The organism is Larkinella arboricola (assembly GCF_003259745.1).
Taxonomy (GTDB): Bacteria; Bacteroidota; Bacteroidia; order Cytophagales; family Spirosomataceae; genus Larkinella; species Larkinella arboricola.
The window spans coordinates 173,015-288,357 of record NZ_QLMC01000004.1 but is presented as its reverse complement, the minus strand read 5'-3'; the positions used below and the strand labels follow the sequence as shown (position 1 = coordinate 288,357).

Here is a 115,343-nt window from a genome sequence, read left to right as displayed (position 1 = left end):
GAAGAAGATAAAGCCGTTTTCGGGACCGAAAGCCCGCGTGAGAGCCTCCCGATTGACCAAGGGTGCAAACACAAATTCGGCGCCCTTGACCGACTTTTGCAGCAGCCGGTCGACCCACTGACCCAATGTCTGGAAAACGTGCTGCCCAATGTCTGTTTTCAGAATGAATACAGCCAGCCCAAACTGAAGCGACAGCCCTACTCCTACGGTTCGATAATTAATTGCCTTGCGGTTATTTGACATGGCATACGCAATGCCCAAAATCAGAACAATGCCAATTAGTCCGGTAAAACGGCTCATTCGGTAAGCTAGTTAATTGAAGTGTACGGTATTTTACAAAAAACCTGTGAAGATACGAAGGTTTGGCCGGTACCGAATTGGAAATTTCATGTTTTTCTGCTCTGTTACAGTACTTAACTGGCAGCCATACCCGATCCTTCACCCTCTGATCCCTACAACAGACTGAAAGCAGATTTGATTTTTAAATGCCATTCCGATGATCAAAATCTGGCTGGAATCCGGCTGTCATCAAAAAAGCCGCTCAGAAGCGGCCTTTTTGATTTACTCATGTATTTCTTCGGCAGGCTCAGACTGTCCTTCCGGCGGCTCAGACTCCATCGGTTTCTCGTCAACGAATAACCTGGCCTGCATCACTTCTTTCTGCGTCACTTCAAAAAACTTCTTATGAATATTGAAGGGCTCCTCAATGCCTTCTTCCACGCAACATTTAGTATAGGAGCCATCTTCCTGAAGTTCATACGCGTTGATGTTATCACGCAGGTTATAATCCAGAATTTGAATGGCCTGCTGTTTCACGCGTTTGTCAACCAGCAAAAACAGGGATTCGATTCGCCGGTCAAAGCTGCGCACCATGACATCGGCGCTACCGCCGTAAATTTTAGGCTCGTTGTTGTTGTGAAAATAAAACAACCGGGTATGCTCCAGAAAATCGCCAACAATGGATCGGACGGTAATGTTATCGCTTAAACCGGGCCGATGGGGCCTCAGGCAGCAGATACCGCGCACGATGAGTCGAATGGGCACACCTGCCTGCGATGCTTTATACAATTCGTCGATTACTGCCTGGTCCTCCAGCGAGTTAATTTTGATGCAGATACCGCTGGGTATACCCTGTCTGGCATTTTCGGCTTCGTTTTGAATCAGCTTAATGAGCTGTTTCCGCATATCGCGCGGAGCCGTGATCAAATACTCATAATCATTGGGCCGCGAGTGACCGGTTATTACGTTGAAGAATTCCGAAATATCATGTGTATAAACCTCATCGGTGGTCAGTAAACCAATATCCGTATAAAGTTTGGACGTTTCCTCGTTGTAATTACCGCTCGACAGGTGGGCATACCGAACCACTTTCTGCCCTTCGCTCCGAACCACCAGCAGCAGTTTCGTATGCGTTTTAAAACTACTGATGCCGTAAATGACAAAACAACCGGCTTTCTGGAGCCGCTGGGCCTCTCGGATGTTGTTTTCTTCGTCAAACCGGGCTTTTACTTCAAACAGAACCGAAACGTGTTTGCCGTTTTCGGCGGCTTTCAGCAGGGCTTCCGTCACCCGTGAACGTTTGGCCAACCGGTAGATGGTCAGTTTAATAGCCAGCACGTGCGGATCTTCGGCGGCTCGTTCCAGCAACGAAATGACCGGTTCGAAGTTGTTGTAAGGATGATGCAACAGAATGTCGCGCTCCTTCATCATTTCAAAAATATCGGTATTCTTTTCCCGATGGATTCCCAAAGCCGGAACCGGTGCGGGGGGCGTGGTTAATTCGTCGCGGAACTCCGGATTGCGTACAATCTGCCAGAGGCTCGTGTAATCGATCAGCAGGTGGTTTTCAAACAGGTTGTAATCGTCAATCTCCCACTTTTTTTTGAGCAGATTGACCATCCATTCCGAGGCATCGGGTTCAATTTCCACGCGAACCACGCGGCCCAGGCGACGGTTTTTGATTTTCTGCTTGATTTCGTCAATGAAGTCGGTTTCCAGATCGTCACTTTCTTCCAGCGTAAAATCCCCGTTGCGCGTAATCCGCAGCAGATTTACCGCCACAATGTCAACGTTGCGATACAGCTTCTTAATTTCCTGCCGTACAATTTCTTCAATAGGCAGAAAACAGGTTTCGTCCTTCCGCTCAAACTGCATAAAGCGGGGCAGATTGGCCGGAATCTGAACAAACGATAACCGCTGGTGCTCGTCGTCACCGGCCTTGACCGGGCGATTGGGGTCCTGGGTCACCACGCAGAAGATCAATACTTTCGCCAGCAGGACCGGAAAGGTATGCGTGTAGTCATAAACCATCGGCGTCAGCATGGGATAGATCGTACGGTCAAAATAATCGACCGCTTTCTCCTGCTCTTCTTCCGTCAGCTCATCCAGGCCGACAAATCGAAAATCGATCTCCTGGAACGACGCTTTCAATTCTCCGAATACCGCCAGTTGCTCTTTGCTGAATTGCTGGGCTGCCGTCATCAGGGCTTTTCGAAACGGGATTTCCCGTAACCCTGAATAGTCAATGCGTTCCTTTCCGTAGTCGAGATAATTATACAGGCTGCCGATTCGGATGGTAAAAAACTCATCCAGATTCGAAGCCGTGATAGCCAGAAATTTCAGCCGGTCGAGCAGGCGCCGTTCGGGGTTACGGGCCTGATCTAGTACACGCGCATTGAATTTCAGCCAGCTGAGGTCGCGGCTGATGTAATTACTCTGGCCGATTACGTTCGCCAGCTTTTCGTTTATTTTCATGGCTTTACCGTCTTCTGAATCCGCCGGTAAAGTTACTTTACGTCCCGAAAAAAACGAGAAGATACCCCCGAAAGAGCCCTTACGGTCTATATTATCTTTTTCTGAAGGATTTTTACCAATCATAGGTTGGGTGGACTGTTTGTATTCGATAACGTACAATTATAAAACTTCGTACGAAATTTTTAGTTTTTGCCTCTGCTCACCACTTATACACTCAAATAAGTCCGCGTTTCAAAAATCTACCCTAAAAAAAAAGCGGGCTGTCAGCCCGCTTTTTCTATATATCCACTTTCGCATATTTGGCGTTTCGTTCGATGAACTCCCGCCGGGGGGCCACTTCATCACCCATCAGGGTCGAAAAGACGTGGTCGGCTTCGGCGGCTGACTCGATGGTCACCCGTTTAAGGCTCCGTTTGTCGGGGTCCATTGTTGTGCTCCACAACTGTTCGGGGTTCATCTCACCCAGACCTTTGTAGCGTTGCACTCCTACGTTCTCCTCCCGGCCCGATCCAGCCAGTTCCCGAACGGCGGCTTCGCGTTGCGGCTCTGTCCAGCAATACCGTTCTTCCTTCCCTTTCTTTACCAGATACAAAGGCGGCAGAGCGATGTAGACAAAACCGTTCTCAATCAGCGTCCGCATGTGCCGGAAGAACAGGGTCAGAATCAGCGTCCGGATGTGACTACCGTCAACGTCGGCATCGGTCATGATAATAACCTTATGATACCGCAGCCGTTCCAGATTCATCACGGTTTCGCCGTTAACGCGTTCAAAACGGACCCCGAGTGCCGTAATGATGTTCTTAATCTCGTCGTTTTCGTAAATCTTGTGCTCCAGCGCCTTTTCGACATTCAGGATTTTACCCCGCAACGGCAGAATAGCCTGGAACGCCCGGTTTCGTCCCTGCTTGGCGGAACCACCGGCGGAATCCCCTTCCACGAGGTAGATTTCGCAGTTTTCGGGGTTGGTATCCGAGCAGTCGGCCAGTTTGCCGGGCAGCCCCATACCGCTCATGAAGTCCTTGCGGTCGGTCATGATGCGTTTGTAGGCCAGATCGGCAGCAATCCGGGCCTGGGCCGAAATCAACACCTTGCGAATGATCGACTGGGCTTCTTTCGGGTGTTCTTCCAGCCACATTTCAAGCATTTCAGCCACGGTTGAGCTAACAGCCCCCACCACGTCGCTGTTTCCCAGCTTCGTCTTGGTCTGGCCTTCAAACTGCGGCTCGGCTACTTTCACCGAAATTACGGCGGTTAGCCCCTTGCGGAAGTCACTGCCGTCAAAGGTTACTTTACCGGCGTTTTTCCCCAATACCTGCGCATTACGCTCGGCATAAGCCTTCAGAATCCGGGTCAGTGCCGTGCGGAAACCCTGCACGTGCGTACCGCCTTCAATCGTGTTGATGTTGTTGACGTACGAGGAAATATTTTCGCCTGCTTCAAGGTTATACACCATCGCGACTTGAACGGGCGTTGAGCCGGTTTCCCGTTCCATGTAGATCGGCTGCATCCCTTCCAGCGACGGGCGGTTTTCGTCGAGGTATTTCACAAATTCGATCAAGCCACCCTGCGAATAAAACTCTGTTTTGAGCGGTTCGCCCTGCTCGTTGGTATCGCGCAGGTCCGTCAGGGTAATCCGGATTCCTTTATTGAGGAAGGCCAGTTCGCGCAGACGACTGGCCACCGTATCGTATTTGTAAACGGTTTCGGTGAAAATGGACTCATCGGGCTTAAAGCGCACGATGGTACCGGTATCGCTGGCGGTGCCGATTTCCCGAACATTGTACAACGGATGACCGATGCTGTACTCCTGTTCGAATACTTTGCCTTCGCGGTGTACTTCCACCCGCAACGACGTCGACAGAGCATTTACGCAGGAAACGCCCACACCGTGCAGACCACCCGAAACTTTATAAGTATCTTTATCAAATTTACCACCGGCGTGCAGGACCGTCATAACCACTTCCAGGGCCGACTTGCCGGTTTTGTGCATTCCCGTCGGAATTCCCCGTCCGTTATCGCGTACGGTGATAGAATTGTCTTCGTTAATCGTTACGTGGATGGTGTCGCAATAGCCAGCCAAGGCTTCGTCAATCGAGTTATCGACTACCTCCCAGATCAGGTGGTGTAATCCCTTGACTCCCACATCACCAATGTACATAGCCGGTCGTTTCCGGACGGCTTCAAGCCCTTCCAGAACCTGGATGTTGCTAGCTCCATAATCGCCTTGTACGTGACCTTCTGGTGTGATGTCGGTTTCAATTAATTCGTTTGTCATAGAATGCAACCAGTATACTTCCGTTTTCCGGAATTGTTATAGGAAAGACGTTTAAAAAGACGTTTTCAGATAGTAAAAATACAAAATTTTCGGGCCATTTCCTAACCCGAACCAGCTTTACGTATAAATATATCACCAAAACAATGGACCACAAAATTTTATGCACTGAAAAACGCCCGAAATAGCGGGGAATGTGTTTTTTCGCCGGACGAAACGGCAACCCGGTTGCCAAAGAGCAGCCAAAACCACAACCTGTTTACGCCAGAAGCTGGATGAATCTATTTTTTTCCAAACTAAACCAATCACTTTTTCGTCTATCTAACGTCAGTACAACCTAATCGAATAACAAGGAATGAAAAAACTCGTCTTTTTTGTGGCTATTTCGGCTTTTGCGCTGCTTTTTAACCAGTGTACCGTCAACCGGCAGCTCTCGCAGGCGAAAGCCCTGGGCGACTGTAAATTCAACATCGCATCGGCCGACAGCGTTTACCTGTCCGGAATTGATATCCGTAAGCTGAGAAATATGGAAGATCTGAACCCGATGCGGTATCCGCAAATTGCCGCCGGTTTGCTGTCCAAAAGCATTCCGCTGAGCGCCCGGCTCAATATCGACATCACCAATCCGACCAATAAAGTAGCCGCCATCAACCAGCTGGAGTATAAAATTCAACTGGCAGATCAGGAACTCTTCAACGGCTTTATCAACCAGCGCATCGAAGTAGCACCGGGGGGCGGTAGCACGCGTGTCCCGATTAAACTGAATGCCAATGCCTATCAGTTGCTCACGGACGACAAAACGCGGTCGGCCTTTACGGATCTGGTTCGGAACATGAGTGGCACCAACAACACCAAACCGTCGGTTCTGACCATCAAAATCAAACCTACGCTGGCGCTGGGCAACAAAAAAATTGACTATCCCGGTTATATCACCATCAATCAGGAGGTGACCAACAAAATTCTGACCGGACAGTAAAAATACAACCAAAACCCGCTAAACCGGAACCTGACTTCCGACTGTAGGGTGGATTAATCAATGGAGTAGCCATTTGCTGCGCCGTCGGTTAATCCACCCTATTTATTTGCCCGCTCCCCATGCCGAACCTCTAAAAATAGCCGCTCGTTGCGTTAAAAAATGCGCCCTCCCCGACCCGATAGTAGCATTACCACTTCCGTTAAATACTATCTCAGTATAATCATATAAGTGATAGAGTAGGAGATTGGAATAAGCTACTTTGTCAGTACAAAAAGAAGATTACCAACCTAACCCCGAAAGTGGTGCGGGCACTTGCAAAGGTTTCCTTTACAAACTTCGCTCCCGGAAAGATCATGAAAGCGCCCTTCACTTGATGAGTCACAACTCGCTGCTTACTAACTCGCTACAGCACCAACCGCCTTTGAAATTACCGTTTTGAAGGCATTGCTGCGTCAGTCTCGTTGGGCGAAAGACCGTCTTATCCAAACGGTACCACAAGCCTTGGTCTGTTGATACACTTACGTATATTTTTTCAATTCAAACAACCTGTCAATACACCTTGACCCGCAGGAAAACTGCGCATTCTAACACGTATAAACCTTTACCTGATGTTCTCGTATGAAAAGTAATGTTTCCTATTTCAGTTGGCTGCCCAGGCTACTGAAAACCTCCGTTGTGCCCCTGTTTATCGTGGTCACGGCCCCTATTCTGGCTGAAGCAAACGGTTTAGGTAAACCCGAACGGCGCCTGGTCGTTGCGGCCGAACAGCCGATCTCCGGCAAGGTAACCGACGAAAAAGGCGAAGGCTTACCCGGGGTAAGTATCGCCGTAAAAGGTACGACCCGTGGAACCACCACCGACGCCAACGGCGAGTATAAACTGGTGGTTCCGGATGAAAAAGCCGTGCTGGTTATCAGCTTTGTGGGCTACCAGCGGCAGGAAATTACCGTTGGCAATCGGTCGGTTGTCAACATTCCGCTGGCGGTTGACGACAAAAGTCTGGAAGAAGTGGTTGTGGTCGGCTACGGTGTGCAGAAAAAAGTCAACCTGACCGGTGCCGTTTCGACGGTTGAATCAAAGGCCCTCGAAAACCGCCCTTCTCCTAACCTGGCGAATGGCCTTCAGGGCGTCACACCCGGTTTGATCATCACCCGCCAGAATGGTCAGCCCGGTCGCGATAATATTGCCATCCAGATCCGGGGCGCGACCTCGGCCAACGGAAACGTGAACCCCCTGGTGCTGCTCGACGGGGTGAGTGTGCCCATCTCGACCATGCAAACCATGAATCCCAACGATGTGGAAAGCATCAGCGTACTGAAAGATGCCGCGGCTGCCGCCATCTACGGCGCTCAGGCGGCTGGTGGGGTTATTCTGATTACGACCAAGAAAGGCAAAGCCGGAAAAGTAACGTTTGATTACCTGGCCCAACAGGGGATTGACTGGGGCATCAACATTCCGGGCCGGATGTCGCTGCTGGAAGAAGCCGAATTTTCCAACCTGGCCCGCGTCAATTCGGGAAGTGCACCGGAGTATACGGATTTTGAAATGGAGAACATCCGTAACGGGGTTCCCTACGCCATCAATCCGGCCGATACCAGCACATACCTGTACTTCAACCAGGAGCCGATTGCCAACAGCGTTCTGCGCAAATATACCTCCATGTCGACCCACAACATCACGGCGCGGGGCGGTACGGACAAGCTGAACTTCCTGGTTTCGGGCGGTTATTACAACAAGCAGGGCGTTTTTAAGGTCGGCCCCGACAACTACAAACGGTATAACCTGCGGGTGAATCTAGGCTCTCAGTTGACCAGACACCTTTCGCTGGACAGCCGGTTGTCGTACTCGAATGAGCGGACCAAGAGCCCCGCTGCCGACGCGAACAACAGTGGCCTGATGTATCAGGTATACCGTTTCCGCACCCGGAACCCCATGTTTACGCCCGAAGGCCGGTACAACTCAGCGAACAACACCTACGCTTCTCTGGCCGAAGGAGGTTACAACAACTACGCGCGCAACTTCTTCGACGGTGTTTTTACCCTGACGGCGGCTAATTTCGTCAAGGGGCTGCAACTGCGGGCGGTGGCCGGAACGCAATACCGCCGGGGTGATCGCCAGCTTTTCTACCGCACCGTTCCCCTGTGGGCTAAATCGAAGGTGGCGGGTTACGTCAACCAGATTAATTCCTATCAGCTTGACAACGAGTTAACCAAGAATACGAACCTGCAATTCCTGGCCAACTACGACTTCAAAGTAGGCGAGAATCATAATTTCGGCCTGTTTGCAGGCTATCAGTGGGAAAATTACCGGGAAGACAACGCCTGGTCGAGGGCTACCAACCTGGTGAGCAACGATCTTCCGACGCTGAACCTGGGCGACGATAAAACCAAGACCAACGGCCAGACCATCCGGACGTACGCGTTTCAGTCGATATTTGGGCGGTTTAATTACAATTACGCCGATAAGTACCTGTTTGAGGCCACCATCCGGCTCGATGAAAGTTCCAAGCTGGCACCCGGTATGCGGCAGAAAGTTTTCCCGGCAGCTTCGGTGGGCTGGAATGTACACCGGGAGTCGTGGTTTGGCGACGCCGTGCCGTTTGTGTCTGAGCTGAAACTGCGCGGATCGTGGGGCCGTCTGGGGGGCGCCCTGGGCGATGCCATCGGTTATTACGATTACCTCAGCCAGTTGAGCCGGGGCAACAACCTGATTCTGGGCGACTCCCGGACGTCCTACATTTACCAGGGTTCCATTCCATCGGCGGCCCTGTCGTGGGAAACCATCGAAACGACCAACGGCGGTCTGGATCTCGGCTTTTTCCAGAACCGGCTCCAGTTCAGTGGCGATTACTACGTGAAGTTTAACCGCAACATGCTGACGGCCCAGCAACTGCCGGCCACCATCGGCATTGGTACGCCCCGCAAGAACATTGGCGAACTGAAATCATGGGGTTGGGAAACGGAAATCCGCTACCGCGACCGCATTGGCAAGGAGTTTACGTATTCACTGGCAGTCAACGTGTCCGATAATAACAACCGACTCGTTAGCTTCTCGAACCGCAACGTGGTAAGCACCGGAACGAATGGGCTGATCGAAGGTTATCCGCTCAATACCATCTGGGGGTACCAGACCACGGGTTATTTCACATCGCCCGATGAAGTTAAAAACTGGGCTTTCCAGGACAACCGGACCGACGTGGGAGACGTCAAGTATGTGGATCAGAACGGCGATGGCCGCCTGAGCGTGGGCAAGGGAACCGTAGCCGATCACGGCGACCTGATTTTTCTGGGTACGACCAACCCGCGCTACCTGTTCGGCATCACGCTGGGGGCGCAGTGGAGAGGCTTCGATTTTACGGCGTTCTTCCAGGGTGTGGGCAAGCGCAGTTACCGCTCAACTGCCGAATCCGTTGCTCCGTTGCTGGTGACCTGGAAACAGCCGCTGGCCATCCACCGCGATTACTGGACCCCCGAAAATCAGGATGCGCTGTACCCGCGGCCCTTTACCGGTGGTACACACAATTACCTGGCCTCCGACAAATGGACGCTGAACGCCAGCTATATGCGGTTAAAGAACCTGCAAATCGGCTATACGTTGCCGGCCACCCTGACGCAGCGAATCAACGTTTCCCGGGCACGGTTTTTCTTCTCCGGTCAGGATATCCTGACTATTTCGGGGCTGGGCCCCTTCCAGGGCTATTTTGATCCGGAAACCCGGGACGGTGTCGAAAACGACTATCCGTTTTTTGCCACGGCTTCCATTGGCCTGAACGTATCTTTTTAACAGTTGATTAGCAACAAATCTTAAATCGATTTATCAATGAAAGTGCTTATAAAAAACAGCTTTGCTACGTTGGCGCTCCTGGCGTGTCTGACGGCCTGCGAAGTGGACCGATTGCCCGAAACTAACATTTCGGACGAAACCTTCTGGCGATCTGAATCCGACATCAAACTCGCCAACAACTACCTGTATACGTTTTTACCGGGCTTTAATACCGAAGATAACTGGTCGGACGACGCCTTTGGGCTGGCCGCCAATAACATTAGTGACGGCTCGCGGCTGGCTCCGGCTACGGCAACGAATGATTACAACAATGTCTACAACTTAATCCGGGCGGCCAACAACACCCTGGAAAAAGCGCCCCGGGCCGCTGGTGCGGTCAGTCCGGCTGTGATGGACCGCTACCTGGCCGAAGCCCGTTTCTTCCGGGCCTGGGGGTATTATTCGCTGGTGCAGAAATATGGCACGGTGCCTCTGATTCTTAAAACTCTGACCGAAGACTCTCCCGAACTGACCCAGCCTGCCGCCAGCCGGGACGAAATCTTTAAACAGATGTACGAGGATTTGGATTTTGCAATTGCCAAACTGCCAACTCCCACGGCTCTGGGAAACGCCGATTACGGACGGATTTCGAACACGGCGGCCCTGGCGTTTAAGGCGCGGGTGGCGCTGTTTGAAGGAACCCGGGCCAAATACCACAAATACGGCGACCCAAACACCCACCTGACGCTGGCCGTTAATGCCGCAAAAGCCGTAATGGATAGCAAGGAACACGATCTGTTCGGCAATTATTTTGACCTGTTTCAACTGGCTGGCGAAGGGCGGCAAAACCGCGAGAACATCATCGTGCGGCAATACGGCGTATCGAACACGGATCGGGTATCTACCCACAACTATTACCGGGGCAGCCTGGAAACGGGCAACATGAACCCCACGAAAAGTCTGGCGGATTCCTACCTGATGAAAGACGGTTTGCCGGTTTCGAAATCGCCCCTGTACAAAGCGCCGGTGAAATCGGTGGACGTTTTTACCGACCGCGATACCCGCATGAGTGCAACCTTTATGAAGGCTGGTGATCCGTACATGACCACCAAACCCATTTTTGATATCGCCAACCTGGTGTTCAACAAAACCGGTTTTACGTTCCGGAAATACGCCAACATCGACGACTGGAATACGCAGGCATCGACCACCGACCGGGCGCTGCTGCGGTATGCCGAAGTGCTGCTGACGTATGCCGAAGCCAAATACGAACTGGACGGTGCCATCAGCGATGCGGACCTGGACCTGACCATCAACCGGCTGCGGGCCAGAGGTGGCGTAGCCAAACTGACCAACGCCTTGGCCGCGGCCAACGGCCTGAACCTGCGCGACGAAATCCGCCGGGAGCGCCGGGTCGAACTGGCACAGGAAGGCTTCCGGTATTGGGATCTGATCCGCTGGAAAACCGCCGAGACCGAACTGGTTAAACCCGTACTGGGCAACTACTTCTTTAAATCGGAGTATGTCTCATCCACGGTAAACCTGACGCCGGATAATTACATCATTGTGCAGGCTGCCAACTTCCGGAAGTTTGATCCCGCCAAGGATTATCTCTGGCCGTTGCCCGTTAATGAACTGGCGCTGAATCCAGCGCTGCAACAAAACCCGGGTTGGTAATTACCCTATCCTAAAAACTGGAAACGGCGGTGGCTCGTCCGATTGGACAGCCATCGCCGTTTTAATTGGAAAGAACGAAATTAATATATCTAGGCAGGCTTTTATTCACAAAGATATGTTTCAAAAAAAAGCGCCAATTTTTATATTTCGACATCTTTTTAAACAAACCAACCTCCGTGATCAAGCCAATAGGAAATAAAGAAGTATTGGATTTGAAAGAAGGCTGTAAGGTCACCTTTGAGCAAATCTTTCATGATTACTTCCCCCGATTGGTCAACTTCGCTTATTCCTACATTTCAGATTGGGAAGAAGCCCGCAATATTGCACAGGAGGTTTTGCTTACGCTCTGGCGTAAACGCGAAGAGCTGGACGATCATAGCAATATCAACGGGTATCTTCTAACCCTGACCCGTAATCAATGCCTGAATTACCTCAAAAGTTTTCATCATAAAGTGCGCCGGTCGGCTGAACTGGAGTTGAATCAGCAGGCACTTCAGCACATTGACGAAAACTGGCTGACGTTCCAGGAATTGGAGGATGCCATCCAGGCGGCTATTGATTCGCTCCCGGCCCAATGCCGTCAGGTGTTCAGGATGAGTCGTTTTCAACATCTTTCGCACAGAGAAATTGCCGACCAGCTGAATATCTCCCAGAAAACCGTTGAAAACCATATTGGAAAGGCCCTATCCGTCCTGCGGCATAAATTAAAACCGTATATGGGCATGGTGATTCTTCTACTTGAACAGGAATTATAAACCCTTGCGGTTTATTTTATAAGACATTTATTTTCAACAAGATCCCCTACACACCTCCTTATTTAGCCCTCTGATCTTGTTGGTACTTCATTTTTAAATATAAAAAATCGATTATTTTTTATTACTCCAACTAGGGGTTCGTGCCGGTTGCATTGTTTTTACGTACAAATCGGCACGCTATGAACGCTACACAAATTGCCAGATATCTGGCCCGTGAACTCTCCGAAGACGAGGCCCAGACACTCCTGCGCTGGGTGGAAGAATCGCCCGACAATAAACGCCTGTTTATCCAGATCAAAAATGCCTGGTCAATGGCCAGCATGGATAAGGTAGACGCGACCGATGTGGAGTACACCCGGCAGCGTTGGCAGCTCGTTAAACGGCAACTGGATCAGCAAACCATCCGACCGCTGGAGACTACCCCCTGGCGCTGGCTGCGGGTGGCGGCTGCCGTTTTGTTGGTGACCGGACTGGCCTTTCTGGCGTATTTTAATCAAAACCGTTTGCAGCCGGAAATCAGCTACCAAATCGTAGAAACTCCAGCCGGAAAACGCAGTCGGATTGTGCTGCCGGATCAGTCGGTTGTGTGGCTCAATGCCCGCTCGAAACTCCGCTATCCAACCCGGTTTGACTCCCGGAAGCGGGAAGTAAAACTGGAAGGGGAAGCCTTCTTTGAGGTTCAATCGTCGCCCGATAAACCGTTTTTTGTACAGACCGACCGCACCACCGTACGGGTTACGGGCACGGCATTCAATGTGTATGCCTATCCATCTGAAAGCGAACAGCGGGTTATTCTGGTGCGCGGGCAGGTCGCCGTTTCTCATGCGGGGAGCCGTCATTTCTCCATTCTCAAGCCGGGTTTTTCGGCCACCGTCCGGAAAACGAGCGATCCCATTGTCATCCAGGCCGTCGATGCTACGGAACATACCGGCTGGACGACGGGTAAGCTCGAATTCAAACACCTGGCCTTTGAAGACATCGCCCGGCGGCTCGAACGTACATTCAATATCCACATCATTTTTTCCAATCCGAAATACCGACAGGAAACGTTTAGCGGAAGTTTCGACGAGAACGAACCGCTTGAAGAGATTTTACAGGTCATTCAGGCCAGCAGTGATTTTGAGTATTCCATCCGGAAGGATACCCTCCTGATTCGCTAGCGTAAACATCCGATCGAATTTTCGCAACAACTCCATTTCTAACTCAACTTTTTATGAACCACAAGTACATGACCGACTCCGGTAGAAGTAGCCTGCGTATTATACAAAAGCTACTGTTTGTCACCTTGTTGACGATGCAGGCTGGTTTTGCACAAGCTAAATCCGACCCGGTTCGCGAACTGATCCGACGAAAACCCGAGCAGATGCTGCTGCGCGACTTTATCAAACTGATCGAACAAACGACGGAATACCGTTTTTTCTTTAGCGATAAAGAAATTGATGTCAATCAGTCTGTTACGGTTCAGAGTAGAACCGGAGAAGTGTTGTCCCTGCTGGATCAAACCCTTAAGAAATCGGCCTTTACCTACAGGCTTGTTCACAACCATATCATTTTAAAGCCAAGAAAACCTACTGCCGTTACGGTAGTGGCCAAAACCTCCGCCCTTGATACCGTCAGGATTCGGGGGCGGGTGCTGGATCAGAAAGAACCGCCGGGACCGCTACCCGGTGTTACGGTTATTGTCAAAGGAACCACGCAGGGTGTAACAACCGACGTTGATGGCTTTTTTGACATGGGAGTAAAAGCCGGTGATTTACTGGTTTTCTCGTATGTTGGCTTTACAACCAAGGAATACACCGTAACGGGCCGGGAACGCAACCTGACGATTTCGCTGGAGGAAAATGTTAACGCCCTGAACGAGATTGTCGTTACGGGTTTTTCGGAGCAGAAAGTAAAATACCTGGCGAGTTCGGTCAGCACGGTTGATTTGTCCAACGTCAACAACAAACCGATCACCCAGTTGTCGCAGGCCTTGCAGGGCGGAACCACCGGTATCAACGTGGCCCAGGGATCCGGTTTACCGGGCGGGGATGCCGCTTCGATCAAAATTCGGGGAATTGGCTCGCTGCTGGGCTCGTCGCCCCTGGTGCTGGTGGATGGCGTGCCCTTCGACATGAACAAGCTCGACCCCAACACAATCGAGACGATTTCCATTCTGAAAGATGCAGCAGCGGCTTCGGTTTACGGCGCCCGGGCCGGAAATGGCGTTATTCTGATAACGACCAAACGGGGCGTTGCGGGAAAAGTCGATGTGCAGTACAACGGTTTTTACGGTATTCAGACGCCTATATCCACCCCTGATTTTGTCGACGCTCCCACGTATATGCGCATGGTCAACGAAGCCCGGCGCAATACGGGGGGCGACCCGACTTACTCGGAGGAAGTGATTACCAATACCGCCAGCGGCACCGATCCCAACCGGAATCCAAACACCAACTGGGGCAAGTTATTGCTTAAACAGCAGTCGCCCCTGCAACAGCACGCCCTGCTGGTATCGGGCGGAAACAGCACGGCCCGTTTTTCATTGTCGGCCAATTACCTCAAACAGGACGGTTTGGTGACTAATTCGGGGTTTAACCGGGCCACCGTCCGGGCCAACACCAGCGTCGATTTGCGGAAGGACATTGTAGTGTTTATGGATTTGTTTGCTTCACGCGATGCGCAGATGGAGCCGTATGCGTACGGCGGGAATACCTCCCGCCTGCTGAACTGGATTTTTACGGCGCCCCCCAACATCATGGCCAAATTTCCGGAAAAGCCCGAACGGCCCGGCTACTCGTACTACGGAACGTACGGCGAAAGCTGGAACCCGTTGGCGCAGGTCGAGAAGGGAGGAATTACGCAGCGGATTCGGGATGAGGTGCTGATCAACCTCCGCCCTAAATGGGATATCAACCGGGACCTGACTCTGAAGGGCCAGTTCAGTTACCGGGTGTCGTCCGGTGCGGACAAAACCGACCGGGAAGCCTTCGTCTTTTTCGATTATTTCACAAACGACAAAGCCGGTTGGGATTACGGAACCATCAAATCGGCCGGACCAACTAACCGTTCGAGCTACTACTACGCGGGTGGCAACCTGGATTACACCAAAAACTTCGGCAATCACCGGCTGAACGTGTTGGGCGGTTATTCGCAGGAAATGAACAATGCCGATGCCTGGCAGGAAATCAACCTTATTTCTTTTTTCGGGAAAGCCTATTACAGTTACAACGACCGGTATCTGGTGGAGTTGGGGATGCGCCGGGATGGCTCGTCGCTGTTTGCGCCAAACCGCAAATGGGGCAACTTCCCTTCGATGGCCGTGGGCTGGAACGTGAGCAATGAAGCCTTTTTGAAGGACCTGCCGGCATTAAGTCAATTTAAGATCAGGGGTTCATACGGAAAGCTCGGTAATAACGCGATTGCCCCTTACCGGTACCAATCGACCATCAACACCGGAAATGGTACGGAAAACTCCATTGGCAACCCCAACATCACCTGGGAAAAAGTGGGTATTATCGACATTGGTGGGGACCTCAGCCTGTTCGACCGGCAACTGGATGTCACCTTTGACTGGTACAGCAAACGAACGGACGACCTGATTCTGAGTCCGCAACCGACGCTCACCTCCGCCCTCCTGACCGGCCCGCTGAACATTGGCAGCGTAAAAAACACGGGTTGGGAGTTGAAAGTGGGGTATACCAAAACCGTCGCAAAGGACATCAGTTTCAGCATCAATCTGGGCTACTCCCGCAACCGCTCCGAGTGGCTGAAGCTATCGCAGGAAACGCCGATCATCAACGGAAATAATATCTGGGCCAAAGGCCAGGCCATAACCGAATACTACGGTTTCCGCAGTATGGGCCTGATTCAGCAGGGTGATATTGATAAGGGCATTCCCATTTTTTCGGGCCAGCAAACGGGCGACATTCGTTACGAGGATGTCAATAAGGATGGTGTTATCAATAACGACGACCGGGTGCTGCTGGGTCCGACGGATCCGCTGGCAAATTATTTTGGAAACCTTTCGTTTAAAATCAAAAACTTCGATTTTGAGGCCCTTCTGACCGGGGTTGGCAATGTAGCGGCTTTTTATACCGGACGCATCGCCCTGCCGCTGAACGTTTCCGGCGAGGGTGGCACACCCCTGACCTGGCACCTGGATTACTGGACTCCCGAAAATACCGGTGCCCGCTTTCCGCGTCTGATGCCCGCGCCCGGTAATAACGGCCTGCTTTCCGATTTCTGGCAGGTGAACGGTGCCTTTGCCCGCGTGAAATACATCCAATTAGGATACACGATTCCGGCAACCGCCACAAGCCGTATTGGGGTCAAGACTGCCCGGATTTATTTCAACGCCCAAAACCCGCTGACCTTCACCCAGATGAAAATCATTGATCCGGAAACCAAAGGGGATCAGGGCACTCACCCGCTTTTCAAAATCTATTCGCTGGGGCTGAACATCCGGTTTTAAACCTTAACCTAAAACTGACTATGAAAACCAATATCCGTATTTTTGTTGCTGTAGTCTTCCTGTTTATGGGAACGGGTTGTCAGGATTTTCTGGAGCGTGATAACCCCACCGCCACGACGGATGACAAGTGGTGGAACCTGGAAACGGATCTGAGAAACGCCCTGGAAAGAGTGTATGAGGGCGTTCCTACGGGTGTCATCATCTACAACGGTTTTTACTCCAATGCCCGGGTCCACCTGTCGGGCGCTTCCGACGAGTCGGTTTTCCGCGCCAACTACACCGATTTTGAAGTATTTACGCTCGGGACAGCAACCAGTTCTTCGGGCATTCCGCTGGCCCATTATCAGAATCGGTACAATTCGATCCGGAACGCCTGTCGTTTTCTGGAAAACTATCAGAAGGCTTATGTGCAGGACCCCAGTCTGAAGGAACGGTATGCCGCCGAAGCCCGGGCGTTGCGCGCCTGGTATCACTTTGAATTGTTCACGCTGTTTGGCCCCATTGCCATCGTCGATCATGCCTTAACACCCGCCGAGCAGTACGTGGGGCGAAACTCGCAGGACGAGGTGGTGGCGTTTATCATTTCCGAACTGGACAAGGCTGCGGAAGTCTTACCCGCGCGGTATCCCGATAGCGATATGTACCGGATGAGCAAAGGAGTGTGTTACGCCATCCAGACCAATCTGTATATGTTTATCGGCGATTATAAAAATGCCGCCGTTACGGCAAAAAAAGTCATTGACCTCAATGTGTACGAGCTTTATCAGAGCGCTGACCCGGCTATCAACAGCTATGCCGCGCTGTTTAGCTACGCCGGTCTGGTCAATAAAGAACGGGTTTTCTTTTTTCGCAGTGGTCAAAGACAGGCCTTTCTGCGTCTGGCCCCCAAGAGCTTCGGAGGTGCTAACGCAACTACCAGCCCAACCCTGGCCATCGTGAACACCTACGAAACCAAGCAAGGGAAAACATTGCAGGAACTGGGACCGGATAGTCTGGCGATCTACACGAAAAACCCGAATCACAACAACAACCGGGACCCGCGCTTTACGGCTTCCATTCTGACACCCGGCGAAACGTTTCTTAACCGGAAAATGGACCCCTTCAGTACAACCAGTATCGATTTGATTGGTCAGACCCAGTCAACCCAAACCGGGTTCTGGATTAAAAAATGGCTGGATGCGCGGGATATCAGCAATCAGGAAAACGGATCGCTTGATTTTTTTGTGATTCGTTACGCGGAGGTCCTGCTGAATTACGTGGAAGCGCTGATAGAAACCGGCGACTGGCAAAACCCGGATGTGCTTCGTTATCTGAACCAGATTCGGAAAAGAGCCGGTATGCCGAACGTTGATACCAAAGTGTATAACTCTCAGGCTAAAATGCGGGAATTCATCCGGCGCGAACGGCAGGTTGAACTCGCTTTTGAAGGACAACGGTTTTACGACATCCGCCGGTGGAAAATTGGGGAACAAGTGCTGAACGGTACGGTATACGGGGCCGTCGATCCCGCAACCGGAAAACCGGTGGCGGTCGAACAGCGAAAGTTTAATCCGCAGCGCGATTATCTGTGGCCCATTCCACTGGCCGAAATTAACGCCAATCCGAAAATGACCCAGAATCCAAACTGGTAATCAAACCCCTGCACGACTAAAGGCATATAACGGTTGAAGTATGCCTTTAGTCGTGCTTCCCGACAGGCTCTTTACAAAGCCGTCGTATACTTACAAATAACTTTCCTCGACCTTCCAGACGTTGCTGGCATAAATGAGCAGTTCGCGGATGCGGTTGCCGAGAACAAGACGGCACTTGGGCCGGGCGCCTTTTTCGAGGTAGCTGATGGCTCCTTTATTCAGAATGTGGCTTTTACCGATCCGGATAAAGTGATCTGCCGGCAGCAGTTTTTCGAGCGAATCCAGCGTCAGGTTTGGAACGTTCAAATGCTCCTGTCTGGAGCAATATACGTTGATCTGTTTATTGGCCGATTCGCAGTACATGATGTCGGCCACCTCGATGCGATGCAGCGCAACCGAATTCTGAAACGTCAGAAACCGTGGACCCGACAGGGCTGCCGACTCCGGATTCTGGCTGAATACCTTTTCCAACTGCGCCGTCAGTTCGATCTCATGCTCTTTGTCGGCCCGCCATTTGTTGTAGAACAGCCGGAATTTTTCTTTCAGAATCAGCGGGTCGATGGGTTTCACCACAAAGTCCGAGTGCAGGTGCGGGGCGGCTTTCTGCACGGCGGTCAGAGCATCGTCCGGGTACCCCGACACGAAAATAACACCGTAAAACTGCTGTTGTAGCGTCAGTTCATCCAGCAGTTCAAATCCGCTTCGGATAGGCATCTTGATGTCCAGAAAGATCAGGTCCGGTTTCTGTTCCGTAATCAGGTCCAGCCCTTCGGTTACATTGCTGGCTTCGCCGACCACACTTACTTCCGGCAACGAGGTCAGCATACTACGCAGGGTACGCCGAACCGGAAGCTCATCGTCAATAATGACTGATTTTACAATTAATGGATTCATAAAGCAGGGATCAAAAGAAATTAAGAATCGACCGTGACCTCCTCCGGCGGCAACACCGGGTACAGTGGAATGTGGGCTTCCTGCCGTACGCCCGAAATGCCGGCTTTAGGATTGGTCAGGTCGATGATCTGCTGGGAGCTTTTCACTTCATTAAACTGATTCAACTGGTCAAAAACCGCCTGATTGATGTCCAGCCCACGGCCCGTACTCCGACGCCGGTATTGCCGGGCTTTCTCCAGCCCCACCCCGTCGTCCTCTACCTGGATCTTTAAATACTCGTCGGACTGACAAACCCGTATGCTGACGGTTCCACCCTGGGGCTTGTGTTCCAGACCGTGTTTAATGGCGTTCGAAACGTAACCCTGAATCAGCATTTTCGGTAGGTTTGTGTCCATCGGAAGCCCTTCCAAGACCTCCACCGTAAACCGGATTCGGTCGCCAAAACGCAGCCGTTCCAGGTCGAGGTAATTCTGAACAAACTCCAGTTCTTCGCGCAGCGTCCAGAAAACCCGGCTTTTACTCATCAACTGATTCCGGAAAATCGAACCGAATTTTGCCAGGTAACTCACCACCGTATCCGGGTCGGCTTCGTAGGTAATCGACTGAATGGCCGTCAGAAAATTGGCGACAAAATGCGGATCAATCTGGTTGGTAATGGCCTTTACCTCCAGCAACGCCCGCGCCCGGCTGGCTTCGGCCAGTTTTCGCCGGATTTCGGACTCCTGCTTCTCGCGATTAGCCGCTTCCACTTCCAGTTGCGACATCCGGCGTTGAATCTGGAGCCGGTTTAACCGCCGTTGGGCCGCTAGCCGCACCTGCCGCAAACGCCAGTAGAATACCGCCCCGACAACCGCCAGAATCACCAGCGTCCGGAACCACCACGTAGCGTACCAGGGCGGGGCTATCCGAAACTCCTGCACAAGCGGGCGCGTGTTCCATAAGCCTTCCGCCCGTAAGACCTGAATGGTCAGCCGATAGGAACCGTCGGTCAGATTTTGCAGGGTAAAAAAGTTTTCCCGGACAGGCTCCGACCATTCCGGAGTGGTTGGGTTACCATCCAGGCGTTCCAGCCGGTATTGGTAGGACGTACTTGCCAGCAACCCCGCCGGGCCGGGCTCCAGCAGCCGAACTTCCAGGTCATTCTGGCTGGATTCAAAAGAAATGGCACCCCTGGCAGGTTTGACAACCTGTCCGGAACGCATATCCCGAAACGCCTGGATACCGGTTGGCACGGGTTTTAACAACTGAAAAAGCCGTCTTTCGGAAATCATCATCATACGGTCGCGCGTGGCTACCCACAACCGTCCGCGTGAGTCAAGCAGAATGCCGTTGAAAATGCACTGGCTGCCCCGAAACCCGTTTTCCCGGTCGAAATAAGCCACCCACTCTTCGCCGGTTTCGTAAAACCTTTCCATATCGAACACATAGAGTCCTTCCAGTGTGCCTACCATCAGAAACCGGCCCAGCGGTCGGCAGTAGGTGATGGTGCGCTGAATGAAGGCGGGGGCAATGTGCCGGTATTTCTTATAATCATAGAACCAGAGTCCGTCACCCGATGCCAGCCATAGGTTACCGCGTTTATCGCGCTTTACTTCGGCCAGAACTCGCGTCGGCAGCTTCCCGTTTTGTTGGGTCAACGGTTCAAAAGAACGGCTCCGGCCATCCCACAACAAGGACTTATCCAGACCACAAATCCAGAATCGTCCAAGCGCATCGGTTTCCATATTTCCGTACAGGTCGGGCGGCAACCGGATGATAGTCGTCAGAGCCAGGGTTTGGCGGTTATAAATAAACAAATTGTAGCTCGAAACGATCAGATACCGATTCCGCCGAACGTCATCATAGAAGCCCAGCGCCAGCGTGGCGGTATCAGAACCGGGCAAAAGCCGGTATTGCCCCCCATCGAATCGGTAGACGCCTTTGCGGGGTTCGGCCACCAGCAGCAGGTTTCCGTCGGCATCCATCCAGCTCGTCGGGTGAAAATGGTCCGCAGGCAACGATTTTCGATACGTCCGGTCCCGCACGACGCCGTAGGCACCCAGACGGCTTAGGCCCTGCCCCCAGGATGCAAACCAGATTTCGCCGTTTCGGTCTTCCCCAATGTTGTTGGTTTCTTCCTGCCAGCCTTCCGATTCATCGAAATACTGCCAGCCGCTCATCTTGATCTGCACCAGCCCGTCGTGTGACGTACCCGCCCACAAATCGCCCCGCCGGTCGAACAGCAGGCGGTTGACCGCTGAAGAACTGATGTGTGAATTGGTGACGGTTTTTCCATCAAACCAGCACAAATCCCGATCACCCGCTGCTTTCTGAAAAGCCAGTTCACCATTCAGACCGATGGCGCAAACCGCTAATTCCGAAGCCGGTACCGGAACATCGTACACCTTACTGACCGTTTGACCTTCAATTCGATAGACGGTAGCTCCGGCCATCGCATAGAACCGTCCCGCCGGATCAGCCAGAAGCTGGTCCAGCGGGAGTTGATCCACAATCAGCGTCAACTTCCTGTTTTTCAGTTCCCATAACCGCCCTTCCTCCGTCAAAAACAGAATACGTCGATTGGGCCAGTCGGTCAGGATACCCCGGAAGCGTTGTTCCGGGTTGGTAAAATACCGTTTGGTCACGTCCCCCATCCGGTCGTTCTCCCAGCTGTAAAGCCGTTGACCGACACTGCCCTGACTGGTCCGGGCTGAAAACCAGAGGTTATTTTCATGATCGGCGGTCATAAAAACGACTTGCTGCACCGGTTCTTTCCGCCCGTAGTTCACCGAAAACTCCTTTACATTCAGACCCGTAGACGTAATGTTGTTCATTCGAAACAGCCGGTTACCTGCGCAGGCCCAAACCGTTCCGTCGGGGGAGTCGGTAATGTTATCACCTCCGTCGGGCAGCTCCGGTATCTGGCGTTGGTTGATAATCGGCACGACCCCGTTGAAGAAGTTGAGTCCAAAGTAGGTTCCAATCCAGATCCGACCGACCCGATCCTGATGCAACCCCGATACATGGACGTAGGAAAGACCGTCGTAGACCCCATAATTTCGGTCGGAAAACTGTTGCGCCACTCCCATTCCGGCCCGGCAGCACAGAATCAGACCGATCAGCAGTCGGAAGAGATGCGGGTTACCTGACCAAATGAATACCTGGGGTGACATATTGATTATCAAGGCGCGGGATGATACAGTTAAGTTACAAAGGATCGGCTGTATCGCAACGTCACCCATATGCTGAACCGATAAAAAGCGCTTTTGAGCAGCCATAAACGACCGATCACCTGCTGTAATTTTTAGAAACAAAAAGCCGTACGTCACCGCACGGCTTTGGTATCTGTTGGTGTGTGGATATAGTCTGGTCTATATTCGTTCGGTCAACTCGACTCGACGCTTACAGCTTCGAGGTTAACCGGCTTCTCCTGCATTCCCCTTCTTCAATACGAATCGAATCCGACCATTTGGTTACCTCTTTTCCTTTCATGGTCGCCACGGCATCCAGCGAGTAACTACCGGCAGGCTGGTTAATGTGCAAAACGCTGGCGGATGTTTGGGTTTCACAGGCGGGGGAGTTGGCATCGGTATAGGACTGTGTTAGGACACCAACGGTTTTTCCGTTCAGTTTCACCTCCACCTGATCGAATTTAGCGCCATTCAGGCTGGTATAAATCAGGTATGTACCTAGGCTTTCCGGCTTAATTTCTTCTTTGTCCTTACAACTGACAACGGCGAAGAGGACCACGAGGGCTAAAACAATTTTTTTCATGGCAGTACGTAATTTGTTGTTTGTGTGGTGTGATTAACATCTCAAAACTACCCACAACAACCGCTGGCAACGGACAGACCCCGCCCAGCCGGATGAATTACGTCCTACAGCCGATGAAAACAGGAAAAGAAACGATGTATGATTGAACGGCAAAAAGAGTGAAGAGTGATGAGTTAAGAATGATGAGTTGGTCGCACGGCGGTTGTCAGACGCAACTCTTAACTCTTAACTCTTAACTCTTAACTCTTAACTCTTAACTCTTAACTCTTAACTCTTAACTCTTAACTCTTAACTCCCTAGTGGTTTCGGGCGTTCAGGAGCCACTGGTAGGGGTTTTGGGGTTGCGGCAACCCGTCTTCCTGGATTTGGAGATACATGAGGTGCAGGTGTGTCGGTGAGCGGGTGGCATAAGCGTTATACCCGGTTCGGCCCACTTCGCTGATTTTCTGGCCCGACTGGACCCATTCGCCGGGGCGTACAAGCACGGCATTGTTGTGGGCGTAGTACCACAGGCCGTCGAGGATGGGATCGTATATCCAGATCCAGTTGCCACCCCGGTATTCCTGGCCCGGTGTCCAGGCGGTTTCGATGGCCAGCACCACTCCGCTGGTCATGGCCAGCACATCGGCGGGCTGGTCGGTATGATCGTCAATGCAATCCTGATCGCGGTCGACAATGAAAATATCCTGCGCGGGGTGGCTTCCGCGAACGTTGTAATCAAACAAATCGAAGCCTTTGCCCCGGTAGCCTTCGCCGTGCCGGCCACCAATGGCGTCGGCCGTGTAGTTGCGAAGCGGAAAGGAGAAGTAAGCCGTCTGTAGCAGGCTATCCCGCCGGGCGCTGTCGAGCCGAAACGGTTCAGCGGTGCGGAATTTAGCCCGAAGGCCCCGTGTAATTTCACTAAAGATTTTTCGGGCCGAATCCGGCAGCACGCTTTCTTCCCGAATTTGCGTGTATAGCTGCTGGAACTGCTGACACATGGAATCGACGCGCGGCATGTCTGAGCTGGACCAGACAACGGTTTGCGAGGAAGCTGAGTTTGACAATCCAATCCATAAAGCACTGAGGATGCCGACCCACCGCATAATTTTCCAAAATCCTGATTTCACCTTAACTGGCTGTATTCAATCCTATTTCAAGCTCGAAAAATAAGAAAAAAGTCGTTAACAATGGTTATTCAGGACACGTAATCCGGTAGAATCGGTAGGTCAGGGTAAGCCCGATGTAGGTGTACGTATCTTTGGAGTTGGGGTTGCCATTCCGCAGCTTGTCGCTGCCCGCGAACGTATTGGGCCCGAAGTTATCCAGGTAATCCGAACCGGAAAAGCGGGTTCCGTATTCCAGCCCCACACTCCAGGGTCGTTTAAACTCGTACTTGATACCGACTCCTAACGGAAAGTTAAAGAGTGACTTACGCTGATAACCCGGACTCTGAGGGCTAGGCTGGAAGGTAAATAAGCCAAGTCCCCCAAAAACGTACGGCGTCCAGTTCTTTACTTTTCGTAGCGTGGCGTAATTCAGAAAGTTATACTCCATCAGCACATTCATTTCCTGAATGTTGGTTTTAAATGCCAGATTGCGGGCCTGCTGAAACGGGTCATTAAACCGGCGATCATTACCGGCAATCTGGCCCAGCCCCAGGTTAAGCCGTACCGTAAATGGCTGGCTGACGTTGTAACGTACCAGCAGGTTACCAGCCGGACGAATGTTGCCCGGTATCAGGCTGGGAGCCAGATCGCCTTTGTAAATCATACCGCCTAAACCCGCGCCCACTTCCCAGGTAGCCTGCGCCCGGGCCGCCGGGACAAGCAGGAGCAGGAAGCCAATCAGGATTCCAAAAGTCCGACCCAAATCCCTTATAGAACGGGCCGCCATCGGATCATGATATGAATTATAAGCCACTGACACGGTATAACTTATCGAATTGGAGGGCATTTAATGCGTGGGGTCAAAATATAATGGAGCTGGAAATTAATCAGCATGTATCCATCTTTCAGACGCCCGTCGGCGCCCCGTGCGGTATAATTCTGGTCCGTTGCAATAACGGCAAAGGGGTCGCTGGTTCCCAGATGATTTTGCAATTCGCCCAGACGGTCACCTCCTTTTCGGGCGGCTGTTGGTTCAAACCGCCGATCGGCCATAACCCGCGATAGATCGTCTTTCAGAATGGTTGGATCCGGAAACGGTCCACCCACATCGTCCAGGTAATCGGTGGTCGTCATTCGGAACCCGATCTCACCGCCCAGATCAAACCGTTCGTTCAGTTTGTAGCGAACACCAAATCCAAACGGAATGGCCAGCGTTACGAGCGAATACGGTTTAACCCCGTTCTGACCCTGTCCTTCGGTTCCTAGCGGTTGCAGTTTCACCCAGCGCTGTTCTGTATCATCGGGGGTCGTACTGAACCCAACCGGTGTACGGGCCTCGGGGCTATGCGCAACGGCTGCCAGTCCTAAAAAAATGTAAGGCGTCAGTTTGGAGCGGAAATTTGAATTACGGCCATCCGGCACAAACTGATACATTCCGGTGAGCCCAAACTCTTTCAGATCATTGCGGAAATGCAGGTTACGGACATACTGCGCAACGCCCGAAGCGATATCCTTGCGGTTGTATTTATAGTCGTCGCCCGCAATCCGCGCCCAGGTAAAAGAAGCACGGGCCGACAGCCGGGGCGTAAAGTGACGCGTATACATGGCCGCAGCACTCCAGCGCATCATCTGAAAAGTTGATTTGATGGGCTTGCGATAACCGGCGATCTCGCCGTAATAACTGGCCGTGCCCAGCCCCAAACCCACTTCCGAATACGGAACAAACTGATTCCGGCGGCCCTGTGCCTGCCCATCAACCGGCTGCAATGTCGCACACACCGATGCAATCAAACTGACAATCAGTAGGTTATTCTTCATGTTTCTTTGCTTACTACCGCACCTGTAATCCGGCGCTTCTGATTCATTGGGTTGAAAACTGACAACTCTGTTCAATCTCCTCCTCTGAAACGCCCATTTTTAGTATTTTATTGGATTAGTGGGTAAAACTGTTCGGGAATTAGGGTTAAAATTAGGTTATGACCCCGGGTTATCTTCCGGGTCCATCCGGGTTTGGTTCAATTCCGAATATCCCAGCCCCAGCTAAGCTTATTTCGCAGGGTGCTCAGAAAGCTGTCATCGCTCATTTTGACAAGCCGGGCCGCGAATTTTTCTTTCCGAACGCTCAGACGGGTTCCCGTATTTACGGTTCGGAACCGCGAATCAACCGAAACCAGAAAGGTGTTGCTACGGCTTTCGACTTCAAACGACAGTTGGGCCGAATCCGGCACTACCATCGGTCTTACGTTCAGGTTATGGGGACTAATGGGGGTGACAATGAAGTTGCTGGTATGAGGCAGCAACAACGGCCCTCCGCAACTCAGCGAGTACCCCGTCGAACCGGTCGCCGTTGAGATAATCAGACCGTCGGCCCAGTAGGAATTCAGAAAATCGCCGTTCAGGTACGTATGCACCGTAATCATCGACGACGTTTCGGTTTTGGTAATGGTAACGTCATTGAGTCCAAACGGAACCCCATCGAACAAGTCTTCGTCCGACTGTAGATTAACCAGCGTCCGTTCATCAATCCGGTAATCGCCAATCGCCAGGGCTTGCAGTAATTTGGGCAGCGATTCGGGATTTTCGGGCGAAATGGTGGTCAGAAAGCCAAGCCGACCGATGTTGATGCCGACAATGGGAATACTGCTGGGTCCGGCGTGGGTGAGCACTTCCAGCAGGGTGCCGTCGCCCCCCAGACTGAATGCGAAATCGGCGTCAAAAATATCGAGGTAAGAAGTATAAGTCTGCGTCGTATGGTGAGCAACACCGGCAAGATCAAGGGCGGAACGATAGATTTCTGATAGCTGAATTTCAATTTGCCGCCGGGCCAGCTCATCAAACATGGATTGAATGAAAGGAGCAGCCAGGTCAACAACATTACGTCCGTGAATAGCAATTTTCATAAAGAGCGTCCGTCAGTCCGTTGCAAAGATGGCTGAAAAGTCCAATATTTTGCTCGTAACTGCCGACTGATTGACGTGCAGGTTTACGAATCCAGATACCGGAGAAGCATTTCGAGCCGCCCCTGATCGATGGTTTCAATGGGAGTATTGGCAAAAGCCGCTTCAATGGTGTATCCAAAGCGTTCGAGCGTGGCCACCACGGCGGTAATGTCTTTACGATTTAGTTTGAGCGTCAACCGCGATTTGTCGGGCATTCCGTAGGCGGCACCGGCAAAATAACTGCTGATAATCCGTACGTTATTCGACTCGACCAGCCGACTGATTTCGGCCATGGAATAATCGCGCTCGTTGATAGACAGGATCAGAATGGCGCCTGCTTCCTGAATACCAAGCAATTGAGCAAATTGTTTGAGCAGTTCATTGGTCGATACCGTACCCATAAATTCCTGCTCTTCGTTGACTACCGCAATGACCTGGAGCCGGTGTTCGGTAATCAAGCTGAGGAGTTCGTAGAGGTGTTGGTTTTCATGCACCGACAGATGCTCGAAAAGCCGCATGACATCGCTCAGCGGGTTTGTGTCGTCGGGCACATCCATCAGGAGGTCTTCATTGACCAATCCCTTGTATTGCCCCTGATCAACGATTACTAACTGCCCAACGCGGTGTTCCTGCATCCAGTCGAGGGCCTGCCCAACGGTGTCCGTCGGCTTCAGGGCCGGTATCATCGGATCTATTAATTCAGAGGCCAGCATTGGTGTCGGAAGTTTACTGTCTGATTACTGTTTACTTTACCTAAACACACTAACGAAGCAAACTTGCCGAGCGGTATAAGCAAATACAGTATAGCTGAAAACTAAGAAAATTACCTTAGAGTTTCAAAATCTCTCCGGAAATTTCTTTAGAATATCAGGCAACGGTCAGATCGTTCCGGCGGCTGGTTTCAGTCAGCGATTGTTTCTCCAGCCATGCCGTCAGCAGGCGGTTAAACCGATCAGGGTGCTCCATCATCGGAGCATGACAGCATTTGTCAATAAAGTGCAATTCGGAGTTGGGAATCAGCCGGTTGAATTCGTGCGCAACTTCCGGCGGAGTAATGGTGTCGTTGAGCCCCCAGATCAGCAGGGTTGGAACCGTAATCTGATACAGGTCCTTGGCCACGTTGTTACGCTGGGCCGATTTGGCAATGGCTACAATGCGCAGGCACTTGGGAATGCTGTTCGTAATTTCAAACACTTCGTCGATCAGTTCCTTCGTGGCCACTTTCGGATCGTAGAAGGTGTAGGCCACGCGCTCGGCAATGTAATCGTAACTGCCGCGCTTCGGGTACGAACCACCCATTGAGTTTTCAAACAGTCCCGAACTGCCTGTCAGCACGAGCCGTTTCACCATCTCAGGGTGTTTCAGGGTATACAATAAACCAACGTGACCGCCCAGCGAATTGCCCAGCAGCGTCAGATCGGTCAATTTTTTATAATCCAGAAAACTTTCAATAAATTTTACCAATCCTTCTAATCCGGCTTCGCGGATCGGCATTTCGTAGATGGGCATAACCGGTATAACAATCCGGTACCGATCAGAAAACGCGTTGATCACGCCATCCCAGTTGCTCAACGCCCCAAACAATCCATGAAGTAAAAGCAACACGTCGCCTTGTCCTTCGTCAATGTAGCGGAAGTTGCCTTCTTTCCGAACATGATAGTTCATAGCGGTCTTGGTTTTGTCGTAGAAAAATTGGAAAAATACAATCAAATAGGCATCATCTCGCCATTTTCACAAAGGTAATCCAATTTTTTAATATTTCTAAACCATACTGGGTCAATACCGCTTCGGGATGAAACTGAATACCCCAGATTGGCAAATTCCGGTGTCGAAGCACCATATTTTCCTGCTCAACTGTAGCCGCCAGCTCAACCAGTTCAACGGGCAATTTTTCCAGCACCAGCGAATGATACCGGGTTACGGTAAATTCGGCGGGCAGGTTGTGTAGTAAAGCATCTTCCGTCCGCTTCCTAACCACCGACAATTTACCGTGCATCGGTTTTGCCGCCTTTATCAGACGCGCACCGAAGTATTCACCCAGGGCCTGATGCCCTAAACAAACCCCCAATATCGGCAGTTGCTCATGATACTGTTCAATGACCTCCATCAGACAACCCGCCTGCCGGGGCGTCCCCGGACCGGGTGAGAGCACCAGACCGTCGTACGATTCGGCCCTGATTTCGTCGAGCGAAGCCGTATTGCGCACAACCCGACACGTGGCCCCGGTCTGCTTCAGGTAGTCCACCAGCATGTAGGTAAACGAATCGACATTATCCAGAACCAGTAAATTCATATTGGTAACAAACAAAAAGCGTAAAAATAACCATCCTATTGGGTAACCTGTATTTTTGTAACAACTAGAACTGATATTCTGATGCAATCCAGACCTTCTGTAGTGATTGTGGGAGCCGGCATGGCCGGACTAACCTGCGCCGTTTACCTCCGCCAGGCGGGAATTGAAGCCCTGCTGCTGGAAGCTTCAGACCGGGTGGGCGGGCGTATCCGCACAGACGTGATCGACGGTTTTCGACTCGACCGGGGTTTTCAGATCTTGCTGACGGCCTATCCCGAAACCCGGCGGCTGCTGGATTACAACGCGCTGAACCTGCAATGCTTCCGACCGGGGGCGCTGATTCACAACCCTGGCGGTCCGTCCTCCGACCAGTGGATGTCGCTCATCAATCCGTTGCGCGAACCGTCGGGGCTGCTTCAGACCCTGGCGTCCGATGCAGCCACCTTCAGCGACAAGGTTCGGATTATTGAACTCATTCGGAAGATGGGCAGTTTTTCGACCGACGAGTTTTTTCAGCAACAGGCCACCGATACGGAAACGTTTCTGGAAGAATTCGGTTTTTCGGATCAAATCATTAACCTCTTTTTCCGGCCTTTTTTCGGTGGTATCTTTCTGGAAGATGCCCTGGCGACCTCCAGTAATTTCTTTCAGTTCTGTTTCAAAAATTTTTACTCCGGCGATGCGGCTATTCCCGCGGCTGGGATGGAAGCTATTCCGCAGCAACTGGCCGCCCGGCTGAATCCGGCGCAAATCCGGCTAAATACGGGGGTGCGGCACATTCAGGATTCGACGCTGTATCTGGAAAACGGCGAAACCCTTCAGGCCGATAGGGTGGTGCTGGCCGTCGATGCGGCAGCCGCTAACCGTCTGCTGGGCGCTGCAACGCCGGAACGCTCGTTTAACCATACAACAAATACCTACTTTACGGCCCCAAAGCCTTCTAAGCCCCATCATTCCAACCCGGAAAAATTACTGATCCTGAATCCGAATCGCCAGTCGGCTGTTCACCATCTGGCCATCCTGAGCGATGTAGCCCCCTCCTACGCTCCCGACGGTCAGACACTGATTTCGGTCAGCACCCAGGGGGTGGACGTTGTGAATGAGAAAGCGCTCGCCGAACGGATTCGGAAAGAACTCGCCGGCTGGTTTGGCCCGGAGGTTGAGCAATGGCACTGGCTGAAGACCTATCACCTGCCGGAAGCACTGCCAACCTACCTGCCGGATGCTTCGCACGCACCCCTGAAGTGGAGCGAACGGCTTTTTCAGTGCGGTGATCAAACGGCTTATCCTTCGCTTAATGCCGCCATGCAAACCGGTCGGAAGGTAGCCGAACTGATCGGCCAGCATCCGGAAACCGCCGGATAATACCGAGAAGTCAGATGCGTTTAACGTGGATGGTTTTCGGGACTTGACCTGGCTCTGCCAAAACCATCGATTAAATACCGTAACTCTATCACGAATGCGTTGGGTTGTCCGCGTCCTGTTGTTTTTACTGATTCTACCCCTGGCGTATTTTGCGGCTTTCCCGCAGATCCTTCGTTGTCAACTGATCAAGTACGGGTCTGATTTTCAAAAACTTGCCTCGGGCGTCTGGGTGGATAAAACAACCCCGGAACACCAGCGTATTTACCTGCTGTTTGAAATTCATCAGGCGCGCAAACGGCTCGCAAGCTTATGGACCAGCCCCCCGCAAAGCCGGGCAACGGTTATTTTCTGCCAGACGCCGGAACAATATCAGCAATACTGCCAGGACCGCGAAGGGGCCGGGTGCAGCCTCGGTACGCCCTGGGGCGAATCGTGGATTGTTATTAACCCGTACGGCCGAAACCCCGACGTACTGGCCCACGAAATGTGCCACGACGAACTTTACACCCGTCTGGGCTGGCTGACCACCCAGCAGCAGATTCCGCAGTGGTTTAATGAGGGGTTGGCAATGATGATCGACCAGCGGTTTACGACGGCAACGGACAGTCTGCACCGCTACGAGGAATTTCGGGACCACTGGCAGCAACAATCCCACGGTCAGCAGATTGTGCTGGAGTTACACGATCTCCAGTCGTTAAAAGGCTTTTTTTCGGGCGGCACCAATCGGGTTATGCTGGCCTACATGACCGCCGGACAGGAAGTGGCGCGCTGGCTGGCAATTGTCGGACGGACTGGTTTGCGGAGGCTCGTCGATGCGATCCGGGCGGGCGAAGATTTTGAAAGGGCCTATCAACGGCTCGAACGGGAAGCTAAACCCGTTCACCCAAAGTAAACGCTTTTTCGACAGTACATCCTGCAATTATCCCGGCTCATTCCGTGTCTCGCGTTATTTCGGCCAAAGAGTTGTAACTTGAAACGAAAAGCAACCGAATAGGGTCATTTGTTAATTATCATCAACACCGTACGTGCCGATTTTCCGTTCATGAAATACCTGCTGAGTTTTATTTTTTGCTGCCTGCTTTCTGTTACCGCCCATTGCCAAACCGTATCCTTTACGTTTAAAGATTACCTCACCCTTCCGCACACCCGCAATCTGCACGGTATTTCAGGAATCGAATTTATTCCGGACCGTCAGGAGTGGCAGATGGCCGCTGACCGGGGTAATTTTTACGTGTACCGCAATCTTCACCAACTCACGGACTGGGTTTGCGCACCGGATTCGGTTTTCAAGACGGGTCTTTACCTCGAATCGGTCCGGTATGATGCGGCCACGGACACCTACTTTTTTTCCGTCGAAACCGATAGTGAATCGTATGTAGGCTTCAAAAAACACGCCATGCCAGCAGTCGGCGAAAGGTTTGAGCGGATTCCCTTACCGCATTCCCTGCCGGTGGACCGCAATAAAGGCGTTGAAGCACTGGCGCTAACGCCAAATTATCTTTGGGTTGCTCCCGAAGCCGGATCGGTCGAGGAAGCCCGGATTGATAATTCGCGGATTCATTTTTACCGCTATAAGAAGACGGCTGATTCGGTAACATTCGACGCCGAATTCAGCTACGACATTGACCGGAACGTGTGCCCGACGGACAACAACGAAAAACTGGGCGGCATTTCGGAAATCATTGCGCTGCCCGGCGACGAAACCCGCCTGCTGGTGCTGGAACGATGCTATGAAAAAACCACCAAATCCGTTACGGCAAAGCTGTACGAAGCCCAGGTTGATGAAGCGAATAAAAAGCTGATTACGCTGAAGGATAAACCAGCCTTTGATTTCAACAACCGAAACGGCTTCCGACCCGATAACCTCGAAGCCATGACGTGGGGCGAAGACGTGGAGGGTCGGAAAACGCTGGTCATTCTATCCGACGACAACATCAGCAAAAATCAGTGGACTCAGGTTATTGTCCTCGAAATGAAAGCAAACTGAGCCGGGCTATACAATAAAAAAAGCCGGTAAACTCCTCCTTTATTTAGAAAGCCGTAACAGATCCGTAAACCACCTACGGATCAAGCTTTTACAAACACTAGTAACTCTAAATTATTCTTCCCAGACAAATATTCACTTATTGTAACCGAGTCGATAAAAACAGTAAAAAGTTTGGATTTGTTAGCGAACGGCCATAGGTTTAAGAATCGAAACTTGACTTGACCTACTAATTTTATGATTAGAAAAGTGCTCCTGACAGCGCTTTGCGTTGTCTCGTTTGGCATTGCTCAAGCCCATCGCCCGCTAAAAAAGATTGTAAAAAAGCACCCGGCTCTCCAACCCGTTGTTGCCGATTCAGCCGCTTCTGACTCCGCTTTTTACGACCACATTCCACTGGTTCACGACATTCTCAGTTACGCCAAAAAGCATCTTTCTTCGCGTTACCGCTCCGGTGGCGCTTCTCCCCGAGGTTTCGATTGTTCCGGTTTTACCCGGTTTTGTTACCGTAAGTTTGGAATTTCCTTACCCCATTCCAGTGCCGCACAGGGTCGGGTCGGTGTTAAAATCGGGCAGGAAGTGGCCAAACCCGGTGATCTGATTTTCTTCAAAGGCCAAAGCTCCCGCAGCAAACGCATCGGCCACGTCGGTATGATTGTTGAAGTAGTGGGCGACCGCATCAAATTCATTCATTCGGCCTGGAACGGCGGGGTTCGCTACGACTGGCTGCACGCCCAGTATTACAAACGACGCTTCATGGGCATCCGACGCGTGGTAAGCTAAGCCTTTTCCTCCGCTAAACGCAGAACGGTTCCCACTCCGCTCCCACCATTGACGGCTTCGGCGACCTGATCGGCGTGGCAGATAATCACCTGTTTGACACCTTTTTCAAGGGCTTTGAAGGCATTGTCCAGTTTCGGAATCATGCCTTTGTTGATAATTCCCCGGCTTTTGTAATCGGTGTAGCTTTCGGGCGTCAGCTCGTTAATAACGCTCTCGTCGTTGGTGGGGTCAGACAAGACTCCTTTCTTTTCGAAGCAATAAACCAGCGTTACCTCATTCCGAATCGCCGTATCAACTGCAATGGCCGATGCCATCGTGTCGGCATTGGTATTCAGCAGGCTGCCGGAACGCTCGTACGTCAGCGGAGCAAAAACCGGCACCAGATTCTGGCGGATAAAATATTGAATCTGGCCGGAATTTACTTCTTCAATGTCGCCCACAAAACCGTAGTCAATCTCGCCCACCGCTCGTTTTTTCGACCGGACGGTATTGGCATCAGCCCCGGTAAGCCCGATGGCGTCCACGCCCAGGGATTGCAACTGCGCCACAATCTGTTTGTTGACCAGGCCGCCGTAGACCATCGTGACCACATCGAGCATAGGCTGGTCGGTAATCCGGCGCCCTTCGACCATTGTGGTGGCAATGCCCAGTTTCTCGGCTACCTGCGTGGCAATTTTGCCGCCCCCGTGAATCAGAATCTTGTGTCCCTGAATGCTGCCAAACGACGTTAAAAACCGTTTCAGCGCGTCGGGATTGTCGATGACGTTGCCGCCTATTTTAATGATAACGAGCCTGTTCATAAACCTTGTAAAACGCCTTTCAATACGGCCTGCGCCGACCATTCGCGATTAGCCGCCTGCTCAATTACAATGGACTGCGGGCTATCGAGCACCTCGTCGGTTACTTTCATATTGCGCCGAACCGGCAGGCAGTGCATGAATTTACCGTTGTCAGTCAGCCGCATTTTATCCATCGTCACCATCCACGACGGGTCCTGAGTCAGCACCTGCCCGTATTGCTGGTAGGATGACCAGTTTTTGCCGTAAATAAAATCAGCGCCTTCAAATGCTTCGTTCTGGTTGTGAATGACCCGGGCATTACCAACAAACTCCGGTGCCAGTTCGTAGCCTTCCGGGTGCGTAATGACAAAATCAACGTCCATGTGATTCATCCATTCCGAAAACGAATTAGCAACGGCCTGGGGCAACGGTTTAAAGTGCGGCAGCCAGGTCAGAACCACCTTCGGGCGTTGTTTAACCCTGAATTCTTCGATGGTAATGCAGTCGGCCAGGGATTGCAGCGGGTGCCGCGTGGCCGATTCGAGGTTAACAACCGGAACCCCGGCATACTTCTGGAACTGGCTCATCACCACTTCGCTGTAATCCTTCTCACGGTCTTTCAAACCGGCAAACGCCCTCACCGCAACGATGTCGCAGTATTTACCGACCACGGCGGCTGCTTCCTTGACGTGTTCGGCTTTGTCGCCGTTCATCACCACGCCTTCTTCCATTTCCAGACCCCAGCTATCCTGTCCCACGTTCATCGTGATGACGTTCATGCCCAGGTTCTGAGCGGCTTTCTGCGTACTCATGCGCGTCCGCAAACTGGAATTAAAGAAGATCAGGCCAATCGTTTTATTATGGCCCAGCGCCTGATCGGCAAAAGGATTGTGTTTGGCATTCAGACCCTCCTGAATAAGGGCGTTCAAATCAGGTACGTCGTTGTACGTTACGAAATTGGTCATTCCGGTAGCAAAGTCGGGTTAAAGCGGTTACGAAATTACGCGCACTTCTTTGCTCAGTGCTTCCAGAAATACATCGATTTCTTCGCGGCCCAGCGCCAGAGAAGGCAACAGCCGAATGGTATTTTTCCCAGCTACACCCGTAAACATACGATGCTCAAACAGCAGCGCATTCCGTAGCGTTTCCACGGGGAAATCATATTCAATACCAATCATCAAACCACGTCCACGCAGGTCTTTGTACCCGCCAATCTGACGAACGCCGTCCATGATATAGTCGCCCATCCGGGCCGCATTTTCAATCAGATTTTCATCCTTCATGATGTCCAGCACCGCAATTCCGGCGGTACAAGCCAGGTGATTCCCCCCGAACGTGGTGCCGAGCAATCCGTAACTGGCTTTGAATTTGGGGGAAATCAGCACCCCGCCAATTGGAAAACCGTTGCCCATTCCCTTCGCCATCGAAATCAGGTCCGGCGTAATCCCGCTGAACTGGTGGGAGAAAAACTTACCCGAACGACCGTAGCCGCACTGCACCGCGTCCAGAATCAGAATGGCGCCGGTTTCGTCGCATTTCCGGCGCAGCGCCTGCAAAAATTCATCCGTCGCGACCTGAATACCGCCAACCCCCTGAATGCCCTCAATAATGACGGCACAGGTTTGATCGGTTATACCGGCCTGAGCGGCTTCTATGTCGTTAAACGGCAGAAACGTAACGTGGTCGTTGGCATTGACCGGGGCCACAATAGCCGGATTATCCGTAGCCGCAACGGCTCCGGCGGTACGTCCGTGGAACGACTTTTTGAAAGCGACCACGTTTTTACGGCCCGTATGAAACGACGCCAGTTTCAAGGCATTCTCGTTGGCTTCGGCCCCGGAATTGCACAGAAACAGGGCATAATCCGGATACCCCGACATTTCACCCAGCTTTTCCGACAACTCTTCCTGCTGACTGATGCGGACCGAGTTGGAATAAAACGAAATCCGGTTCAATTGCTCTGTCAACGCCCTGACATACCGTGGGTGCGTATGGCCTACGGAAATAACCGCGTGCCCACCGTATAAATCGAGATAACGGTCACCTTTGGTGTCCCACAAATAGCTGCCCTGCGCCCGAACGGGTTCGATGTCGTAGAGCGGATAGACGTTGAAAAGCATTTTGAAACGGGATTAAGCGAAAAACTAATTTCTGGCTGCTTGATTTTCAGCCTGCAATTTTACGCATTCTGACGGGAATATTCGCTAAAAATGTAAAAAGCAGGCTTGAGCACCTGCTTTTGATAACGACGAATGGCGAACAGACGTTCAAAGCCGACCGTGGGGTCGTTTGCCCTGTCTTAGTACGGCCACCTGCTCGGGTGAAAAAGGCGCTTCGAAAAGTGCGGCTGTTTCGTGGTAACACCGGAACAAATCGGCAATATAATGAATCCGGTCGGCCAGATCGGTCCAGTCTCTGGTTCCACTTTCCAGCAGGCTGTCGGCGGTTGGATCAATTTGCAGCAACAGTTCCTGCAAGTCCGGATTGGTAATCACGCGAAGCGATGCGGGAAAGCCCGCTTTTAAATCCTGTCCTAACCGCAAACGCTCATTGGCAGGCAATGTCATCGTCATGAGTTGTTCCGTCACCATCAGCCGCACCTGCTGGTGTACCAGCGCAATCAGGTGGTCAATTGCCCGCTCCAGGGGTGAAATCTGCCCGAACAGGTCCAAGAAAAACAAACGGCCCCGCGTCATCCAGCCATCGGCAGGAAAAATCAGTTCAATCAGACGGTTTTTCAGCACCGTCGCATCAATGGGCATCATAGTGAGCGATTCCGCAATTTCGGGTTGCAGTCGGGTCTGTTCGTGATAGCCGATCTCCAGGTTCGCCAAAAGCCGTAGTTCGGCCTGCTGTTTAGGGTCGTCTACAAACCAGGATTGGTAATAGTGTGTAAAAGCCTGCCGGAGATAGTACTGGCCGTCGGGCGGATCGCCGGGCTTGAGTTCCCGTAAAAACTGGTCCAGATGGTCGGCGTTGTAGGTCGTATCCGGTCCACAAATGGCCAGAAAACGGGCAAATTCGCGCCCTATTTCCATAAATACTTTCCGGTTTCCCCGGCTTACCGCATCGCTGGACCGATTCAGGGCGGCCACAACCACATGGTCCCAGATGATAGGGCGAATCTGATCGGAATGCTGTCTGGCACCAAGCTGCTTCACCAGACTGACGAGTTTCTGAATGGCCTTGCTCGCTTCTGGCTGAAGGCGCAACCGGGACTCCAATTCCCGGACCAAATCTTCCCGGCGGATGGTTTGTCCAGCCTGTTTGGAAGCCCAGGTAGCGAATGTACACCAATTGGCGCCAGCACCCGCCCGTTCGTTAAAAGCCGACGACAATTCGTAGTAGCAATAGGTAATCTGTAAATTCCGAACGACGGGGTCCGTCAAAGCCGTAATCTGCTCGACATCGGCAACCGTCGGTAAGTGTCTGTTCAAAATCCTTGTTTGGTTGTTTACTGTTTCTGCCATGATTTCTACGTAGAAAACCATGTCCCAAACTACAGCAAACCGCCCAAAACCAGACGGTTGATTTATTGATCGGTTGCCGGTGTTCAGGTCTTTTCCCGCCCACGGTTTCTACCCATCGGATGTAACAGAATCCTGATTTCCGAATGCCGAGTTTCGGTTACAGCAGCCGCGCCCAGCCGTAAAACCTTGTTCAAACCAAACAAAAAGCGGCCCTGACTTGCTCAGGGCCGCTTTTGGCAATTAATTATCTTCATCACTACAACGGCCCAACAAACTCCCGGATGGCCCTGATTACTTCGTCCGGGCTTTCGATCATGCCCAGATGACCTGCTTTTTCGAGCACTACGGTTTTAGCCTGCGGAGCGGCCTCGAACAGCTCCTGACTTTTAGCAAACGGTATAATCTGATCTTCCCGACCCGCAATCAGCAAAACCGGAAACGAAGCCTCTTTCAGAACGTGCGTGCGGTCCGGGCGCGACGCCATTGCCTTAACTCCCGCAATGAGTGCTTCGGCTGGCAAGGCCGAAAATTGCTCAACCTGTTTTTTTACAACTTCCGGCTGATTTCGGCTATAACTTTCACCGAACATTTTAGGTACGGTTTGCTCGATAAACGCCCCTGATCCGCTTGCTTCCATGGTTTCGACGGCTTTCTGACGACTTTGCTTTTTAGCTTCATCGTCCGCAAAAGCCGTTGAGTTGATCAACACCAGGCCCTGCACCAGCTCCGGGTGTTGCTCGGCAAACGCCAGGGCAATGTAGCCGCCCATCGAGTGGCCAACGAGCACACACGACTGAATCTGCGAAGTCTGCAACTGACTGAATACCTCCTCCGCATACGCATCGATGCTTTCGTGCTTCGTGTGTTCGGAGAAATTGGATTTGATAATGCTAAAGTCGGCGGACAGGTTGTCATAAACGGCATCCCAGATGGAAGCATTCACACCATGACCATGAATCAGGACAATAACGGGTTTATCGCTCATAGTTCAATTGCGTTGAAAGGTCTTTCTAGTATAACCAGCAAGTCTTAAAACAGTTTGGCGTAGTCACCGAGGCAGGCCCGACAACTACGCCAATGTTTTTAGCGAAATGAACGGTTACTTCCTGGATAACCATTCAGGCTTTGGGATTCGCTACGCCTGTGCGAGCACATCAACAAGGATCAGTACCAGACCGGCAATCAGGGCCAGCACACCGATCAGTGACAGCACACCACCCAGCAGCGAAAGGATCAAACCGACAATCGCGAGAACGATCCCGGCCCGGAGCGTGCGGCTCATTGCCTGGGTATCATCCGGCGCCAGGGCGTTTTTAATCTTTTTGTCGACTTTCTTCATCATCATCCGCTCGGCCAGGTTCATTTTCTTGGTCGTTTGCAGAGCAGATGTTGCCGACTGATCGGCAGGGGCACTGGCGGCTTTGGCACTGGCTTCGGCCAGCAGATTCTGGACGCGGGCCATCCGTTTTTCCAGCTTTTTGTTGCCAGCCAGTTTGTTATCATTACGAGCCACTGCTTCCTGTAACTTCTGTTCAACGTTTTTCAGCGCTGCAGCCGTTGTCAGAGGAGTAGCTTCCGGAGCGGGCGTCAGGGCCGGGGTTTCGGCCGATACCGCAGCTACATTTTCGGCAGGCGTTGCAACGGGTTGCGGAGCCGCAACTTCCTGACGGCTGCCAAACCGCTCAACCGGCATTTTCTGATAGGTTGCATAAGGACGGCTACACGCACTGAGTAGAGCTGAAGAAAGCAGTGCATACACTGCCAATTTGGAAAGTGTTCTCATGTAATTAAGGAAGTAGATTAGATAAACTGATACTGTATTCGTTGTAACTGGGGGCAAAAAAGCAGAATGATTGTTAACCCTGCAATGTTTGCACCTTTTTTTTACCGAAAAGTCGATCAACGGCGGATAAATTTTATTTATCGTTATCGAAATGTCCGGTTCAGAGGTTAAAAGTGACCCCAGACAAGCCCAACCCTTTAAACTGGGCTTGTTTGGGGTCCGGTGCATTAAACAATCAATCCGACCAGCAACAGGACCAGACCCACGACCAGCAGCGTAGTTCCGATGGCATCAGAAGTCGTTGCCAGGACCAGAATCAAACCGATCAGAGCAACCAGTGCACCGGCGGTGACGACGATATTGACGGCTTTAGGGGCGTTAGGGTTCTGCGGTGCTAATGCTCTTTTGATTTTTTTATCGACGTTTTTCAGCATCAGCCGTTCGGCCAGGTTTTTCTTTTGGGCTACCGTGGTGTTTGCCGATGCCTGCATGGTCTGGCTGGTTTCGGTTCCCAGCATCGATTTGATCCGGGCCATCCGCTTCTGGAGTTTGTTGGCGGCTACTTTGTTGCTGGTGCTGGCAACCACCTGATCAACCGCCTGCTGGGCTTTTTCTAATTCAGCGGCTGGTGATGGGGCCACGGCGGCCTGGGCAAGAGAAGGTGCAGGAGTTACCTCCTGTTTGACGTCAGCCGTAACGGTTTCAGCAGGTAAAGCGGGAGTAACGCTGGCTTTTTTGCTGCTAAAATGCTCGACCGGCATTTTCTGATACGTAGCGTAAGGACGACTACAGGCGCTGAACAGGACCGTGGCGATCAACGCGTAAAACACGTTTCGGGAAGAGGTTTTCATACGGTATGTGCTTGAGTTTTGATGAAGCATGAAGGTTGCTTCGTATCAAAAACTGCGCAAAGCCGTATTTGTTCGTTTTCCGAAAAAAATCTAAATCCGCACCCAGCAAACGGGTCGCTGGGTGCGGATTGGATCAGGCTGCTGACCGCAGTACGTGCAGAGAAGATTTCCCGAATTTTTCCCGGGCGTAATCAATGGTAATCGTCAATTCTTTAACGTCCGTCTGCGACGGCAGTTCATACATGGCGTCGGTAATAATAGACTCGCAGATAGACCGCAGCCCCCGGGCGCCCAGGTTATACACCATCGCCTGATCAACCACGTAGTCGAGGGCGGAGTCATCCCAGCGTAACTGAATATCTTCCATCTGGAACAGTTTGGCGTACTGCTTCGTAATGGCGTTTTTCGGTTCCGTCAAAATCCGGCGCAGGGCTTCGGCGCTTAACGGTTCGAGGTAAGTCAGTACCGGCAACCGACCGATCAATTCCGGAATCAAGCCAAACGATTTCAAATCCTGCGCCGAAACGTGACGCATCAGATTGGCGCGTTCCAGCGAATAATTCAGCCGACGGTCGCCCGAAAAACCGATGGGTCTGGCGTTGACGCGTTTCCCGATGTGCCGGTCAATCCCGTCGAACGCTCCTCCACAAATGAACAGAATGTTTTCGGTATTGAGCGCAATCATGCGCTGATCGGGGTGTTTGCGCCCACCCTGCGGTGGCACATTCACGATAGACCCTTCGAGCAGCTTCAGCATGGCCTGCTGCACACCCTCCCCGCTCACATCCCGCGTGATGGACGGATTGTCGGACTTCCGGGCGATTTTGTCGATTTCGTCGATGTAAACAATACCGCGCTCGGCATTTTCGACATTATAATCGGCGGCTTGCAGCAAACGCGTCAGAATGGTTTCGACATCTTCGCCCACATAACCGGCTTCGGTAATTACCGTAGCGTCGGCGATGCAGAAAGGAACCTGCAAAATTTTAGCGATAGTCCGTGCCAGATACGTTTTACCGGTTCCGGTATCGCCCACCATAATAATGTTCGATTTTTCGATCTGAATCTCGTCGTCCGAAGGCGGTTGCATCAGGCGTTTATAGTGGTTATAAACGGCAACGGTCATGACCTTTTTGGCTTCGTCCTGACCAATAATGTACTGGTCAAGGTAGCGCTTCATCTCCATCGGTTTGATGAGATTGAAGTCAGGTCGGTCTTCCGGATTGGAGCGCTTGGGGCGGGTTTCTTCCAGCACAACCTGATGCCCCTGCTCAATGCAGAAATTACAAATATGGGCATCAATGCCCGATAGCAGGAGTGTCACCTCGTTTTTCCGTCGTCCGCAGAACGAACAGCTCACTTGTGGCATATTAATATTTCTAAACGGTATTGGTGGTAGCGTATTGGCCTTAACGTTGGATTTCAGCGACCGGGTTCCGGCTCGATGAATAAAAGTACCCGACCACTTGGGGAACCAGGTCGTACTAAGACAAATATACTAGAAATTTTCGTGCTCTATTTTGTGCGGTCCCCACCAAATTCAATGATTCCCTCAAAATCGGCCCTTATTTCATCAGGATAAGCATATTCCCTTAAAAATAAAAAGGCGACCGTCTGAGACGGTCGCCTTTTTACCAGTCGACGGAACGGCTTTTTATTTTTCCCGGCGCAGCACTTCGTCGATCAGACCGTATTCTTTTGCTTCTTCCGCCCGGAACCATTTGTCACGGTCGGAGTCTTTCTCCACCTGCTCTTTGGTTTTACCGGAGTGCGAAGCAATGATTTCGTACAGTTCGTCGCGAAGTTTCACAATCTCGCGGGCCGTAATCTCAATATCAACCGACTGGCCTTGTGCTCCACCCGACGGCTGGTGAATCATGACGCGGGCGTGCGGCAGGGCCGAACGTTTGCCGGCGGCTCCTCCACATAGCAATACCGCACCCATCGATGCGGCCAGGCTCGTACAAACCGTGGCCACGTCGGGCCGGACGTACTGCATGGTATCATAAATTCCCAGACCGGCGTAAACCGAACCACCCGGGCTATTGATGTACATCAGGATGTCTTTCTTCGGATCGGCCGATTCCAGAAATAGTAACTGAGCCACAATGATGTTGGCGATGTTATCATCAACGCCCATTCCCATGAAGATAATCCGGTCGGCCATCAGGCGGGAGAACACGTCAACTTCGCGGAAGTTCATCGGACGTTCTTCAATGACAGAACGGGTCATGTTTTCAACGGTGTGGTTCATATAGCCGTCGACCGTCAGTCCGTTCAGCCCCATGTGGTGAACGGCAAATTTGCGGAATTCATTTCCTTGATTCATACTGGTTAATCTTTCTGTTTAGCGAACGAAAATACAAACTTAACGGACTCGCCAAAACCGTTGTCAGGCTTTCCTGTTTTTTTACCAACGAGCCCTTCACGGCGGCAATCCGTTTGGGAAACCAACTTCCCTATCGCCGGTGTTGTGTTACAAAAATGAGCAATCAAACCCGTTTTGATAGTCGGTTTGACTTAGTATATTGTCAGAATTACTTGAGATACCATGACTGTAAGTACCCAAATCCGTTTATTACGACAACAAAAAGGCTATTCGCAGGAAAACATGGCCGACATGCTGGGCCTGTCCACCACGGCCTACGGCGACATTGAGCGGGGAAAAACCGACCTGACCCTTTCACGGCTGCAACAAATTGCGACGGCCCTGGGTACCACCACTACGCAACTGCTGTCGGGCGAACTGGTTTCCGAACCGGAACTATACCCGGCCGAAGTGGTCCATCAGGTCGAAACGCTGAAAGCGGAGCAGGAACGTAAAGACCGTGAAATCGAAAACCTGCAAAGGGAAGTGGCGTACTGGAAACGGAAGGCCGAAGAAATGGCGCTGGTCGAAGTGGTCCGGAACCTGACGACACCTACCGAACGAAACCGAATCGGGTTTTAACTCACCACTGCGAACCGCAGAGGGAATTAAAACCCGATGGTTTACCTGAATTAGGTAGAATTAAGCCTTCGGCTGACGAGCGCTGACCAGTTCTTTAAACTTGTCAACAGAAATCGTTTTTGGCTCCAGCGTCAGTTTACCTTTGATCAGTTCAATTACTTTATCATCGAACATGCGATTGTACATCTGCATATAGTTGTTGCCTTTTTCGTCCATCAGGTACTGCCGGGCAATCTGATCGATGCTTTGCTTCATTTGCTCATCATCGCCGTAGAAGCCAAACTGCTCACGCACCATAGAACGGGTGGTTTCCATCACGTCTTCGTAAGAAACGTTGACCTCGTTTTCGCTGGCAATCTTATTCTTGATAAGCTGCAACTTAACCGAACGGGCAAAGGCTTCATACTGCTCTTCCACATCGGCTTCCGTCACGTTGCCCTCGTTGTTGCTCAGCAGCCACTGTTTCAGGAAATCGTCGGGCAGAGAAATGGCAATGTTGTCGAGCAGCGCCTGTTCGATCTCAATCCGTTGCAGGGTCGTGGCTTCACGGCCGTAGTTGCTTTTGATGATCTCCAGCACTTTTTCGCGGAACTGCTCTTCGTTTTCAACGGCGTCTTTGCCCAGTACTTTGTCGAAAAACTCCTGACCGATTTCGGCGGGTTCGTTGCGGGTAATGTCATCAACGGTAAACGTAAACTCCCCTTCCAGGCCAGCGGCTTCTTCGCCTTTCAAACCCGTTGCCAGCGCGCGGGATTTCTCGTCAGGGAACGCGTTCTGAATATCAAACGTAACGATATCGCCTTTTTTCAGACCGATAAATTTCGGCAGTTCGTCGGCGGCAATCTGCTTGGTAGGCAGGGCGGTTTTCGTCGAGAAAGGTTCGGCCCCTTCTTCTTTAGCGTCCTGCTTCAGCTCCCCGTAGATCATGTCACCTTCCGCTGATTCTTCGGCGTGCGCGTGACCACTGAAACGGGTTTTCAGTTCCTCAATGGTATTGTCTAATTCGGCGTCGCCCGCTTCAATTTCGTAGGCCGGAACGGGTGGCAGTGCGTTGAAATCTACGTCAAAATCCGAAGCCAGTCCCAGGTTGTAGTTGAATTCAAACTCGCTCTGCGTATCCCAGTCGATGGCGTCGGCCTGCTCACGGTCGGGCATCGGATCGCCCACAACCTGAAGCTTATTATCGCGGATATAGTTGTTGACCGTGTTCTTCAGCAGTTCGTTAATTTCATCGACCAGCACACTCTTACCGTACATTTTCTGAATCAACGAGGGCGGTACTTTACCCGGACGGAATCCTTTAATGCTGGCCCGGCGTCCATAATCTTTTAATTTCTTATCTACTTCCGGCTGATAATCGCTCTTCGTTAGCTTGATCTTCAGCGAAGCATTGGTTTCCGTCGATTTCTCTAATGCAATTTCCACAGAAAAATATTGAATGATTGAGTGAATGAACGAATGAGTGAATTAACGGAAGCGTCAATAGAAAGAAAAATCTATTCGCTCAATCGCTAACTCACTCATTCATAATTAAAAGACTTGTACGGGCGGAGGGACTCGAACCCCCATGCCTTGCGGCACCAGATCCTAAGTCTGGCACGTCTACCAATTTCGCCACGCCCGCGAATGACCTAGCTTACACCATTGTCGGTACGGTTTTTGAACTCCCTGGTTGAACCCCGGTACCCAACTGTCCCGAACACGTAAACTATTTTGGCCTGCAAAAGTACAAATGATTTTTGTACTGTACAACCTCTGATGGCAAGAGGATTATTTTTTATTGATATTCCTTTGATTTGCTGAGTCGGTTTACCTAAATTTAATGTACATCCTTTACCTGAAAGTGATGCAGCGTATTAGAGAAGGAGAGCACACCCTTATGGACGTAACCGCGGAACCGGTCAATGAGCTTGACCTGGAACGTAAAGAAATTTTGAAGCGCTACCGCCGATTGTTGCGGGAAGCCAAGCCAATGTTGAAGGATAATGACGCCAAATTAATTAAGAAGGCGTTCAATACCTCACTGGAAGCCCACCAAAGTATGCGTCGCCGATCGGGCGAACCGTATATTTATCACCCACTGGCCGTTGCCCAGATTGCCGTTGAAGAAATCGGATTGGGTACCACCTCGATTGTGGCCGCGCTGCTGCACGATGTGGTGGAAGACACCGAAATGACGATTGCCGATATTGACCGGCTTTTCGGTCCGAAAGTGGCCCGCATTATCGACGGCCTGACCAAAATCTCGGGCAAGTTTGAATACGGCACCTCGCAGCAGGCCGAGAATTTCCGCAAAATGCTGCTGACGCTGTCGGATGACGTGCGGGTTATTCTAATCAAACTGGCCGACCGGCTGCACAACATGCGGACGCTCGATTCGATGCCCCGCGACAAGCAGCTTAAAATTGCGTCCGAAACGATTTACATCTACGCGCCCCTGGCCCACCGCCTGGGCTTGTACGCCATTAAATCGGAACTGGAGGACCTGTATCTGAAATACGCCGAACCGGAAGCCTATAAAGATATTGCCCGGAAGCTACGGGAAACCAAAACGTCGCGGGATCGCTTCATTGCCCGGTTTATCGAACCGATTGAGGCCGATCTGAAAGACATGGGATATGAGTTTGTGGTCAAAGGCCGTCCAAAATCCATTTACTCCATTTATAATAAGCTCAGCAAGCAGAAAAAACCGTTCGAGGAAATCTTCGACCTGTTCGCCATCCGGATTATTATGAATGTGCCGCACGATAGCGAAAAATCGGCTTGCTGGCAGGCTTATTCCATTGTAACGGACCATTACAAGCCCAATCCCGACCGGCTCAAAGACTGGATCAGTACCCCCCGTGCCAACGGCTACGAATCGCTGCACACCACGGTCATGAGCAAAGCCGGGCAGTGGGTTGAGGTGCAGATTCGAACCTCCCGCATGGACGAAATCGCCGAAAAAGGCTATGCCGCCCACTGGAAATACAAAGGCAATGAAACCCAGACCGGGCGCGGCATCGAAACCTGGATCAGCCAGGTACGCGAAATGCTTGAATCGGCCAGCAACGAAAAAACGGCCGCCATCGAGTTTCTCGACGATTTCCGCAGCAACCTGTACAGCGAGGAAGTTTTTGTGTTTACGCCCAAGGGCGATTTGAAAGTGCTTCAGCGCGGTGCCACAGCCCTGGATTTCGCCTTTGACATTCACACCCAGATTGGGGCGCGGTGCATGGCGGCCAAAGTAAACAGCACGCTGGTGCCGCTCAGCCACGTCCTGAACAACGGAGATCAGGTTGAGATCATCACCTCGAACAAGCAAAAGCCCAATGAGGACTGGCTGCGGTTTGTGGTTACGTCAAAAGCCAAGACCAAAATCAAGGACCTCATTAAAGAGGAGAACAAGCAGCACATTACGGACGGACGCGAAGCGGTTGCCAAAAAGCTCAAAACGCTCCGGGTGGAAATGACGAACGAAGTGATCAACCAGCTTCGGGCGTATTTTGGCTCTAAAACCACCAACGACTTCTTTTACCGCATCGGCAAGGGGCACATTGACCTCCAGGAACTTAAACGGTTTAAGGCCGATAAGGATGCCAAGGAAAACCGTCAGAACAAGCTCAATACCGATACGCTTCAGGATGGCAAGCAGTTTGAAAAAGAACTGAAAAAAATCCACGGTGAACGCGCCGATGCCGATATGTTGTTGATTGGGGAAGACATGGACCGCATCGACTACACGCTGGCCAAATGCTGTAACCCTATTTCGGGCGACGATGTGTTCGGGTTTGTAACCGTCAACGAAGGCATCAAAATTCACCGGACCACCTGCCCCAACGCCGTTGAACTGATGTCGAATCACGGCAACCGGATCATTAAAGCCAAATGGACTTCGCAGCGGGATCTGGCCTTTCTGGCCGGTCTGCGGATTACCGGAACAGACCGTGTCGGGCTGGTCAACGATGTCACCAAAATCATCAGTAACGAACTGCATATCAATATCCGTTCGATTACGATAGACTCCAAAGACGGGATTTTTGAAGGGAGTTTGAAGTTATACGTTCATAACACCGGGCACCTGGACGAGTTGATGAAAAAGCTCGAAAAAGTAGATGGAGTCGTGAAAGTAGCCCGGTTTGATTAATTTTGTATTTCTTTAGCGAGTTTAGGAGTGGGGATTCATACAAAGATGGCAACACCATTGCTCTTAAAGCATTGAATGCCATAGGATTACCCTACCCCTTAAGCTCTTACCTGTGAAGTTATGCCAGTAGCGAAACAAGCCAACCTCGAAGCCGCAAGAAAAATTTTTACGGCTTATTTAGAAAGCAAAGCCCTCCGGAAAACCCCGGAACGCTTCGCGATTCTGGAAGAGATTTATAACCGCGAGGATCATTTTGATGTGGATGAACTCTACATCTCCATGAAAAATAAAAAATACCAGGTTAGTCGGGCAACGGTTTACAACACGCTCGATGTGCTGGTAGACTGTGATTTGGTCACGAAGCACCAGTTTGGAAAAAATCTGGCGCAGTACGAGAAATCGTATGGTTACAAACAGCACGACCACATTATCTGTACGGACTGCCACCACGTGATGGAGTTCTGCGACCCGCGTGTGCAGAATATTCAGTCGCTGGTGGGTGAGATGCTGAAATTTAACGTGATGCACCACTCGCTGATTTTCTACGGAAGCTGCCAGCGGGATAACTGCGAAAACCGTACCAAAAACGAGGAAGAAAAAGACCTTCAGGAACACGGCGGAAGGCCGCTGGTGTCCTAAATCAACTGACAATAGCGGTAAAATAACCGCTTGAACACTTCGCTTCAACGACAAAGACCGGCTAAAATAACGTAGTCTTTATCTTTTATTTTTTATCATGGTAGATGTATTACTCGGCCTTCAATGGGGCGACGAGGGCAAGGGGAAAATTGTGGATGTACTGGCCCCGCAGTACGAAGTAGTTGCCCGGTTTCAGGGTGGACCGAATGCTGGCCACACGCTTGAATTTGACGGGTTTAAACACGTCTTACACCAGATCCCGTCGGGTATTTTCCGGCCTGACATCAAAAACATCATCGGCAACGGCGTTGTGCTCGACCCGATTGTGTTCCGGAAAGAAATCGAAGGGTTAGCCAAATACAATCTCGATCTGACCCGCAACCTGTTCATTTCCAAGAAAGCGTCGATCATTCTGCCGACGCACCGCCTGCTGGATGCAGCGTATGAGCAGGCCAAAGGCGATTCTAAAATTGGCTCGACCCTGCGCGGAATTGGTCCGACGTACCAGGATAAAGTAGCCCGGCAGGGCCTGCGCGTGGGCGATATGCTGTCGCCCGGCTTCCGTACGAAATACGACAAGCTGGTTGCTATCCACAAAACCACCCTGGATCACCATCAGTTTGACTATCAGTCGGTATTGCCCCAGGCAGAAACGGAGTTTTTCGAAGCCGTAGAATTCATCAAGCAATTCCAGCTGGTTGAAAGCGAATACGAAGTAAACCAGGCCCTGAAAAACGATCAGAAGGTCCTGGCGGAAGGTGCCCAGGGCTCCCTGCTTGACATCGATTTTGGCTCTTATCCGTTCGTGACCAGCTCAAACACCATGACGGCGGGGGCCTGCACGGGCTTAGGCGTTGCACCCCGGCAGATTGGCGAAGTGTACGGTATTTTCAAAGCTTACTGCACCCGGGTTGGCAGCGGCCCCTTTCCTACTGAGTTGCTGGACGAAACCGGCGAACGGATGCGGGCCGAAGGCCGGGAGTTTGGCGCAACCACAGGCCGTCCGCGCCGGTGTGGCTGGCTCGATTTGCCGTCCCTGAAATACACCATCATGATCAACGGCGTTTCGCAACTGATTATGATGAAAGTGGATGTGCTGAATATTTTCGAAACCATCAAAATCTGTACGCATTACCAGCTTCCCGACGGTTCGATCACCGAGCAACTGCCTTATGATCTGTGCGATACGACCGTCACGCCGATTTACAAAGAATTCAAAGGCTGGCAGACTTCGCTGACTAACTTCCATACGTTTGAGGAGGTTCCGGCCGAACTGGCCGCTTACATCGACTTTCTGGAAGCCGAACTGGGCATCCCCATCAGCTTCATTTCGACCGGACCGGACCGCGAAGCGATTATTCACCGGGAAGCCATCGTTTAACGGTTTTTCTTTTAGTACGATACATAATTTGACTGACCTGCCCGGATTTAACCCCGCGGCAGGTCTTTTTTTGTTATTTTTGATGGATTAAACCCGCTTTTTATACCTGAATGGATCAATCACCGCTCTTTAACCGCCGGGGCTTTCTGAAAAAAAGTACGCTGGCGACAATGGCCGGCGTACTGGGCACCCAAATTGTTTTTGCCGAAAGCCTGCCTGCCGGTTATCTCCCGCTTGTTTTCGAGCCTCTGGCCGAGACGAATCCGATGGCGAGCAAGCACAAAGACATGACGGTATTGAACGATAAACCGTGGAATGTTGAAGCACCTGCCCACCTGCTGGACGATGCCGTTACGCCCGCCAATAAGATGTTTATCCGCAACAACGGTCTGATTCCGGAGAAGATTGACGTGGCCAACTGGAAACTCACGATCAACGGAGAATCGGTGAAAGCTTCGAAAAGCTATTCCCTGAACGATTTAAAAAAACGGTTCAAAACCTATACCTATCAATTGGTGCTCGAATGCGCCGGAAACGGACGCGCGGGTTACGTGCCCCAAACCGCCGGAAATCAGTGGACCGATGGAGCCGTAAGCTGTGCCGAATGGACGGGAGTCCGGCTGAAGGATATTCTGGCGGATGCGGGCCTGAAAGACGATGCTGTTTACATTGGTTACTACGGCCAGGACCTGCACGTGAGCAAAGACCCCACTAAGGCGGTTATTTCCCGGGGTGTTCCCATCAAAAAGGCGCTGGAAGATGAAACGCTCGTAGCCTGGGCCATGAACGGACAGGACATTCCGCTAACGCACGGTTATCCGTTGCGGCTGGTGGTTGGCGGTTGGCCCGCTTCAACGTCGGGTAAGTGGCTGCACACGATTGCTGTGCGCAACAAGGTACACGATGGCGCGAAGATGACCGGAAAAAGCTACCGGGTGCCCATCAACCCCGTGCCGCCGGGCGTCGATCCGCCGGAAGACCAGTTCAGGATTATTGAGGCCATGCCGGTGAAATCCCTCATTACCTTCCCCAAAACCGGCGCAACGGTGGAACTGGGCCAGCCGATTCCCGTGCGGGGTCATGCCTGGGCGGGCGATCGGGCCGTCAAAACCATGTACGTTTCGTACGACTTTGGCGCTACGTGGCAGGAGTGTAAACTGAAAGCACCCAAAAACCGGCTTGCTTGGCAGCAGTGGAACCTCGACCTGAAACTTCCGCAGAAAGGCTATTATGAAATCTGGGCCCGGGCGGTCGACGACGCGGGTGTATCGCAACCGATGGTCATGCCGCAATGGAACCCGGAAGGTTACTGCAACAACGCCTGCCACCGGATTGCGGTAAAGGTCGTTTAACGGGCAAACATACCAACCCGGCGGGAATCCAGCTTCAGGAAAATAAACAACAGAATCGAAAACGACCAGAGCGACGAACCTCCGTAGCTAAAGAACGGCAACGGAATTCCGATTACGGGCATCAGGCCGATGGTCATGCCGATGTTGATCATGATGTGAAAGAAAATAATGCCCGCCAGCGAATAACCGTAGACCCGGGCGAAGCGCGTTCGCTGTTTTTCGGCCAGCAACACAATCCGGCACAGGAGAAAAATAAACAGCGATACAACGATCATGCTCCCGATAAAGCCGTGTTCTTCGCCGATGGTGCAGAAAATAAAGTCGGTGCTTTGCTCGGGAACGAAGTCAAACTTGGTTTGCGTCCCTTCCAGAAATCCCTTGCCCTGCAAGCGCCCTGACCCGATTGCAATCTTGGCCTGTGTTACGTTCCAGCCCGCTCCCAGCGGGTCGGCAGCCGGGTTGATCAACACCTTGATCCGGTTTTGCTGGTGGGGCTGCAAGACATCATTCACAAAGAAATCCACACCCGCCACAATTAGAATCATGGATAAAGCCGCAATACCGATCACCATCACATTCTGGACCGAACGCTGATAACGCGGTGTCATGAAAAAGATCAAAATTCCGAGCGCCAGAATGGCTACAAACAAATAGAGCTTCGGAACAATCAGCGTCAGGATGAACAGCGTCACAACCACAATGGCGATCAGCGGATAAATGCCCGGCAACCCTTCCCGATACAGCATGATAATAAACGACGCAAACACCAGCATGGAACCGGTTTCGTTCGACGCGATGATCAGTACGGCAGGCAGCGCGATGATTCCGGCGCACCAGAGCTGGTCTTTCAGTTTGGTCAGGTTAACATTGGGGTAATCCAGGTAGCGGGCCAGCGCCAAAGCCGTTCCCAACTTGGCAAATTCGGCGGGCTGGATGGAAAACGCCCCCAGTTTAAACCACGACCGCGACCCATTAATATTCGTTCCGGCTACCAGAACCAGCAGCAGCGACAGGATGGTGATCCCGTAAATAACAAACGCAAAGGTATCCCAGAAACGGTAATTGATGACCAGGATGGCAATAATCAGCAGGGCCGTCGTGCCAATCCACATCAACTGCTTGCCGGCATTGGTCGACAGGTCGAACAGGCCCGTCTGGGTTTCCGGGCTGTAAACGGCTGCGTATACATTCAGCCAACCCATTAACACGCAGGCCATGTAGAGCATGAGTGTTACCCAGTCGATGTTTTGTGTAATTTGTGGTTCTCTGGAAACCAAAGGAGTACTGGTTAAAAACGGTGAGTAATGATTAATTTTCGCTCGTAGTCACGGGCCGGGAAGCTATTGATGATTTCGCTTCCACCGTTGCGGGGGCCGTTGGCCGGGGCGGTATGGCTTTCACCATTAACGGTTTGGCAACACTATCTTTCGGAGGCTCAATCTTTTTAGGCGCAGGTTTCTGGGGCGGAGTTACACCCGGCAGGTAATTGGCCTCTTTAACTTTCTTATCCAGTGCGTGGTCAACCACCTGCCGTTTGATGTATTTTTCAATCACCAGCGAGGCTACCGAAGCCGCAGCAATTCCTCCCCAGCCCGCATTCTCCACAAAAACCGCAATGGCAATTTTGGGGTTCTCGCGCGGAGCAAAGGCAACAAAAATGGAATGATCCTTGCCTTTTCTATTTTGGGAGGTACCGGTTTTACCACAGATTACAATATCCGGTATTTTAGCGGCTGCCGTAACGGTACCGTTCTCAACGGCGCCCTGCATTCCCTCAATCACGTATTCAAAATACTGGGGGTTGATGCCCACGTCGTGTTTTTCCAGGTACTTCGGATCAATCCCTTCGCCCGGTTTGCCAATACCGCTGACGATATGGGGTGTGTAATACCACCCCCGGTTGGCAATAATCGCTGCTACATTGGCCATCTTCAACGGGTTAATCAGCAATTCGCCTTCACCAATGCTGAGCGAATACACCGTGGAGAATTTCCAGTGGTTTTCGCCGTACATCCGATTGTAGTAGCTGGCATCGGGCAAACTCCCTTTCAGCTCGCCCGGCAGGTCGATGCCTAGTTTCTGCCCGATTCCAAATCTGGACACCATATCGTGCCAATGCTGTAAACCCGTTGCCGATGCCTTGAAGGTATTCCGCTCCGAGTTGTTATAGAGTAAACGTCTGAAAACGTGGTAGAAGTACGGGTTGCAGGAATACTGAACGGCTCCGGAGATATTCAACCGGCCCGACCGGAAACAGTGGCATTTCATGGGCACCCCCGCGTGGCTGAAAATCGAGCTGGGCGTAACGGCTCCGTCCTGCATCGCCACCAGCGCCTGAATCAGCTTAAAGGTCGAACCGGGCCGGTAGCTCGCCATAATGGGGCGGTTAATCAGCGGCTTATACGGGTTTTTGGCGAGTTGAGCGTAACTTTTTGAGAAATGCCGGCTCGAAAGAATGTTGGGATCGTAGGTTGGTGCCGAAACCATGCATAAAACCTGGCCGGTTGACGGTTCAATAGCTACCACGCTACCCACCTTATTTTGCATCAGCGTGTCGGCATACTGCTGAATTTCAACGTCAATACCCGTATGGAGGTTTTTGCCCGCAACGGCCAGCGAATCAAAAGCCCCGTTTTTCCACGAACCTTTGACCACCCCGCGCACATTCTGCATGACGAACTTAATGCCCCGCTGTCCGCGCAATACCGACTCATATTGTTTTTCCAGTCCGCTGCGGCCGATGTAATCGCCCTGTCGGTAATACGGCGTTTCCTGGGCTTCAAGCTGCTCTTTGCTGACTTCGGCAACATACCCCAGCGTATTGGCCAGCGTATGAGCGGGATAGGTCCGCATGGAACTGGTTACGTGCTCGAAGCCCCGGTAATCGACCAGCGCATCCTGAATCCGGGCAAAATCTTCCTTGGACAACTGCCGCAAAAACAAAGACGGCTTAACGTACGAATACGCCTTGGCGTGGGCCATAATACTGTCAAACTCCGTCCGCTCCAGCCCCACCAGACGGCAGAAAGCCAGCGTGTCAGGGATAGACACTTTTTTGGGCGTAACGTAAAGGTCGTATACGGGACTATTATAGACAATCAGCTTTCCGTTGCGATCATAAATCTGGCCCCGGTACGGGATTTCGATGACCCGTTTGATGGAGTTACTCGAAGATTCCAGGGAGTAACTGTCATCCAGAATTTGCAGATAAAACAAGCGCGACAGATAGACCAGTCCGATCAGACAGAAAACGCCGATTATAATATATTTTCTGTTCTCTATCATATAACTTCAAAATCCTTGCGACCCGTTTCGTACTAATTTAAATACAAATATAACGAGAGAAGAATTAGGAGTGGTGAGTGATGAGTTAAGAATTAAGCGTTACATGGCTAAGAATTTGGGGGCAACGCGCTTTTGGCGTCCGTTCTTCGTGACCGGTATCGACGCTTCGGGCAGCGATTATTCTGTCAACAACAGGATTAAAGTCCTTTCGCCATTGTTTTTATCCGAATCAGGTACATATCGGCAGTGATGTACAGCGTCGAACCGTCGTTACCAAAAGCGCAGTTGGCGGTCGCAACGCCGGTTTTAAGGGTTCCCAGCAATTTGCCGGTTCCGCTGGCCGCGTCGGGGGCAATGATTAGAATACCGCCTGGCCCGCTCGACCAGACGTTCCCGTTTTTATCCACTTTCAGTCCATCGGGCAGCCCGGGTAAATTCTGCCTGACCCCGTTGCTGGCATCATAAAATATTCGGCCTTTCCCCACGGTTCCGTCGGCCTGCACGGGGTAGGCCATGATGTACGGTTTTTCGGGGTCCGACTGGGCGATGTACAGCGTTTTTTCGTCGGGCGAGAACGCAATACCGTTCGGACGGGTCAGGTTATCGATGAGCAGCGTCACGTTGCCATCGGGGGTAACCCGGTAAACACCGTGGATCGCCAGTTCACGTGTTTTGGTGTCTTTTTCGCGCTCCGGTAACCCGTACGGCGGATCGGTAAAGTAAACGCTGCCGTTCGAGTGCGGGGCCACGTCATTCGGGCTGTTAAACCGCTTTCCCTTGTACTGATCGGCCAGCGTTATTTTACCCCCGGCCCGCTCCGCCAGCGACAGTGCCGAAATCCGCCGGTCGCCGTGTTCAGCCGAAATCAACCGCCCCTTTGCGTCGACGGCCAACCCGTTGCTGCCGGGTTCTCCGCTGTAGGGAGCCACCCCCGTATACCCCGACGGTTTCATAAACGGTTTGCATCCCTCCTTCTCCGACCATTTATAAACCGTGTTCTGAGGCACGTCCGAAAAAAGCAGATAGCCGTCCGTATTGCCCGAACCTTTGATCCAGACCGGCCCTTCGGACCAGTCAAAACCGCTGGCGAGTACTTCGAGTTTGGCATCTTTGGGAAGCAGGGCGTCCAGTTTGGGATCAAGGCGCTCAATGGAACCGATGGTTGGATACGGTGTTTGGGCAAGCGCGCCATAACTGATCGAGGTCAACAGCAGCAACAAAGCACTTTTTTTCATGAGATTCCGTAAGGGTCAGGATTTCCGGGTAAATTACAAAAATATTGAACAGGATAAGAGAGAGGTTAGACAAGACAAGGGATCGCCGGATAAGGGCCTGCGTTTTTTCTCCTGTCTCACCGCGCCCGTCTTTACTTCACGTCGAAAACCACTCTACCAACGCCCGGCTGACCGTCGGCGGTGACGCCTTCAGCCACAATCCGGACGGAAGAACGGGCGTCAGAAGCAAAAAAGCTGACCTGCGCTTTTCCATCTTCACCGGTCTGTATCATCGGCTCCCAATGCAAGGTCGGCCGGTAGTCTGGACGTACGTTTTCCGGCTTGTTCTCATCGTAACGCGGGGCATAAAACTCACGGACCGCCCGAAAACCCGGCATCGTAACGACCAGCGTTCCGGGCGACTGGTCTTTGCTGAAGTCATAATTCGGCGAACCGCGTTTGGTATAGATTGCGATAACGCCCCCACTGGCCCGGCTTCCGAAAATAGCCGCATTAGCCCCTTTCAGCACATCAACGTAATCCACATCGAAGATTGGAATTGAGACAATGCTCTCTTTGGAAACTGGGGTGCCATCCAGCGTAAACAGCGGTTCGACCACGCCCGAGAAATTGGCCGACCCGCGAATCTGGACTGTCGGATTCATGGCGCTTCCCGACACACTAACGCCCGCAATCCGGCCCCTCAGCAAATCCAGCACGTTCATTCCGCCCGCAATCATGGTCTGGTCCACCTTCAGGGTGTTGCTGGCCTGGCCGTAAATCTTCCGCGAATCCGCCGGAGCTTCCCGTTTCTTCCGCACGGTTACTTCCTTCAGCAGAATCTCCCGGTTTTTGCGAATCTGCCGTTCGATTTCCAGATATTCTTTCGTGCGTTTGAGGTAATCGGCGAGTTCATCGCGCTGAAACACAATTGAGTTATACGGAATTTGCGTTAGCTGAAGCGTCGGGCTGAACCAGTCGTCGAGTTTGATTTCCAGATTTCGGTTGTTCTTTCCAATCACACCCTGAATCATCACTTTCGTGGAATCGACAAACTGCAAACCGTGGGCGCTGAACCGGCCGCTCTCGTCGGACTCCCCCATGAACACATCGCGCGTACTATCCGGCTGCGCTACAAAAAAGGTCAGATTCACCACACCGGGTGCTTTCTTATTGGGCCGCAGCACCTGTCCGGTTACCGACAGCCCTTCTTCAATCGGGTACTTCGGAGCCGGATACACATCCTGCAACACCTCTTTCCACGTAAACCGACGCCAGCCCTGCGTCATCATCAGCACATCCAGGTCCGTGGCCCGTTCTCTGTTACTGGCGTCAAAATAATAGCCCGGCTGTTCGATGGTACCCTTCAAATCGGAATTCAGCAGCAGGTACGACACCAGATCCGTTGCATACGGTTCTTTCTCCAAGACCTGACCGGCATCGGTTGCCGCCAGCGACAGATTGGCCCGCACGGGTTTTCCGGTCGCATCGGCTACCGAAATAGTCACCTGGATTTTTTCGCGCGGGTTGAACGTAGGCCTGGACGGTTTCAACTGAACCGTCAGGCGGTCGTTTTTCTCCACAAAAATAATCCGCTCGCAAACCGGCTGATTCGTTTCGTCAAACAACGTAATCTGCGAAATACCGGCCGGAAGTACCTGCCGGGGAATCTGCATGACAATGGCTTTCTTGCTGACTTCGCCCTGTACCACCTGAATATCGCGGCCCCGCGACTGCACAATCACCGTAAAACGCCCCTGCACACCCGCCGGTTTAGTGTTCTTGATATAAACCCGCACATTGTCGCGGTTGGTAATATTATCCACCAGCAACATATATGCTTCCGAGCGGGCTGCGGGCAATGGGTATTTATGCGTAGTTCCATCCGCAAGCTGAACGAAAGCCGTATACGACCGGCCTCCCTCCGGCTGAAACGCGAAGTAACCCATCCCCAGGTGCTTTGCCGAAAAACCGGTGACGGTATCGCCCGTCGAACTCATAACAAAGCCCTTGGCATCCAGCCCCTTTCCCGCCGGACTAACGACCTTAAAAGCCACCCGCCCTTCCAGCCCGTTGACCAACTGGCCCCCTTCCGGAAAAAACTGCACATCGGGTTGTGGAGCCAGCCGTTGGCTCCCGGTTGCCTGAACCGGTTCCGTATCGGCGCGCAGAAGGGTCAGCGGTTTGGTAAAATAATAGTCTTCCGAAAAATTACGCATCCAGCCCGTATACGCCCGCAGCATATAGGCTCCGTCAGCCAGCGAATCGCCCAGGGCTATATCACCAACGGCATGGCCATTGGCGACCCGCAGAATCCGGTGAACAACCACCTTACGGCTTTCGATCTGCACCAGATCCACGTATAAAACCTTGCTGACGGAGTCGGCCAGGTGTTCGGGGCCGTCGAACAGATACCCTTTCAGCCAGATGGTTTCTCCGGCGGTGTAAAAAGGCCGGTCGGTGTGGATATAGACTTTTTCCCGGGGATAAGTGACACTAAAAGTGCGTAACCGCTCAACCAGACGGGCCGGGAAATCAGGTTCGGTGAAACCAAAGGCCAGCGCCAGCGGAATTGCCAGCCCCACGATAACCCGTCCAAACGAAGTAGATAGTCGATTCATTGAGTAGTTTTTCGAAAAAAAATGGTAAAAAACCCATACTCGCCTATAAATTAGCAAACTTATCGGTAACAACCCTGAAATGCCCAGACTCACTTCGAAAACCGCGCTTGTCGTTGGTGCAACCGGCCTTGTCGGTAATGCGTTGACACACCGCTTACTAGATTCATCCGCCTACGAAAAAGTAAAGGTGCTGGTCCGCCATTCGCTGGGTTGGCAACATCCGCGCCTTCAGGAAATTCAGTACGATTTTGAACATCCAAACGGTTTACTGGTTCAGGCCGACGATATTTTCTGCTGCCTTGGCACAACGATGAAAAAGGCGGGTTCGCGCGAAGCGTTCAAAAAAGTCGATTATCAATATCCTTTAGATATAGCGAAGCGGGCGTTGGTCAACCAGGCCCAGCAGTTTATGCTGGTTTCATCGATGGGTGCCGATCCCCGTTCTTCTTTTTTCTACAGCCGCGTCAAAGGCGATCTTGAACGCGATCTGAAGGCCCTGAACTATCCGGCTCTCCTGATTTTCCGACCTTCGCTCCTGGTTGGCGACCGGAAGGAATTTCGGCTGGGCGAACGCATCAGTGAAGGACTCATGAAGGTATTGAACCCGCTGATTCCATCGAAATACAAAGCTGTCCGGGCCGAGAGCGTCGCCAATGCGATGTACCAGAAAGCTCAGGCCGAATTGAGCGGAACACATATTTTTGAATCCGATCAGTTGCAGAATTTCTAACTCCTTATGTACTCCCCTTCCCTGATGCAATACGGCCAGCCGAAGCCGCTGCCCAAACCCCGTACCCTCCGCGCTGGTCCCCTGACAATGCTTTACGAACGCGGTTTTCTGCGGTATATCCGGCTCGGTAACCACGAAGTGCTGCGTTTGATCTATCACGCCGTCCGCGACCCTAATTGGGCAACGGCCAGCCACGTCATTGAAGATGAGGTGATCGAACAGCAGGACGATTCATTCCATATCCGGTATTCCTGCGTCTGCCGGAACGAAACCATTCACCTGCGCTGGCAGTGCGAAATTACCGGCGATCCGGACGGCACGATTCAGTTCAACATTGACGGTGAAGCACTGACCACCTTCCAGCGAAACCGCGCCGGATTCTGCATCCTGCATCCCATTCCGGAGTGCGCCGGGCAGCCCTGTACGCTCACTCATCCCGACGGCAGCCAAACGGTTGCCTCTTTTCCGGAAGCCATCAGTCCGCATCAGCCGTTTTTTAACATCCGAGAAATGCAATGGGCTACGGTCAACGGCGGGTCGGCGGTATTGTGGTTTGTCGGTGATGTATTCGAAACCGAAGATCAGCGCAACTGGACCGATGCCTCCTACAAAACCTACTGTACTCCGCTGGCCAAACCGTTTCCGGTGACGCTCAAACCGGGTGACAAAATTCAGCAATCGGTCGAATTGCGCTTGGTAGCTCCGGATTCGATGCCAGACAAGACAGAATCCGAAACGGTTGTTTCGCTGGGTTCGTCAACGCGGCCTCTGCCCGCCATCGGGATCGGCGCCAACTACGAAACACTGACGGATTCGGCCGTGCGCTGGCTTCGGGAAGCCAATTTCCACCACCTGCGCGTCGAGGTTAATTTCCAGCAACCGGATTGGCCTGATGCATTCCGTAAAGCCGTTGATGATGCCGTTCTTCTGAACGTAAAGCTTGAACTGGTTTTAATTTTTAACCAGCTTGCCAATTACGAACTGTATACTTTTCTGAAACATACCGTTGACCCGGTGCTGATTGACTCGGTGCTGATCGTCAGCAACGTTACCAAAACTACCCCGCCTTCGCTCATAAACGAGGTGGTACCGCCACTTCGTCAGGCTTTTCCGACCGCCAGAATCGGGGCCGGAACCAACGCCTTTTTTGTGGCCGTCAACCGCGAGACGCCACCGCTCGATGCCGTCGATTTTATTGCGTATTCGATCAGCCCGCAGGCCCACGCCACCGATAACCTGACCCTGATTGAAAACACGACGGATCAGGCTGATACCGTCCGCGACGCCCGTCGTTGGATTCCGGATGTTCACGTATCGCCCGTTACGTTACGCCCGCGCTTCAACCCCGACGCTACCGGCAACGACCCCGAATCAGCGCCCGCCCAGATGCCTTTCTCGACCGATCCGCGGCAAATGTCGTTGATTGGAGCCGCCTGGACCCTGGCCAGTTTAAAAAATCTGATGCAGGCCGAAGCCCGCTCGCTGACGTATTACGAAATGGTAGGTGAACAAGGCGTGGTGCAGGGCGATTTTCCGTCGGCCTACCCGGACCAGTTTTTTGCGGAAGCAGGCATGGTATTCCCGCTGTATTGGGTATTTCGGGCAGTAAACCGTTTTCAGGGCGGACATATCATTCCAACCACCAGCAGCCAGCCCTTGAAAGCCGAAGCACTGTGCCTGCAAAATGAGTCGCAAACGGTTTTGATTCTGGCTAACCAGACGGATGAACCGCAGACTGTTCGGGTGCCGCTAACCCAGCCGGCTGTTGTTCGCGTTCTGGATGAAACGTCTTTTGCAAAAGCGACTCTTTCGCCCGCTATTTTCTGGGAGGAATCCGCGCAGGAGATGGCCCCGGCTGATGAGGCAACCGTACCGTTCGAGTTAGCGCCCTACGCAACGGTTTTTATAGAATGGTAAACGAATTACGATGATCCGTGTGCTCCGGAGGAACGTTCCTCCGGAGTTCTCAACACGGTTCTGGTTTTCAGAATGCATGAACGATTTCATCGAGCGAAACGCCCAGCCATTGCCGGGCAATCTGATCGAGTTGCGCCGATTCGCCCTGAATGTGCAGTGTGGTGTGCGTATGGGTTAAACGGCCATCGGGTGACAAAGCAGCCGCGGGCGACGAACTTTCCAGTTCATAAAACATCCCCATCTGCGGCTGACCCGGCTTCATCGGGCCGTCGTTATACGAGTTGACGACATCACCGGCATACGGTTCTTTCTGAATTTCCCAGGCCGAATTGACATAATCCCGATGAGCTGGATTGAACGTAAACGTCACCAGCGTCAGGGTGCGGGAGTTGGGATCATAGCTGCCAAGCCAGTTTTTTGCCCGGGCAGGGGGTACGCCAATTTTACCGCGCTCGTTTGCATCCGCCCGGAAAAAAGCCACGCTGTCCTTCTGAATCAGCCGGGACGCCGGGACTTTGCCGAAATAGCTGTCGTTGATGGCGGGGCCTTTGCCGGGCTGAAACGGCACAACAATCGTAGCTTTAGGAGAGGCATTAAACATACCCAAAATCCAGATCGACAGCAAGCCTTTTTCCTTCATCCACGGTTCTTTGCCCCGGTTGATCAGGGTATTGACGGACTCGACACCCACAATTTTGAGCGAATCGCTCAGTGGGATGCCCGTCGCGCCCAGTGCCTGATTAATCTGTTCGGACCGCAGCAGATGGATTTCCCGCTCAACGCCCACGCTGAATTGTGTTCCGGAATAATTGGTTAGTTCAAAATTTCGGGAAAACCGGGCCGAACGCTCGTCTTTCGACACCAGCGTAAACGGTTCGGAATCGATGGGTGCGGGCGTTTGCCAGTTATCACCGTTAAATTCCACACCGGGTTTAAAGTAAATGGCAAACTGCCCGCCTTCCGGCCCCAGCCAGAAGCGGTCTTCCCCGCCAAACGCGTTCATATGCGGTCCTAACTTGCCGGCTGCAATCAGCTCCCGGTTGATCCAGCCGTAGCTGGTTTCGCCATCGGCGGTACTGGTCATGATGCGGCCCTGGTACGCCGGACAAATCAGGACCTGGGCGTTGCCGTCTTTCAGGGTTACTAAATCGGGGTGGTGTTTCTGGAGAAAGGCTGCGTCGGAAGTAAACATGTGGGTTTGGGTTGTATCGGTTGCGGTGGTTTGGTCGTCTCGCGACGAATTGGATTGACAGGCGACAGCCCCCGCCAGCAGGGGAAGCATGGCCCAATAACTTATTTTTTTCATAATTCGGGTTTAGGATTCATCAGAATTTCCCGAAATTTAGCCACATCTTATACACTTCCCGAAGACTTACCTTAATCTTTCTCCGACCATGAGCGTTGCTGCCCACATTCGCCCGGCTAATTTTCAGGATGTTGGACCGATCTACCGGTTTATTTGCGAACTGGAAGAAAGCCAACTCAATGCCGTTGCCTTCCGAGCCATTTTTCAGCGAAACCTGACCGACCGCCGGGTGCATTATCTGGTGGCCGAAGTCAATGGAGAGGTCGTTGGTTTCATCAGTTGCCACGTTCAGTATCTCCTGCACCATACCGGTAAGGTGGGCGAGATTCAGGAGTTGTATGTGGTACCGGAATACCGGAATCAGCAGATTGGTCGCCAACTGGTAGCGGCTTTGGAGCAGTTGGCCGAAGCCAACGGTTTTGTGAACCTGGAAGTGACAGCCAATCAGAAACGAACGCATACGCACCGGTTTTACCAGCAACTGACGTTCCGGCCTTCGCACTTTAAGTTTGTGAAAGAGTTTCAGTAAGCCGCTACTCGCGTTTGGAAAAATAGTCGTTTACGTCTTTGTAGCCTTCCTTAACGGTTTTAACGCGGGTTGAAACCCCATACTGGCTGAATACCTCGCCATATTCGCGGGCGGCTTTCTGTCCGGCAGCATCATTGTCGAAGTAAAAGCAAACTTCAAACCGCCGGAAAAGCTTCATCCATTCCCGCTTGAACATGGTCGCGCTACCCAGACTCACGGCGGCCATTCCTTCTTGCATCAGCGTCATGCAATCAAAAGCCCCTTCCGTGACATATAATGTCTGCCCCGCTTTCAGGATATCCATCACGTCGGCGTTGAATAATTCAACCGGAACACCGCTGAGAAACTGATACCGGGAAACCGTATCGGACGGATTGCCAATGATCCGGCCTTGCAGAAAGACAATACGGCCTTTGCGGTAATAGGGAATTATAATTGGATGGCGGTAAAAAATCAGATTGCCCCGCTCGTTGAACAACCCGCTTTCCTGCAAATCCAGCACGTTATACGTGTTCCGCAAATAAGCCTGCACCGGGTGATATTCATTGACGGTAAAGATGTGAAACTTTCGTAGGGTTGACTCGGCAAAACCACGTCCCGCCAAGTACCGCCAGGCTTCCTCCCATACTGAATTTGCAGGTTGCAGCCGACAGACCCGGGCAAAATCTTCATAAATCTCGCTGTGCAACGGCTTATACTCGTAGGTTTTGGTATCCGTTGGCAGTGCTATTTTCTCTGGTTTAGCAGGCGCCGATGTCTGTATTTTTTTGAGGTGCCCCCATTTATATAACTCCGGTTTATAGTCAGGCAGATAATTGAACGCCAGTTCGTGCATTGCCGTCGTGTAATCCAGATTGGCCACTCCGGCGTAGAAATTGATCACATCACCATGTTTGCCGCAACCAAAACAGTGGTAGGAATTATTCTGCGGATAAACCACCAGAGAGGGTGTCTTTTCAGGATGAAAGGGGCAGATGATTTTACGGTTTTCGTGCAATACATAGCCCAGATCCGTCACCACGCGGATGATATTGACAGTACGGGTTTGAGCGAGAATATCCATGCGGCAACCGTTGGTTATGCATATTACAAAAAAACCGGACATCCGTGTAAAACACGAACATCCGGTTTTATAAAGTAGGGAGGTTAGCGATAAAAACAGCAGGCTGACCCTCTCGCTTCTCCTCTTTCTTATCTATTAATTCAGAAAATTCAACCGCAGCTCGGCCAGGCGGCTACGAATGGAAGCATCAATTTGCCGGTCACCGATTCGGAGAATATAGCCACCGATCAGTTTAGGATCAATTTTTTCTTCCAGTTCAACCTGCTTGCCGGTTGCTTTGGCAACAACATTGGTGAACTCCGTGCGCAGTTCGTCGGTCAGCGGCACCGTTGTTATAACCTGCACTTTCTGAATGCCTTTCAGTTCGTTATACTGCCGAATGAACTCATCGGCGATCACGTCCATAATGCCTTCCCGATTTTTCTTTGTAATGATGTTAAAGATCGTAAAGGATAACGGATTAACCCGGCTTTCGAAAATCGCCCGCAGAACGGCCATTTTCCTGTCGTGCCGCACAACAGGGCTTTTCAGAGCCAACATCAGGTCGCGGTTTTGACGAACCACGTCTCTGAAGAAAGCCATATCTTTATACACCTCTTCGACCTTTTCCTTTTCCTGAGCCAGGTCGATCAGGGATTTAGCGTATCGGAATGCAACGGTAGATTCTGCCATTGTCAATTAAAAGTTAAAAATTAAAAATTAAAACGGGGTGGCCCTTCTAGTTAAAAATCAAAATCACGACATCCGTCAATACTTTTAATTTTTAACTTTTAATTTTTAACTTAATTCAATCGTGATTCGGCGACCAGACTTTTAACCAATTCTTCCTGCGATTTTTTATCGCTCAGTTCCTTACGCAGAACTCGTTCAGCGATATCCAGCGACAGGTCAATCACCTCGCGTTTCACTTGAGCCACCATAGCCTGACGTTCGGATTGCAGTTCTTCACGGGCTTTTTCGGCAATCCGCTTACTTTCTTCCGTAGCCCGGTTTTGAGCTTCGGCCACTACGCGGTCAGCGGTTTCTTTCGCACCCCGCAGAATAGCATCGCGTTCGGCGCGGGCTTCGGCCAGCAACTTCTGGTTGTCGGCTTGCAGTTTGGCCATTTCGACGCGAGTCTTTTCGGCCATATCCAAAGCGCTTTGAATGTCGTGCTCACGCTCTTTCAAACTCTGCGTGATAGGCTTCCATGCAAAACGGGATAACAGAAAGAACAACAGTAAAAAGACAACTAATTGCCAGAACAGAAGGCCAATGTCGGGGGTAAGTAAGTCCATTGAGGTAGAAAACTAAGCTATGTTTTGCAACGATTAAGGTCAATCTTTTGCGCTAAGCTTTAGATAGCCCGCCAGCTGGCTAGCCCATACTGGCGGGTTTTCTAATGAGATCGAGCGTTTATGTCAGCGCCTAATGCAACCGACCGCTCTACTTGCCTGTTTTCAACGCTGTTTCTTACAGGTTGAACGAAATGAGCAGACAGATAACCGCGGCAAACAGGGCCACGGCCTCAATCAGAGCCGCGATAATCAGCATGGCGGTTTGGATCCGTCCAGCCGCTTCTGGCTGACGAGCAATACCTTCCATAGCGCTACCACCGATACGGCCGATACCCAGACCAGCACCAATAGCGGCCAGACCAGCACCTAAACCAGCACCGATAGCGATTAATCCAGAGCCGCCTTCAGCAGCTGCTTGCAACAAAATTGATAGCAGTGTAGCTAACATGTGTGAAAGAAACGATTTATATAAAACAAAAGATTGCTAATTAATGATGCGGTTCAATGCCTGCTTCCAGACCCGAACCACCGCCGTGGTGATGTTCTTCGACGGCACTTCCGATGTACATGGCCGACAGCAGCGTAAAAATAAACGATTGCAGGAAGGCCACCAACAACTCAATCACGTTCATGAAGATGGTAAACGGCGTGACGATTAGACTTACGCCAAAACCGGTTCCCGTTCCACCCAGATTCTTTGCGATAAAAATCAACCCTAACAAGCTCAGGATGATAATGTGCCCGGCCGTGATGTTGGCAAACAACCGGATCATCAGCGAAATCGGTTTTACAATAATACCGACAAGCTCAACCGGAACAATAACCGGCAGCAGCAGCAAGGGAACACCCGTCGGCTTTACAATGTGGCCCCAGTAGTGTTTGTTGCCGCTGAAGTTTGTAATCAGCGCCGTAATAACCGCGAGTACCAGTGTCACTGTAATGTTGCCGGTCAGGTTAGCCCCGCCTGGCAGCAGACCCAGCAGGTTGTTGACCAGAATAAAGAAGAACAGGGTCAATAAGTACGGCAGATACCGCTCGTATTTTGGTCCCAGGTTAGGCTTGGCAATTTCATCGCGAACGAACAGAATGATGGGTTCCAGAAAAGACTGGATTCCCGAAGGAGCCTTTCCTTTATTTTTCTCATATCCGTTACGAACCGAGAAAAACACCGCAATAAGAATGATGGCACTCAACAGCAGCGAAGCCACATTCTTGGTGATGGAAAAATTATAGAGGTGAGCCGAATGGTCTTCTTTGCCATCAGCGGTCAGCCGGTGAATTTTCCCGTGTTCCAGCTTATAGTTATTGTATACTTCACCGTGAGCCAGTCTGGACGAAGAAAAAACCTCCAGACCACGATCTTCACTGTAAAGAATAACCGGAAGCGGCAGCGTCAGGCCGTGGGCAAATTCCCAACCGTGATCATCTTTAATGTGGTGCATGATCATATCACCTACATTAAACTCTTTTTCGCCTTCGGCGGCTGCGTGGCCGTTATGATCTTCATGCTGAGCATTAACAGCTACCAAAGCACTCAGAAACAGGGCAATACTTAAAAAACCTTTACGAATCAGGAGACGAAACATATGAAGTGGATGGCATATATCACAAATCGCGTCGCAAGTTACGATTCAAAATGTAGATTTCAAAGGCTGTATAAAATATATATAATGCAAGAAAGTCCAGGATGAACAGCTTAACCGCACTGACGCCCCACCACAGAAAGACCCCGACAAAGACAATACATAACACCAGTCGGGCCACAATGGAGCCCATATAAAATTCCACAAATTTTTCGCGATTATTCTGAAAACCAATATCCATCAGGCGGTGAATCAGAAACGAAATACTCAGAAAGAAAATCAGCATGTATTTCCAGTAGGGATGCAGCCAGATGGCAGCCCCGTACTGTTCGGCTATAAAAAATACAATTGCCAGAAGGGCGGTGAACCCAAGACTCGGTAACATATTAAGGTTGTTTGGGTAAACTACGGATAAACAGGTATAAGGACGAACCAATCGCAAACAAAGATAATACCAACGTCCAGATCGGTTTCTGGTTGCCCTGCCATTCGTCCAGTTTGAAGCCTCCCCAGACACCCAGGCCAATGGTAGCCAGCATCTGAAAGCCAATGGACGAGTACTGGATGAAGGTGTTAGCCCGTCGGGAATCGTCTTTCAACGGTTTTCTGGGCTCGTCGGAACGGGGTTCATTGGTTTCCATACGGCATGCCTTCTGTTTTTGGTGTAAGTAATTTTGTATTTTTGTCTGAGTGGCACGTTTTTCGATACGGTTTTTATGCGAATGACGTTACTAAGTAGATTGGTTCTGCGAAGGTAGAAAGCCTTCGGCCGGTTACCAAGAATCTCACTTTTTTCCATGCAAGGCAGGTTTTTAAACCGATATATCTTTTGCCATTCTGCTACGGCCAGGTTCCGGACCTACGTCCTATGGGTTGCTGTAACGGTCTGGCTATGTGGGTGTTCTCAGTATAGCACGAAAAAATTACCGGTTGCATACCACAATCTGAACGCCCGCTTCAACGCCTACCTCATTGCCCGCGACCGGCTTCGGGAAGTCGAACGGTATCAACTCAAGACCTATCAGGAAAATTATAACCAGCCGCTGCCGATTCTGTTGCCTCTGGACTCCACAAAATTAGAACCGGTAAAGGCACAACTCGATGACGCAATCAAGAAAGCATCGCTGGTTGCCGAACGCCATCAGAATAGCAAATGGCTGGATAACAGCTATCTCCTCCTCGGCATGGCCCGTTTATACCGTCAGGATTACGGCAATGCTATGGAAGTCTTTAAGTACGTCAACACGAAAGGCGAAGGCCAGGATGAGAAGCACGAAGCATTGATTGGCCTGATGCGGACGTACATTGAAGTAGGCGATTATACGAACGGGTTGAGCGTGGCCGAATACCTGCGCGCCCAGCCCCTTAATAATGCGAACACGCGGAATTACTACCTGACCAAAGCGTATCTGCACCAGAAAAGACAGGAATATGCCGTGTCGGCGGCACTGCTGGATGCGACCTTCCCGTTGCTGAAAAAAGGCGAAACGACGGCGCGGCTGCACCTGATCGCGGGTCAGATGTACGATCTGGTCAAGAAGCCGGAGCAGGCCCTGGAACATTACCGGCAGGTACTCCGCAACCGCCCCAATTACGAGCAGTCGTTTTATGCCACCATCTACTCGATTCAGGGGGGGCGCACCAGCAACGAACGGTTTAGCCGAATGCTGAACGACCGGAAGAATAACGACCTGCGCGATAAGATTTACTACACGATGGGTTTGCTCGAAGCGCGTAACCAACGCTACCCCAAAGCCATCGAATACTGGAAAAAGTCGATCCGGGAAACCACCACCAACACCAGCCAGATCCCCTACACCTATCAGGAAATGGGCAAGGTGTATTTTGAGAATTTGCAGGATTACCCGACCGCCAAAGCGTATTACGACAGTGCGCTGGCGCTGCTCCCCCAGCAATCCGCCGATTACCGGGTGCTGGCCGACCGAAAGGTTTTTCTGGATGAATTTGTGGAGCAGCAGCGGATTATCCAGGTCGAAGACAGTTTGCAGCGACTGGCACAATTGAATCCGGCGGCTCTCGACCGCAAGCTGGACGAAGCCATCGACCTGAAATTGAAACAGCAGCAGGAACTGATCGCCCAGGCGCAGACCTTGGCCGCTCAGGCAGCCAACCGCCCCGCTACGTCATCGGATATTCCAGCCGAACAGCGGTGGGTATTGTACAATCCGATTCTCGTTACGCAGGGCCGGGCGGAGTTTACCCAGAAGTGGGGCAACCGTCCACTGGAAGACAACTGGCGACGGATTCAAAAGGAAACGGCGGCTCAGGCTCTGGCCGAACCCGCCCCACAAACCGGTTCGCTACCGAATGGCACGGTTCCGGAAGGCAACACCAGCGGGCTGACAACCTTGTCGGAGTCGGAGCGGAAAGCGCAGAAAGACGCCCTGTATGCCGCCATTCCTTTAACTCCTGAAGCACTCAGGCAGTCGAACCAACGGCTGGAAGACGCCTATTATCGACTGGGTAAATTGTATAAGTTTCAATTCAACCAACCCGACCAGGCCATTCCGACGTTCGAAACGTTGCTAAATCGGTATCCAAACACAGCGGTCAAACCGGAAGTATACTACCTATTGATGCTTTCAAATGATCAGTTGAATCGCCCGTCAAGCTGGAAGGAAAAATTGCTGGCCGAATTTCCGACGTCCTCGTACGCCCGCCAGGTTGGCAAAACTGGCAGCAACGGTACGCACACAGCCTCCGGCGAAAATGAAGCTCAGCGAACGTATACGCAGGTTTACAATTTGTATAAGGCCAACAACGTAACCGAAGCGCTGAGCCGGGCCGAAGCCTCCATGAGCGCCCTGACGGGAAGCCTGATTGAAGATAAAATGGCCCTTTTGCGGGTTATTTTAATCGGAAAAGTCCGGGGTGTCGAACCCTACCGTCAGGCCCTGATTGAGTTTATCCGGGATTATCCTGCCAGCCCGTTGCTTCCAAAAGTGAAAGAAATGCAGGTAGCCGCCGAGCAACCTACCGCCAAACGGAAATAGCGTTTTTCGTTAAAATGCGTACTTTTGGCAAACGTGGAAGCGTTACGTAATCTTAAGTTTACTTTCTTATTTTCTCTATGTTTGAGTTACAACCGGGGTTGTATCGACGCCTGATTGCAAGACTCTGGAAATGGACCCTGGCCGGTATCCTGCTACTGGTTTTGTATATCGTTGCCGTTAGCTTTAACTTCTTGTGGCTGTTTGGCGGCATGCCCAGTCTAAAAGCCCTCGAAAACCCCCAAAGCTACCAGGCTTCCGAAATTTACACCGAAGATGGGGTGCTTCTGAGCAAATATTACCTGGAAAACCGTACCCCCATCGAAATCTCCCAGGTTTCGCCCAATGTCATTTCGGCCCTGCTGGCTACCGAGGACGCCCGCTTTATGAAGCACTCGGGCATCGACGCCCGCAGTATCTTCCGGGCTGTCAACGGGGTGCTGACCGGCCGCAGCAGTTCAGGGGGCGGTAGTACACTGACCCAGCAGGTAGCCAAAAACCTGTTTGAAACCCGTACTGAGAAGTTTCGCGGCTTTCTGGGCAAGATTCCCTACGTACGCGTGCTTATTGATAAAACCAAGGAGTGGATTCTGGCTGTACGGCTGGAGCGCAATTATACCAAGCAGGAGATCCTGATGATGTACCTCAACACGGTATCCTTTGGCAATAACACCTTTGGTATTAAAACGGCGGCCAAAACGTACTTCAACAAAGAACCCTGGCAACTCAATGTGGAAGAAGCGGCTCTGCTGGTGGGTATGCTTCAGAACCCCTCCCGCTTCAATCCCCGGCTGTACGAAGAACGCTCGCAGGTGCGCCGGAATGTGGTGCTGTTTCAGATGCGCAAGTACGGTTTTCTGACCAACGAGCAATTTGACCTATACAAGCAGAAACCCATCCGGCTGGATTTCAACATTGAAAATCAGAACACAGGTCGGGCGGCTTATTTTCGTTCGGTGATCCGGGAAGATATTCAGAAGTGGCTGGACGATTACAACGAGGCCCATCCGGAAGAGGAACTGGACCTGTATACCAGCGGCCTGAAAATCCGGACCACCATCGATTCCCGGCTCCAGAAATACGCCGAAGAAGCGGTTTATGAGCACATGCGGGAACAGCAACGGAAGTTTTACGAGCACTGGCGTGGCCGCAATCCGTGGGTCTTTAAGGCAAAGGATGGCAAATTCCGCGAGATACCCGGTTTTATCGAGCAGGCTGCCCGGCGCACACCCCGCTATATTGCTCTGAAGCGTGAATACGGAGATGATGAAAAGGCGATCTGGGCCGAAATGCGCAAACCCGTCAAGATGAAAGTGTTTGTGTACGGGGGCCGCCGGAACGAGAAAGATACCATCATGAGTCCGCTCGACTCGATCAAGTACTACAAACGGTTCCTGAACGTGGGCTTTATGTCGATGGACCCGCGTAACGGCCATGTCAAAGCCTGGGTGGGCGGTATCAATTTCAAGTACTTCAAGTTCGACCACGTTAAGCAGGCCCGGCGCCAGCCGGGTTCGACTTTCAAGCCGTTTGTGTACCTGACGGCCATTGACAAAAACTTTCTGACGCCCTGCGATCGGGTTACCGACCAACCGGTTCGCTTTGAACCGTATGAAGACAACAACGGCCCACGACCCTGGGTACCGAACAATTCCAACAATAAATGGAGTTACCAGCCCCTGTCGTTGCGTCAGGCACTGGGCCGTTCCATCAACTCCGTGAGCGCGCAACTGATCAAACAGGCCAAGTCAGCCTCCGTTGTCGAATACGCGCATAAGCTGGGAATTGAGAGTAATCTGGTAGCCAATCCGACGTTGTGTCTGGGTACCAGCGATGTGTCGGTCTACGAGATGGTAGCGGCCTACTGTACGTTTGCCAACGCCGGTTACCGGGTTAAACCGTTAACGGTTCTGGAAATACGGGACAAAAATGGCAACCTGCTGACCAATTTCTTCGCCGAAAACAAGCTGGTCATCAACGCCAACACAGCTTACCAGATGCTGTACCTGATGCGCGGGGCCGTAGAAGACCCCGATGGCACCTCACAACGGCTTCGGACGCAATACAAACTGCTGGAGGGCGGCAATGAGATTGCGGCCAAAACCGGTACGACCTCCAGTTACTCGGACGGCTGGTTTATGGGTATGACGCAGAATCTGGTGTCAGGTTTATGGGTGGGTGGTGATGAGCGGAGCATTCACTTCCGGGACATGGCGCTGGGTCAGGGCGCGCGTGTAGCCATGCCGGCCTGGGGTATGTACATGCAGAAAGTGTACGCCGACGGTTCGCTCAAACGCTCGTATCCCCGTGTTCCCTTCCGAAAACCCGACGGATTTAATCTTTCGCTCGATTGCGGTGGCTATGCCATCGATTCCAGCCAGCGTTATATTCCTCCGAAAGTGGTGGAGTCGGAAGAAGAAGAAATTCTGAACTAAGAAAAGCGGGTAAAGAAGTGAGAAGAGAGAGGTAGGACAAGCTTACAGAGCGATTATTTTATATTTTAGCCTTTTGTCCCACTTCTCTACCCTCTTTTTTATCCAATGAAAATCCTGCTAGCTCCCGACAAATTTAAAGGTTCCTTAACAGCCCGTCAGGTTTGTGACGCCATGACAGAAGGGATTCGGCTGGCCTACCCCCAAGCCAATGTCATCGCCTTTCCGATGGCCGACGGTGGTGAGGGAACGGCGGAAGTTCTGACGCTGGCAACCGGTGGTGAATGGATAACCGTTCCGGTACTGGATCCGCTTGGACGGTCTATTGAAGCCTCCTACGGTATTTCATCCGACCGACAGACGGCTTTTATTGAGATGTCACAGGCATCGGGGCTGCGTCTTTTGCAACGACACGATTACAACCCGTTAAAGGCGAATACCTTCGGAACGGGCCAGCTTATTCTGGATGCCTTCAAACAGGGCGTTTCTCACTTGGTTCTGGGTATTGGTGGTAGCGCTACCAACGACGGTGGAACCGGTATGGCGGCCGCGCTCGGGTGGCAATTTTTAAACGATCAGGGCAAACCGCTTATCCCTTGTGGTGGTAATCTGACCCAGATAAGCCGTATTCTTCCTCCCGTTCAGCCTGTTCATTTAACGATTGATGTTGCCTGCGATGTAACAAATCCGCTCGTCGGTCCAAACGGAGCGGCTGCCATTTACGGTCCCCAGAAAGGCGCTTCGGTAGAAGATATAGCAATCCTGGACGAAGGACTGCGTCATCTGGCCGATTTGATTGCCGATCAATTTGGCGTTGCGCTGGCCGAAATACCGGGTGCGGGGGCCGCCGGTGGAATGGGAGCCGGAGCCTTGTTCTTTCTAAACGCCAGTCTGAAAGAGGGCGTAAATGTCGTCATAGAGCAAACCCGCTTCGCTGATCACCTACCGGGTGCCGACCTGGTTTTAACCGGCGAAGGGAAAATTGACAACCAGACTTTGCAGGGCAAGCTCATCAGCGGGATTGCCTGCCAGACCCGCCGGTCGGGGATACCCGCCATTGCCCTCTGTGGAACGCTCGAAGCCAATCCAGCAGAAATTACAACGTTAGGGCTGACGGCCGCCTTCTCCGTATTAACACATCCGCAGTCGCTCGATGAAGCGTTGGATACCGCTTACCAGGCTGTTCGGCAGACAACTTTTAGTCTAATCCGGTTGTTTTATAGTAACAGCAACTAGGTGCGTTTCCAGGTCACGTTCTCATTCCTTTTTCATAAGCATGGCTGAATTCGATTATAAAAAAGAATTGGCAAAGGTCCCGCACGAACCGGGGGTTTACCGGTATTTCGATGCATCGGGCGAAGTCATTTACGTAGGAAAGGCAAAAGATCTTAAGAATCGGGTCAGTAGTTATTTTGTCAAGTCCAATCAGCACGATCGTAAAACGCAGCGGCTGGTTAGCCAGATCCGTAAGATTGAGTTTACGATTGTTCATACCGAATTCGATGCGCTGCTGCTTGAAAATCAGCTGATCAAACGGTTTCAGCCCCGTTATAATATTCTGCTGCGGGATGATAAAACCTATCCCTTTATCTGTGTTACCAATGAGCGTTTCCCGCGCGTTCTGACCACCCGGCGCATCGACCGGAAGATGGGCACCTTTTACGGCCCTTACGCGCAGCTAAGACCCATGTATGCGCTTCTGGAGATGTTTAGCCAGCTGTTTACGCTGCGTACCTGCAACCTTAATCTTTCACCCGAAAACGTCGAAGCAAAGAAATTTAAAGTTTGCCTGGAATACCATATCGGTAACTGCAAAGGACCGTGTGAAGGATTGGTCAGCGAAGAAGAATACCTGAAAGACATTGATCAGGTGCATTCCATTCTAAAGGGGAATGTTGCTCCAGCGCAACATTATTTCAAGGAGCGCATGGTGGAAGCAGCGAATCAGCTGGCGTTTGAGCAGGCTCAGCATTACAAGGAAAAACTGGGTGTACTGCAAAACTTTCAGAGCAAATCGACGGTCGTCAATCCCAAGATTCTGGATGCCGATGTGTTTACGATTGCGTCGGATGAGTCGGCCGCTTACATCAATTTCATGAAGGTGGTCAACGGTACCATCACCCAGACCAATACCGTTGAAGTCAAGAAAAAGCTCGACGAGTCGGATAGCGATCTGCTCACGATGCTGATCGTGGAGTTTCGGACCATGTACGGCAGCGAAGCCAAAGAGATTATTACCAACATTCCGCTGGAAGCCGATCTAAAAGCCGACATTACCGTTCCCCAGATTGGCGACAAGAAGAAGCTGCTGGATATGTCGTTGAAAAACGTCCTGTATTTTCGGCGTGAGCGGGCCGAACGGGCGGCTGCCGAAGCCACGGGTAATGCCAGCCGCAAGGATCGGGTTTTGATTCGGCTGAAACAGGACCTGCAATTAAAGACGGTACCCCAGCGCATCGAATGTTTTGATAACTCCAACATTCAGGGAACCAACCCGGTTTCGGCGATGGTGTGCTTTATTGATGGTAAGCCGTCGCCAAAGAATTACCGTCATTTCTCTATCAAAACGGTCGTAGGGCCCAACGATTTTGCCTCCATGCATGAAGTCGTAACCCGCCGGTATACGCGCGTGCTGGACGAACAAACCGGTTTGCCGGACTTGATTGTGATCGACGGTGGAAAAGGTCAGTTAAGTGCAGCTTGTGAGGCTCTCAAAGAATTAAACTTATACGGTAAGGTGCCCATCATCGGTATTGCCAAGCGTCTGGAGGAGATTTACTTTCCAGAAGACAGCCTGCCGCTGTACATTGATAAGAAATCCGAATCCTTGAAACTGATTCAGCGTATTCGTGATGAAGCACACCGGTTTGCCATCACCTACCACCGCGATAAACGCAGCCGCAACAGCCTGATCAGTGAACTCGAAAATATTGAGGGAATTGGTAAAAAAACGGCGGCCAAGCTGCTCAAGGTTTTCAAAGGCGTCAAGAAAATCCGGGAAGCCCCCATTGAAGATGTAGCAACCGTTGTCGGGAATGATAAAGCGCAGAAAATCAAGGAATACTTTTCTACGATTAGCCAGTAAAACGAAAAAGGGACGCGTTGGCGTCCCTTTTTTATGCTATAAACACGGGCTTATTAGTATTCCCACAAGCTGTGTTCCTGTTCCATCAGTTCCTGTTCGATCTGGTACGACTTCATTAAGCCTTCCCGCTCGCTACCGTACTGACCGATCAGATCCCGATCTTTCGGGTTTGATACTTTGTAAATACGGCCCCAGAACAAACGCAGGTCGAACGCATCGGCCAGATTTTTGTGCTGAGCCTGGTTCTGGAAGTTATACCAGATAAACTTCTTCGGATCGCTGCGGAACAGTTTGTCCAGATCCTTGTATTTAAAGTACGCTACAGGCTGCTCCAGACCTGACGGGTTTTTGTCCGCCGGAATGACAATACCAACCGTTTGAATATCAAAATACAACCGTGAACGCTTCCGATCAAAAATCCAGTCTTCCTTGATATCCAGTACGCTGTATTCGTCAGCAAGCCGTTCGTTGGCGCTGTTAAAAGGCGAAGCTGCTGCCACTGCCGTTGTATCTACCTTAGGTGGTTCGGGTACAACCGGAGCCGGTTTAGCACCTTTCTTACCTTTGGCATTCTTAGCTGTCGCTTTCTTCTTTGGCGCGGGGGTGCCCCAACCGTCATCGGCGGGTTGCGCCTTTGCAGTTTTAGTCGGTGTTCCCCAGCCATCGTCTACGGGTTGCTTGGCTGCCGGTTTTTTGTCCTTCGGCGTAGCGTTTCCCCAACCGTCGTCGGTCTTGGCTTCGTCACCGAAACCAGCGGCTTTTTCTTCCGCCGTCAGAGCGACAGCCTGATCAGGAACCGCCAGCTTTTCAGCAAACTTCTCAACCGGCATCGGCGTATTCACCGAATCGTTCGGATAGGCTACCAAAACCCCTGCCTTTACCGCATCAATTATGTATTTGGTAATCTGATTGTTCTTTGAGAACATGGCCTGGTTCTGCTTCTCGTTCAGATCAACCCGACGCCACAATGTTTTCTTCATCATGATGTCACTATCATTGATCTCCCGAACAGACAACGGATTGGTTTTGGTATTCTCCTTCTCCTGCGCTTGTGCCGCCCCTCCTGCCATCACTGCCAGTACCGCAGCGACTACTACACTTCCCGCCTGTTTCATGACCTTGTGCTTTTTACTTATCTTCTCCACAATAACGAATTGACTGTGAGTTCTCGTACGATTAATACAAGTTAATTGTATAAAATTTTTGAGTAACCGGAACTTCACTGATTTCGCCCCGGAAGTTTTGCCGTTCAACTCCCTCTACTTCGATGCTGTACCGCATACCGGGCTGCGCTTCAGAAGCTAATGAGCCAATCGAACCCCCGTTGGGTCCTAATGTAACTGGTGGGCCGATAGGGCGGCTACCTTGCGCCAGACGAACCGTAAAGCCTTTCACCCGGAACTTGGCGTCGTCCGGCATAAAGTTTTTAAAGCTTTCGTCGGGAATAGCACGAACCTGAATAGACCGCACTGCCGATACGGGCATACCACGGCGTTCATCAATTTCTGCTCCACCAGCATAAACCCGCAAGGTCGGACGCGGCACCCGGTTTACTTTAAACTGGTTTGTTCCCAGCAGGCTACCACCGTTGTTAACGTTCAGACTAACCTGGGCAGAAGTCGGAATAACCGTAATTTTTCCCCGCTCTCCACTGGTTAATACCGTAGCACCATCAGCCGTGAATGTCGGGTTCCACAAGGCACCTAACTGCGGGCTCTGGATGCTCAGTTTGTTGGCACAACCCAGGTACAAAGGCGGCATGGAAGCCGTTTCGATTTCATACGACGGTTTAGCTACGAAGTATTCCTGGTTGAAGTTAACGGTTTTCATTCCGTCCGGTGCCTGATAGCTGATCGAACCGGTCAGCGACCGGCGGGCCAGACCATTTTTGTCGTACGTACCGCCCTGAGCCGTGAACTCGATGTTACCGACACCATCCACAACGCGAACCGCGCCACCGTTCAGGCTCATCCGGGGTGTAATACCGCTCGATGAAGCCGCCAGGAACATTTGCCCTTTAAACTTCGTACCGGCTACCACCACCTTCGACTCCATGCTGACCATAGCCAGAATTTTGTCGAATTTGATATCCTGTGCACCTACTTTGCCGGCCAGATAATCCAGCACTTCGCCTTCCATCCGACGGATATCCGACTGCCGCTGGCTCAGTACAGCCAGAGCCGCCGGAACCGGCGTCTGCTCAAAGTTTAGCTCGGCAAAGTCTTTGTTACGCTGCTCTTTCGAACGGCTGGCGATTGGATCATCCTTTGCATCGACGGCTAAAGGCGTAAACTTCGCGTTCGGATTGTATTTCTGCAACTGCTGAGCGTATTGGTTCAACTTAGTCTGCAGCTCGTAAGCCTTCCCATTTTTGTTGTTGCCAATCATAATGGCTCCAACTTTGGTTTCTTCGTTAGGGGTTTTAATATTTCCCTGCTCGTCCAGACCACCGCCCGCTTCGTTGACGATTTGCTCTTTGAGCGCATCGAGTTGAGCAACAATATCTGACGTAATTTCGCGCACTTCCTGCGCCTGCTTTACAATTGCCAAATCCGAAGCCCGGTTACCCGATTTGTCAACCGTAGCCTTAATATTATCAAGCGTTGACTGGTTAATTCGGTTTGCTGAACTTGTAGAAGTTTCAAGGCTATTGTTCAGCAGAATAAACTTTTCCAGTAAGGCCGAGCTAACTTGCAGTGCAAGCATAGCCGTCAATACCAGATACATCATCCCGATCATCTTCTGCCGGGGTGTTTCTTTTCCTCCTGCCATTAGTTTATGGTAGTGTAAGCTAGAATGTAATTAGAGTTGAATTTATTTCGCACCGTTGCCTGAACCGCGCATAGCCGTCAACATACTGCCATATACGTTGTTCAATGAGGCCAGGTTGTTTGTCAGCTTCGACAATTCATTCTTGAACTGCTGCGTATCCCGGCTCGCTTCCGACATGTTTTCCATCGCGCTCGTCAGGTTGCTGTAGAAAGCGTTCATCGCTTTCAGGTGCTTGTTGGTATCCTGCAATTCCAGTTCATAAACGGCGTTCAGGGCACCCATGCTTTGCGTAATTTTCTGGAACTGAGTCCGGTATTCTTTCGCATCCTGTGTAGCATCCGCCATCGCGTTCATCGACGTCACGGCAACACCGTACGATTTGTTCATTTCGTTGATTGAGCTGGCAGCCTGCCGTACATTCTGGGTGTATTCGGTGGTCGCAATGGTTGCTTCCGATACATCACGCATTTTGCCAACGGTATCAGTAAAGCTACGCAAACCCGTACCCAGTTTTTCGAAGATATCCGGCGTCACTTTTGCGTCGGCCAGCATTTTATCCATATTTGCCGTCAGGCCGTTGCTTTGCAGTGCCGGCGTCCGTTTGGGCAATTCACCTTTATAATCATCCGCCAATTCCGGATAAACCCGCGTCCAGTCTGGCTCGGTTTGGGTCGGCTGGAAAAATGTTTGTAATGCAAAAAGAGCAAAAATGGCGGCTTCTATGGAAAGACCAATGGTCAGCATTGGGCCGCCCCAATCAAAATGTTGGATTTTACCTAAAGCTCCGAGGACGACAACAGCAGCCCCGGCACTGTATATGGTTGGAAGAATCTTGTCGAAAAAGACACTAGAACCGTTACTTTTAGCCATGATATTTAAGAAATAATAATTAGTATTTATAATACGATTAGATTGAAGAATGCAACTTTGAAAACGGACAAACGCTCAATCAGCTTAACGCCGGGCTCCTCTCGAAGCCGTTCTTCCCTGCAGGTTATCCATTACACACCGGAAACCGATATAGGAACGTTTGGTACTTTCGTCTTCATAATACCGCGTTCCTGTTTCGAGGTAATAAGCGATATCTTTCCAGGAACCACCGCGTACCACCTTTTTGGGTTCGTCGGGATTCTGGTTATCGGGGTTCATATCCCAAACAATAGCTGAAGCATTTTCAGCATACGCGTCACGCGTCCACTCGGCTACGTTACCGGCCATGTTGTACAGACCGTAATCGTTCGGATTGTAGGCATTGGCCGGAGCCGTATACGGATAGCCATCGGCATCGAAATTACCGCGCTGCGGTTTGAAGTTGGCCAGGTAACAGCCTTTTCCGTTCGCTACGTACGGACCACCCCAGGGGTATTTCGCCGAGTTATGTCCACCGCGAGCGGCCCATTCCCATTCGGCTTCCGAAGGCAGACGGAACCGCGGTGATACAAACTGACCTTCCTTGGTACGGTAATCATTGTAAAGATTCGTCCGCCAGTTGCAGAAATATTGCGCTGCGTTCCAGCTTACGCCCACCACCGGATAGGTATCAAAAGCCGGGTGCGAAAAATAATATTCGAGCATCGGGTCACCGTTGTGATACGTAAAGTCGTTTTTCCAAACGGTTGTATCCGGATAGTACTTGCTCATAATTTCTTCTTCGCCCAATACCGAAACCGAATCGGTCAGCAGGGCATTTACGAACTGGCGGTATTCGTTATTGGTAATTTCCGTATCATCCATGTAGAATGAACTGATTGTTACCCGGCGGTTCATGTTGGCCTGACTGGCTGCCAGATCTTCATCGGCCTGGCCCATCATGAAGGAACCTGATGGAACCAGCACCATGCCGTATGGAGTCGTTTGTTTCCAACCTTTCCGGCCACCAGCGGTGATTTCACCGTTAACGACACCAACGTCTTCGCCTTTTCCTTTTCCCCCGCCAAATTTGGATTTGATAAACCCGCAACCCTGCATCAGCAGAATCGTTGCCACCACCATCACCCCACGGGCTGCGTTGCCGGTAAACCACTTGTTACTCATAGTTGTATGATACGTTAAAATCTGTTTCGCGTGCAAACCAGTCTTAGAACGAAAATTAAGCATTATATTGTATACGTACATTTGAATTCATTAAACGCAATTATCATTCAATAAAAAGGTCAAACGGTCATCCGATCCGCTCTGTTACCTTTTCTGATAAATTTTTCAAAAATATCACTTTAGCATTAAAGAGCCTAACAATAATTAAGCCAACGTTGATCGTAATGATCAGAGACTGAAACGATAGCAGTTCCGTAGTAAATCTCAATAGCGAAAACGGGGGGTTCGGATAATGGGTTTACGACCAGAGCGGGGTTCAGGAAGTGAATACGAGAGCAATATTTCGTGCGAAGTCGGGCTTTTAGCGTCGCGGTTACTCACCACAAAATCGAACGCATACCCAAAACGCAGAGAATTATTGCGCAATAAACTAATGCCGGCCGTTGCGCTGAACGCATCGCCCTGACGGTATCCAAGACCGGCCCAGTAGCGTTTATCGTACATAGCCAGCAGACTTACTTCCAGCGACGAGAATGTCCCATCGGTGTTGAACTTATAGACAGCCGACGGCATAAAATCCAGGGCATAGTTCCATTCGTAACGATATCCGGCTGTAATATAAGCGGTCCGGTACAGCGGGTTTTGCCCGATATCCGTTCCGATGTTATAATCCGGCTGGTTCAGGTGTTTCATACTGGCTCCTACATAATAGGTATCCGTATTATAATAAATACCCGCTCCAATATCCGGTCGGGTCTGATTCACCCGCCCGTTCTGAATCAGCGGATCTTCCGGATCATTGGGCCGAAAACGGTCGTAATTGATCGACCAATTATGCAGCCCTCCTTCGGCTCCCAACGAAAGCGTTCCTTTTTTCAGCGGCACCCGAAATGCGTAGGCCACCTGAACTTTCTGAAAACCCTGTGGGCCAAATACTTCGTTGACCGCGTACAGGCCAATTCCGCTCCGGATTTTGCTCAACGGCATGTTGAACGAAAACAGTTGCGTACTGGGCGATCCTCCTTCGTCATACGTTCCCTGATAAGCCATGTATTGGGTACGATGGACCAGTTGAAACCGGGTTACACCCTCCGAGCCAACGGCAGCCGGGTTGTAATAAACCGGATTGAACATAAACATACTGAACTGAGGGTCCTGATTTTGTGCTTCAGCGGTTGAAGCCAACCCCATACCAACCACCAGCAACAAGACAGCGTATAACTTACGATTCATATAATCTCAGACAATCAATCGATTATTTTCCGATGGCCATTCGAATGATAAACTACTAGAGAAACAATCTGTTCGGCGGCAAGCCTACCAAAGCGGCATGTTACCTATTAAACGGAGTTTTTCCAAAAATATTGGTATAAAAAGAGACAGTTTAAACTATAATTGCGCGGGTTGAATGATGCCACGATTCATAAAAAATCCGTGCCCTCTTCATTCAACCCGCGCAATTATATAGCCGGACAATGCCGCAATTAATTTACTGATTGTTGGCCTGCTTTATGTAAATCTCCAGTGCGCCCGCCATCGACGGTGCGTTAGGTAGTGGAGCTTCAATATCCAGAATAAAACCCGCTTCCGAAACCGCCCGCGCCGTGGTTGGCCCAAAAGCCGCCATTCGAATGCCGTTCTGCTCAAAATCAGGGAAGTTGTGCCGTAGCGCATTAACCCCCGACGGACTGAAAAACGCAATAATATCGAACGACTTAATGTCCAGATCCGTCAAATCAGCCGGCACGGTTTCATACATGATGGCTTCCGTCAGGTGCAGACCGCTGGTATCCATGAAATCCGGAATGTCATTACCCCGGATGTTGGAACAGGGGAACAGGAATTTCTCGTTTTTATGCTTCCGGATCAGATCAAACAGGTCGGCTGCGGTTTTGTTACCGGTAAAGATTTTCCGCTTCCGGATAACAATGTATTTCTGTAGATAATTGGCGGTTTGCTCCGTTACGCAGAAATACTTCATGTCAGCCGGCATTTCCATTCGGGCTTCCTGACAAATTCGGAAGAAATGATCGACGGCGTTACGGCTGGTAAAAATAATGGCCGTATGGTCGAGGATGTTGATTTTCTGCTTTCGAAAGTCTTTGTAGGATACACCCTCGATCTGGATAAACGGGCGAAAATCAATTTGCAGGTTGTATTTACCGGCAATCTGAAAATAGGGTGAATTATTGTCGGCAGGTCGGGCTTGGGTTACTAAAATGCTGGCAACTTTTGTCAGCCTTTCCTGGTCGTACTTCGCAGAAATCTCACTCATCGAATACCTCGCGTTTTGTGTTTAAATCTTGCCTTTTGGCTACAGGGCGAACCGCACCCCAATGGTTAACGGAATCAATTCAACGATGCAAAGGTACGAAAATAAATAGAGATTTTTGACAACACCTTTGTTTGCAATCACAACATAAAGGAGCGCCAGCCGGAGTACATAAAAGCTTACAAACGGAACCATCAGCCACGTGCTCGACCAGGTGGCGTTGGCAGGCGTATTGGCCGAAATAATGGCAACCAGAATGGCACCAGCCGTAAAAAAAATTAATGATGACTGAATGGCTTTAAAAAAGTGCAGATTGACCACCTGCTCAAGCCGGTACAACCCGCCAATGACGGCAATAAACACGTATTTCGCCACAAACAGCAGAAAAGCCAGCCCACTTAACTCAAAAAAAGTAAGAATAAGGTCGAATAAGCCCGGCCCCCGCAACAACAACGCCCTCGACAGAAACAAATCAATGTTTTTGCTCTGAACAATCATATATAAATAAGCCGTAATGAAGCTCAGATTCAGCAAAAAAAGCAGGTTAATCAGGCCGAGCGGTCGATTCACCAGAAACAGTTCGTCCCGGTCGGTTATGGACAGTAAGTCCGTCAGATCAAAAAAACGAATAAAGGCCCGGTGATGAAAATTGAAAAGATAGGCGTTGAGAGCGGCAATGAACAACAGGCTTAACGTAAAGAAATTGGGGTAGGCCGACGATCGGCGCGGCAGAATGCTCAGGCGGGTTTCGGCGGCTGCCACCTCTTTCTGAGCCGCTGATTTAAGATGCCCAATGAATACCTGCTTATCCTCCACGCCCGGACTTCCGTGAATCGTCAGGAACAATTCGGGTTTTCGATAAGCCCGGTATAAACTATCCAGATTCAGCACGAGCCACTCGCTGGCGTTGAGCCTGCGCTTGAGGGCCGCATCAATAAAGAGATATCCGGTCTGGCGGGTCGAAATCAGGAGGTAATACCGGCGGTTACTTTCGGCATCCAGAAAAAAGCTGAGGGAATTGACCTGTGCGTGCTGTTCGTCAATAAAAGGCACGTAGGATTTGTAGGTCTGATCATAGACCAACCAGTCATTGCGGAAGTCGTGAACGGGAAAAAACTGTTGATTCGGTCCGACTCCCTGCGCCCTACACCCCAAAGCCCACAGCAGCAGCGTGGACACAAACAAACAAAACCGCACAAAAAAATAGAGTTATGAATGATGAGTTATGAACGATGCATTCATAATTCATCATTCATAACTCATCCTTTTATTTTAGTTTTTTCCGAGTGCTTTCAGCATCGTTTCACCAATCAGGGCGGGTGATTCGACAACGTGAATACCGCATTCGGCCATGATGCGCATTTTAGCGGCTGCGGTATCGTCCGCTCCACCGATAATGGCACCAGCATGGCCCATCCGGCGGCCTTTCGGAGCGGTTTGTCCGGCGATAAACCCAACAACCGGCTTTTTATTACCGCTGGCTTTGATCCAGTGGGCCGCTTCGGCCTCCATACCACCACCGATCTCACCGATCATCACGATGCCTTCGGTTTCCGGATCGTTCATCAGCAGTTCAACAGCCTCGCGGGTGGTTGTGCCGATAATGGGGTCACCACCAATACCGATGGCGGTCGTCTGGCCCAATCCTACTTTCGAGAGTTGGTCAACGGCTTCGTAGGTCAGCGTACCGGATTTGGAAACAATACCGATGGTGCCTTTTTTGAAAATAAAGCCGGGCATAATTCCCACCTTGCACTCTTCGGCCGTCATGACGCCCGGGCAGTTGGGGCCAATCAGCCGTACATCTTTATCTTTCAGGTATTCTTTTGCTACCATCATATCCTTCGTCGGGATGCCTTCGGTGATGCAGATGATTACTTTGATACCGGCATCGGCGGCTTCCATGATGGCATCGGCAGCAAACGCGGGCGGAACAAAAATAATCGACACATCGGCCCCCGCCTTTTCAACGGCTTCCTTCACGGTGTTGAACACGGGCCGATCAAGATGCGTCTGTCCGCCTTTGCCCGGTGTAACACCGCCAACGACGTTTGTACCATACTCGATCATCTGCTGAGCATGAAATGACCCTTCAGAGCCCGTAAAGCCCTGTACGATAACCTTGGAATTCTTGTTAACTAATACGCTCATGATGAATGGAAAGCTATGCTATGCGTGTGAAGGTATAAGCTTTTGGAACCGGCGCAAAAGTAGAGCGAAATGGGTAAAGAACAAAGTTAAGAATGAAGAGTTAAGAATTAAGAACGATCCGTTAACGATGAAGCGGTAAGAAATGCGGCCACGAACTCCCCATTCTTCGCCCTTCACGCATCACTCCATTTTGCCTTTTTCCCCGAAAAATTGTTATTTCCAGCATGAACATTTCAAATATGCTTTCAGAAGCCGTACTGGCTTTTACGGGGGTTTGGGTTTTTTGGCGGTACTTTCAGGGGTTGAGTTGGTATAATCGAATTTTGTGGGGGCTTTTTTTAATGACCATTTCCATGACCGCCCTGGTCGGAATCCTGAAATTTGCGGGCATTCAGCGGGTTATTCCGCTTCATTATTCCCTGGAAACGCTGGCCGGTAGTCTAGGAGTAGTCTGTGTCATCGTTGGTGTCTGGGGAATCATCCTAAAACAACAAATTGGGCAAAGCAGCTTCTTTGTTACCATTTCGCTGGGCATCGGTCTTTTTCTTCTCTTGCTACTGAATCCAACGGTTGGGGCCTTTCGCGCCGTCGTACCGTCGCTGGGGATGGTTATTGTCCTGCTGATCGCCTTTTTGGGCGTGATCCGTCGCGACCCGCGCGCATCCTGGATTGTGATTGCCGTCATGATTCTGGCGCTGGCCACCCGCATTGGCCGGTTAAATAATTTGCCAATTCATCCGATCGACTTTTATCATTATACCCTTTCATTATCAATCCTTTGCTTCGGAAAATCGGTCAAGGGCCTGCGGCAGCCGATGTAGGACAAGGAGATTTTAACCAGCAAGGTTCCAACTTTTTGGCTAACTTGCAGCATGGATAATTTTGTTGTCTCGGCCCGAAAATACCGTCCGGCAACCTTCGACACCGTCGTCGGGCAGGCACACATAACGACTACGCTTAAGAATGCGATTTTAACCAATCACCTGGCGCAGGCTTTTCTGTTTTGCGGTCCGCGCGGGGTTGGAAAAACGACGTGTGCCCGTATTCTGGCCAAAACCATCAATTGTCAGAATCTCGGTAAAGTTAAATCGGCGGATGCTGTCGAGCCCTGCGACCAGTGTGAGTCCTGCGTCAGCTTCAACCAGAATGCGTCGTTCAACATTCATGAACTGGATGCGGCTTCCAACAACTCGGTGGAAGATATCCGAAACCTGATTGATCAGGTGCGCTACCCGCCCCAGTCGGGAAAATATAAAATTTACATCATTGACGAGGTTCACATGCTGTCGCAGGCCGCTTTCAACGCGTTTCTGAAAACACTGGAAGAACCGCCCTCCTACGCCATTTTTATTCTGGCGACCACTGAAAAGCACAAAATTCTGCCCACGATTCTGTCGCGTTGCCAGTTGTTCGACTTCAACCGGATTCAGCCCCGCGACATCAGCAATCACCTGGCCAATATTGCCCAGAAAGAAAGTATTCAGGCCGAATACGAAGCCCTCGAGCTGATTGCCCAGAAAGCCGACGGCGGTTTGCGGGATGCGCTCTCGATGTTTGACCTGAACGTAACGTTCTCGGAAGACCGGACGCTGCGGTATAAGGAAGTGCTGGAAAACCTGCACATTCTGGATTATGACTACTATTTCCGACTCACCGACCTGCTGCTGGCGGCCAATCTGTCCCAAAGCCTGCTGCTGTTCGATGAAATCCTTCGGAAAGGTTTCGACGGTCATCAGTTTATTGTCGGCCTGAGCGAGCATTTCCGGAATCTGCTGGTGTGCAAGGATGCGGCCACCATCGAGTTACTACAGGTTACCGAAACCATTCAGCAGAAATACCTGCAACAGGCCGCTGAAGCGCCCATGAGCTTTCTTTTATCGGCGCTGAGCGTCGGAGCTCAGTGCGATATGAATTACAAAGCCGCCAAAAATCAGCGGCTGCACGTGGAGGTCTGTCTGATGAAGCTAGCCAATCTGCCAAACGTCCTGGATTTGTCGGCGCTCCCGGTTTTGCCCGACAGTTCGCACCAGAACAATACACAACCTGCCGAGCGGGTTGAAAAAAAAAAGGACAGCTCACCTGACAACCAACCCGTCAGCGTAAACGGAACGAATGGAGCAACGGCACCGGTACCTGCGGTGGAGCCCACAAACGGTTATCATCCGAAGCCAAACGGAAACGGGGCCGTAAAAACCGTAGTGGAATGCCCTCCTGTTGTTGCCGAAATTCCGAAACCCGTCAGCAGCCGACTGCGCACGACGACCAATCTGGTCCCGATGGAACGGCCCGCTCTGGTTGTAGACAATAGCGCGGCAACCGCTGTCATTGAAGCTCCCGAACCGCCTAAAATTGACAAACCGTTTATTTTTGAGCAACTCAAAGCGGCCTGGAGTACATTTACTCGCCTGCGCGATCAGCAGGGCGGTTCTCAAACGGAACAGGTGATGCTTAACCGGGAGATCGTCCTCGACGGCACCACCATTCACATTGCTCTCGACAACTCCCTCCAAGTCGATTTGCTGAACGATCTGCGCCAGGATTTGCTCACGTATCTTCGGCGGGAATTACAGAATAGCCAGATTCAGCTTGTTCATTCCGTTGCTATGCAGGAAACCCGCCGGATGATTTACACTCCGCAGGATAAATTCAATTACCTGGCCGAAAAAAACCCAGCCTTGCTGGAATTGAAACGCACCCTCGGCCTGGACGTGGATTATTGAGTTATGAGTTAAGAATGAAGAGTGATGAGTTGGCTGACGCGCGTTTAACTCTTAACTCCCAACGCTTTTGCCGGGTTGTCGATCAGGAGTTGCTTCCAGTCTTTCTTTGTAAAGCCTTTCCGGTTTAGCTCCGGCATCAACTGCCTGAACAAAACCGTATAGTCCCGGTCAATACCGCCCCCGCCGGGCTGGTCCGGGTCATACCAACCGGCATCGTGAGAGAGAAGCGTGCGGTGCAGAAGCCCATTTTCTTTCAGCAGCAGCAGGTTATCCATATACTGGCCAACATTGCTCCTGTCCAGTCCATCAAGACTCACCCAGGCCCCTTCCCGAATGGCCCGGGCGTAATGCACCATATTTTGGCCCTGCGCATGAACCCACACAAAAGCCGCCGGATCAACGCCCTCCTGCTTCAGCACCTCGATCTGCTCGAACGCCGGAACGTAGGGGCCCGTATGGGAATAAATGGTCAGGCCGGTGCGCTTGTGGGTACGGGCCGCAGCCGTAATCAATTTGCGGTGTAATTCAGACAAGGGCCCCGGGTTGACGCTGATCTTCAGGAAAGCAGGCCGGATACCGGTTCCCTCGATCCCGTGTTCAAACTCGGCCACCCAGCGGTCGGCCAGTTGGTCGGCGGTTTCGGTTCGCGCGTGGGCAGGCAGGTATTTGTCATTCGACGCGCCGTAGTAACCGGTATTGGTTAACATCTGAACACCCGATTTTTCGGATAATTCTTTCAGCAGCAGTGGATCGCGGCCCAGATAAGCCGGTGTGCATTCGACCAGCGTTCGGACGCCCAGATTCCGCAGGCTCTGCAAATAAGGAAGCATTTTTGCGACCACTTCCGGGCGTTTCCAGCGATCAGGGCTCGTTTTATCCGCCCCGATAAAATCAACCAGAATGTGTTCGTGAATGAGCGTCAACCCCATTTCTGACGCCCGGATAGGTCCCCTAACAGTGTTAACCAGCGGTTTTTTAGCTAAAACCGGCCCAAATCCGGCAACTAGCGAAGCTTTCAGAAAAGTCCGGCGTTTCATGCTAATGGGTGATCAGGATTTCAGATACGTTTTGGCTTCCCGGATAGTCGATTTGTATTCGGCCACGCTCAGGGCCTTTTTGTACATCGCCTTGGCTCGGTTTTGGTCGCCCGCCCGGGCAGCAATGCGCGCCAGACCGCTGTAGGCCTGAGCCGCAAATTCTTTGGTATTTACATCGTTGGTCGGCAATTTGATAGCGGCCTGGTACAGTTCAGCCGCCCGTTTCAGATCACCGTTCATCTTTTCGGCCACCAACCCTTCCAGCACATCCACCGGCATGGTCAGAAATTTCTGCGGAAACTTCTGAATCCGGTCAATATACGGTTGGGCTTCACGGTAGCGACCGGCCAGCACCAGTGCTTCGGCTTCCATCAGATTAAAAATCGGGTTCTGCGGGTATTTATCAGCCAACGGTTTCATGACCGCAGCCCCACGCGCAGGCTGGCTTTCGTGTTCCAGGTAAATACGACCCAGGTAAATGGCAGTTTCGGTTCGGGTAAAAATGCCCTGCCGAATGGCCGTTTCCATTTGCTTCATGCCCAACGGCATATTACCATCCTGAAAGAAAATCAGCAACGGTTTTGACGCCGGATGATCCAGCGGATACCGTTCGCGATAATAATTATAAAGTCCGGTTGAGAAATAAAATTCCGGATTTTTTTCCATCAGTTTAAAGCCCTTTTTCAAATACCCATACGCCTTCTGTGCTTCGCCAACGGCTTTCAGCGTCTCATCGTCGTAGTGATACTTCATGGCCAGATACCCATGCGACGCCAGCGAAAAAAAGACACCTTCCGGATCATTCCCGTTGCGATCCAGTAGTTTTTTCGACAACGCAATGCCCTGATTCAGGTAGTTGACGTACTGGGTAGTAGCGGCTTTGTTTTCTTTCAGCGGCAGATACTGCCAGTAGAGTTGAATGGCTTTCATGACCGGAACCACCGGGTGCTGTGGATATTTGGCTTTCACCACCCGGATATATTCTTCAGCTTCGTCGAATTCGTAATTGTAAATCTTATCCGTCGCTTTTAAAATAACTTGCTGAATAGCAGCGTCCTCAAGTAGCTGAGCCTGCGAGAGAACAGGTACAGAGAGAAACAGGAGTAAAAGGATTCTTTTCATGAGATGGTGTGTTACGACGGTACCGGAATGTTCTTTTTTGAAGAGAAGGATTTGCCGCGTATTTTTGTTTGTTCTCAAAACGCCTAACGACACCCCCGGCGAAAAAGTTTGCTATGATTCAATATGAGCACTTTGTTCTGGATAACGGCCTGAAGGTCTATGTTCACGAAGATCCGACCAGCCCGATGGCCACGGTCAATATTTTGTACAATGTCGGGTCGCGCGACGAAGATGCGAATAAAACCGGTTTTGCTCATTTGTTCGAACACCTGATGTTCGGCGGCTCCAAAAACATTCCGGTCTACGACGAACCATTGCAGAAAGTAGGGGGCGAGAACAATGCGTTTACCTCACCCGATATTACCAATTACTACATCACACTCCCATCCGCCAACCTCGAAACGGCGTTCTGGCTCGAATCCGACCGGATGCTGAGTCTTTCGTTCGACCCGGCGGTGCTGGACGTGCAGCAAAAGGTGGTGATTGAGGAGTTTAAACAACGGTATCTCAACCAGCCCTACGGCGATGTGTGGCTGAAACTCCGTCCGCTGGCCTACAAAGTACACCCGTACCAGTGGGCTACCATCGGCAAGGACATCAGCCACATCGAAAATGCCACCCTCGACGACGTAAAGGAGTTTTTCTATACGCATTATGTACCCAACAACGCTACGCTGGTGGTCGCCGGAAACGTTACGGTGGAGCAGGTAAAGCAGCTATGCAGGAAGTGGTTTGCGCCCATTCCGATGGGAAAAACACCGGTTCGTACGTTACCGCAGGAGCCGGTTCAGACCGAATCGCGCTTTCTGGAAACCGTGGCCGACGTGCCGCTGAACGCCCTGTATAAGGTGTATCATATGCCGGGCCGTTTTTCCGACGACTATTACCGGGCCGACCTGCTCAGTGATGTCTTAGGACGCGGAAAATCGTCGCGCCTGTACCAGAAGCTGTTGAAAGAACAGGCCCTTTTTACCAATGTTTCGGCACACGCCACCGGATCGCTGGACCCCGGTTTGCTCGTCATCAGCGGATCGCTGAACCAGGGCGTTTCGCTGGAAGAAGCCGATGCGGCCATCGAAGCGGTTGTTGATGAGATCATCAGCCAGACGATGCCGGAGGAGGAGTTGGCCAAGGTAAAAAATCAGGCCGAAGCAACGCTGGTTTTCTCCGAAGTCGAACTGCTGAACCGGGCCATGAATCTGGCGTATGCCGCCAACGCGGGCAATGCTGATTGGGTGAATCAGGAAGCCGAACGGATTCAGGCCGTCACGCCGGACCAGATTCAGGCAACTGCCCAAAACCTCCTTCGGAAAGAAAACCGTTCCACCTTATATTATCGAGCCGCGTAGGCCGGGCCGCTTACTATGAAAATTCGCGTTGGACAGGGATACGACGTTCATCAGTTGGTCGAAGGCCGGGATTTCTGGCTTGGCGGTATTTTAATTCCGCATACACACGGCGCACAGGGCCATTCGGATGCCGATGTGATTTGCCACGTGATCTGCGACGCGTTGCTGGGAGCCGCCAATCTGCGCAACATCGGCTACCATTTTTCCGATAAGGACCCACGCTGGAAGGGCGTTGACAGCAAGGTACTGCTGGCCGAGGTGATGCGCATGATTCGGGAGAAAGGTTACGAAGTTTCGAACGTTGACGTAACGGTGGTGTTGCAGGAGCCTAAACTCAACCCACACATTCCGGCCATGAAGACCTGTTTATCGGGCGTGATGAACGTACCGGAAGACGATATTTCGATTAAAGCTACCACCTCCGAACACATGGGGTTTGTCGGCCGAAAAGAAGGTATTGCGGCTTTTTGCGTCGCCCTGATTTATTCCTGACTCGCCCTGGCGAATGGTTTTAGTACACGTTTTTCCTGATCTCATATGATAGCATCGCTCCGAAACCTCCGCTTTTACACTGCGCTTTCCGCCCTGACCCTGACGCTGGCTACGGCCCACGCCCAACCCAAAGTAGCGACGCCCAGCGGCCCGATTGATTTTGAAGAATACGAACCGGTTTCGACGCTCAAGACCCCGGAACACAAACTGACCCGCGCCAAATACCCGTTCATCGACGTTCACAACCACCAGTATCAGATGGATGCGACCGATCTGCGGACTCTGGTGTCGCAAATGGATAGCCTGAATATGGGCATCATGATCAACCTGAGCGGGCGCGGTTTTACCTCGGATGTGGCCGAAAGCACCAATTTTCTGAACAAAACCCTGGCTAACATTCAGAAAACAAACCCAAAACGGCTGGCTATTTTCACCAACATCAACTTCGCCAGTCTGGGCGAACCGGGCTGGACCGAAAAAGCGGTAAAAATGCTGGAAGAAGATGTTAAAAAGGGGGCAAAAGGGCTGAAAATTTATAAGAGTCTGGGCTTTAACGTGAAAGACAATCAGGGAAAACGTGTGCAGGTGGATGATCCGAGACTGGACCCAATCTGGGCCAAATGCGGTCAACTCGGGGTGCCGGTCCTGATTCACACCGCCGACCCGAAATCGTTCTGGGACCCGATGGACCGCTTCAACGAACGCTGGCTCGAACTGAAAACGCATCCCGGTCGTAAACGGTCCGATACCAACCCGGTTTCCTTTGAACAACTGATTGCCGAGCAGCACAACGTGTTTCGGAAACACCCGAAAACCACCTTCATTAACGCCCACATGGGCTGGTATCCGAACGACCTCGTTAAACTGGACAGTTTAATGAATGCCTTCCCGAATATGATGCTTGAGATTGGGGCCGTCATTGCCGAACTCGGTCGTCAGCCCCGGGCTGCCCGGAAATTCTTCGAGAAGCACCAGGACCGGATTCTGTTCGGTAAAGACAGCTGGGTTCCGTCGGAATACGCGACCTATTTCCGCGTGCTGGAAACGGACGACGAATATTTTCCCTACCACAAAAAGTACCACGCCTTCTGGCGGATGTACGGCATGGCCCTGCCGGATGAAGTGCTGAAAAAAGTGTACTACAAAAACGCCCTGCGGATTATTCCGGGTCTGGATAAGTCACAATTTCCGCAGTAACGCCCCCGGACCATTGCGATGAAAATCAATCAGATCGACGTTTTCAAGTACAACATTCCGCTCAAGGCGCCCATTGCCATTTCGCTGGGAACGATTGAAAACGCCCGCAATTTACTTATCCGCATTCATGCCGACGGGCTCACGGGCTGGGGCGAAGGCTCGCCGTTCTGGATGATTGTCGGCGAAACGCAGGAAACCGGTTTTGCTGCCGCACAGGATTTCGCCAAACTGCTGATCGGCCACAATGCGCTGGATCTGGAAGGAAACCTGAACCGGCTGGATGCGTACCTACCCAACCACCCAACCATCAAAAGTGCCTTTGACATGGCGCTTTACGACCTGGCCGCCCAGGCCGCCGGAATGCCGTTATACGCTTTTCTGGGCGGAAAGCAGAGGGCGCTAATCACCGACGAAACGATTTACATCAACACCCCCGAACGCATGGCCGCCGATGCCGTCCGGATTCAGGCGCAGGGCGGTGTGGCCATCAAGGTAAAACTGGGCACCAACCTGCGCGACGACATCCGGCGCGTGGAAGCCATTCGGGAAGCCGTTGGCGATACCATTCCGATCCGGACGGATGCCAATCAGGGCTGGAATTACCCGACAGCGGTGAACGTCCTGCAAACCATTCAGGGCTGGAACATCGAATACTGCGAACAACCGGTCAAACAGGGGGCCATCGCCGATCTGAAACGCCTTCGCGAAAAAACCACCGTGCCCATCATGGCCGATGAGTCGCTGTTCAGCCACCGCGACGCCCTCCGGCTGGCGCAGGAAGAAGCCGTTGATTACTTCAACATCAAACTTTCCAAAAGCGGGGGAATTTTCAACGCGCTGAAAATTAACGCCATTGCCGAAGCCGCCGGTATACCGTGCATGATTGGGTGCATGTCGGAATCCCGCCTGGCCATAACGGCCAAGGCTCACTTTGCTTCGGCCCGTCAGAATGTAACTTTTTTTGATCTGGACGCACCTTTTGAGCACGCTACCGACCCGGTGATTGGCGGAGCCGTTTATACCGGTTACCACATCGGATTATCAGACCAGCCCGGCCTGGGTGCTGAAGTTGACAGCCATTACCTGAAATCGCTGGAAAATTGGACAATTACTTAACCAGTAAATAAGTAGAATTCCTCTATTCTTACGAAAAAGTTGGTATTAAATTTGCACGGTTTAATTGTTCAGCGCGAAAACAATTAAATGCATGCAAACTTCTGATGATTCTAAGGTTTTTCAGAATGAACCTGTTTTTCTTTTAATTCATCAGGTATTTGAACAACAAGCATTAAGGACCCCGGAAGCACCTGCCATCATTGATTCGCAGCGGTCTATTTCGTTTGGTGAACTCCATCGCCGGTCTTCTCAAGTAGCGAATTCCCTACTCATTAAAGGCATACAGCCCGAGCAGTTCGTTGGGGTTTGCCTGGAGCGGTCGGCAGAAATGATAACGGCCGTTATGGCCATTCTGAAAGCGGGCGCGGCTTTCGTCCCCATCGACCCGGCCTATCCCGCCGAACGAATCAAGTACATCGCGACGGATACGGCCATGCCGTTGATTTTGTGCAGCAGCCAGTCCAGCCCGAAACTGGCGGATGCCTTAACAGATCGCTCCGCGACGGCTCTTATTGAGATCGATTACACCAACGAAACCAGTTACGCTTACGCCGAGGAAACTACCCCGATTCCGCTTTCGCCTTCAAATTTAGCCTACGTCATTTATACGTCCGGGTCAACCGGAAAGCCCAAAGGTGTTTTGATAGAACACCAATCAATCCGTAACTACGTTCAAAACAGTATCCAGCAATACGCTTCGTCTGCCCACCAGTCCGGCAGTTATTTTCACCTGCCGCTGACGTTTGATGCGTCGCTAACGGCTTTGTTTGTGCCCCTGCTGACCGGAAAGCCCATTGTGGTGAGTTCGTCCGGGCCACTCGATGTTTTTAACGACGAGCTTTTAGTCCAGCAGGCTCCGTTTGATTTTTTGAAACTGACGCCCGCCCAGCTTCTGCTGGTGGAGAGTTCCAATCATAAACAGGCCCCGCAAGTCTCCAAAACCTTCGTGGTGGGAGGTGAAGCACTGCATCCGCGGCATTTCCAGTTTCTGATTGATAATCAGATCGAAGCAGAGATCATTAACGAATACGGCCCTACGGAAGCAACGGTTGGCTGCATTTCGTACCGGTTTTCGACGCAGGACCGCATCCCGGTTTTTCCGAATGGCGTCTTGATTGGCAAACCGATGCCGAACGTCTGTATTTACCTGCTCGATTCGGCCATGAACCCGGTTCCGGTGGGTCAGGAAGGCGAGATTTATATTGGCGGGGTGCAGGTAGCCCGGGGATATCTCAACAACGAGAAACTAACCCGTGAACGATTTCTACCGGACCCTTTTTCAACGGATAAAAGTGCCCGGATGTACAAATCCGGTGATCTGGGTCGTCTGCATCCCGACGGCCATATTGAATACCTGGGCCGGATTGACGAACAGGTAAAAATTCAGGGATTCCGGATTGAACTGGGTGAAATTGAAAATGTGCTGATTCAATACCCGGGCATCAGCCAGTGTGCGGCCCATGTCGATGAAAGTGCGTTGTCTGAAAAACGGCTAGTGGCTTACTACGTCAGCAGCGGTAAGGCCGACAAAAGTAGCCTGTTTGCTTTTCTGAAAAGCCGGTTACCGGACTTTATGATTCCGGCTTTATTAATTGAAATCGACAGTATACCGCTTTCTCCCAACGGCAAAGTCGACCGCCGGTTACTGCCGAAGCCCGAAACCAACCGTTCAGCAATCGACAACCTGTTTGTGGCTCCGGTTACGTCCACAGAAAAGACCGTCGCTACGGTATGGGCCACCCTGCTCCAGCTTGATAAGGTGGGTCTGGACGACAATTTTTTCGAACTCGGCGGCACGTCCATTCTGAGCGTCAAATGCGTCAGCCTGCTTAAGCAGCAATTCAAACGCGACCTGTCCGTAACAAAAATTTACACCTACCCCACCGTCCGGGCGCTCTGCCGGTTTATGGACGGCGAACAAAATACAGTAGCACCAAATGCAAAAACCCGAATCGTAAACCGGCAACACCCGCAGGACGTTGCGGTAATCGGGATGGCGGGCCGTTTTCCGGGTGCTGATACCGTTGCTGAACTTTGGGATTTGCTAAAGCAGGGCCAGGAAACCACCCGGTTTTTCAGCGATTCCGAACTGGATGTTTCCATCCCGGACGCGGTTAAAACGGCCCCAAATTACGTAAAAGCCCGCGGTACGCTCCGTCACGCCGATCAGTTCGACCCGGCTTTTTTCGGCTTAAATCCGCGGCTGGCCGAAGCGATGGACCCGCAGCAGCGTATTTTTCTGGAAATTGCCTGGGAAGTGCTGGAACAGAACGGATATCTCCCTCAATATCACCAGGATAGCATTGGGGTCTTTGCCGGTTGCGGCAACAATACGTATTACCTGAACAATGTCCACGGCAATCAGCCGATTCACGATCAGCTTGGTAGTTTCCAAATCATGGCGGTGAACGAAAAGGACTATCTCGCTTCCCGAACCGCCTACCAGTTGAATGTAAAAGGACCGGCAGTCAGCGTGTATTCGGCCTGCTCCACCTCGCTGCTGGCCATTACGCTGGCGGTGGAAAGCATCCGGAACGGTCAGTGCGATCTGGCTCTGGCCGGTGGTGCGAGCGTGACGGCTCCCATCAACAGCGGGCATCTGTACGAAGAAGGTGCCATGCTCAGCCGCGATGGTCATTGCCGCTCGTTCGATGCCGACGCCAGTGGCACGGTTTTCAGCGACGGCGCGGGCGTTGTGTTACTGAAAAGTCTGGATGCCGCCCGGCAGGACGGCGACCGGATTTATGCCATCATCAAAGGAATTGGCGTCAATAACGACGGCGCGGGGAAAGGCAGCTTCACGGCCCCCAGTGCCGAAGGGCAGGCCGGAGCGATTGCCGCAGCCCTGGCCGACGCCCGCGTGGATTCCGCTACCATTCAGTATGTGGAAGCCCACGGAACCGCCACCCCGCTTGGCGACCCCATCGAAATTGAAGGGCTGACGATGGCGTTCGGCCCTGCGGTTCCCCCGCAATCCTGCGCTATCGGTTCCATCAAAAGCAATATGGGTCATTTGACGGCGGCTGCCGGAGTGGCCGGTTTTATCAAAACCGTTCTGGCCCTGCACCATCGCCAGATTCCGGCGTCCATCGGTTTTTCCAAACCCAACCCGCACATTGATTTTGCCAACAGTCCATTTTTTGTCAATACCCGCCTGACCGACTGGCCCTCGGACGGGCCGCGCCGGGCGGGTGTAAGTTCATTTGGCGTTGGCGGTACGAACGTGCACGTCGTTCTGGAAGAATTTGAGCAGCAAGAACCGGTTTCGTCACCGGGTCGGGCGTTTCAACTGCTGACCTGGTCGGCCAAAACCACTACCAGCCGGGAAGCCTACGCCCAGCAGCTGGCACCGTACCTCCGGCAAAACCCGGCTACCCGTCTGGCCGATCTGGCTTTTACGCTGCAAACCACCCGACCGGATTGGAGTCAGCGCCGTTTTATGGTTTTGCCTACTGACGCGGAATCTCCCGAAAACCGTCTTCTGGACGTGCCGGTTTCGTCGCAGGTGAAAACCGTTACGGAAAAACCGGCTGAGGTGGTTTTCCTTTTTCCGGGCCAGGGAGCGCAGTACCTCAACATGGGTCGTCAGTTATACGAAACCGAATCCGTGTTCCGGCAGGCGGTTGATACGTGTGCAGACTTGCTGAAACCGTATCTGCAAACCGATATTCGTTCCGTCATTTATGCTTCGAACGATGATGCAGAAGCGGAAGATCGTTTGAAAAATACACGATATACGCAACCCGCGCTTTTTGTTACGGAATACGCCCTGGCGCGGTTGTGGATGAGTTGGGGCATCGAACCCAGTATGTTCTGCGGGCACAGCATCGGCGAGTTTGTGGGCGCTCATCTGGCCGGAGTTTTCACGCTGGCCGACGCGCTGAAACTCATCGCCATTCGTGGCCAATTCGTTAGCGAACTACCGACGGGCGGTATGCTTTCGGTGCGGCTGGAAGCCGAAGCACTTCGGGAAATCTTACCGGCCAACTTATCCGTGGCCGCCATCAACAGCCCGAAACTCTGTGTGGTGGCCGGTTGCCATGAGGCCATTTCAGACTTTGCCAACCGGCTGAATGAAAAGGGGATTGCGAACCGGCTTCTGCTGACCAGCCACGCTTTCCACTCGGCGATGATGGACCCGATTGTCGCGCCATTCCGGGAAATTGTGGCCACGGTACCGCTAAACCGTCCCCGCAAACCCGTTGTATCGACCGTAACCGGAACCTGGCTCACCGACGCCCAGGCCACCGACCCCACGTATTGGGCCGACCACCTGCGGCAAACCGTCCGCTTTGCCGACGCTATGGGCGTGGTTCGGGAGCAGCCCAATCCGGTTTGTCTGGAAGTTGGTCCGGGCAACGTGCTGTCTACGCTGGCGCGGCAACATCCCCAGGCAGGAACCGACATCGTCGTTACCAGTCTCGGAACCAATCAACGTATTGAAACTGAAATCCAAACGCTTTTGCAGGCCCTGGGGCAGCTCTGGCTGGCAGGCCTGCAACCGGACTGGCAGGCATTTTATGCGGCCCAGGAGCGTCGGAAACTGACTTTACCAACCTATGCGTTCGACCGGAAACGCTGCTGGCTTGATCCACCGAAAGTTACCCCACCCGCTTTGCCATCTCCAGTGCCGATATCCGCTCCCGCCGTGGTGCAAACCTCGCCACCTCCACAAGAACGTATCATGAGAAAAACCACCTTACTGACGAAGGTTAAAGAGCTATTGGAAGACGCATCGGGTATCGAAATGGACGGTATTTCCCCCGATCAGACTTTTCTGGAAATGGGTTTCGACTCCCTCCTGCTGACGCAGGTAGCGGCTACCCTGAAAAAAGCGTTCGGCCTGCCCATTACCTTCCGGAAACTAAACGATGAATACGCGACCCTTGACCAGCTGGCGACCTATCTGGACCGGAATTTACCCTTTGAAGCGTTCCAGCCCGCGCCGGTAATGCCGCCCCCTGCCCCAACACCCACTGTAGCGCCCGTGGCCGTCACACAGCATACCACGCCTTCGGTTCCCGTGGGCAATGATTCGGCGCTGGGCCTGATTGCGCAGCAATTACAGATTCTCGCCAAACAGGTAGCGTTACTCCAGGGCGAGGGTCCGGCCCTTCCGGCGGCTCCTCCTGTACCCGTTGCTTCTGTTGCCCCAAACGGGCAAGCGGTTTCTACGGCAAAACCCGTTGCAGCCGAGTCGCCCGATCTGACCGCCGAAGAAGCCATTGAGATCAAAAAACCGTTTGGAGCCACTGCCCGGATCGACCGGAAAGTAACCGAGCTTACGGCGCGCCAACAGACTTTTTTACGAGAGCTTACGGCACGCTACAACCAGAAAACAGGCGGCAGTAAAGCCTACTCCCAGCAACACCGCGCCACCATGGCCGATCCGCGCGTGGTTTCGGGTTTCAAACCGCTGACGAAGGAAATTGTGTATCCGCTGGTTATGAACCAATCGAAAGGAAGCCGCTTGTGGGACATTGACGGCAATGAGTACATCGACGCCCTGAATGGTTTTGGCTCCAACCTGTTTGGCTATCAACCTGACTTTCTGAAGGAAACACTGCACGAACAGATTGAGAAAGGCTACGAAATTGGTCCACAGCATGAACTGGCCGGTGAAGTCTGCGATCTGATCTGTGAATTTACGGGACTCGACCGGGCGGCCCTGTGCAGCACCGGCTCCGAAGCCGTCCTGGGCGCGATACGGATTGCCCGCACCGTGACGGGCCGTTCGCTGATCGTGGCGTTTGCGGGCTCTTATCACGGTATTATGGACGAAGTCATTGTGCGGGGAACCCGGAAACTGAAATCTTTCCCGGCGGCTTCGGGTATCATGCTGGAAGCCGTGCAAAACATGCTGATTCTGGATTATGGCACTGACGAAAGCCTGCGAATCATTCGGGAACGGGCGCACAAACTGGCGGCTGTTCTGGTGGAACCGGTCCAGAGCCGTCGGCCCGAATTCCGGCCCGTCGAATTTCTGAAACAGGTGCGAACCATTACGGCTCAATCCGGAACCGCCCTGATTTTTGATGAGGTTATCAGCGGTTTCCGTATGCATCCGGGCGGGGCACAGGCGATGTTTGGTATCAAGGCTGACCTGGCTTCGTACGGAAAAGTAGTGGGGGGCGGATTGCCCATTGGCGTTATCGCCGGTAAAAAAGAATGGATGGACGCCCTCGACGGAGGTTTCTGGCAATACGGTGATGATTCGTTTCCCGAAACCGGCGTTACGTATTTTGCCGGCACGTTCGTACGACATCCGCTGGCGCTGGCAGCCGCCAAAGCGTCCCTGCAACACATGAAGGCGCTGGGGCCGGATTTACAGAAAGGACTAACCCGCAAAGCCGAACGAATTGCCCAGGCCCTGAATGCGGAACTGGAGCGGCAGCAGCTTCCGATTTTTGTCGCGCAGTTCGGGTCGCTCTGGAAACTGAAGTTTCAGGAAGAAATACCGTACAGCGAATTGCTGTTTACGCTCATGCGGGAGAATGGCATTCACATTCTGGACGGTTTTCCGTGTTTTATCACGGCGGCCCATACCGATCAGGAAATTGATCTGATTATTCAGGTTTGCATTGAAAGCATTAATCAACTGATCGAAGCCGGTTTTTTCAAAAGAAACCGCCCGTCAAGTCCGCTCAAAACTAGTTCATTACCGTATCTCTCGTCGGATGCGCCCCCGGTTCCCGGTGCGAAGTTAGGACGGGATCATGCTGGAAACCCGGGTTGGTTTATCGAAAATCCAGACCTGCCCGGTAAGTACATGCGCGTTCAAATAAATTAATCTGGCATGGTTGATCACGCGGTTTCCCTACCCTACACACCTGTTGATTTTGACCCCTTTGCGGGTCCGGAGCTTATCCATGTGGCACCCGCTACCGAGCCGCAGACGGAGATGTGGTCGGCCTGCCTGCTGGGTGGCGACGACGCAAACCGGGCTTATAATGAATCGACTTCTATCCGGTTTAAAGGCCCGCTGGACCGCATGGCGCTGGAGGCTGCGTTGCAGGCGTTGGTGCGGCATCACGAAGCATTGCGCTCGGCCTTCAGTGCCGACGGGCGGCAGATTCTGGTTTTCCGGGATTTTCCGATTGATCTCTTTTATGAAGACCTCTCCGGTCAATCGACTTCTGAGCGTGAAGATCGGGTGCGTAGTTACATCAAACAGGACATGCTGCACCGGTTCGATCTGGTCAACGGCCCGCTGTTGAAGGCTGGTTTACTCAAAGTAACCGACGACGAACATCACGTTGTGTTAACCGCCCATCACATCATCTGCGATGGCTGGTCGACCGGAACGCTGTTGCAGGATTTAGGGAAACTTTATTCGGCCAACGTCCGGCAGGGCTCCGCTGACCTGGCAGAGCCGCAGGCATTCAGCCAGTATGCCCTGGAGCAGCTTACCTTCCTCAACAGCACTGAATACCAACAGATTGAAAGCTACTGGCTCCATCAATACAAAGACGATATTCCGGTTCTGAATCTGCCTACGGATTTTCCGCGCCCGCCCCTGCGGACCTTCAAAAGCCAGCGCCGGGATTATACGCTCGACCCTGATCTGGTTGCGGGGGTAAAAAAGCTGGGTGTGCAGGCCGGTTGCAGCTTTGTTACCACCTTACTGGCCACATTTGAAGCGTTTCTGGGTCGGCTTACTGGTCAGGAATCCATCGCGCTGGGACTACCCGCAGCCGGACAGCCCGTGGCGGGTTATAATCGACTGGTGGGGAATTGCGTCAATCTGCTACCCATACGCAGCTACCCGAAAGCGGACCTTTTGTTTTTCGATTTCCTGAAACAGTGCCGGGAAACGGTTCTGGATGCCTACGACCATCAACAACTGACGTTTGGTAGCCTGCTCAAAAAACTCAAAATACCGCGCGATCCGTCCCGGATTCCGCTCGTGCCGGTGGTGTTCAACATCGACATGGGAGTAACCGAGGGTGTCAATTTCCACGGACTTACCTATCAGTTGTTCAGCAATCCGCGGGAGTTTGAAAGTTTTGAAATTTTCCTGAATGTTACCGATTCCAACCACGTTCTGACGCTGGAATGGTCGTACAACACGCAATTGTTCCGGCCCGATACCATCGACCGGATGATGGCCGACTTCGAGTCGGTGCTTAGAACGGTGGTAGCCAATCCGCACGTCCGGCTGGATGCCCTTCCACTTTCGGACGCCAACGGTATTCTGGAAAAACTAAATCAGTGGAATGCCACCCAAACCGCATATCCACACAATACGCCCCTGCATCACCTGATTGCAGAAGCCGCCCTTCGGTATGCCGACCGCACCGCCCTGTCGTTCAAAGGACAGACGCTGACATACAGAGCGTTAAATGAAACCGTCAACCGACTGGCGCATTACCTGATTGCACAGGGCATTCGGGTCGGCGACGTAGTGGGCATCGCCGTTGATCGGTCGCCGGAAATGCTCATGGCGCTGCTGGCGGTGATGAAAACCGGAGCGGTTTATGTTCCGACGGACCCGGATTATCCGCAGGAGCGCGTTCAATTTATGCTGACCGATGCGGCTGCGAAACGGCTTATCCTGTCGGAAAAATACCAGAACCGGCTTGGCACCCTCACCCCCGAGTTGTCCATCGAACAGGCGCTGATCGATTCGGCCCTGTTTCCGGTGGAAGAACCCGCTGTAGCCGTTTCGGGAACCGACCGGGTGTATATTCTTTATACGTCTGGATCGACCGGAAAGCCGAAGGGTGTTCAGATTGAGCACCACAGTCTGGTAAATTTTCTGCTCAGTATGCAGAAAGTCCCCGGCATTCAGCCCGGAGATAAACTGTTGGGCGTCACCACCATTTCGTTCGACATCTCTGCGCTGGAGTTGTACCTGCCCCTGATCAGCGGGGCCGAACTGGTGCTGACGGATGCCGAATCGAGCAAAGATGGCCGGATTTTACGGGACCTGATTCGCTCGGAAGGGATAACGATCATGCAGGCCACGCCCTCAACCTGGCGCATGATGCTCGCGGTGGGCTGGCACGATATGCCGCCGTTAAAAATCCTGTGCGGGGGTGAAGCCCTTCCGAAAGACCTGGCGAATCAACTGACTGAGGCCGGCAATGAACTGTGGAATATGTACGGACCGACCGAAACCACCATCTGGTCGAGCCTGAAGCAAATCCGCTCCGGAGATGATTTGATTTCCATTGGACGCCCCATTGCCAACACGACCATTTATATCCTGGACGAAAACCGGCGTCCGCAGCCCGCAGGGGTTGCCGGTGAAATTTATATCGGTGGCGATGGCGTAGCCAGAGGGTACCTGAACCGGCCCGAACTGACCGCCGAACGATTTGTTCAAAACCCGTTCAAGCCGGGAGAAAAAGACATTCTGTACCGAACGGGTGATCTGGGGCAATTCACGGAGGATGGCGAAATTGTTTGTCTGGGCCGGATTGATCAACAGGTTAAAATCCGGGGCTACCGAATCGAATTAGGAGAAATAGAGCATACGCTTGCCACGCTCGACGAGGTTCAGGAAGCCGTTGTGATGGCCCGGGAAGACCGCCCCGGCGATCCGCGTCTGGTGGCGTATGTGGTTCCGAAAATCCAGTTGTCGGAGCAAAACCGGAATGCCGTTCGTAGCGAGCCAATCAGCGATCAGGAAGATCGTCGGCAGGACGTGAGCGACTGGCAGAAGCCTTCACAAGACCGGATTCGGCAGTGGAAACAGGTGTTAAAAATCGTATTACCCGACTACATGGTGCCGTCGGAGTTTGTGCTGCTACCCACCCTTCCGCTCACCCCCAACGGAAAAATAGACCGGAAAGCCCTTCCAAAGCCCGTATCGCCAGGCAACCGGAATCCGGAAGTACCCAAGGCGTTGTCCGACGAAGAAAAACGGTTGCTGCGCATCTGGCAGATGGTACTCGGACTTGAAACGATCAGCGTGACCGACGATTTCTTTGCGCTGGGCGGGCACTCGCTCATTGCCATTCAGGTAATGACTCAACTGGAAAAAGAAACCGGGAAACGGCTGCCGCTGGCTACGCTTTTTGAGTATCCGACCATCCAGAAACTGGCGGGTTTGCTGCATAAAGACCAGAAAGTCTGGAAGTCAATCATTCCCATGAAACCGACGGGACGCAAAATACCGTTGTATGTCGTTCACGGCTATGATCTGAATCTGCTTTACTTTAAAAATCTGATTATTCATCTCGACGACGATCAGCCCGTATACGGTTTGCAGATGCTGGACGCGGACGGCAAGGCCGAACCCATGAAAACGCTGGAAGATACGGCGGCTTCCTACATCAGCGAAATCATCGAGCAAAACCCCAACGGCCCGTACGCCATCGCCGGTTATTCTTCGGGTGGTTATATTGCCCTTGAAATGGCCCGGCAATTGAAGGCAATGGGCAAAGAAGTAAAGCTGGCGGGCGTGTTCGACACCAACGCCGACGCCTATTGGGAACAACAGTACGTATCGCAACAGCCTGTACTACAACAAATCGCCAGAAAGATCCTGCGTCAGGGGCCGAAGTTGATCTGGTTTACCCGGTCGTTGCTGAACAAACCGGTTGATACGTTAGCCTACCAGAAATACTACATCAAAAGAAAGTATACCGAATTTCTGGTCACTCTGGGGTTGGCCCAACAACCAAAACCGGAAGGTTTAACGGACGATATGTTACCGGTCATTCAGAAGAATGAAGAAGTCTTTCAGCGGTACATCATGAAGCCATACGATGGCGTTATTGATTTATTTCTGGCCAAGGAACGCCCTTACTACGTCAACGACTTTACGTATCTGGGATGGCGCCGGTTTGCGCCGGTAGTACGCGTCCACGACGTTCCGGGTGATCACCGCGAAATGCTCTACCCGCCTTATGCCCGAGAATTTGCCCACATTATTCAACGTGCCCTAGACAACAGTTAATGCCTTTTGACGATATGCGTTCTACCTACGTTGTATACAACACGCTTCCGGCCGTAACCTGGAGCCAGTCCTGGGAACGTCGGTCGTCGTCCGATCTGATTATCTTCCGAATCGAGCTGGTGCGGTTTACGGCTTATATCCCTGTTTTTTCGGCCTGGCTATCGACCGATGAGCAGCACCGCGCACAACGGTATTTCCACGAAAAAGACCGGAATCGATTTCTGGTAACCCGGGGCCTCCTGCGGCTTCTTTTGGGACAGTGTATTCATCAGAAACCGTCCGAAATTCAATTTGTAACCCACGGTAAAAAACCGGGGCTCCCGGCAGGCTGCAACTGGCACTACAATGTCTCGCATTCCGGCGACTGGGCCCTCATTGCCGTCAGTACACACCCTGTTGGAATCGACATTGAAAAAATAGACAGTGATTTCCGGTTTCAGGATATTGTTCCCGAGGTATTTAGCCCGGACGAGCAACGTTACCTTCAGAAGCATTCCGCAGCCCGGACGCTGTTTTACCGCCTGTGGACCCGCAAGGAAGCTCTGGTGAAAGCAACCGGACAGGGGATTGATGACTACTTTAAGGAAATTCCATCGCTGGATGGCACGCACGAAGTAGAAGGTTGCGTGCTGGGCCACACCGACCGCTGGACTGTCAGTAGCTTTTCGGTAACGGAAGGCTACACAGCTGCCGTGGCGTATGAATCGGCGGCTCCACTCCCCCGCTTTGTTGAATTCACGCCGGAGCTGATACCGATTCCCAGACCCGTCTGAACGGTTACACTTCCTCGGTTTGCAACTGCTTTTCGTAGAGTTCGCGGTATACCCCGTTGGCCGCCAGCAGGTTTTCGTGCGTTCCCTGCTCCACCACTTTGCCTTCGTCGAGCACGATGATTTTGTCCGCCAGTTTGGCCGACGAAACCCGGTGGGAAATAACCACGGACGTACGGTTTTCCATGATCCGGTGCAGGTTATTCAGAATAATGTTTTCGGTGTTGGTATCCACCGCCGACAAACAGTCGTCCAGAATCAGGATTTTAGGATCGCGGGCAATGGCGCGGGCGATGGAAAGCCGTTGTTTCTGTCCACCCGATAAGGTTACTCCCCGTTCGCCAATCCGGGTTTCGAACTGTTCAGGAAAACCAAGGATATTCTGGTACAAATCCGCATCTTTCACGGCCTGCTCCACTTTCTCCTGCGGGAGTTCCGGCATACCGAATCGAACGTTGTTGCTGATGGTTTCGGAGAACAGAAACACTTCCTGCGGCACGTAGCCCATTTGTCGACGAATCGTGGTCAGGCTATAATCTTTCAGCGGAATACCGTCGATCAGAATTTCGCCCTCCGTGGGGTCGTACATCCGCGTAATCAGGTTTGCCAGTGTGCTCTTGCCCGAACCGGTCGTTCCTAAAATGGCCACGGTTTCGCCCGCCTTGACGTGCAGATTGAAATTTTTAATGGCGGTAATGCCCGAATCCGGGTACACAAACCGGATGTTCCGGAATTCGATTTCCCCCTGAATAGAGCGTTCCAGCGATTTTTCGGAAACCAGATTGGTTTGAACAGCCAGAAACTCGTTGATGCGTTGCTGGGAAGCAGCCGCCCGCTGGGTCTGGCTGGTGGTCCAGCCGAGAGCCATTACCGGCCAGGTCAGCATGTTAACGTACAGGATAAACTCCATGATGTTACCCGGCGTCAGCCGCCCGGTCAGAATCTCCTGCCCGCCGACGTACACCACCAGGACGTTGCTCAGCCCGACAAGCAGCATAATCAGCGGAAAAAACAACGAGTCTACCCGCGTCAGTTGCAGCGATTTAAACTTGTAAACGTCGCTTTCCACGGTAAAGCGGGTGGACGAGTTTTCTTCCCGCACAAACGCTTTGAGCACCCGAATCCCCGAAAACGCTTCCTGAACAAAGGTAGAGAGCTTCGAAAGGCTCTGCTGAATTTCCTCCGAGCGTTTGATAATGATGGTATTTACAATATAAATGGCAACCGAAAGCAGGGGCAACGGCAGCAGCACATACAGACTCAGCCGGACGTTAATTGACACCATATAGCTGATTACCAGCACAAAGAGCGTAATCAGGTTCAGTCCATACATGATTGAGGGGCCGACGTACATCCGCACTTTGCTGACGTCTTCCGAGATTCGGGCCATCAGATCCCCGGTGTTTTGCTGGCGGAAAAAGCTCAGCGGCAACGTCTGATAGTGCTGGTAAATCTCGTTTTTCAGATCGTATTCGATGTGCCGCGACATGACAATCAGCGTCTGCCGCACCAGAAACAGGAAAAACCCTTTCAGCAGGGCCATCGCCAGAATCAGCAAACCATACAGCAGAATGCTATACGCGAACACATCGTAAAGGTTACTTTGCAGCCGGTTTCCGTTGTAGAGAAAGTAAATATCGAGCGTCTCCTTTACCAAATCGAGCGAATACCGAACCAACTGGGCCGGAATAATACCGAACAGGTTCGAAATAATCGTGAAAGCGGTTCCCCAGATGAGGTACCATTTGTATTTCAACAAATACTTATTGAGATGGGAAAGTGCTTTCACAAATCAGGAGACGTCTTTCAATGAAACAAATTGCGGTTCTGGCAGGGTAACAGCAAACCGGGCGGAAAGGTTGCAATAGAGAAAAGAGAGAATGCACCAAAAACCGGTGATGTTTTTCCACCGGGCCGGGTTCGGGCGCCAATGCAGCAGATAATCCCGTTCTGCCAGTCGTCTGCCCAGACGCGTAAACAACCCGACTGCGGCTCTGTGAACCCAGTGGGGTTATCCTTTTGTTTCCCTTTCCCTTTTCTCCATATTTTCCGTACTTTTGTACCCAATTATCAATATTTCGAAATATCGAACCCAGTTCTTTGTTTCTTGCCGGATAGCATGTTAAACAGACGCTTATTGCGGATTAAAGTCATGCAGGCTTTTTACGCCCTGCGACAATCCGAATTATCGAGTCGACAATTAGCCGTCGATGCCATTACCGAAACGTTTCAGCCCGACCTGAACTCCATGGAGGTGCAGAACCTCCAGCAACTGGAAGGGTTCCGCCGGTTGGCAACGGTATTGTTTGAGGAAGGACTGACGAAGGGAACACCGTCAGAGGAAGAGGATATCCCGCGCAATGTACTGATTGCGGCCAATCAGGCGCTGGCCGAGTACCGCAACAGCCAGACCCGGGAACGGCACCGCGTATTTCAGTCGCTGCTCGAAGATGTTCGGATGCTGGACAATTCGCTCATCCGCCTGCTGACGCTGCTGCTTGAACTGGCGCACGTTGCGCAGGTTGACCGGGAACGGATCCGCCGGTATGAAAACGTCGACGCCCGGCACATTGCAAAAGAGTCGAGCCTGGATCGCAACCGGATTATTCAGGCCCTGCGGGAACACAAGCCGCTGGACGTGGAAACAATTCGCCGGAAAATTGACTGGAGTGATGATCCGCAGATGATTCGCTCCATTTACAACGACATCCTGAAAGAAGATGAGTTGTACCGCGCTTATTGCGAAAAGGCCGAGCACACCGCCGACGAAGATCAGCAACTGGTGCAGCACATTCTGCGCAACGTTTTACTGAAACAGGACCCGGCCAAAAACTATTTCGAAGAAACCGACCTGAGTTGGGCCGAGAATGGTGAGCTGGTCCGGAGTATGGCCATCAAAACGCTAAAGTCCGTCCAGAGCCCCGAAGGGCTGAAGCTTACGGAGCTGACCGACGATTGGGAGGAAGACCGCCTGTTTCTGGAAACGCTGTATAAAAAGGCGTTGGAAAATGATGCCGAATATGAAGCACTGCTGGCCGAGCAACTGAAAAACTGGGATGTCGAACGGGTGGCCCAATTGGATAAAATCATTCTGAAACTGGCACTGGCGGAGTTGCTGAATTTTCCGAATATTCCGGTTAAGGTAACCATCAACGAGTATATTGAACTGGCAAAACAGTACAGTACACCAAAAAGTGGCAAATTCGTCAACGGTATTCTGGATAGTTTGTCGGAAAAATTGAAAAGCACCGGACAACTCCGCAAAAGTGGCCGGGGCTTATTGGACAATAAGTAAGTTTTTCAGTTGTTTGATTACCTGAACAACTGCCAACAAAACAAAACCATGAGCAAAACAAGCCAAACCTTGATAGCTTTTGTAGCGGGCTGCGCAACCGGAGCCGTACTAGGATTACTTTACGCACCCGAAAAAGGAGCCGTCACCCGCGACCGGATGACCTACCGCCTGTCGAAATACCGCGAACAACTCAGCGACCTGCTGGAAAACGTTCTGAATTCGAATGCCTTACCCGAAAGCTTTGCAAAAGTGGAAGGCCAGCGGGTAGTAAACGACGCGCGCGAAAAAGCCGAAAAACTGCTGGAGGACGTTGACCGTCTGATGGCGCAAATCAAACAGCAGGGTTCCTAGTTCAATAAAAAAGTCGGGGAGGCTTTACTCCCCGGCAACCTGATCGTTTCAAAACAGCCATGAAAAATTTTGCCATCGGTTTGTTGCTCCTTCTTGGCGTAACAGCCTGCAATCAGACTCAGAAAGGTTCGAATAACGAATTGTCGGACAAAATGCCGAAAATGGTTTTCGCCGACAAAGGGGTTTATGACTTCGGTGAAATTACGGAAGGTGATACCGTAGTCCGTAACTTCAAATTCAAAAACGAAGGCGAATTTCCGCTGATTATCAACAACATTAACACTTCCTGCGGTTGCACAACCCCTGAGTGGCCCAAGCAACCCATCGAACCCGGCAAGGAAGCGTCAATTAAAGTGATGTTTAATAGCCAGGGCAAACTGGGAGTACAAAACAAAACCGTTACCGTTTACGCCAACACTGATCCGGCTTATTCGGAATTGGCCTTCCGGGTTATGGTCAACCCGCGGGCAGATTCAAACCGTACCAGTGCCGTTCAGTAAGCCGTTTTTGCTACCCTAATCCATTAGATTTACATTTTAACTTCTCGTTGTCGACATGACTTTCCTTTCTGTTTTACTACAGGCACCGGCTGGCTCACCCAATTCCATGGTCTGGAACATCGTTCTGTGGGTCGGTATTTTTGTTGTTTTCTACTTTTTTATGATTCGCCCGCAACAGAAAAAGCAGAAGGATCAGAAAAGCTTCATCGAAAACCTGAAAAAAGGCGACAATGTGGTAACCATCGGCGGATTACACGGAAAAGTCTATTCAGTAGAAGGCACGACCATTACGCTGGAATTAGATAAAGGTCTGAAACTGACTTTCGAAAAAACCGCCATTTCCCGCGAAGCGTCTTCCAAACTACCGTCATAATCAGCATGATGAAGGAGTGATGATGAACGATGAATGGGTTACTCCGGTATAAGTAGTTCATCGTTCATCCGTCATAACGCATCGTTCTTTCTATTGTCTCGTGTCGTTAACGACTACTCAACCCCGTCCCATTCGACTGCCGACGCTGATTCTGTGTCTGCTGGCGGCTGCCCTTATCTGGCTGCTCAATGCCCTCAACAAGAATAACTACACGGTAAACGTACAATACCCGATCGAATTCATTTACGACCAGAAACGCTACGTTCCGACTTCTCCTTTGCCCAAAACGCTTACCGTCAACATTACCGGCAACGGCTGGAAGCTTTTCCGAAAAACCTGGTTACCATTTCGGTCGCAACCCATTCGTTACCCAATCGACCGGCCCCTGCAAACCAAATTCATCAATACGGCTTCGCTGGCGGCTGCTTTAACCGAACACGCCAAAGATGTACGGGTCAATTTTGTCGCGGGTGATACCCTGGCCCTGAATTTTGACCTGCTGGCGGTTCAGGAAGTGCCGGTGAAGGTTGACAGCGCCGGAATTGATCTGGCCGACCGCATGGTGGTGTCGAGTCTGATCAACGTGTCGCCCCAAACCATCCGGTTTGAAGGTCCGGCCCGGTTGCTGCGAGCGGTGCCTGATACCATTAAAGTAAAAATACCGGCCCGACGGCTGGCCCTCAGTTACGACGAAGAACTGCGCCTGCCTATTCCGCGCCATCCGCTTATTCGGGCCAGTACCGATCAGGTAGCCGTCAGTTTCGAGGTGGCCGAATTGTTGCAGCCTCTACCGGTTACACCGGCTCCCGAACCCGCCAAACCGCAGGAAGAAACCAAGCCAGCAAAGACTACCAAAAAGGCTAAATCAACGCATCGAAAATGAGCGTCGCGCCGGAAAAACCGTTACTGATTGGCGTCACCGGCGGTATTGGCTCCGGTAAAAGTACCGTTTGCCGTATTTTTGAAGCTTTCGGCATTCCGGTTTATTACGCCGATGAACGCGCCAAATGGCTGGTTGATCACGATGCCATTCTGAAAGCCGACGTTACCCGCCTGCTTGGCCCGGAAGCCTACGATCCGATTGGCCGTTATAACCGAACCTGGGTCGCTGCTCAGGTATTTGGTAAACCGGAGTTGCTGCTGCAACTAAACGCGCTGATTCACCCGCGGGTATATGCCGATACCGCGCATTGGGCTACGGAACATGCTCATAAACCGTATGTTGTCAAGGAAGCGGCTTTACTGCGGACGGCGGGGGAAGACGGCAATAACCTCGACAAACTGATTGTGGTGCAGTCGCCCCTGGAACTTCGCATTCAGCGCATCAAAAAACGTGACCCACACCGCACCGAAGAGGAAATCCAGAACATCATCAGTCGGCAGATCAGCGACGAAGAACGTATTCAAATGGCCGATTACGTGGTTTATAACGACGAAACGCAATTGCTGGTCCCGCAGGTTGTACACCTTCACAAGCTCTTTTCCGAGTCGGAATTATAATTGACCGTTTTTACGTACCGACGGCATTTAGTCCGTATTTTAGGCAAGACTTACCCGATCTATACACTTAAGGACGGACAGCGGCCTGCGTGGCTCTGCTGCCCGGTGCGTACCTATGAAAAAACTTCTCCTCCCAGCGGCCTGTCTTTTTAGTTTTCTGGCGGGCGCCTTCATCACAGACAACGATCCGAAGAAACCGCTTACTACCAACATCGTCGATGCGGCCTCCACCATATTTGGCCTGGAATTCAGTACAACCGAACGGGATTCGATGCTGGAAAACCTCACGAATTACCGTAACAATTACGAAGCGCTGCGGAAAGTCGAACTGACCAACGATGTTGCTCCCGCACTCTATTTTAACCCGTTACCGCACGGTTTCAAACTGCCCCAGGGAGCCTCGTCGTTTAAGGCCAGTCCCGTCGGGAAAGTGACACTCCCCGCCAACCGGAACGACCTGGCCTTTTATTCGGTAGCCCAACTGGGCGAACTGCTCAAAACCCGCCAGATTACGTCCGTCGAACTGACCAGATTCTTTCTGGAACGGCTGAAAACCTACAACGAAAAGCTGCTGTGTGTCGTCACGCTGACGGATGAACTGGCGTTAAAGCAGGCCCGGCAGGCCGATGACGAAATCAGGGCCGGAAAATACCGGGGTCCGCTGCACGGCATTCCGTATGGAGCCAAAGACCTGTTTGCCCGCAAAGGCTACAAAACCACCTGGGGTTCGGTGCCTTACAAAAATCAAACACTAGACTACGACGCCACCATCATTCAGCGGCTCGAAAAAGCCGGAGCGATTCTGTGCGCCAAGCTGACAATGGGCGAACTGGCGATGGGCGATGTCTGGTTTGGCGGCAAAACCCGCAACCCCTGGGACCCTGCCACCGGCTCCAGCGGTTCGTCGGCGGGCTCGGGGTCGAGTGTTTCGGCGGGGTTGCTGCCATTTGCCATCGGTACGGAAACACTGGGATCAATCGTATCGCCCTCGACGGTGAACGGGGTTACGGGCTTGCGGCCCACGTATGGCCGGGTAAGCCGGTATGGTGCGATGGCGTTAAGCTGGTCGATGGACAAAATTGGCCCGATGTGCCGCTCGGTGGAAGACTGCGCCCTGGTTTTCAACGCAATTTATGGTCCGGACGGCCACGATCCGACGGTGTTTGCGGCCCCCTTCCGATACGCTCCTCTAGCATCCCTTAAAGGCGTGAAAATTGGTTACCTGAAAAAAGCCTTTGACGAAGACCACCCAACGAAAGCAGACGATCTGGCTGCCCTGGAAACGCTTCGGAAACTTGGCGCGACGCTAATCCCGTTCGAGCTGCCCGACATTCCGGTGGGGCGGATGAATATGATTCTGAGCGCCGAAGCCGCGGCTGCGTTCGATGAACTGACGCGTTCGGGCAAAGACGACGAACTGGTTCGGCAGGTCCGGGGTGCCTGGCCGAACACCTTCCGGTCGGCGCGGTTTATTCCGGCTGTCGAATACATTCAGGCCAACCGCATTCGAACCAGACTAATCAACGAGATGGCGAAGACGATGAAGGGTTTTGATGTGTATATCACCCCGACTTTTGGCAACCCCAACCTCACACTGACCAACCTGACCGGCCATCCGTGCGTAGCGCTCCCGAACGGTTTTACTGCCAAAGGACTGCCCACCAGCATTACCTTTATGGGCCAATTGTTTGATGAAGGTCGCCTGCTGGCCGTTGCCAAAGTGTACCAGGATGCTACGGCTTTTCACAAAAAGCACCCGACGCTCTAATACCGTATTTTTCACCCACCAAAACCAGAAATGGAGTATTACAATCAGGTCTTTGACCCATCCAGTGAGGTTCCGGACTCGTGGACCAATCAAACGTTCGAACAATGTACGTTCAAAAACCTGGATTTAACCGATGCCGTGCTTATTCAGTCGAACTTCATCAATTGCCGCTTCGAAAATTGTGATCTTACGAAAGTTCCGTTTAAAAACGCGAGACTTGACGACGTATCGTTTGCGGATTGCAAACTGAATTCCGTTGATTTTGGCCTGTGCAACCCCTTCGGTTTCCACGCTAACTTCCGGAATTGCCAACTCAACAACACGGTTTTCCTGAACCGTAAACTGAAAAAAGCGCGGTTCATTGAGTGTTCGCTGAAGTCCGCTCAATTCCTGAAATGCGATCTGGCCGGAACGCAGTTTAAGGAGTGCAATTTCGATTCAGCCCGGTTTGAGGATAACACACTCACCCAGGTGGATTTTTCCAGTTCCTACAACCTGGAGCTGGACCCGGACACGAATCGAGTCAAAAAAGCCCGGTTCTCATTGCATAACCTGCCCGGCCTTCTGACCAAACACGATCTGGTTATCATCAGCTAACCATCGGGGCAAGACGCGGTTGCGTCCGATTTTTTGTTATTTTTGAAGACACTTCATACGTTAAGAACTTGGTTTTATGCTTCGTACTCATTCTTTATACGGGTTACTTTTCCTTCTTTTTATCCAGATTCCGGGATTTTCCCAGCAAAAACAACGCTTTCAGAACTTGCAGCAGGCCCTGGCCTCAACCGGGCGGTTAGCGGGCTCGCAGGGGCCGGCCAGCGTCAACTGGATTGATGGTGGCACCCGGTTTTCGTTTATCGACAAGGGCGTTATTAAATCATTTTCGCCCAAAGACGGGCGGGAGGAAGTGGTTTTTGACGGTAGTAAACTGACCTTTCCCGGCACCGATAAGTCGTTTGCCTACGAATCGTTCCAGTGGTCGAAAGATTCTAAAAACCTGTTTTTTCAGACTAATTTCCGCCCGGTCTGGCGTCGTTCCGGTATCTCGGATTATTACGTGTATTCCGTTGCAGACAAAAGTCTGAAACTAGTCGCGAAAGATGCGCAGACCGCCGAACTATCGCCCGATGGAACAAAAGTAGGCTACGAACGGGACGGTAATCTGTTTGTCTTTGACTTTGCCAGCCAGAAAGAAACGCAGCTCACCAGCGATGCCGCGCCGTACTTCTACAACGGACGGTTTGGCTGGGCCTACGAAGAAGAATTTGGTCTGGCGCAGGCCTGGGAATGGTCGCCCGACAGTAAGTTCATTGCCTACTGGCAAATTGACGAGCGGCAGGTACCGATCTACGCCATGACCGACTACAAAGGCTTCGACGAGAACTTTGTCAAGCTCCCCTACCCGCGCGTTGGCGACAAAAATCCGACGGCCCGCATCGGCGTTGTCGAACTGGCTAACAACAAATCGCAGTGGATGAATGTGGAGTTGGGCGACGGATATATTCCGCGGATTTACTGGACCGCGCAGGAGGGTCAACTGGCGGTTGTACACCTGAATCGGAAGCAGAATCACCTCAGGTTATTTCTGACCAACGCCCGCACCGGGGAAGCCAGACAGATCATGGAGGAGAAAAACAACGCCTGGATTGACGTGTTCGACTTCTTTGCCGGAATCATGCATTACTTCTATTTTCCGGCCAATTCGCGGGAGTTCTTCTGGGTTTCGGAGCGCGACGGTTTTGCCCATATTTACCGTTACGACTATACCGGCAAGCTGCTGAATCAGGTCACAAAAGGCAATTGGGAAGTGGTTTTTGTGTACAACGTCGATGCTAAAAACAGGAAGATTTATTACACCTCCACGCAACAGTCTCCGCTGGACCGGCAGTTGTATGTAGTTGATTTCGACGGCAAAAATACCCGCAAACTAACCCAGGCACCTGGTCGGCACAAAATAGATTTTGCCCCGAATAGCCAGTATTACATCGATAATTATTCGAACACCACCACGCCCACGCGCGTCGAACTCTGGGACACCAAAGGCAAGATGCTTAAAACGCTCGAAGCCAACACCAGCGTCACGCAATTTCTGGATACCTACGCCTACAGCCCCAAGGAGCTTTCGAGTTTCACGACATCCGACGGCCAGAAAATCGACATTTCGATTATAAAACCGCTGGATTTCGACGCGAATAAAAAGTACCCGGTAGTGCTGGATATTTACGGCGGACCGGGCGCACAATCGGTTTACAACGATTTCAGCATTACCGGCTGGCACCAGTTTCTGGCACAACAGGGCTACGCGGTCGTCAGCGTTAATAACCGGGGAAGCGGAGGGTACGGCTATCAATTCGAGAAGATCGTCTACGAAAAACTGGGTTTGTACGAAAGCCGTGATTTTGCAGAAACCGCCAAATACCTGGCAACCCAGTCGTGGGTGGATGGCGGCCGGATCGTCATTCGGGGCCATAGCTACGGCGGTTACATGAGCAGTTACACCATGCTGACGCACCCCGGCGTATTCAAGGTGTCGCTTGTGGGCGCTCCCGTTACTGACTGGCGGCTCTATGATAGCATTTATACGGAACGGTATATGGGCCTGCTGCCCGAAAACGAAGCCCACTACCAGAAAAGCGCGGTTTCGCCCAACGCCAAAAACCTGCAAGGCAAGATGTTTATCGCTCACTCGACGATGGACGAAAATGTACACATCCGGAATACCATGCAGCTGATGAACGCCCTGGAAGACGCCGGAAAAGACGCCGACCTGCGCATTTATCCTCCCGGAGCCCACGGTGTTGCCTACAACAGCACGAGTTCGCTCCTGCTCTATCAGCAGTACACCGATTATCTGG

At 51.8% G+C, this 115,343-nt stretch carries 87 protein-coding genes and 1 tRNA gene (2 of these 88 running past the window's edge); 41 read left to right on the top strand and 47 right to left on the bottom strand.

Annotated features, from left to right (window positions below):
* From LX87_RS16905 to gyrB, 3 genes are all read right to left on the bottom strand, one after another.
* On the bottom strand, positions 1-300 hold the 5' end (the start) of the coding sequence (locus LX87_RS16905; protein ID WP_111629450.1) for a NupC/NupG family nucleoside CNT transporter. It extends 942 nt beyond the left edge of the window; 300 of the gene's 1,242 nt are visible here — the first part of the coding sequence; its start codon is at positions 298-300; its stop codon lies beyond the left edge, outside the window.
* 261 nt (positions 301-561) lie between these two features.
* Positions 562-2,754: a polyphosphate kinase 1 gene (gene ppk1 / locus LX87_RS16900; RefSeq protein WP_229310701.1), complete on the bottom strand. Its 2,193-nt coding sequence runs from the start codon at positions 2,752-2,754 to the stop codon at positions 562-564.
* 277 nt (positions 2,755-3,031) lie between these two features.
* On the bottom strand, positions 3,032-5,029 hold the full coding sequence (gene gyrB / locus LX87_RS16895; protein ID WP_111629448.1) for a DNA topoisomerase (ATP-hydrolyzing) subunit B: 1,998 nt from the start codon (positions 5,027-5,029) through the stop codon (positions 3,032-3,034).
* Positions 5,030-5,381: 352 nt separating this feature from the next.
* On the opposite strand from gyrB, the gene LX87_RS16890 reads away from it, so the two are divergent.
* From LX87_RS16890 to LX87_RS16860, 7 genes are all read left to right on the top strand, one after another.
* The gene (locus LX87_RS16890; RefSeq protein WP_111629447.1) at positions 5,382-6,002 is read left to right on the top strand and encodes an LEA/WHy family protein; all 621 of its coding nucleotides are present in this window, start codon (positions 5,382-5,384) and stop codon (positions 6,000-6,002) included.
* A 618-nt stretch (positions 6,003-6,620) separates the two neighbouring features.
* On the top strand, positions 6,621-9,785 hold the full coding sequence (locus LX87_RS16885; RefSeq protein WP_111629446.1) for a SusC/RagA family TonB-linked outer membrane protein: 3,165 nt from the start codon (positions 6,621-6,623) through the stop codon (positions 9,783-9,785).
* Between the two features lie 36 nt (positions 9,786-9,821).
* Positions 9,822-11,441, top strand: coding sequence for a RagB/SusD family nutrient uptake outer membrane protein (locus LX87_RS16880; protein ID WP_111629445.1), 1,620 nt, complete (start codon positions 9,822-9,824; stop codon positions 11,439-11,441).
* A 176-nt stretch (positions 11,442-11,617) separates the two neighbouring features.
* Positions 11,618-12,196 carry an RNA polymerase sigma-70 factor gene (locus tag LX87_RS16875; RefSeq protein WP_170139381.1) on the top strand — a complete coding sequence of 193 codons (579 nt, stop codon included), beginning with the start codon at positions 11,618-11,620 and terminating at the stop codon, positions 12,194-12,196.
* Positions 12,197-12,375: 179 nt separating this feature from the next.
* The gene (locus LX87_RS16870; protein ID WP_111629443.1) at positions 12,376-13,356 is read left to right on the top strand and encodes a FecR family protein; all 981 of its coding nucleotides are present in this window, start codon (positions 12,376-12,378) and stop codon (positions 13,354-13,356) included.
* Positions 13,357-13,409: 53 nt separating this feature from the next.
* Positions 13,410-16,649, top strand: coding sequence for a SusC/RagA family TonB-linked outer membrane protein (locus tag LX87_RS16865; protein WP_111629442.1), 3,240 nt, complete (start codon positions 13,410-13,412; stop codon positions 16,647-16,649).
* 20 nt (positions 16,650-16,669) lie between these two features.
* Positions 16,670-18,280 carry a RagB/SusD family nutrient uptake outer membrane protein gene (locus tag LX87_RS16860; protein WP_111629441.1) on the top strand — a complete coding sequence of 537 codons (1,611 nt, stop codon included), beginning with the start codon at positions 16,670-16,672 and terminating at the stop codon, positions 18,278-18,280.
* A gap of 90 nt (positions 18,281-18,370) precedes the next feature.
* Here LX87_RS16860 and LX87_RS16855 read toward each other — a convergent pair whose 3' ends face one another.
* From LX87_RS16855 to LX87_RS16810, 10 genes are all read right to left on the bottom strand, one after another.
* On the bottom strand, positions 18,371-19,174 hold the full coding sequence (locus tag LX87_RS16855) for a LytR/AlgR family response regulator transcription factor (RefSeq protein ID WP_111629440.1): 804 nt from the start codon (positions 19,172-19,174) through the stop codon (positions 18,371-18,373).
* Between the two features lie 20 nt (positions 19,175-19,194).
* A complete protein-coding gene (locus LX87_RS16850; protein WP_170139380.1) occupies positions 19,195-22,326 on the bottom strand; it encodes a sensor histidine kinase in 3,132 nt (1,043 codons plus the stop codon).
* 229 nt (positions 22,327-22,555) lie between these two features.
* Complete coding sequence (locus LX87_RS16845) at positions 22,556-22,927, bottom strand: hypothetical protein (protein ID WP_111629438.1); 372 nt, start codon at positions 22,925-22,927, stop codon at positions 22,556-22,558.
* Between the two features lie 296 nt (positions 22,928-23,223).
* Complete coding sequence (locus tag LX87_RS16840; protein WP_111629437.1) at positions 23,224-24,012, bottom strand: M23 family metallopeptidase; 789 nt, start codon at positions 24,010-24,012, stop codon at positions 23,224-23,226.
* Between the two features lie 88 nt (positions 24,013-24,100).
* Entirely contained in the window at positions 24,101-24,829 is a 729-nt protein-coding gene (porG, locus tag LX87_RS16835) for a type IX secretion system protein PorG (RefSeq protein WP_229310700.1), read from the bottom strand.
* Between the two features lie 14 nt (positions 24,830-24,843).
* Positions 24,844-25,833, bottom strand: coding sequence for a DUF6089 family protein (locus LX87_RS16830; protein ID WP_111629435.1), 990 nt, complete (start codon positions 25,831-25,833; stop codon positions 24,844-24,846).
* Between the two features lie 197 nt (positions 25,834-26,030).
* Positions 26,031-26,915: an NAD kinase gene (locus tag LX87_RS16825; RefSeq protein WP_111629434.1), complete on the bottom strand. Its 885-nt coding sequence runs from the start codon at positions 26,913-26,915 to the stop codon at positions 26,031-26,033.
* An 83-nt stretch (positions 26,916-26,998) separates the two neighbouring features.
* Positions 26,999-27,667 carry a CBS domain-containing protein gene (locus LX87_RS16820; protein ID WP_111629433.1) on the bottom strand — a complete coding sequence of 223 codons (669 nt, stop codon included), beginning with the start codon at positions 27,665-27,667 and terminating at the stop codon, positions 26,999-27,001.
* A gap of 154 nt (positions 27,668-27,821) precedes the next feature.
* Positions 27,822-28,619, bottom strand: a complete 798-nt coding sequence (locus LX87_RS16815; protein WP_111629869.1) for an alpha/beta fold hydrolase — start codon at positions 28,617-28,619, stop codon at positions 27,822-27,824.
* Between the two features lie 52 nt (positions 28,620-28,671).
* Positions 28,672-29,247 (bottom strand): anthranilate synthase component II, encoded by a 576-nt coding sequence (locus LX87_RS16810; RefSeq protein WP_111629432.1) that lies wholly within the window; start codon positions 29,245-29,247, stop codon positions 28,672-28,674.
* An 81-nt stretch (positions 29,248-29,328) separates the two neighbouring features.
* Here LX87_RS16810 and LX87_RS16805 point away from each other — a divergent pair, with 81 nt between their 5' ends.
* The 4 genes from LX87_RS16805 (at position 29,329) to LX87_RS16790 (ending at position 33,379) form a co-directional block, all read left to right on the top strand.
* Entirely contained in the window at positions 29,329-30,612 is a 1,284-nt protein-coding gene (locus LX87_RS16805; protein ID WP_111629431.1) for an NAD(P)/FAD-dependent oxidoreductase, read from the top strand.
* 94 nt (positions 30,613-30,706) lie between these two features.
* Positions 30,707-31,504, top strand: coding sequence for a hypothetical protein (locus tag LX87_RS16800; protein WP_111629430.1), 798 nt, complete (start codon positions 30,707-30,709; stop codon positions 31,502-31,504).
* 150 nt (positions 31,505-31,654) lie between these two features.
* On the top strand, positions 31,655-32,599 hold the full coding sequence (locus tag LX87_RS16795) for an esterase-like activity of phytase family protein (protein WP_146624496.1): 945 nt from the start codon (positions 31,655-31,657) through the stop codon (positions 32,597-32,599).
* Positions 32,600-32,833: 234 nt separating this feature from the next.
* Positions 32,834-33,379: a C40 family peptidase gene (locus LX87_RS16790; protein WP_111629428.1), complete on the top strand. Its 546-nt coding sequence runs from the start codon at positions 32,834-32,836 to the stop codon at positions 33,377-33,379.
* Here the strand turns inward: LX87_RS16790 and argB are convergent.
* The 9 genes from argB to LX87_RS16745 all read right to left on the bottom strand — a co-directional run bounded on the left by argB (position 33,376) and on the right by LX87_RS16745 (position 42,591).
* Entirely contained in the window at positions 33,376-34,179 is an 804-nt protein-coding gene (argB, locus tag LX87_RS16785) for an acetylglutamate kinase (RefSeq protein ID WP_111629427.1), read from the bottom strand. The genes LX87_RS16790 and argB overlap by 4 nt on opposite strands.
* Complete coding sequence (locus LX87_RS16780; RefSeq protein ID WP_111629426.1) at positions 34,176-35,123, bottom strand: N-acetylornithine carbamoyltransferase; 948 nt, start codon at positions 35,121-35,123, stop codon at positions 34,176-34,178. The genes argB and LX87_RS16780 overlap by 4 nt, the downstream gene beginning before the upstream one ends.
* 27 nt (positions 35,124-35,150) lie before the next feature.
* The gene (locus LX87_RS16775) at positions 35,151-36,278 is read right to left on the bottom strand and encodes an aspartate aminotransferase family protein (RefSeq protein ID WP_111629425.1); all 1,128 of its coding nucleotides are present in this window, start codon (positions 36,276-36,278) and stop codon (positions 35,151-35,153) included.
* A gap of 147 nt (positions 36,279-36,425) precedes the next feature.
* Positions 36,426-37,595, bottom strand: a complete 1,170-nt coding sequence (locus LX87_RS16770) for a hypothetical protein (protein WP_146624495.1) — start codon at positions 37,593-37,595, stop codon at positions 36,426-36,428.
* 289 nt (positions 37,596-37,884) lie between these two features.
* Positions 37,885-38,613 carry an alpha/beta fold hydrolase gene (locus LX87_RS16765; protein WP_111629423.1) on the bottom strand — a complete coding sequence of 243 codons (729 nt, stop codon included), beginning with the start codon at positions 38,611-38,613 and terminating at the stop codon, positions 37,885-37,887.
* 150 nt (positions 38,614-38,763) lie between these two features.
* Positions 38,764-39,411 carry a hypothetical protein gene (locus tag LX87_RS16760; protein WP_146624494.1) on the bottom strand — a complete coding sequence of 216 codons (648 nt, stop codon included), beginning with the start codon at positions 39,409-39,411 and terminating at the stop codon, positions 38,764-38,766.
* A gap of 227 nt (positions 39,412-39,638) precedes the next feature.
* Positions 39,639-40,262, bottom strand: a complete 624-nt coding sequence (locus tag LX87_RS16755) for a hypothetical protein (RefSeq protein ID WP_111629421.1) — start codon at positions 40,260-40,262, stop codon at positions 39,639-39,641.
* 133 nt (positions 40,263-40,395) lie between these two features.
* Complete coding sequence (gene clpX, locus LX87_RS16750; protein WP_111629420.1) at positions 40,396-41,631, bottom strand: ATP-dependent Clp protease ATP-binding subunit ClpX; 1,236 nt, start codon at positions 41,629-41,631, stop codon at positions 40,396-40,398.
* A 285-nt stretch (positions 41,632-41,916) separates the two neighbouring features.
* Entirely contained in the window at positions 41,917-42,591 is a 675-nt protein-coding gene (locus LX87_RS16745) for a ClpP family protease (protein ID WP_111629419.1), read from the bottom strand.
* Positions 42,592-42,813: 222 nt separating this feature from the next.
* Here LX87_RS16745 and LX87_RS16740 point away from each other — a divergent pair, with 222 nt between their 5' ends.
* Positions 42,814-43,212, top strand: a complete 399-nt coding sequence (locus LX87_RS16740; protein ID WP_111629418.1) for a helix-turn-helix domain-containing protein — start codon at positions 42,814-42,816, stop codon at positions 43,210-43,212.
* Positions 43,213-43,272: 60 nt separating this feature from the next.
* Here the strand turns inward: LX87_RS16740 and tig are convergent, their stop codons facing one another.
* Entirely contained in the window at positions 43,273-44,637 is a 1,365-nt protein-coding gene (tig, locus tag LX87_RS16735; RefSeq protein ID WP_111629417.1) for a trigger factor, read from the bottom strand.
* A gap of 117 nt (positions 44,638-44,754) precedes the next feature.
* Positions 44,755-44,836 (bottom strand) — tRNA-Leu (locus LX87_RS16730).
* A gap of 255 nt (positions 44,837-45,091) precedes the next feature.
* Between LX87_RS16730 and LX87_RS16725 the strand changes: the two genes are divergently transcribed.
* The 4 genes from LX87_RS16725 (at position 45,092) to LX87_RS16710 (ending at position 50,710) form a co-directional block, all read left to right on the top strand.
* Positions 45,092-47,338, top strand: coding sequence for a RelA/SpoT family protein (locus tag LX87_RS16725; protein WP_111629868.1), 2,247 nt, complete (start codon positions 45,092-45,094; stop codon positions 47,336-47,338).
* 120 nt (positions 47,339-47,458) lie between these two features.
* Entirely contained in the window at positions 47,459-47,977 is a 519-nt protein-coding gene (locus LX87_RS16720; RefSeq protein WP_111629416.1) for a Fur family transcriptional regulator, read from the top strand.
* A gap of 97 nt (positions 47,978-48,074) precedes the next feature.
* Positions 48,075-49,358, top strand: a complete 1,284-nt coding sequence (locus LX87_RS16715; protein WP_111629415.1) for an adenylosuccinate synthase — start codon at positions 48,075-48,077, stop codon at positions 49,356-49,358.
* A 110-nt stretch (positions 49,359-49,468) separates the two neighbouring features.
* Positions 49,469-50,710 carry a sulfite oxidase gene (locus LX87_RS16710; RefSeq protein WP_111629414.1) on the top strand — a complete coding sequence of 414 codons (1,242 nt, stop codon included), beginning with the start codon at positions 49,469-49,471 and terminating at the stop codon, positions 50,708-50,710.
* Here LX87_RS16710 and rodA read toward each other — a convergent pair.
* From rodA to LX87_RS16690, 4 genes are all read right to left on the bottom strand, one after another.
* Positions 50,707-51,987: a rod shape-determining protein RodA gene (gene rodA, locus LX87_RS16705; protein WP_262511083.1), complete on the bottom strand. Its 1,281-nt coding sequence runs from the start codon at positions 51,985-51,987 to the stop codon at positions 50,707-50,709. The two genes, LX87_RS16710 and rodA, sit on opposite strands and share 4 nt — an antisense overlap.
* A gap of 31 nt (positions 51,988-52,018) precedes the next feature.
* Positions 52,019-53,995, bottom strand: coding sequence for a penicillin-binding protein 2 (mrdA, locus tag LX87_RS16700; protein ID WP_111629412.1), 1,977 nt, complete (start codon positions 53,993-53,995; stop codon positions 52,019-52,021).
* A gap of 197 nt (positions 53,996-54,192) precedes the next feature.
* Entirely contained in the window at positions 54,193-55,230 is a 1,038-nt protein-coding gene (locus tag LX87_RS16695; RefSeq protein WP_111629411.1) for an SMP-30/gluconolactonase/LRE family protein, read from the bottom strand.
* Positions 55,231-55,361: 131 nt separating this feature from the next.
* Complete coding sequence (locus LX87_RS16690) at positions 55,362-57,830, bottom strand: TonB-dependent receptor plug domain-containing protein (RefSeq protein WP_111629410.1); 2,469 nt, start codon at positions 57,828-57,830, stop codon at positions 55,362-55,364.
* A gap of 79 nt (positions 57,831-57,909) precedes the next feature.
* Here LX87_RS16690 and LX87_RS16685 point away from each other — a divergent pair, with 79 nt between their 5' ends.
* Together LX87_RS16685 and LX87_RS16680 are read left to right on the top strand one after the other, a co-directional pair.
* Positions 57,910-58,560: an oxidoreductase gene (locus LX87_RS16685; protein WP_111629409.1), complete on the top strand. Its 651-nt coding sequence runs from the start codon at positions 57,910-57,912 to the stop codon at positions 58,558-58,560.
* A gap of 6 nt (positions 58,561-58,566) precedes the next feature.
* Positions 58,567-60,477: a D-apionate lactonase family protein gene (locus LX87_RS16680; protein WP_146624493.1), complete on the top strand. Its 1,911-nt coding sequence runs from the start codon at positions 58,567-58,569 to the stop codon at positions 60,475-60,477.
* Between the two features lie 67 nt (positions 60,478-60,544).
* On the opposite strand, the gene LX87_RS16675 is transcribed toward LX87_RS16680, so the two are convergent.
* On the bottom strand, positions 60,545-61,783 hold the full coding sequence (locus LX87_RS16675; RefSeq protein ID WP_229310699.1) for a DUF6786 family protein: 1,239 nt from the start codon (positions 61,781-61,783) through the stop codon (positions 60,545-60,547).
* Between the two features lie 88 nt (positions 61,784-61,871).
* On the opposite strand from LX87_RS16675, the gene LX87_RS16670 reads away from it, so the two are divergent.
* Positions 61,872-62,312 carry a GNAT family N-acetyltransferase gene (locus LX87_RS16670; RefSeq protein WP_111629407.1) on the top strand — a complete coding sequence of 147 codons (441 nt, stop codon included), beginning with the start codon at positions 61,872-61,874 and terminating at the stop codon, positions 62,310-62,312.
* A 4-nt stretch (positions 62,313-62,316) separates the two neighbouring features.
* Here LX87_RS16670 and LX87_RS16665 read toward each other — a convergent pair whose 3' ends face one another.
* The 7 genes from LX87_RS16665 to LX87_RS16635 form a co-directional block, all read right to left on the bottom strand.
* On the bottom strand, positions 62,317-63,375 hold the full coding sequence (locus LX87_RS16665) for a CHC2 zinc finger domain-containing protein (RefSeq protein ID WP_170139379.1): 1,059 nt from the start codon (positions 63,373-63,375) through the stop codon (positions 62,317-62,319).
* 135 nt (positions 63,376-63,510) lie between these two features.
* Positions 63,511-64,047: an ATP synthase F1 subunit delta gene (atpH, locus tag LX87_RS16660; protein ID WP_111629405.1), complete on the bottom strand. Its 537-nt coding sequence runs from the start codon at positions 64,045-64,047 to the stop codon at positions 63,511-63,513.
* A gap of 110 nt (positions 64,048-64,157) precedes the next feature.
* Complete coding sequence (gene atpF, locus LX87_RS16655; RefSeq protein ID WP_111629404.1) at positions 64,158-64,652, bottom strand: F0F1 ATP synthase subunit B; 495 nt, start codon at positions 64,650-64,652, stop codon at positions 64,158-64,160.
* 175 nt (positions 64,653-64,827) lie between these two features.
* Positions 64,828-65,100, bottom strand: coding sequence for an ATP synthase F0 subunit C (gene atpE, locus LX87_RS16650; protein ID WP_111629403.1), 273 nt, complete (start codon positions 65,098-65,100; stop codon positions 64,828-64,830).
* 40 nt (positions 65,101-65,140) lie between these two features.
* Positions 65,141-66,238, bottom strand: coding sequence for a F0F1 ATP synthase subunit A (gene atpB / locus LX87_RS16645; RefSeq protein WP_111629402.1), 1,098 nt, complete (start codon positions 66,236-66,238; stop codon positions 65,141-65,143).
* Between the two features lie 19 nt (positions 66,239-66,257).
* A complete protein-coding gene (locus LX87_RS16640; RefSeq protein ID WP_111629401.1) occupies positions 66,258-66,620 on the bottom strand; it encodes a hypothetical protein in 363 nt (120 codons plus the stop codon).
* Position 66,621: 1 nt separating this feature from the next.
* Positions 66,622-66,876 carry an AtpZ/AtpI family protein gene (locus LX87_RS16635; protein ID WP_111629400.1) on the bottom strand — a complete coding sequence of 85 codons (255 nt, stop codon included), beginning with the start codon at positions 66,874-66,876 and terminating at the stop codon, positions 66,622-66,624.
* A gap of 156 nt (positions 66,877-67,032) precedes the next feature.
* Between LX87_RS16635 and porW the strand changes: the two genes are divergently transcribed.
* The 4 genes from porW to uvrC all read left to right on the top strand — a co-directional run bounded on the left by porW (position 67,033) and on the right by uvrC (position 74,763).
* Positions 67,033-69,249, top strand: a complete 2,217-nt coding sequence (porW, locus tag LX87_RS16630; RefSeq protein ID WP_111629399.1) for a type IX secretion system periplasmic lipoprotein PorW/SprE — start codon at positions 67,033-67,035, stop codon at positions 69,247-69,249.
* 77 nt (positions 69,250-69,326) lie between these two features.
* On the top strand, positions 69,327-71,681 hold the full coding sequence (locus LX87_RS16625; protein ID WP_111629398.1) for a penicillin-binding protein 1A: 2,355 nt from the start codon (positions 69,327-69,329) through the stop codon (positions 71,679-71,681).
* Positions 71,682-71,786: 105 nt separating this feature from the next.
* A complete protein-coding gene (locus LX87_RS16620) occupies positions 71,787-72,914 on the top strand; it encodes a glycerate kinase (RefSeq protein WP_111629397.1) in 1,128 nt (375 codons plus the stop codon).
* A gap of 40 nt (positions 72,915-72,954) precedes the next feature.
* Positions 72,955-74,763 carry an excinuclease ABC subunit UvrC gene (uvrC, locus tag LX87_RS16615; protein WP_111629396.1) on the top strand — a complete coding sequence of 603 codons (1,809 nt, stop codon included), beginning with the start codon at positions 72,955-72,957 and terminating at the stop codon, positions 74,761-74,763.
* Positions 74,764-74,816: 53 nt separating this feature from the next.
* On the opposite strand, the gene porN is transcribed toward uvrC, so the two are convergent.
* From porN to sucD, 8 genes are all read right to left on the bottom strand, one after another.
* Positions 74,817-75,878 (bottom strand): type IX secretion system ring subunit PorN/GldN, encoded by a 1,062-nt coding sequence (gene porN / locus LX87_RS16610; protein WP_111629395.1) that lies wholly within the window; start codon positions 75,876-75,878, stop codon positions 74,817-74,819.
* A 61-nt stretch (positions 75,879-75,939) separates the two neighbouring features.
* A complete protein-coding gene (gene porM, locus LX87_RS16605) occupies positions 75,940-77,535 on the bottom strand; it encodes a type IX secretion system motor protein PorM/GldM (RefSeq protein ID WP_111629394.1) in 1,596 nt (531 codons plus the stop codon).
* Positions 77,536-77,577: 42 nt separating this feature from the next.
* Entirely contained in the window at positions 77,578-78,405 is an 828-nt protein-coding gene (gene porL, locus LX87_RS16600; protein WP_111629393.1) for a type IX secretion system motor protein PorL/GldL, read from the bottom strand.
* Between the two features lie 84 nt (positions 78,406-78,489).
* On the bottom strand, positions 78,490-79,569 hold the full coding sequence (porK, locus tag LX87_RS16595; RefSeq protein ID WP_111629392.1) for a T9SS ring complex lipoprotein PorK/GldK: 1,080 nt from the start codon (positions 79,567-79,569) through the stop codon (positions 78,490-78,492).
* 264 nt (positions 79,570-79,833) lie between these two features.
* Complete coding sequence (locus LX87_RS16590) at positions 79,834-80,802, bottom strand: PorP/SprF family type IX secretion system membrane protein (protein ID WP_111629391.1); 969 nt, start codon at positions 80,800-80,802, stop codon at positions 79,834-79,836.
* A 256-nt stretch (positions 80,803-81,058) separates the two neighbouring features.
* Positions 81,059-81,844, bottom strand: a complete 786-nt coding sequence (locus LX87_RS16585; protein ID WP_111629390.1) for a uroporphyrinogen-III synthase — start codon at positions 81,842-81,844, stop codon at positions 81,059-81,061.
* A gap of 39 nt (positions 81,845-81,883) precedes the next feature.
* Positions 81,884-83,038, bottom strand: coding sequence for a DUF4271 domain-containing protein (locus LX87_RS16580; RefSeq protein WP_229310698.1), 1,155 nt, complete (start codon positions 83,036-83,038; stop codon positions 81,884-81,886).
* Between the two features lie 75 nt (positions 83,039-83,113).
* The gene (sucD, locus tag LX87_RS16575) at positions 83,114-83,992 is read right to left on the bottom strand and encodes a succinate--CoA ligase subunit alpha (RefSeq protein ID WP_111629388.1); all 879 of its coding nucleotides are present in this window, start codon (positions 83,990-83,992) and stop codon (positions 83,114-83,116) included.
* A gap of 224 nt (positions 83,993-84,216) precedes the next feature.
* Here sucD and LX87_RS16570 point away from each other — a divergent pair, with 224 nt between their 5' ends.
* The gene (locus LX87_RS16570) at positions 84,217-84,813 is read left to right on the top strand and encodes a DUF6962 family protein (RefSeq protein WP_111629387.1); all 597 of its coding nucleotides are present in this window, start codon (positions 84,217-84,219) and stop codon (positions 84,811-84,813) included.
* Between the two features lie 51 nt (positions 84,814-84,864).
* Positions 84,865-86,712, top strand: coding sequence for a DNA polymerase III subunit gamma/tau (locus tag LX87_RS16565; protein ID WP_111629386.1), 1,848 nt, complete (start codon positions 84,865-84,867; stop codon positions 86,710-86,712).
* 44 nt (positions 86,713-86,756) lie between these two features.
* Here the strand turns inward: LX87_RS16565 and LX87_RS16560 are convergent, their stop codons facing one another.
* Both LX87_RS16560 and LX87_RS16555 read right to left on the bottom strand, forming a co-directional pair.
* Complete coding sequence (locus LX87_RS16560; protein WP_111629385.1) at positions 86,757-87,749, bottom strand: phosphotriesterase family protein; 993 nt, start codon at positions 87,747-87,749, stop codon at positions 86,757-86,759.
* A 12-nt stretch (positions 87,750-87,761) separates the two neighbouring features.
* Complete coding sequence (locus LX87_RS16555; protein ID WP_111629384.1) at positions 87,762-88,871, bottom strand: tetratricopeptide repeat protein; 1,110 nt, start codon at positions 88,869-88,871, stop codon at positions 87,762-87,764.
* 113 nt (positions 88,872-88,984) lie between these two features.
* On the opposite strand from LX87_RS16555, the gene LX87_RS16550 reads away from it, so the two are divergent.
* From LX87_RS16550 to LX87_RS16520, 7 genes are all read left to right on the top strand, one after another.
* Positions 88,985-90,220: a M16 family metallopeptidase gene (locus tag LX87_RS16550; RefSeq protein ID WP_111629383.1), complete on the top strand. Its 1,236-nt coding sequence runs from the start codon at positions 88,985-88,987 to the stop codon at positions 90,218-90,220.
* Positions 90,221-90,235: 15 nt separating this feature from the next.
* Complete coding sequence (gene ispF, locus LX87_RS16545) at positions 90,236-90,712, top strand: 2-C-methyl-D-erythritol 2,4-cyclodiphosphate synthase (RefSeq protein ID WP_111629382.1); 477 nt, start codon at positions 90,236-90,238, stop codon at positions 90,710-90,712.
* Positions 90,713-90,757: 45 nt separating this feature from the next.
* Entirely contained in the window at positions 90,758-91,909 is a 1,152-nt protein-coding gene (locus LX87_RS16540; protein WP_111629381.1) for an amidohydrolase family protein, read from the top strand.
* Between the two features lie 18 nt (positions 91,910-91,927).
* On the top strand, positions 91,928-93,025 hold the full coding sequence (locus tag LX87_RS16535) for a dipeptide epimerase (protein WP_111629380.1): 1,098 nt from the start codon (positions 91,928-91,930) through the stop codon (positions 93,023-93,025).
* 91 nt (positions 93,026-93,116) lie between these two features.
* Positions 93,117-99,815 carry a polyketide synthase gene (locus LX87_RS16530; protein WP_111629379.1) on the top strand — a complete coding sequence of 2,233 codons (6,699 nt, stop codon included), beginning with the start codon at positions 93,117-93,119 and terminating at the stop codon, positions 99,813-99,815.
* Positions 99,816-99,821: 6 nt separating this feature from the next.
* Positions 99,822-103,931: a non-ribosomal peptide synthetase gene (locus tag LX87_RS16525; protein ID WP_111629378.1), complete on the top strand. Its 4,110-nt coding sequence runs from the start codon at positions 99,822-99,824 to the stop codon at positions 103,929-103,931.
* A gap of 14 nt (positions 103,932-103,945) precedes the next feature.
* A complete protein-coding gene (locus LX87_RS16520) occupies positions 103,946-104,704 on the top strand; it encodes a 4'-phosphopantetheinyl transferase family protein (RefSeq protein WP_170139378.1) in 759 nt (252 codons plus the stop codon).
* Positions 104,705-104,708: 4 nt separating this feature from the next.
* Here the strand turns inward: LX87_RS16520 and LX87_RS16515 are convergent, their stop codons facing one another.
* A complete protein-coding gene (locus LX87_RS16515; protein ID WP_111629376.1) occupies positions 104,709-106,490 on the bottom strand; it encodes an ABC transporter ATP-binding protein in 1,782 nt (593 codons plus the stop codon).
* A 330-nt stretch (positions 106,491-106,820) separates the two neighbouring features.
* On the opposite strand from LX87_RS16515, the gene nusB reads away from it, so the two are divergent.
* The 9 genes from nusB to LX87_RS16465 all read left to right on the top strand — a co-directional run.
* Positions 106,821-107,996 carry a transcription antitermination factor NusB gene (gene nusB / locus LX87_RS16505; RefSeq protein ID WP_229310697.1) on the top strand — a complete coding sequence of 392 codons (1,176 nt, stop codon included), beginning with the start codon at positions 106,821-106,823 and terminating at the stop codon, positions 107,994-107,996.
* Between the two features lie 48 nt (positions 107,997-108,044).
* Positions 108,045-108,347: a YtxH domain-containing protein gene (locus tag LX87_RS16500; protein ID WP_111629865.1), complete on the top strand. Its 303-nt coding sequence runs from the start codon at positions 108,045-108,047 to the stop codon at positions 108,345-108,347.
* A gap of 59 nt (positions 108,348-108,406) precedes the next feature.
* Positions 108,407-108,847, top strand: a complete 441-nt coding sequence (locus tag LX87_RS16495; RefSeq protein WP_111629374.1) for a DUF1573 domain-containing protein — start codon at positions 108,407-108,409, stop codon at positions 108,845-108,847.
* Between the two features lie 55 nt (positions 108,848-108,902).
* Positions 108,903-109,220 carry a preprotein translocase subunit YajC gene (gene yajC / locus LX87_RS16490; RefSeq protein ID WP_170139377.1) on the top strand — a complete coding sequence of 106 codons (318 nt, stop codon included), beginning with the start codon at positions 108,903-108,905 and terminating at the stop codon, positions 109,218-109,220.
* Positions 109,221-109,320: 100 nt separating this feature from the next.
* Entirely contained in the window at positions 109,321-110,103 is a 783-nt protein-coding gene (locus LX87_RS16485) for a YbbR-like domain-containing protein (protein ID WP_111629372.1), read from the top strand.
* On the top strand, positions 110,100-110,720 hold the full coding sequence (gene coaE, locus LX87_RS16480; protein ID WP_111629371.1) for a dephospho-CoA kinase: 621 nt from the start codon (positions 110,100-110,102) through the stop codon (positions 110,718-110,720). Before LX87_RS16485 ends, coaE begins: the two co-directional genes overlap by 4 nt.
* A 115-nt stretch (positions 110,721-110,835) precedes the next feature.
* Positions 110,836-112,488 (top strand): amidase, encoded by a 1,653-nt coding sequence (locus tag LX87_RS16475; protein ID WP_111629370.1) that lies wholly within the window; start codon positions 110,836-110,838, stop codon positions 112,486-112,488.
* Positions 112,489-112,518: 30 nt separating this feature from the next.
* Positions 112,519-113,085 (top strand): pentapeptide repeat-containing protein, encoded by a 567-nt coding sequence (locus LX87_RS16470; protein WP_111629369.1) that lies wholly within the window; start codon positions 112,519-112,521, stop codon positions 113,083-113,085.
* A gap of 76 nt (positions 113,086-113,161) precedes the next feature.
* Positions 113,162-115,343, top strand: the 5' portion of a protein-coding gene (locus LX87_RS16465; protein WP_111629368.1) for a S9 family peptidase. It continues 35 nt past the right edge of the window; only the first 2,182 of its 2,217 coding nucleotides appear in the window; its start codon is at positions 113,162-113,164; its stop codon lies off the right edge, out of view.

What these genes read in the sequence shown, in the direction of transcription:
- LX87_RS16560 (WP_111629385.1), bottom strand. Translation starts at nt 87,749, where the DNA reads ATGAAACGCCGGACTTTTCTGAAAGCTTCGCTAGTTGCCGGATTTGGG.
- LX87_RS16470 (WP_111629369.1), top strand. Translation starts at nt 112,519, where the DNA reads ATGGAGTATTACAATCAGGTCTTTGACCCATCCAGTGAGGTTCCGGAC.
- mrdA (WP_111629412.1), bottom strand. Translation starts at nt 53,995, where the DNA reads ATGATAGAGAACAGAAAATATATTATAATCGGCGTTTTCTGTCTGATC.
- LX87_RS16550 (WP_111629383.1), top strand. Translation starts at nt 88,985, where the DNA reads ATGATTCAATATGAGCACTTTGTTCTGGATAACGGCCTGAAGGTCTAT.
- LX87_RS16720 (WP_111629416.1), top strand. Translation starts at nt 47,459, where the DNA reads ATGCCAGTAGCGAAACAAGCCAACCTCGAAGCCGCAAGAAAAATTTTT.
- ppk1 (WP_229310701.1), bottom strand. Translation starts at nt 2,754, where the DNA reads ATGAAAATAAACGAAAAGCTGGCGAACGTAATCGGCCAGAGTAATTAC.
- atpB (WP_111629402.1), bottom strand. Translation starts at nt 66,238, where the DNA reads ATGTTTCGTCTCCTGATTCGTAAAGGTTTTTTAAGTATTGCCCTGTTT.
- LX87_RS16475 (WP_111629370.1), top strand. Translation starts at nt 110,836, where the DNA reads ATGAAAAAACTTCTCCTCCCAGCGGCCTGTCTTTTTAGTTTTCTGGCG.
- LX87_RS16555 (WP_111629384.1), bottom strand. Translation starts at nt 88,871, where the DNA reads ATGAAAAGAATCCTTTTACTCCTGTTTCTCTCTGTACCTGTTCTCTCG.
- LX87_RS16765 (WP_111629423.1), bottom strand. Translation starts at nt 38,613, where the DNA reads ATGAGCGATAAACCCGTTATTGTCCTGATTCATGGTCATGGTGTGAAT.
- LX87_RS16855 (WP_111629440.1), bottom strand. Translation starts at nt 19,174, where the DNA reads ATGAATCCATTAATTGTAAAATCAGTCATTATTGACGATGAGCTTCCG.
- LX87_RS16495 (WP_111629374.1), top strand. Translation starts at nt 108,407, where the DNA reads ATGAAAAATTTTGCCATCGGTTTGTTGCTCCTTCTTGGCGTAACAGCC.
- LX87_RS16535 (WP_111629380.1), top strand. Translation starts at nt 91,928, where the DNA reads ATGAAAATCAATCAGATCGACGTTTTCAAGTACAACATTCCGCTCAAG.
- LX87_RS16810 (WP_111629432.1), bottom strand. Translation starts at nt 29,247, where the DNA reads ATGAATTTACTGGTTCTGGATAATGTCGATTCGTTTACCTACATGCTG.
- LX87_RS16890 (WP_111629447.1), top strand. Translation starts at nt 5,382, where the DNA reads ATGAAAAAACTCGTCTTTTTTGTGGCTATTTCGGCTTTTGCGCTGCTT.
- LX87_RS16620 (WP_111629397.1), top strand. Translation starts at nt 71,787, where the DNA reads ATGAAAATCCTGCTAGCTCCCGACAAATTTAAAGGTTCCTTAACAGCC.
- LX87_RS16525 (WP_111629378.1), top strand. Translation starts at nt 99,822, where the DNA reads ATGGTTGATCACGCGGTTTCCCTACCCTACACACCTGTTGATTTTGAC.
- LX87_RS16740 (WP_111629418.1), top strand. Translation starts at nt 42,814, where the DNA reads ATGACTGTAAGTACCCAAATCCGTTTATTACGACAACAAAAAGGCTAT.
- LX87_RS16690 (WP_111629410.1), bottom strand. Translation starts at nt 57,830, where the DNA reads ATGAATCGACTATCTACTTCGTTTGGACGGGTTATCGTGGGGCTGGCA.
- argB (WP_111629427.1), bottom strand. Translation starts at nt 34,179, where the DNA reads ATGAACAGGCTCGTTATCATTAAAATAGGCGGCAACGTCATCGACAAT.
- LX87_RS16870 (WP_111629443.1), top strand. Translation starts at nt 12,376, where the DNA reads ATGAACGCTACACAAATTGCCAGATATCTGGCCCGTGAACTCTCCGAA.
- porM (WP_111629394.1), bottom strand. Translation starts at nt 77,535, where the DNA reads ATGGCAGGAGGAAAAGAAACACCCCGGCAGAAGATGATCGGGATGATG.
- LX87_RS16840 (WP_111629437.1), bottom strand. Translation starts at nt 24,012, where the DNA reads ATGCGGTGGGTCGGCATCCTCAGTGCTTTATGGATTGGATTGTCAAAC.
- porK (WP_111629392.1), bottom strand. Translation starts at nt 79,569, where the DNA reads ATGAGTAACAAGTGGTTTACCGGCAACGCAGCCCGTGGGGTGATGGTG.
- LX87_RS16860 (WP_111629441.1), top strand. Translation starts at nt 16,670, where the DNA reads ATGAAAACCAATATCCGTATTTTTGTTGCTGTAGTCTTCCTGTTTATG.
- atpH (WP_111629405.1), bottom strand. Translation starts at nt 64,047, where the DNA reads ATGGCAGAATCTACCGTTGCATTCCGATACGCTAAATCCCTGATCGAC.
- porW (WP_111629399.1), top strand. Translation starts at nt 67,033, where the DNA reads ATGCAAGGCAGGTTTTTAAACCGATATATCTTTTGCCATTCTGCTACG.
- nusB (WP_229310697.1), top strand. Translation starts at nt 106,821, where the DNA reads ATGTTAAACAGACGCTTATTGCGGATTAAAGTCATGCAGGCTTTTTAC.
- LX87_RS16570 (WP_111629387.1), top strand. Translation starts at nt 84,217, where the DNA reads ATGAACATTTCAAATATGCTTTCAGAAGCCGTACTGGCTTTTACGGGG.
- LX87_RS16565 (WP_111629386.1), top strand. Translation starts at nt 84,865, where the DNA reads ATGGATAATTTTGTTGTCTCGGCCCGAAAATACCGTCCGGCAACCTTC.
- atpE (WP_111629403.1), bottom strand. Translation starts at nt 65,100, where the DNA reads ATGTTAGCTACACTGCTATCAATTTTGTTGCAAGCAGCTGCTGAAGGC.
- LX87_RS16795 (WP_146624496.1), top strand. Translation starts at nt 31,655, where the DNA reads ATGAAATACCTGCTGAGTTTTATTTTTTGCTGCCTGCTTTCTGTTACC.
- LX87_RS16530 (WP_111629379.1), top strand. Translation starts at nt 93,117, where the DNA reads ATGCAAACTTCTGATGATTCTAAGGTTTTTCAGAATGAACCTGTTTTT.
- LX87_RS16790 (WP_111629428.1), top strand. Translation starts at nt 32,834, where the DNA reads ATGATTAGAAAAGTGCTCCTGACAGCGCTTTGCGTTGTCTCGTTTGGC.
- LX87_RS16780 (WP_111629426.1), bottom strand. Translation starts at nt 35,123, where the DNA reads ATGACCAATTTCGTAACGTACAACGACGTACCTGATTTGAACGCCCTT.
- porN (WP_111629395.1), bottom strand. Translation starts at nt 75,878, where the DNA reads ATGAAACAGGCGGGAAGTGTAGTAGTCGCTGCGGTACTGGCAGTGATG.
- LX87_RS16775 (WP_111629425.1), bottom strand. Translation starts at nt 36,278, where the DNA reads ATGCTTTTCAACGTCTATCCGCTCTACGACATCGAACCCGTTCGGGCG.
- LX87_RS16695 (WP_111629411.1), bottom strand. Translation starts at nt 55,230, where the DNA reads ATGAAAAAAAGTGCTTTGTTGCTGCTGTTGACCTCGATCAGTTATGGC.
- LX87_RS16760 (WP_146624494.1), bottom strand. Translation starts at nt 39,411, where the DNA reads ATGAGAACACTTTCCAAATTGGCAGTGTATGCACTGCTTTCTTCAGCT.
- LX87_RS16880 (WP_111629445.1), top strand. Translation starts at nt 9,822, where the DNA reads ATGAAAGTGCTTATAAAAAACAGCTTTGCTACGTTGGCGCTCCTGGCG.
- LX87_RS16815 (WP_111629869.1), bottom strand. Translation starts at nt 28,619, where the DNA reads ATGAACTATCATGTTCGGAAAGAAGGCAACTTCCGCTACATTGACGAA.
- LX87_RS16710 (WP_111629414.1), top strand. Translation starts at nt 49,469, where the DNA reads ATGGATCAATCACCGCTCTTTAACCGCCGGGGCTTTCTGAAAAAAAGT.
- LX87_RS16745 (WP_111629419.1), bottom strand. Translation starts at nt 42,591, where the DNA reads ATGAATCAAGGAAATGAATTCCGCAAATTTGCCGTTCACCACATGGGG.
- LX87_RS16520 (WP_170139378.1), top strand. Translation starts at nt 103,946, where the DNA reads ATGCGTTCTACCTACGTTGTATACAACACGCTTCCGGCCGTAACCTGG.
- LX87_RS16845 (WP_111629438.1), bottom strand. Translation starts at nt 22,927, where the DNA reads ATGAAAAAAATTGTTTTAGCCCTCGTGGTCCTCTTCGCCGTTGTCAGT.
- LX87_RS16805 (WP_111629431.1), top strand. Translation starts at nt 29,329, where the DNA reads ATGCAATCCAGACCTTCTGTAGTGATTGTGGGAGCCGGCATGGCCGGA.
- LX87_RS16715 (WP_111629415.1), top strand. Translation starts at nt 48,075, where the DNA reads ATGGTAGATGTATTACTCGGCCTTCAATGGGGCGACGAGGGCAAGGGG.
- LX87_RS16850 (WP_170139380.1), bottom strand. Translation starts at nt 22,326, where the DNA reads ATGTCACCCCAGGTATTCATTTGGTCAGGTAACCCGCATCTCTTCCGA.
- clpX (WP_111629420.1), bottom strand. Translation starts at nt 41,631, where the DNA reads ATGCCACAAGTGAGCTGTTCGTTCTGCGGACGACGGAAAAACGAGGTG.
- LX87_RS16640 (WP_111629401.1), bottom strand. Translation starts at nt 66,620, where the DNA reads ATGTTACCGAGTCTTGGGTTCACCGCCCTTCTGGCAATTGTATTTTTT.
- LX87_RS16755 (WP_111629421.1), bottom strand. Translation starts at nt 40,262, where the DNA reads ATGAAAACCTCTTCCCGAAACGTGTTTTACGCGTTGATCGCCACGGTC.
- LX87_RS16820 (WP_111629433.1), bottom strand. Translation starts at nt 27,667, where the DNA reads ATGCTGGCCTCTGAATTAATAGATCCGATGATACCGGCCCTGAAGCCG.
- LX87_RS16665 (WP_170139379.1), bottom strand. Translation starts at nt 63,375, where the DNA reads ATGGATATTCTCGCTCAAACCCGTACTGTCAATATCATCCGCGTGGTG.
- LX87_RS16830 (WP_111629435.1), bottom strand. Translation starts at nt 25,833, where the DNA reads ATGAAGAATAACCTACTGATTGTCAGTTTGATTGCATCGGTGTGTGCG.
- LX87_RS16625 (WP_111629398.1), top strand. Translation starts at nt 69,327, where the DNA reads ATGTTTGAGTTACAACCGGGGTTGTATCGACGCCTGATTGCAAGACTC.
- yajC (WP_170139377.1), top strand. Translation starts at nt 108,903, where the DNA reads ATGACTTTCCTTTCTGTTTTACTACAGGCACCGGCTGGCTCACCCAAT.
- LX87_RS16500 (WP_111629865.1), top strand. Translation starts at nt 108,045, where the DNA reads ATGAGCAAAACAAGCCAAACCTTGATAGCTTTTGTAGCGGGCTGCGCA.
- LX87_RS16865 (WP_111629442.1), top strand. Translation starts at nt 13,410, where the DNA reads ATGAACCACAAGTACATGACCGACTCCGGTAGAAGTAGCCTGCGTATT.
- LX87_RS16800 (WP_111629430.1), top strand. Translation starts at nt 30,707, where the DNA reads ATGCGTTGGGTTGTCCGCGTCCTGTTGTTTTTACTGATTCTACCCCTG.
- sucD (WP_111629388.1), bottom strand. Translation starts at nt 83,992, where the DNA reads ATGAGCGTATTAGTTAACAAGAATTCCAAGGTTATCGTACAGGGCTTT.
- LX87_RS16725 (WP_111629868.1), top strand. Translation starts at nt 45,092, where the DNA reads ATGGACGTAACCGCGGAACCGGTCAATGAGCTTGACCTGGAACGTAAA.
- gyrB (WP_111629448.1), bottom strand. Translation starts at nt 5,029, where the DNA reads ATGACAAACGAATTAATTGAAACCGACATCACACCAGAAGGTCACGTA.
- LX87_RS16885 (WP_111629446.1), top strand. Translation starts at nt 6,621, where the DNA reads ATGAAAAGTAATGTTTCCTATTTCAGTTGGCTGCCCAGGCTACTGAAA.
- LX87_RS16675 (WP_229310699.1), bottom strand. Translation starts at nt 61,783, where the DNA reads ATGAAAAAAATAAGTTATTGGGCCATGCTTCCCCTGCTGGCGGGGGCT.
- porL (WP_111629393.1), bottom strand. Translation starts at nt 78,405, where the DNA reads ATGGCTAAAAGTAACGGTTCTAGTGTCTTTTTCGACAAGATTCTTCCA.
- LX87_RS16670 (WP_111629407.1), top strand. Translation starts at nt 61,872, where the DNA reads ATGAGCGTTGCTGCCCACATTCGCCCGGCTAATTTTCAGGATGTTGGA.
- LX87_RS16680 (WP_146624493.1), top strand. Translation starts at nt 58,567, where the DNA reads ATGTACTCCCCTTCCCTGATGCAATACGGCCAGCCGAAGCCGCTGCCC.
- uvrC (WP_111629396.1), top strand. Translation starts at nt 72,955, where the DNA reads ATGGCTGAATTCGATTATAAAAAAGAATTGGCAAAGGTCCCGCACGAA.
- LX87_RS16590 (WP_111629391.1), bottom strand. Translation starts at nt 80,802, where the DNA reads ATGAATCGTAAGTTATACGCTGTCTTGTTGCTGGTGGTTGGTATGGGG.
- ispF (WP_111629382.1), top strand. Translation starts at nt 90,236, where the DNA reads ATGAAAATTCGCGTTGGACAGGGATACGACGTTCATCAGTTGGTCGAA.
- LX87_RS16540 (WP_111629381.1), top strand. Translation starts at nt 90,758, where the DNA reads ATGATAGCATCGCTCCGAAACCTCCGCTTTTACACTGCGCTTTCCGCC.
- LX87_RS16685 (WP_111629409.1), top strand. Translation starts at nt 57,910, where the DNA reads ATGCCCAGACTCACTTCGAAAACCGCGCTTGTCGTTGGTGCAACCGGC.
- coaE (WP_111629371.1), top strand. Translation starts at nt 110,100, where the DNA reads ATGAGCGTCGCGCCGGAAAAACCGTTACTGATTGGCGTCACCGGCGGT.
- LX87_RS16635 (WP_111629400.1), bottom strand. Translation starts at nt 66,876, where the DNA reads ATGGAAACCAATGAACCCCGTTCCGACGAGCCCAGAAAACCGTTGAAA.
- LX87_RS16825 (WP_111629434.1), bottom strand. Translation starts at nt 26,915, where the DNA reads ATGAAAATTGCTATTCACGGACGTAATGTTGTTGACCTGGCTGCTCCT.
- atpF (WP_111629404.1), bottom strand. Translation starts at nt 64,652, where the DNA reads ATGGACTTACTTACCCCCGACATTGGCCTTCTGTTCTGGCAATTAGTT.
- LX87_RS16585 (WP_111629390.1), bottom strand. Translation starts at nt 81,844, where the DNA reads ATGAGTGAGATTTCTGCGAAGTACGACCAGGAAAGGCTGACAAAAGTT.